Genomic DNA, 95178 nt, shown 5'->3' on the forward strand with positions numbered 1-95178 from the left:
GATCAAAGACAAGGCAGGCCCCGGGTCAAGCCCGGGGTGACGAGACGTGGAGCGGCAACTCCGCCCCCGCTACCCCGCTACCCCGCCGCCTTCTTCTTCACCTGTGGCCCCGCATTGCGTTCGGCCTCGCGTTCCAGCGCGACCTTGATCATCGCGACGATCGGGTCGGCGAGGAACAGGCCCATGATGCCGAGCAGCGCCCCGAACAGGATTTGCGCGCCCAGGACGAGGGCGGGGGCGAGGTCGACGGTCTGCTTGGCGACCATCGGCACGATCAGGTAACCGTCGACGGTCTGGACGATGAAATAGATGGCGATGGCGGCGAGCCCGGTGTCGGTCCCCGCCGAGAATCCGACCAGCACCAGCAGCACGCCCGACACGATCGCGCCGATATTGGGGATGAAGGCGAGCAGCCCGGTGAGCAGCCCCATCAGCGCCGCCATCGGGATGCCGACCGCCAGGCAGGCGAGCCAGGTCCCGATCCCTTCGACCACCATGCCGAGCAGGCGCCCGGCCATCAGGCGGCGCAGCGTGAAGCCCATGCGCGCGGTGGTGATGTAGAAATTTTCGCGGCTCTTCATCGGCAGCATCCAGGCGACGCCGCGTTCGTAGAGCCTGGGCTCGATCGCGAGGAACACCCCGAGCACCAGCACCATGACGACGCTCGTCAGCGCCCCGAGCACCGTTCCAACCGCAGCGGTGACGCGCCCGACGGTGCCCGCCAGATTGTCGGTGATCGTCTTGGTGTCGATCTGAAGGTCGCCCATGCCGTGCGCGCTGGCCCAGGCGGCGATGCGCTCGACCTGTCCCATCACGACCTTTTGCAGGGTCGCGGCCTGGTCGGCGATCTGCGAACCCGCGAACATCACCGTCCAGACGAGAAAGGCGACGAGCGACAGGCAGACGATGAGCAGTCGCCAGCCGCGCCCGATCGGCAGCACCCGGCCCAACAGGCGGGTGCCGCCGTCGAGCATCGCGGCCATCACGATGCCGGCGAAGATCAGCAGGATCGGCTGGATCAGGATGATGCACACGCCGACGAGCAGTGCGAGGCCGAGCCACACGCCGGCCTTCAGCAATTCGTCGCGAACCAGGTCGCTGCGGATTTCGGTCGGACCCGGCGCTTCGGCGCTGGCCCTGGCTTTCGCCCGTGCGTCGGTGTCCGCCATGCCGGTTACTCCCCGTCTATTTGCCGCTATGCGCGGGCGTCAGATCGGTTCCCGCCCGGCCCGACCGCAACGCCTGGAACCAGCTCAGCGGATTATACCATTTGGCGGTCCCGTCGGTGGAGAAGGTGATGATCTCCGCCCGCCCCGCGATCGCATCGAACGGCACCGGCCCGCCGAGCCCGAGCGAGCTGACCGGAACGCGGCTGTCGGCGCTGCCGTCGCGGTTGTCACCCATCAGAAAGACATGCCCGGCCTCGACGAGCTTCGGGCCATAATTATCGACATCGGGACGATCGCCCATGTCGATGGTGTCGAAGGTCGCGCCGCCGGGCAGCGTCTCGCGGACGATCGGCACTTCCAGCACCGCGCGCCCCTGTGCGTCCTTGGTGGCATAGATGTCGAGCGCGCTGCCGCCGGTTTCGCTGTGCGACGGGGTGTTGGCGTCGATCGGGATGATCAGCGACGGCTGGACTTCGCGCTTCACCGCCTTGCCGTTGATGAACAGCGCGCCGTCCCGCATCTCGATCGTGTCGCCGGGCAGGCCGATCACGCGCTTGATATAGTCGGTACGGTCGCCGGGATGCTCGAGCACGACGATGTCGCCGCGTTCGGGCAGCTTGCCGAAAAGTCGCCCCGCGAATTTCGGCGCGAGGTGAAAGCTGATCGAGGCGTAGGACCAGCCATAGGGATATTTGCTGACGATCAGCCGGTCGCCGCTCAGCAGCCCCGGCATCATCGAATCCGACGGAATGTAAAAAGGCTTGGCGATGAAGCTGTGGATGCCGAGCACGAGCAGCAGGATCACCGCGATGTCGCGGATGAACTTGCCCCAGCTTTCCTCGCCCTTCGCCTTGGTCTTGTCCTTTGCCATGCTTAGTCCTTGATCGCCTCGATGATGACGAACGCCTGCGCCCAGGGATGGTCGTCGGTCAGTGTCAGATGGATATGCGCGCTATGTCCGGCCGGGATCATCGCCGCGAGCCGTTCGGCGGCGCCGCCGGTCAGCGCGAGCGTCGGGGCGCCAGAGGGCGCGTTGACGACGCCGATGTCCTTCATAAACACGCCGCGCTTGAACCCGGTGCCGACGGCCTTGGAGAAAGCCTCCTTGGCGGCGAAGCGCTTGGCATAGGTGCCGGCGCGGGTGAACGGCCGCCGCGCCGCCTTGGCGCGCTCGACGTCAGTGAAGACTCGCTTCTCGAACCGCTCGCCGAAGCGGTCGAGCGAATTCTGGATACGCTCGATATTGCAGAGGTCGGAGCCGAGGCCGATGATCATCGCCTACGCCTCGCATCTTTTCTTGAGCCGGTCGCGCAGCCACGACTCGGCCGGGGAGTGCCAGCCATATTGGATCGGCCCGTTCACGCTTTCCCGAACGTCGGCGATCAGCAGGTCGGTCGTCTTGCTCCAGTCGCATGACGGCATGATCTGCCCCTCTTTCAGGGTAAGTTCGGTAGCAAAATAGCGATCGACGATCGCCCGGATATAGCCGCGGCATTCGCCGGCGTACCGGCGCGAAGCCGGGTCCTCGGACTGCTCGAATTTTTCGTCGCACATATATTGCAAGGTCGAAACGCCCAGAAAGGGAGGCGGCCCTGTCAGCGACCGCGATTGCGCGGGATGCGACATGAGGAGCATCGCGGCGAACAGAGCGGTGCGTGCGCTCCGGTGCATCTACCGCGCCTCGTCCATCAGGTCGCGCATCCGGCGCACCGCATCTTCGAGGCCCGTGAAGATCGCCTCGCCGATCAGATAATGGCCGATGTTGAGTTCGGCGAGTTGCGGGATCGCGGCGATCGGGACGACATTGTCATAGGTCAGCCCGTGGCCGGCGTGCGGCTCGATGCCATTCTTCCACGCCAGCGCGGCGGCGTCGGCGATGCGGCGCAGTTCGGCGGCGCGTTCTTCGCCCTCGACATGCGCATAGCGGCCGGTGTGGAATTCGACGACGGGCGCGCGCAGCCGCATCGCGGCCTCGATCTGGCGCGGGTCGGGTTCGATGAAGAGACTGACGCGGATGCCCGCGTCGTTGAGCCGCGCCACGATGGGGGCGAGGTGGTTGTGCTGCCCGGCCGCGTCGAGTCCGCCCTCGGTCGTGCGCTCCTCGCGCTTTTCGGGAACGATGCAGGCGGCGTGCGGCGCGTGGCGCAGCGCGATCGCGACCATCTCGTCGGTCGCCGCCATCTCCAGGTTCAGCGGAAGGTCGGTCGCCGCCTGGATGCGGGCGAGGTCGTCGTCGCGGATATGGCGCCGGTCTTCGCGCAGATGCGCGGTGATGCCGTCGCCGCCGACCGCCGCGACGATCTCCGCCGCGCGCACCGGATCGGGATGTTCGCCGCCGCGCGCGTTGCGGATCGTCGCGACATGGTCGATGTTGACCCCGAGACGTAGACGGCTGCTCAATTCGCGCGGCTCCCTGGCTTTATTGCCTTGGTCGCCGCCAGTTCGGGCGGCAGTTCGTCCTCGGCATAGGTGGGGAAGTTGATCGCGACGAGCGGGTAAAAGGGAACCCCCAGATCGACCGACCCCGCCGAGCGGTCGACGAGCGCCGCTTCGGCGATCACTTCGCCGCCCGCCGCCGCGACGCACGCCATCGCCTCGCGCGACGACAGGCCGGTGGTGACGACATCCTCGACCATCAGCACTTTCGCGCCCTCGGCGATCGTGAAACCGCGCCGCAGTTCGAAGGTGCCGGTCGGGCGCTCGACGAAAATCGCCGGCTTGCCGAGCGCGCGGCCCATTTCATGGCCGATGATGACGCCGCCCATCGCGGGCGACACAACGATGTCGATCGCCTGTTTCAGCTCGCGCGGCAATTTGGCGGCGAGCGCGATCGCGAGGCGCCCGGCGCGCTCGGTGTCCATCAGCACGCGCGCGCATTGCAGATAATATTCGCTGTGGCGGCCTGAGGAGAGCAGGAAATGCCCCTGCAGCAGGGCGTCGGCGGCGCGGAATTCGGCCAGGATTTCGTCGTCGGTCATGGGAGAATGGGTCTTTTTTTCAGGGCGTCGTCCTGCGGGAACGACGAGGTTTGGGCCGGGCGAATTTGCCAGCCGTAAAATAGTGTTAGAGATGCTTGAGGCAAGCGGCAAGCGGGTCTATAGCGCCCGCAAGATTCAGCCTGCGGAACGGCTGCCGCGACGCATGTCCGGCCGTTTTTCCGGGGGTTGGGTGGTAAATAGAACAACAGGCAACGGGCGGCACTATCCTTATGAAGAGCTTGAAAACCCTTGTAATCGCGGCGGTTTTGTCGCTCGGCGTGGCGGGCGTCGGTCAGGCGCAGGCTCCGGCGGCGGCTCCCGCCACCGCTCCTGCAGCAACGACCACGGCGACTCCGGCTCCGGCGGCTCCCGATGCGGCCGCTGCTGCGGCGACCACCGCCGATGCGGCCAAGGCGGCCGTTCCCGCGGGCGACGCGACCTATGTGCCGATGAAGCCCACCCCCGGGGTCGGCCAGCCGATCGATGCGGGTTATGACTTCCAGCCGCAGGTGACGCCGATCGGCGAACAGGCGCAGTGGTTCAACCATATGATCCTGCTCCCGGTGATCACGATCATCACGCTCTTCGTGCTCGGGCTGCTGCTCTGGGTCATCGTGCGCTACCGCGCCAAGGCGAACCCGGTCCCGTCGAAAACGACGCACAACACCTTCATCGAGATCATCTGGACCGCGATCCCGGTGCTGATTCTCGCGGTGATCGCGGTTCCCTCGATCCGCCTGCTCGCCGCCCAATATGAGCCGCCGAAGAAGGAAGCGCTGACGATCAAGGTCACCGGCTACCAATGGTATTGGGGCTATGCCTATCCCGACCAGGGCATTGGCGAATATGTCTCGAAGATCCTGCCCGAGGACAAGGCCAAGGCCGCCGGCGAACCCTATCACCTCGCCGTCGACAACCGCATGGTTGTTCCCGTCGGGCGCCAGGTGAAGCTGATCATCACCGGTGCCGACGTGATCCACAGCTTCGCGGTTCCGGCCTTCTGGACCAAGATGGACGCGGTCCCCGGCCGCGCCAACGAAACGACCTTCACCCCGACCAAGGTCGGCGTCTATTACGGCCAGTGTTCGGAGCTGTGCGGCGTCGACCATGGCTATATGCCGATCGCGGTCGAAGTGCTGCCGGTCGACAAATGGGAAGCCTGGGTCCGCTCGAAGGGCGGCGACCCGTCGCCGAAGCCCGCGGCGCCCGCCGCTGCGGCGCCGGCTCCGGCCGCACCCGCCGCGGCAACCGCCGCTCCGGCTGCAACCCCCGCCGCCGCTCCGACCGAGACTGCACCCGCAGCGGCGCCCGCCGCCGCCCCGGCCGCCAAGAAATAACAAGGGGTCCGACAGATGACCGATATTGCTGCAACTGCACCCGCCCATGGCCATGCCGACCACGCGCATGACGACCATGGCCACGACACGCCGGGCTTCTTCGTCCGCTGGTTCATGTCGACGAACCACAAGGACATCGGCACCCTTTACCTGATCTTCGCGATCTTCGCCGGCATCGTCGGCGGCGCGCTGTCGGGCCTGATGCGCCTCGAACTGGCGCATCCCGGCATCCAGTACCTCACCGGCTGGGCGCAGTTCCTCGACGCCGGCGCGTCGGAAGTGCAGGGCAAGCATCTGTGGAACGTGTTGATCACCGCCCACGGCCTGATCATGGTGTTCTTCATGGTCATGCCCGCGATGATCGGCGGCTTCGGCAACTGGTTCGTACCGCTGATGATCGGCGCGCCCGACATGGCCTTCCCGCGCATGAACAATGTCAGCTTCTGGCTCACCGCCGTTGCTTTCATCATGCTGCTCGGGTCGAGCTTCGTTCCCGGAGGCAGCGGCCATGGCGCCGGTACCGGCTGGACGGTCTATGCCCCGCTATCGACGAGTGGCTCTGCCGGGCCGGCGGTCGACATGGCGATCTTCTCGCTCCACCTTGCCGGTGCGGCGTCGATCCTGGGCGCGGTCAACTTCATCACCACCATTTTCAACATGCGCGCGCCGGGGATGACCCTGCACAAGATGCCGCTGTTCGTGTGGTCGATCCTCGTCACCGCCTTCCTGCTGCTGCTCGCGCTGCCGGTTCTGGCCGCCGCGATCACCATGCTGCTCACCGACCGCAATTTCGGCACCACCTTCTATGATGCCACGGGCGGCGGCGATCCGGTGCTCTACCAGCATCTCTTCTGGTTCTTCGGCCATCCTGAAGTCTATATTATGATCCTGCCGGGCTTCGGCATCGTCAGCCAGATCATCTCGACCTTCAGCAAAAAGCCGGTCTTCGGCTATCTCGGCATGGCCTATGCCATGGTCGCGATCGGCGTCGTCGGCTTCATCGTGTGGGCGCACCACATGTTCACGGTCGGCATGAGCGTGAACCTCAAGATGTACTTCACGGCGGCGACGATGGTCATCGCGGTTCCCACGGGCATCAAGATCTTCAGCTGGATCGCGACGATGTGGGGCGGTTCGCTGACCTTCAAGACCCCGATGGTCTGGGCGATGGGCTTCATCTTCATGTTCACCGTCGGCGGCGTGACCGGCGTCGTGCTCGCCAATGGCGGCGTCGACACCGTCTATCACGACACCTATTATGTCGTGGCGCACTTCCACTATGTGCTGTCGCTGGGCGCAGTCTTCTCGCTCTTTGCCGGCTTCTATTACTGGTTCCCGAAGATGTCGGGCCGGATGTACAACGAGTTCCTCGGACAGTTGCACTTCTGGGTCTTCTTCATCGGCGTGAACGTCATGTTCTTCCCCCAGCATTTCCTGGGCCAGCAGGGCATGCCGCGCCGTTATCCCGACTATGCGGAGGCCTATGCCTTTTGGCACCTCGTCTCGTCATGGGGCTATGTGATCATGGGCGTCGGCATGATCTTCTTCTTCCTGAACATCGGCTACTCGCTGTTCGCGGGCAAGAAGGCCGCCGACAATCCGTGGGGCGAAGGCGCGACGACGCTCGAATGGACGCTGTCGAGCCCGCCGCCGTTCCACCAGTTCAACGAACTGCCGCGTATCGCCTGATCGGTTGCGCCCCCTGCTGACTTCGGCAGGGGGCGTCTCCCCTTCGGGCCGGAGTAGACATGGCGCAGAGCCTGACCCACGGCGAACTCCCGCTTCCGGCGGATTGGCGCGACCTGTTCGCGCTGACCAAGCCGCGCGTGATGTCGCTTGTCGTCTTCACCGCGCTGTGCGGTTTGCTCGCGGCGCCGGGCGAGGTGCATCCGGTGCTTGCCTTCTCGTCGATCCTGGCGATCGCGCTGGGGGCAGGGGCGTCGGGCGCGCTCAACCAATGGTATGAGGCCGGCCTCGACGCCAAGATGAAGCGCACCGCCGGGCGGCCGCTTCCCGCCGGACGGCTCGATCCGCAGACCGCGCTGCAATTCGGCGTCGGGCTCGCCGCCTTCTCGATCTTCCTGATGTATTTTGCGTCGAACTGGCAGGCGGCGCTGCTGCTGCTCGTCTCGATCCTGTTCTACGTCTTTGTCTATACGATGTGGCTGAAGCCCAGGACGCCGCAGAATATCGTGATCGGCGGCGCGGCGGGGGCCTTTCCGCCGCTGATCGGCTGGCTCGCCGCGACGGGCAGTTTCGCGCCGCTGCCGGTGCTGCTGTTCCTGCTCATCTTCCTGTGGACGCCGCCGCATTTCTGGGCGCTCGCGCTGTTTATGAAGTCCGATTACGCCGCCGCCGGCATCCCGATGATGCCCGTCGTCGCGGGCGAGAAATCGACGCGGCGCCAGATCTTCTTCTATGCGTTGATCATGGCGGCGGCGGCGATCGTGCCCTGGCCGCTCGGCTACACCGGCGCGCTCTATGGCTGGACCGCTGTCCTCCTGTCGGCGATATTCGTCCTGCTGTCGCTTCAGGTCGGCACCCGCACGACGCGCGACGGCGACGGCATGAAACCCGAAAAGCGCCTGTTCGCCTTTTCGATCGCCTATCTTTTCATATTGTTCGGCGCCGTCGTTGCCGACCATTGGTGGCCCCTATGACCGATCAGACTCCCGACCTCCCCGAACCCTTTGACGAGGTCGAATATCGGCGCCGCCAGCGCAGCCGCGCGAATTTGATGGCGGTGCTGCTGATCGGGCTGGCGCTGCTGTTCTTCTTCATCACCATCGCCAAGATGACGATCCTGAAGTGAGGGGCCTGACATGATCGCGCGCCTGTCCCCCAATGCGAAGACCGCCAGCCTTGCGGGCCTGCTCGCGCTGTCGATGGTCGGGCTCGGGTTTGCGGCCGTGCCGCTCTATAATCTGTTCTGCCGCGTCACCGGTTTCGGCGGCACGACCCAGCGTTACGACCCGGTCGCCGCCGCCGCCGAGCCGCAGGTGCTCAGCCAGACGATGTCGATCCGCTTCGACGCCAATGTCTCGCCGAAGCTGCCGTGGAAATTCTATCCGGAACATCCGACCGACACGGTCAGCATCGGCGCGCGCGACATGGCGATCTTCATCGCCGAGAACAACTCGCCGCACGCGGTGACCGGGACCGCCAGCTTCAACGTCACCCCCGACGCTGCGGGCAAATATTTCACCAAGATCCAGTGCTTCTGCTTCACCGAACAACGGTTGGAAGCGGGGCAGCAAATCCGCATGCCGGTGCTGTTTTTCGTCGATCCCAAGATCATGGACGACCCCGACGCGCGCGACATTCAGGAAATCACGCTCAGCTACACCTTCCACCCTGTAGACGAGGCTAAAAAGGCCAGCTAAGGCCGCGAACAAGAGTCTTAACAAGCTGGCGGGCGATGGGGAATCGCGACGTCGGGGCTGCTAAAAACGGGAAACACGCCATGTCCGGTGCCAAACATCATGACTATCACCTCGTAAACCCCAGCGTCTGGCCGTTGATCGGCTCGGTCGCCGCGTTGACGATGTTCTTCGGGCTCGTGATGGCGATGCACGCCGATTATTTCGGCGGCGCCGGCAAATGGGTCCTCGGGCTCGGCTTCATGGGCGTGATCGCCACCTTCTTCAGCTGGTGGTCGGACGTCATCAACGAAGCCCATGCCGGCGACCACACCCCGGTCGTCCAGTTGCACCTGCGTTACGGCATGATCCTGTTCATCGCGTCCGAAGTCATGTTCTTCGTCGGCTGGTTCTGGGCCTGGTTCGATTTCTCGCTCTTCCCGGTGCCCGTCGAACTCGCCGATGGCGCGGTAACTTCGCTGTTCGGCCAGGACGGCGCGACCGCGATCACCATGTGGCCGCCGAAGGGCATCCATGTCATCGACGCCTTCTCGCTGCCTTTGCTCAACACGCTGATCCTGCTCTGCTCGGGCACGACGATCACCTGGGCGCATCATGCGCTGATCCATGGCGACCGCGAGGGCCTGAAAAAGGGCCTGTGGGCGACGATCATCCTCGGCATGATCTTCACCTCGATCCAGGCGTATGAATATGCGCACGCGCCCTTCGCCTTCGGCCAGATCAACTACAGCTCGGCCTTTTACATGGCGACCGGCTTCCACGGTTTTCACGTTCTGGTCGGCACGATCTTCCTGATCGTCTGCCTCGCGCGCACCTACAAGGGCCACTTCACCCCGACCCAGCATTTCGGCTTCGAAGCCGCGGCCTGGTACTGGCACTTCGTCGACGTCGTGTGGCTGTTCCTCTTCATCATCGTCTATGTCTGGGGCGGCTGGGGCGCACCTGTCGCCGCGCACTGAGTTGCCGGGCACCGACCAACATCAAAAGGGGCAGCCGCCACTCTGGCGCGCTGCCCTTTTTGGCCTCTGCCCCGAATGCGGGACGCCGGGACTGTTCGAAGGCGCGGCGAATTTTCGTGATCGCTGTCCATCGTGCGGCTTCGATTCGGGGCGCTATAATGTCGGTGATGGCCCCGCGGCCTTCCTGACCCTGATCATCGGCGCGCTGCTGATCGTCGCCGCGCTCCTGCTCGATTTCGCGGTCCAGCCGCCCCTGTGGGTGCATGTCATCCTGTGGGTGCCGCTGACCGTCGCGGCGGTCATCTATGGCCTGCGCATCGCCAAGGGAGCGCTGCTTGCCAGCGAGCATCAACGACAGGCGGCCGAGGGCCGGGTGGACAAACCGCATGACTGACGAACCGACCGCCGCCGCAACGCCCGCGCCGACCCGCCGCTGGCCGATCGTCCCGACGATCATCGTACTCGCCGCCGTGGCGACGATGATCGCGCTCGGCGTCTGGCAATTGCAGCGCAAGCAGCAGAAGGAAGCGCTGATCGCGCTCTACCAGCGCAACACCGCGATGTCGGCGACCGTCGCCTATCCCGAACTGCCGCCGGTTCCCGACGCGATGCTCTATCGCAAGAGCAGCGTCACCTGCCTCGAACCCGTGCGTTGGGACCAGCGCAGCGGCACCGACCGCAAGGGCGCGCAGGGCATTCGCATGATCGCCGACTGCCGCACCGGCGCCGAGGGGCCGGGGGTGCTGGTCGACGTCGGCACCGCCGAAGATTTCACCCCGCCCAAATGGGCTGGCGGCACGGTGCAGGGCACCATCGTTCCCGGCCCCGAACAGCCGACTTTGGTCGAACGGCTGACCGGCAACGCCATGCCCGCGCGCGCGATGCTCGTCGCCGATGTGCCTGCGCCGGGCCTCCATCCCAGCGCGGTGCCCTCGGCCGCCGACACGCCGAACAATCACCTCGCTTACGCCGGGCAATGGTTCCTGTTCGCCGCCGCCGCGCTGATCATCTATATCCTCGCCGTGCGCCGCCGCTTGCGGCCTTGACCTTGGCCCGCTAGGCGCTGGGCCGCCATGGAATATATCAGCACCCGCGGCTCCGCGCCGACCCTCGACTTTCGTGCCGCAACCCTTGCCGGTCTGGCCGGCGACGGCGGGCTCTATGTGCCCGCACAATGGCCGCAGCTGAGCCTCGAAGAGATCCGCGCCTTCGCCGGTCTCGACTATGTCGAAACCGCAGTGCGGGTGATGAGCCCCTTTGTGGCGGGCGTGCTGTCCGAGGATGAACTGCGTCAGCTGTGCAAGGCGGCCTATGGCCGGTTCAGCCACGATGCGGTGACCCCGCTCGTCCAGCTCGACCATCGCCACTGGCTGCTCGAGCTGTTCCACGGGCCCACGCTGGCGTTCAAGGACGTCGCGCTGCAATTGCTCGGCCAGTTGTTCGAGAAATTTCTCGCTGGCGGCGACACCAACATCACGATCGTCGGCGCCACCTCGGGCGACACCGGTTCGGCGGCGATCGAGGCGGTCGCCGGGCGCGAGCATATCCAGATCTTCATGCTCCATCCCGAAGGCCGGGTCAGCGACGTCCAGCGCCGCCAGATGACCACGGTGCTCGCCCCCAACGTCCATAATATCGCGATCGACGGCAGCTTCGACGATGCGCAGGCGATGGTGAAAAGGCTGTTCGGCGACGCCGAGGCGCGCAGCCAGGTTACGTTGTCGGCGGTGAACAGCATCAACTGGGCGCGGCTGATGGCGCAGGTCGTCTATTATTTCTACGCCGCCGTCCGCCTCGGCGGCCCCGACCGCCCGGTTGCGTTTTCGGTGCCGACGGGCAATTTCGGTGATGTCTTCGCGGGCTATGTCGCCTCGCGCATGGGCCTGCCGATCGCGCGGCTCGTCGTCGCGACCAACGTCAACGACATCCTCCATCGCGCTTTGACCAGCGGCGACTATAGCGCGGGCACGGTCACCCCGACCGCGACGCCGAGCATGGACATTCAGGTCAGCAGCAATTTCGAACGACTCCTGTTCGACCTGTCGGGCTGCGACGGCGCGGCGATCACCGGCATGATGGGCGAGTTCGACCGCAATCGCGCGATGACGATCCCCGCCGACATGCTCAGCGGGGCGCGCGGGCTGTTCTCCAGCGCCAGCATCGACGGCGATTCGATGTCGCTCGCGCTGCGCTGGGCGCAGGAAAAGGGCGGGCAGGTCATCGACCCGCACAGCGCCGTCGGCCTCGCGGCGGCGCGCCGGCTCGACATCGACGCGGACATCCCGGTGGTCACCCTCGCCACCGCGCATCCCGCCAAGTTCCGCGAAGCCGTCGAGCGCGCGACCGGCGTCCGTCCGGCGCTGCCCGCGCGGCTCGGCAACCTCTTCGACCGCGAAGAACGCTACACCCGGCTGCCCGGCGACTATGACGCGGTGAAAGCCTTCGTCCTCGCGGAAGCGGCGCGTGGCTGATCTGCAACCCCTCGTCACCCTCGTCGGCGAGGCGTGGGACGATTATGGGCTGGTCGACAGCGGCAATGGGCGCAAGCTCGAACGCTATGGCCGTTTCCGTTTCATCCGCCCCGAACCGCAGGCGATGTGGGCGCCCGCGCTTCCGCAGGACGCATGGGACGCCGCCGACGGCGAATTCATTCCGGCGTCGGACGACGATGGCGGCGGCCGCTGGTATTATAACAAGCCGGTGCCGCAAGAGGGCTGGCCGCTCGGCTGGCGCGAGACGCGCTTCACGGCGCAATGCACGCCCTTCCGCCATCTCGGTTTCTTCCCCGACATGGCGCCGGTGTGGGACTGGCTGCGCGGACAGGTCGCCGACAAGCCCGATCCCGCCTTCCTCAACCTCTTCGGCTACACCGGCGTCGGCAGCCAGGCGCTCGCCGCTGCGGGCGCCTCGGTGACGCATGTCGACGCGTCGAAAAAATCGGTGTCGCAGGCGCGCGAAAATGCCGCGCTGGCGGGCATGGCCGACAAGCCGGTCCGCTGGATCGTCGACGACGCCGGCAAGTTCACCGCGCGCGAGGTGCGGCGCGAGAAGCGCTATGACGCCATCTTGTTGGACCCGCCCAAATTCGGGCGCGGCCCGACCGGCGAACGCTGGCAGCTCGAGGAAGGGCTCGCGCCGCTGCTCGCCGACTGCCGCCAGTTGCTCGACGCCGACAGCCGCGCGCTGTTCCTCACCGTCTATGCGGTGCGCATGTCGGCGCTCGCGATCGGCGAGTTGCTGAACCAGCTGTTCGCCGATCTTCCCGGCACGGTCGAATGCGGCGAACTCGCGGTGCGCGAAGAGGCGAGGGGCCTGCTGCTGCCGACCGCGATCTTCGCGCGCTGGAGCCGCTAAGCCGCCGGCAGACGGTCCTTTGCGATGAGCGGCAATCCTGCCGGGGCCATGTTGACTGCGAATAGCGCAAGTCGCCGCGCTGTACTGGCAGTGCGGGCCGACAGCGGTTTTACCGCCACATTGCTGCATACGAATGTCCAGGCGGTCGGCGAGAATCTGCCTTGCCCGCCAGGGGGAAAGTGACCAGACCCGCATCAGAGCTGGCGTAAGTAAAAAAATTCGGGGAGAGTTTAGATGGCACTAGCGCCAGATGTCGCATCGAGCGCCGGCCCGGCTGCGCACGCCGGGCAGGGAGGCCATGTCGACGCCCCCGAATTGCGCCTGTTCGTTTTCGGGCTGTTCTTCATCTTTGGCGGCATCACGTCGCTTAATGACGTGATCATCCCGAAGCTCAAGGAACTGTTCACGCTCAACTATACCCAGGCGATGCTGGTGCAATTCTGCTTCTTCACCGCCTATCTGGTGATCGGCATCCCGGGCGCCAAGCTGGTCAAGAAGATCGGTTATATGCGCGGTGCGGTTGCCGGGCTGGTGACGATGCTGGTCGGCTGCCTGTTGTTCATCCCGGCCTCGCAAAATGCCGTCTATGGGCTTTTCCTGTTCGCGCTGTTCGTGCTGGCCAGCGGGGTGGTGATCGTCCAGGTCGTCGCCAACCCGCTCATCTCGCTGCTCGGCAAACCCGAAACCGCGCATAGCCGCCTGACCTTTGCGCAGGCGTTCAACTCGTTCGGCACCTTCCTGTTCCCGCTCGTCGGGGCGGGACTGATCCTCGGGTCGCTGAAGGATGTGAAGGCCGCCGACCTGTCGGGACCGGCGCTCGACGCCTATCGCGTCGCCGAAAGCCAGGCGATCGTCCACGGCTATCTCGGCATCGCGGCGGCCCTTGCGGTCGTTGCCGCTGCGGTGTGGCTGTTCCGCAACCGGCTGCAGGGCGAAAAGCACGAAGCCAGCGCCGGGCTCGCGGGCTTCGACCTGCTGACCCGTAAGCGCTTCCGCTTCGGCGCTCTGTGCATCTTCCTGTACGTCGGCGCCGAGGTTTCGATCGGCTCGCTCATCATCAACTATCTGTCGCACGAACGCGTGCTGGGCCAGCCCGAAGCGGTGATCGGCTGGATGGTCGCGCTCTATTGGGGCGGCGCCATGGTCGGCCGCTTCATCGGCTCGGGCCTGATGTATCTGGGCATCAGCCCTGGCAAGCTGCTCGCCGGGGTCGCGATCGGCGCGATCGCGCTGATCCTGATCTCGACGAACAGCAGCGGCGCTGTCGCCGCCTATTCGCTGCTCGCGATCGGGCTGATGAACGCGATCATGTTCCCGACGATCTTCAGCCTCGCGAGCGAAAAGCTCGGCGCACGCGCGGCGGACGGGTCGGGCATCATCAACATCGCGATCTTCGGCGGCGCGGTGGTGCCGTTGGCGACCGGCGCGCTCGCCGACCTGACGGGCAGCCTCACGACGGCGTTGCTGCTCCCCGCGCTTTGCTATGCCGTGATCGCGGCGTTCGGCTATTATGCGCGCCGCCCGGCCGAGGATCCCGCCGACGCCGTTTTCGGTTAGGCGGCCGCCGCGTTCCAGCGCGTGAACAGCAGCGCGGCGAACAGCAGTTCGGCGCTGCCGACGACGAGCGTGACATGGACGGGCAGGGCATCGGCCTGCACCGCAAAGCCGGTTCCGATCAGGAATATCGCCGAGCCGAGCAGCCAATAGACGCGCTCGCGATACAGGGTGGCAAAGGCGAAATAGCGCGCGCCGACGACGATCGCGAGCGCGGCAAAGGCGAAATTCGCCGACCAGGGGAGCAGGCCAAAGGCGATCAGCAGCCCGGCGAAGAGCGGGAAGGTCGCCTCGAGCCCCAGCTTGTGCAGCCCATTATCCTTGGAAATGCGCGGCGCCCGCAGCAGGCGCTCGATCACCAGCGTCAGCGGAAAAATCAGCGCCCCGCCGATGAACAGTGCGATAAAGGCGTAAAAACTGCCCGCGACATACCAGGCGACATCGGCGGCCAGCCACGCGAGCCCCGAAATGAAAACCCCGGGCGCGCCGCCCTGATAGGCTGCGCGAAGTTCGTCCTGTGCCTGGCCGATGTCGATGATTGCCTCCTCTGGATGTTGATCGGGCGCTACGGCGAAACGCGGGGCGTTTCAACGGGATTGGCGTCGGGCGCAGCCGAACGCCGGTCAGGGAAGGCGTTCGACCAGCATCGCGGCGCCGACCCCCATCGCGCCGGTCAGCACGACGAGGCCGTAGCGCCCCGCGCACGCATCGAGCGCGTCGAGCAGCGACGAGGTCAGGATCGCCCCGCTCGCGCCCATCGGATGCCCCTTGGCGAGGTGCCCGCCGCCGACGTTGACGCGCGCCAAGTCGGCGTCGCGATCGCGCAGGAATTTGGCGATGGTGACGGCGAAGGCCTCCATGAATTCGATGCGGTCCATGTCGGCAAGCGACAGTCCGGCGCGCGCGAGCAGTTTGTCCATCGCGGCGAAGCCCGCAGTCAGCGACGCCGCCGGATCGCCGCCGCTCTCGGCGAAGGCGATCACGCGCGCGCGCGGCTTGGGCCCGAGCCCTTCGCCGCCGACCAGCGCCAGCCCCGCGCCGTCGCAGATCGGCGGGGCGTGTGCGACGGCATGCAGCGGCGCGAAGGTCGCGCCGTCGAGCGCGCTTGCATATTGCGCCTGCAACGCGCCGAAGGCGGGCGGCGCGGCGGCGAGCGTTTCCGCCGTCGTCTGCGGCCTGATACATTCCTCGCCGGTCAGCGCGCCGGTTGCGATGCGCGAGGCCTGGAGAGTCGGATCATGCTCCGCTGCGGCCGCCTTCTGCTGCGAGGCGAGGGCGACGGCGTCGAGTTCGGCGCGGGTGATGCCTTCGCTGTTCGCCAGCCGGTCGGCGGCGAGTACCGGCGGCACGAAGCGCGCGCGCGGCGGCAGGTCGTCGTTGGTATAGAAACCCGCGCGGTCGCCGAGGAAGGGCGCGGCGCTCATCGACTCGACCCCGCCGGCCAGCGCGACGCCGATCTCGCCGCTCGCGATCTTCGCGGCCGCCTGGCCGATCGCCGACAGGCCGGAGGCGCAATAATTGTTGAGACTGTGCGCCGCGCAGGCATCGGGCAGCCCCGCGTGCAGCTTCGCCAGCATCGCGATATGCCCGCCCTGCGCGCCGCTCTGCGTCACGCAACCGAGGATCAACGCCTCGGGCTCGAAGTCGCCGCAACGCGCCGTCAGCGCGGCCGCCTGCTGACGCACCAGCTCCTGCGGGCTCAGCGCCGCCAGCCCGCCATCGGGCCGCGCCTTGCCGCGCGGCGTGCGCACCGCATCGTAGAGATAGACGTCGGCCAAAGCCTCAGACGCCGACGACGAAACTGACCGCCGTGGTCGCGCTGCCGCCGACGTTGAAGGTCGCGAAATTCTTCGCGGCCTCGACCTGATAGTCGCCCGCGTTGCCGGTGACCTGCCGCCACCCGTCGAGCAGCATCCGCACCCCCGTCGCGCCGACCGGATGGCCAAGCCCGATCAGCCCGCCCGACGGATTGACCGGCAGCTTGCCGCCAAGGGCAATGGTGCCGTCCTCGACCGCGCGCCAGCTTTCGCCGGGCCTCGTGATCCCGAAATGGTCGATCGCCATATATTCGGTGATCGAGAAACAGTCGTGTACCTCGAGCCCGTCGCAGGCGTAGATGTCGGGCATCTCGGCGCGGCGCAGCGCGTCCATCATCGCCTTGCGCACGCTCGGGAAGACATAGTCGCCGCCGCGGCTGTCCGCGACCTTGGTCGAATAGAGCAGCGGCGCGGTGGCGTGGCCCCAACCCTTGATGCGCGGGATGCTATCGATCGGAATCCCGCGCCGTTTCGCATAAGCCTCGGCAACTTCGCGCGAGGCGAGGAAGATCGCCGCCGCCCCGTCGGTGACCTGCCCGCAGTCGGATTTGCGCAGGCTCCCCTCGATCAGCGGATTGACTTCATCATTCTCGCCGAGATGATCGTCGGTCACCGCCCAGCCGCGCGTCTGCGAATATGGGTTCTTCTTCGCATTGGCGAAATTGTTGGCGGAGATGCCGCGCAGATGCGCGCGGTCGAGCCCGAAACGCTCCTCATATTCCTCGGCGACGCGCGCGAACATCCAGGGCCACAGGTAGCGCGCTTCTTGCGCCTCGCGCCCCGCCCAGGCGGCGGCGCCGAGATATTCGGCGGCGCGCTGGCCCGGAACGTTGCGCATCAGTTCGATGCCGAGCACCAGCGCGAGGCCGTAGCGCGCGGCCTCGATCTCGGCGGCGGCGGCGAGGATCGCTATGCTGCCCGACGCGCAGGCGGCCTCGTGGCGCGACGCCGGAATGCCCGCGAGGTCGGGATGGACATGGCCGAAGAAGCCGCCGAGCTGGCCCTGTCCCGCGAACAATTCGCCGACGAAATTGCCGACGTGGGCGGTCTCGACTTCCTTTGGCTCGATCCCGGTCGCGACGAACGCCGCTTCGGCGACATCGCGGAACAGCTCGAACAGCCCGCCGCCCTCGCGTTCCATATTGCGCGCGAAATCGCTCTGCGCGCCGCCGAGGATGAAGACGTCCTTTGCCATGTCAGGCTTCCTTTTCGAGAGTGGCGAGCGCCATTTCGCGCACTTCGCTGCGCATCACCTTGTTGGTGACATTGCGCGGCAAGGTGTCGAAGCGGAACAGGCGTTCGGGCAGTTTGAACACCGCGAGGTCGTGCTCGCGCAGATAGTCGGCGACCTCGCCGATCCCGACATCGCCGTCGCCGCGCGGGACGTAAGCGAGGCCGACCCGCTCGCCCATCACCGGATCGGGGAGCGAAAAAACGCACGCCTCGGCCAGCAGCGGATGCCCGCCGAGCAACTGATCGATCTCCTCGGGCGAAATATTGACCCCGCCGCGGATGATCAGATCCTTGCAGCGCCCGACGAAGCGATAGAAATCGCCGCCCTCGACGATTTCGAACAGGTCGCCGGTGCGGAACCAGCCATCGGCGGTGAAGGCCTCTGCGGTGCGCTCGGGGGCGTTATGATAGCCCTCGAACAGCGTCGGCCCGCGAATCTGCAACTCACCCGAGACGCCGTCCGCCTCGATCGCATCGCCGCCGCCGGGCGGGACCAGCCGGCTTTCGATATTGGGCGCCCGGCCCTCGCCATAAGGGCGCTGATAGGTGCCGCGACGCGGGAAAAGGCTCGCGCGCTTGTCGGGGTCGGGCATGTCGCCCTCGCCGGTGATGAAGCTCATCCCTTCGTTCGATCCGAAGACGTTGACGATGATGATGCCGAGCTTTTGCTGGAATCCCCGCACCATCGCGGGCGCCAGCGGCGCCGAGCCCGATGCGATGACGCGCAGGCTCGACAGATCGACCGACGCCAGCAACGCCTCATTCTGCAGCAGCATGTTGAGCACTGCTGGCGGCGCGATCGTCAGGCTCGGCCGCTCGGTCGCGATCTGCTTCAGGTACACGCCGGGGTCGAAGGGATGGTGCAGCACCATCGTCCCCGCACTGGTCAGCCAGCACATGGTGATGCCGCCAATGCTCGCCATGTTGATCAGCGGGAAGGGGTTGAGCAGTATGTCGCCGGGCCCGACCTTCATCGCCTCGTAGCCCGCGCCCGCGACGGCGATCCAGTGGTTGTGGCTGCGCGGCACGCCCTTGGGCACGCCGGTGGTGCCCGAGGTCCAGCAGATGGTGAAGATATCGTCGGCGTCGACCGGGTTCGCCGCGACATGCGCCGCGAGCGCGTCGGCATCGCCCTCGGCGGAGGACAGGTCGAGCGCGGTCGCGGGCGCGTCGGGACCAAAGGTCATCAGCCGAATGCCGCCCAGCAGCGGCAGAGCCACCCCGACATGGTCGCATCCCTTGACCGTCGTCGCGCAGACGAAGGCCTTGGGTTCGACCACCCCGATCATGCCTTTCAGCTCATGGCTGCGATATTGCACCGCAGCGGGGCTGACGATCGCGCCGATCCTGGCGGCGGCGAAATAGAGCGCAACGAATTCGCTGAGGTTCGGAAGCTGGACGAGCAGCACGTCATCCTTGCCGATCCCCGCCCTGACCAGCGCGCCCGCGAGCCGGTCGATCTCCGCTGCCAGCGCGGCATAGCTCAGCCGTTGCGGTTCGCCGAACGCGAACTCGCCGCGATTGGGCGCATCGACCAGCGCCAGCCGGCCCGGATGCGCCGCCGCATTGGCGGCGAACAGGTCGGCGAAGGTCTGGTCGCCCCACCAGCCGCTGTCCCGATGCCGCCGTCTCTTATCCTCTCCCGCGACGATCATCGTCAGGCGGCCAGCACTTCGTTGTCGCCCATCCCGATATCGTCGCCGCTCGCCCACACGGTGTGCGTGCCCGAACAGATGCGTTCGGGCAGGATGATCCGGCACACCGGCCCCGCCGCGATATTCTTGGCGTCGATCAGCACGCATTCGGACGTGTCGGCCTCAACGTCGGCGATGAAGGACACCAGATAGCCGTCATCTTCGTCCTTGGCGTCGATGCGCGGCGCAAAGGGCGCTTCGCTGCCGAAGCGTCCGGGGCCGAACTCGTAAGATATGCTCGTCCGCGCATCGAGGTCGTGCTTGACCAGCCCGCGAAACAGGAACCAGCCGGGCTCGGGGATGGCGCTATAGGCATAGCGGTACGGCTTGCCCGCATAACGATGGTTGAACATGCCGAACTCCAGGTCGCGCTCGTCGAGCCGTTCCTCGGTCGTCTCGCCGGTCGCCAGGTTGAAGCGCCAGCGGTGGAGGCGCGGCTTGAGCAATCCCTGATCGAGATAGGCCATCATCCGCTCGAGCCCGTCGGGCGCGTTCGGATAGGATTTCGGCATCGGCTCTTCCTGATAATAGCCGTCGAGGATGATCTCGTCGCCGTCCTCCCACGCGTTCAGCCAATGCAGCGTGTAGGTCGGCGCGGCCTCGAACCAGCGGATATCCTCGGGCTGGCCGTGGCGCGGAATGATCGCGAAGCGCGTCTTCTCGTCGGGGTGGAATTGCACCACATGCAGCCGCTTTTCGAGCAGCTCGGGGCTCCAATAGAGCGGCATGTCGTTGAGGATCGTGTAATTTTCGGTGAACGCCATGTCGTGCGGCAGGCGCGGTCCCGGCAGCGGCACCGGGATATAATGCTTCAGCTTATTGTCCGCCCCGACGACGCCATAATGCATGTACGGCGCGTGCTTCGAATAGTTGAAGAACATCAGCTCGCCGGTCGCGAGGTCGACCTTACAATGCGCCGAAATGCCATCGAGCGGCACCCAGCTCTCGGTGCCATGCTGTTCCAGCGTGAACGGATCGAGCCGATAGGCCTCGCCGCACTGATAGAAGGTCGAGATGATCCTGCCCGCATGGATCGCGACGTCGGTCGAGGATGAATCCTTCAGCCACTCCTGCGCCCCCCAGCCGTGGCGCGTCGACTTGTGCGGCGGCTCCATCAGCCCCGCCCACAGCGAATGCCCGGCCTCCTTCTCGGCTTCGAAGCCCTTGGTGCGCACGAAGCGGCTGCGATAGCTCGCGCGGCCGTCCTTGAACGAGATCGCATGGATGAAGCCGTCGCCGTCGAAGGGGTGGTAGCGCCCGATCGGCTCGTGGATCTGGTTCTCGCCGGTGCGCACATAGACGCCGTCGATGTCGGTCGGAATCGTCCCGATCACCTCAGCATCGCCATTGGCGAAGATCGCGTTCCACTCATTATACGAAGGCCGCCACGCGCCCTTCATATAGGGGTGGTCGTTCGGCTGGATCGTGGTCCGGATCGTCTCGACAAGCTCGGCGGTCATGCGATGACTCCTTCGGCGGTGACGGTGTCGGCGGCGGCAAAGCGCGGGCGCGTCGCGGCCGCATCATATTCTCGGGTCAGGCGATCGACGATGGCGGCGACGGGTTCGACGCCGCGCACCGCGCCGACGCCTTGCCCGGCGGACCAGACATTTTTCCACGCCTTCGCATCGTCCTGCGCATCCGAAAAGTTCGGGCGCTTGTCCTCGGGCATGTTCGCGGGGTCGTAACCCGCAGCGATCAGGCTCGGTTTCAGCCAGTTGGCGGTGACCCCGGTGATGCCTTTCGAAGGGACGATATCCTCGGCCCCCGCCGCGACGACCATGTCCTTGTAACCGGGCGCCGCCATGCTCTCGGCACAGGCGATCAGCGAGGTGCCGAGATAGGCGAAGTCGGCGCCCAATATCTCCGCCGCGCGCACCGCATGCCCGGTCGAAATCGCGCCGCCCAGCACCAGCGGGCCGTCCCAGAACTGCCGGACCTCCTCGACGAAGGCGAAGCCCGCCGTCGCGCCGGTATGCCCACCCGCGCCCGCCGCGACGAGCACGAGCCCGTCGACCCCCGCCGCCGCTGCCTTGCGTGCGAAGCCCACCGAATTGACGTCGGCGAACACCAGCCCGCCATAGCTGTGAATTTCCTCGACCACCCGGGCCGGACTGCCGAGCGCGGTGATCACCAGCGGCACCTTGTGGCGCACGACGCAGGCCAGATCCTCGGCGAGCCGGGCGTTTGACGGATGCACCACGAGGTTGACCGCCCAGGCGGCCGCGTCGGGATCGTTCGACAGCGCCGCGTCGATCGCGCTCACCCAATCTTCGAGGTCGGCCGACGTGCGCGCATTGGGGGCGGGGAAGCTGCCGATCACGCCCGATCGCGACGCCGCGATCACCATCTCGGGGCCCGAGACGAGGAACATCGGCGCGGCGATTGCGGGCAGCCGCAGGTTGCGCGTCAGCGCGGGTGGAAGGCCGTGTCCCGGCACCGAAAATCCTCTCTCAAATTATCTGACTTGCATAGTGATACTTAAAGACGGTATGAGTCGCAAGTCCAGAAAAACATCGCGGGGCCAGCCGACGATGGAGGGAGGGAGACTATGATGAAAAACCATTATGCCGCATTGCTCGCCGTTTCGGCGCTCGCCAGCCCCGCCGCCGCCTTCGCGCAGGACGCCGCGCCGGCCGAGGACAATGGCGGTCTCGAAGAGATCATCGTCACCGCGCAAAAACGCGCCGAGGGCCTGTCCGATGTGCCGATCTCGATCTCGGCGGTCAGCGGCAAGCAGATCGAAAATTACGGCCAGACCAACCTGGAGCAAATCTCCTCGTCGGTCCCGAACCTCAAGATCACCCAGACCGCGATCGCCAACCGCATCGCGATTCGCGGCATCGCCTCGGGCGACAACAAGGGGTTCGAGCAATCGGTCGCGATGTTCGTCGACGGCGTCTATTACGGCCGCGACCAGCTCTCGCGCCTGCCGCTGATCGACATGGAGCGCGTCGAGGTGCTGCGCGGGCCGCAGCCGACGCTGTTCGGCAAAAACGCCATCGCGGGCGCGGTCAACATCACCACGCGCAGCCCGACGGACGAATTTGAAGGCTCGGTCAGCGGCCTGTATGAATTCAACCACAAGGAATTTCAGCTCAACGGTGTGCTCTCGCGCCCGCTGAGCGACGGCGTCGAGGCGCGCGTCGTCGGTTATTACCGCACGATGGACGGCTATTTCTACAACACGAAGCTCGACCGCAACGAGCCGAACGTCGACGAGAAATATTTCCGCGGCAAGCTGGAGTTCGACAAGGGCGGTCCGTTCGCCGCCGAGCTCAAGCTCGAATATGCCGACTTCGAGGCGAAGGGACAGCCGCGCGACGTGTTCGGCGCGGTCGGCAACTACAATACCGTCTTCCAGGGGCCGTTCTTTGTCAGCACCACACCCGACTATGTCCGCGCCGACAATGGCTATCAGAGCCGCAACAAGGTGTTCGGCGCGACGCTGAACATGGACCTCGAGATCGGCGAGCATACGCTAACCTCGACCAGCGCGCTGCTCGACTACAAGACGCGCGAGATCGTCGACGTCGACTTCTCGGGAATCAGCTTCCTCGACGGCACCAATTTGCGCGAGGACTATCGCCAATATTCGCAGGAACTGCGGCTGACATCGCCCGGCGGAGAGACGTTCAACTATATCGCGGGCGTCTATTATCAGAATGCGAAGCTCGACGTGCAGGATTTCACCCTGTTCAACCCGACCTTCCTAGCGCTGGGGGCGCCGTTCAGCGCGCTTGGCGACACCCGTAACGATCGCGACTACAGCCAGAAATCCGACCTGGTCTCGGCCTTTGCGCAGGGCGAACTGGCGCTCAGCGACCGTTTCCGCATCACCGCCGGCGCGCGCTTCAACCATGAAAAGAAGAGCGGCAACCGCACCCTCGCGATCGTCCAGGGGCCGCTCAGCACCGCGCCGGCGCCGGTCGTCGCGGCGGTGTTCCGCGCGCTCAATATCGAGGCGCACAGCATCTCGGGCAAGCTCAGCGAGGACAGCTTCAACCCGATGGTCAACGTCCAGTATGACGCGACCGACGACCTGATGCTTTACGCTTCCTACGCCAAGGGGACGAAGGCCGGCGGTTTCGATATCCGGTCGAACTCGCTGCCGACCTCGACCACCGTCGCCAAGCCCGGCGCCTTCATGTTCGCCGACGAAAGCGTCGACAATTTCGAGGGCGGGCTGAAGTATAAGAGCCGCAACATCGCCTTCAACCTGTCGGTCTATCGCACCAAATATCACGATCTTCAGGTCAACATCTTCGACGGCACGCTGAACTTCAACGTCCGTAACGCCGCCGGCGCCAAGACGCAGGGGGTCGAGGCCGATTTCCGCGCCGCGATCGCCGACGGGCTGACGATCAGCGGTGCGGTCGCCTATCTCGACTTCAAATTCACCAATTTCACCAACGGCCAATGCTTTTATCTGCAGACCCCGGGGCCCGGTGGCTTCTGCGACTATACCGGCAAGCGCAACGCGCTCTCGCCCAAATGGTCGGGCAACCTCAACCTCGATTACACGACGCCGATCAGCAGCGATATGAAGGTGGCGCTGAACCTCAACGCCGACTTCTCATCGGCCTATATCGCTGCGGCGAACCTCGATCCGCGCACGCGGCAGGACAGCTATGCCAAGCTCGGCGCGCGCCTCGCGCTCGCCCAGATCGATGGGCAATGGGAGATTGCGCTGATCGGCCGCAACCTCACCAACCAGCGCATCCTGCAGACTGCGAGTTCGATGCCGCTCGCCACGACGATCACGCGCAACGCCGGCAATGCCTATAACGGCATCGTCGACCGGCCGCGCACAATCGCGGTGCAACTGACGGGGCGCTTCTGACCGGCTCTCCCCAGGGAAGAGGGGGCACGGGCACGGCCCCCTCTCCCGACCGGCCCCCCGCAGGTTCGCGGCTCCCTTGTCGATGACCGGCCGGCGGGTTAGGGGCGGGGGCGAAGGAATGGCTTGGGCTTGAAACACGACCGCACCATCAGGGCCTGTTCGATCTGGCGCGCGCTCGACGTCGTCGGCGACGTGCCGGTGCTGCTGATCATGGAACAGGCCTTTCTGGGCACCCACAGCTTTGACGAGTTCGTCGCGCGCACCGGGCTGGCGCGCTCGGTGGTCAACGGCCGGCTCAAGAAACTGGTCGAAGAGGATTGCCTCGCCAAGGTGCGCAAGAAGGCGGGGCGCGGCTTTCACTATGTCCTGACCCAAAAGGGTCGCGACCAGTTTCCCAACGCGCTGATGATGCTGCGCTGGCAGCATAAGTGGGAGGCCGCCGAGCGCGACTTCCAGGTCCGCCTCCACCACGCCACCTGCGGCCACGCGACCGAGCCGGTGCCGGCCTGCGGCCATTGCCATGCCGAGATCGACCCGCGCGACGTCGCCTGGCGCGAAGGGCCCGGGCTCGCGCAGGTCATCCCGCATTACGAGCGCCGCCGCTTCAACGGCGATGTCCGCCGCCCCGGCGGGCGCCCGCTGGTCGACACGATGATCGAGCTGTTCGGCGACCGCTGGGCCACGCTCGTCGTCCGCGCGATGTTCACGCACATCAACCGCTTCGACGATATCCAGCGCGACACGCTGATGGCGACGAACATCCTCACGGGCCGGCTCGAACGGCTGGTACGGCAGGGCATTTTGAAGACGGCGCCCTATTCGTCGCACGCCGATCGCGTCGAATATCGCCTGACCGCCAAGGGCCGCGATCTCTACCCGGTGCTGCTTGCGCTCTTGCAATGGGGCGACCGCTGGTTCGCCGACGAGCGCGGCCCGCCGCTGCTGCTCACGCACAGTCCGTGCGGCCACGACCTCCATATGGTCGTCGCGTGCAGCCATTGCGGCGACGAATTGCAACTGGCGAACAGCGGGTTCACGATCGAAACGACGGGCGCCGCGACCGAAGCCTAATTGGTCCAGTAGACATAGTCCTGTCCGTCCTTCCACGGCGCGTTGAGCGGCACGTCGATCCGCACCGGCCCCTCGATCAGCCCCGGCCAGATCGGCTTCGCCATGCCCTTGTTCTGCGCGTCGAGCATCGCGCTCAGCGCCGCGACGCGCTGCGGCTCGGCCGCCGACAGATCAAATTCTTCGGTCGGATCGTCCGCGAGATTATAGAGCCGCTTCTTCGCCGGACGCTTGGTCACCTGCAATTTCCAGTCGCCCGCGCGCACGGCGCGATAATCGCCCGATCGCCAGAACAGTGCCGCGCGCTTCGCGGGACCCGCCAATATATCCTCGCTGTCGATCACGCGGCCCGTCGGCACCGTCGCCCCCGCCGCCGCCGCGATGGTGGAGAAGATGTCGAGATGTCCCGTCGGGTCGGCGCGCGTCGAACCCGCCGCGATCACGCCCGGCCAGCGCATGAAGAAGGGGGTGCGGATGCCGCCCTCGAAAAAGGTCGCCTTCCACCCGCGATAGGGCGCGTTCAGATGGTCGATCCCGGTGTACCAGGCGCCGCCATTGTCGCTGGTGAAGATCACCAGCGTGTTATTATCGATCCCCACTTCCTTCAGCTTCGCCATCACGTCGCCGATCCGCCGGTCGAGCTGCGCGATCATCGCGCCATAGACGCGCGTCTTCTCATCCTTGATCTGCGGCAGTCTGTCATAGTCCGCGCGCGTCGCCTGCAGCGGCGTGTGCGGGGCGTTGAACGCGAGGTACATAAAGAACGGCCGGTTCTTGTTCGCCTCGATCGCCCGCGTCGCCTCTTCGGCGAAATAATCGGTCATATGCCCCTTGGGGTGGAATCTTTTGCTGCCGTTGAAACTCACCGCATGGCGCAAATTCGCCCACAGGAAGCGGTCGATGCGGTCCCAGGGCAGCTTGGCGTTGACCACGTCTGGGTCATCCTCGGGCATAAACATCGCCGCCCCGCCAAGCACCGCAAGACTCTCGTCAAACCCCTGTGCCTGCGGCTGCAGGGCAGGGGCCTCGCCCAGATGCCATTTGCCGATGTGCAAAGTGTGATAGCCCGCCGCCTTCACCGCCTCGGCGATCGTCACCTCGCTCGCGGGCACGCCCATGTCGGGATAGTCGGGGATGTCGGGGGTGATCAGTTCCTTGTGAAAGATGGTGTTCAGCGGCCCAATGCCCGAACCATGCGCCATATTTTCGGCGAACTGCACCGGAACGGCGGTATATTCGAAACCGAAACGCGTCGGATAGCGCCCCGTCATCATCGCCGCGCGCGACGGCGAGCAGGTCGCGTTGGCGGCATAGGCGGTGGTGAAATTCATCCCCTCACGCGCCAACGCGTCGATGTTCGGTGTCTTGACGATGCCGCCCGCGACCCCGCCGCCGTTGAGGCTGATGTCGTTATAGCCCAGGTCGTCGGCGACGATCAGGATGATGTTCGGCGGGCGCTTGCCCCCGGGCGGGTTGACGGGCGCAGCGGCGGGACCGGCCGCCCATGTCACCGCATGATGGGGTTGCACCGGGTCGCGCCAGTCGGAAATCAGGCCGGGCAGGCGGTATGTGTTCGCCTGATAGGCCCAGTATCCGCCCGCCCCGAGCAATGCGAGCACGCCGAGCGCCACCCATCTCTTTTTCATAGCCCCACCCGTTTGCGATTCCGGTCGATATTATGGCACTATCTGTGTCATTATATCGCGTGAGGCGCAAGATCGCATTGACCCCGGCGTCAAGCTGGGCCAGCGGAGACAGCATGACAGCCCGGGTACAAGCGAAGAGTGAAACGGACACCGTCGTGCGGATCGACGGTCGCCGCGAACGCAGCCGGTCGAGCCGGGCGCGGATCGTCGCGGCGATGCTCGACCTGATCGACAGCGGCGACCTGACCCCCAGCGCGGCGCGCGTTGCCGAGGAGGCGGGGGTGGGCCTGCGCACCGTTTTCCGCCAGTTCGACGACATGGATACGCTCTACCGCGAAATGTCGGAAACCATCGCCGAGCGGGTGATGCCGATCGTCAGCGCGCCCTATGCGGGCCAGGACTGGCGCGCCGATGTCCGCGACCTCGTCGCGCGGCGCGCGCGCGTTTTTGAAACGATGCTGCCCTTCCGCCTCGCCGCCAACATCAAACGCTATCAGTCGCCCTTCCTGATGGGCCAATATGGGCAGGTCGTCGCGCTCGAACGCGACCTGCTGTTCCGGCTGCTCCCTGATGATGTCCTCGCCGACCGGGTCGGGCGCGAGGCGCTGTGCGTTGCGCTGTCGTTCCAGACCTGGCGCGCGCTGCGTCACGATCAGGGTCTCGATGCCGAGGAAGCCGCAGCGGTCGTTGCCCAGATGGTCGACGCCCTGATCGCGGTCGCGCCGCAATGAAAGAAGGGGTCCTTCTCGCGTCGCTGGTGCTGGCCGCCCTGCTGGCAGCTTGCGGCGAGACGCCGGAGGATGCGACCGTCGCGGCGGCCAAGACGGTCTGCCCGGCGATGCCGAAGGCGGCCTATGTCTGGATCCCGGGCGCGACCTTTGCGATGGGCGCCGACGCGCATCTGCCCGAGGAAGGGCCCGAAAAGCAGGTCAAAGTCGCGGGATTCTGGATGGCGACGCACGAGGTCACCAACGGCGAGTTCGCCGCCTTCGTGAAGGCGACCGGCTACAACACGATCGCCGAACGCGATCCGCCCAAGCTGCCCGGCGCGCCGCCCGAGATGCTGATCCCCGGCGGCGCGGTGTTCACCGCGCCGACCGACGGCAATCCCAATTGGTGGCGCTGGATGGTGGGGGCAGAGTGGCGTCATCCCGCCGGACCCGACACCGCGATCGACGGGCGCGATCGCGAGCCGGTGGTGCAGATCGCCTATGACGATGCGCTCGCTTACGCCCAATGGGCCGGCAAGGCGTTGCCGAGCGAGGAGCAATGGGAACTCGCTGCCGCGACCGGCGGCGCCGACCGCAATGTGCCGGACGTCGACGGCAAGCCGCAGGCGAATTATTATCAGGGCGTCTTCCCGGTGCGTGACATGGGCACCGACGGCTTCACCAGCCGCGCGCCGGTCGCCTGCTTCCCCGCCGACAAGCACGGCGTCCACGACCTGATCGGCAATGTCTGGGAATGGACCACCGCGAAGGCTGGGGACGAAACCAACGTCATCAAGGGCGGCAGCTTCCTGTGCGCGGCCAACTACTGCGCGCGCTACCGCCCCGCCGCACGCCAGTTCCAGGAACGCTCGCTCGGCACCGACCACATCGGCTTCCGCCTGATCGACACAATGCGGCCGGCGCCGACCGGGTAGGTCGGCGTCATCACCCGAAACAAGTTGGGCAGGACCCGAACGGAAGGACCGTTCTCCAACCCAAGGCTGCGGCCCTGCCGAAAGATCAGCTCTTCTTGGGCGTTACCGTTACGACCGTCCCGTCGTCGGCGGTCGCGGTGAAGCTGCCGTCGGCGCCCGGTTTGCTCACCGCCCAGCACATTCCCATTTCGTCGCCCTCGGGATCGAAGCAATCCTTGCCGTCGTGCGTGGCATATTGGCCCTTGACCTGTTTGCCCTTGGCGTCGGTATCGACATAGGTGCCGTCGGCGTTGATCACCGTGGTCGCCATCGTGCCGTCGGCCATTTTGACGTCATAGGTTCCGGGCGCGGTGGTCGATGCGACCGCCGGACCAGCGGCGGCGGCGGGCGCCGCTGTTTCAACCGGCGCCGCAGCGGGCTCCGCCTTCTCTTCGGTCTTTTGCGAACAAGCTGACAGCGCGGCGAGCGCCACCAGCAATATGATCTTCTTCATGTCCCATCTCCCCATCTTGCGCCGACAGGCTATGCCTTTCGGTGCGGCGCGGCAACGGGAATCGCGCGCCTCGCACGCGCAGGAAAAAGGGGCCGAACATAGGCATGTCCGGCCCCTTTCGTCATCGTCGGTTAGCGGCGATAGGAGAAGTGGTTGCGATACACTTTCACCACCTTGCCGTTGCGCGCATTGACCAACAGCAGGTCGTTGTAATGGCGCACATAGGTCAGGTTGCGACCGGCGTGCGGCACGCCCCAGCGGCTGTCCCAGGCCGGGCGATAGCTCGGCGCGTAATAGTTGGAACGGAGCGTCGAGCCGACGCGGAACTGCTGATATTTGAACGGCGCGCGATAGTTGGAATAGCGGTTGTCCTGGCGCCAGTCGCGCTTGCTGTCGCGCAGGTCGCGCTTGGCATCGCGATATTCGCCGCGTTCCTCGCGCACGTCGCTGCGGCTGCCGTGGCGCTGCGCATCGCGCAATTCCCGGTGTTCTTCGCGGACATCGGCGCGATCCTTGCGAATCTCGCGGGTCTGCGCCTGTGCGGCGACCGGCATGGTGGCGGGAACCATCATCGCGGCGATCAGGCCGGCGGTGAGAAATTTGCTCTTCATTGTGCCATTCCTTTTTCCGTCAGGGGGAGGGGATCTGCCCGATGACTGATGATGGAATAGGCGTGTCGGTTTGAACGGAGCCGGAATGCGCCGTTTATTTTCAGGACATTAGTGTCGCAAATTGTCGCGCCAGAACGACGAAAGGGCGCCGTCTTGCGACGACGCCCCGGAACTTTCGCCGAAAAGCCGGATCAGACGAGCTCGATCGCCACTGCGGTCGCTTCGCCGCCGCCGATGCACAGGCTCGCGATGCCGCGGGTCTTGCCGTGGCGCTGGAGCGCGGCGATCAGCGTGGTGATGATACGCGTGCCGCTGGCGCCGATCGGGTGGCCCAAGGCGGTCGCGCCGCCATGGACGTTGATCTTCTCGCGCGGGATGCCGAGGTCGTGCATCGCGAACATCGCGACGCAGGCGAAGGCTTCATTGACCTCGAACAGATCGACGTCGCCGATCGACCAGCCGGTCTTGGCGAGCAATTTGTTGATCGCGCCGACCGGGGCGACGGTGAAGTCCTTGGGCTCCTGCGCATGCGCGCTATGCGCGACCAGGCGGGCGACGGGCTTGGCGCCCTTGGCGTCGGCGACCGACTGGCGCGTCAGCACGACGGCGGCGGCGCCGTCCGAGATCGAGCTGCTGGTCGCGGCGGTGATCGTGCCGTCCTTGGCGAAGGCGGGCTTCAGCGTCGGGATCTTGTCGGGCATCGCCTTGCCCGGCGCCTCGTCGGTGTCGACGACGACGTCGCCCTTGCGGGTCGCGATCGTCACCGGCGCGATCTCACCCGCAAAGGCGCCGTCGGCGATCGCCGCCTTGGCGCGGCTCAGCGATTCGAGGGTGTAATCATCCTGCGCCTGGCGCGAGAGCTGGTAGGCGTCGGCGGTATCCTGCGCAAAGGTGCCCATCGCGCGGCCGGCCTCATAGGCGTCTTCCAGCCCGTCGAGGAACATATGGTCATAAGCGGTGTCGTGGCCGATGCGCGCGCCGCCACGGTGTTTCTTGAGCAGATAGGGCGCGTTGGTCATCGATTCCATGCCGCCCGCGACGACCAGGTCGATGCTGCCCGATGCCAGCGCCTCGGCGCCCATGATGACGGTCTGCATGCCCGAACCGCACACCTTGTTGACGGTGGTCGCCTGCACCGATTTGGGCAGGCCCGCCTTGATCGCCGCCTGACGCGCCGGCGCTTGGCCGAGCCCGGCGGGGAGCACGCAGCCCATATAGATACGCTCGATATCGTCGCCGCTGACGCCGGCGCGCTCGACCGCCGCCTTGACCGCGGTCGCGCCGAGGTCGGTCGCGCTCGCATCCGACAGGCTGCCCTGCATGCCGCCCATCGGGGTGCGGGCATAGGAAAGGAAAACGACGGGATCGGTGGCGGTCATGGGACAAGACTCCGTAGGGGAAACTGGATCGATGGCCCGTCGCTTAGCCGAAATGCTGCAACTGCGAAAGGGGGAGGGAAGCCGATCTGCCGGTCCGCGTTTTGCCGAGGGGAAAGGCCGTCAACCCCTGCAGCGCCGTGTCAAAGTTCAGCAAAGTTCAGCCCAACGACGAACCCGTCGGCCTTGCCGCCCGCGGTGATCGGCGGAGGAATCGCGTGCCGGGGCGGGAGGGGTGCCGTTCATCGACTATCTTGAAGCATAGCGGGATATTGTAGGAAAGCGTTTTTTCGTTGAGGCGTTTTTTGGGGAGGGCAGCGAAGGTCGATATGGCGCTTTGAAGGATTGGAAAGGGGTGGGAAGCGGACGAGGGACTCAGGTGCGGCGCGCGCGTAACCGTCGGGCTAGTATGAGCACGAAGCGTTTCGTCAGGTAAAGATACCAGATTACGCCGGGCAGCAAAAATAGCACAACCCACATCGTGTTGTGGACCGCGACCCCGGTTGCATATTCGAACGCAAACATGATGCCTCCGCCTAAAAAAATCGGCCACAGGCATTCCAGCTTGCCGTAGCCGCTCCAGGGCGGATCGCGCTCCATCTCAGTTATGAGTCGATCATGGTATCGTTTTAGCCAAGTCACTTGAGTTCACCCCTGACATCGTTCTCAGACACGTATGGCAATTGAAATGTGTCCGCAAACGGTGGTGGGTTCAAGGGATCGTCCCAACACTCCTTCTCCTCAAAGAATGAAGTGTTGCGACGATCCCTTGAACCCACCCTGCTTATCCGATGCCCGCCATCGGGACCGAGCCGCCAAACCCCCGGATCACGCCGCGCGCGCGGGTTTCAACTTGCAACTCACCGCGCGGCGTGGTGAATTGCCGCAAATCCAAACAGGGAGACGGGTCATGGCCACCGCCATCAAGCAGGATATCGCCGGCGAAACGCAGCGGATGCACGACGTGCTGGCCGCACAGAAAGCGAGCTTCACCGCAGCCATGCCCGAAAGCCTGGCGGTACGTACCGACCGCATCGACCGCGCGATTGCGCTGCTCGTCGACAATGCCGAGGAATTTGCAAAAGCGGTGAGCGAGGATTTCGGGCATCGCAGCCGCGAACAGACGCTGATGACCGACATCATGCCTTCGGTCAGCGCGCTCAAGCACGCCAAAAAACATATGGCGGCCTGGTCGAAGGGCGAGAAGCGCAAGCCCACTTTCCCGCTCGGCCTGCTCGGCGCCAAGGCCGAGGTCGTGTACCAGCCCAAGGGCGTCGTCGGCGTCGTCGCGCCGTGGAACTTCCCCGTCGGCATGGTGTTCGTGCCGATGGCGGGCATCCTCGCGGCGGGCAACCGCGCGATGATCAAGCCCAGTGAGTTCACCGAAAATGTCTCGGCGCTGATGGCGCGGCTGGTCCCCGACTATTTCGACGAGAGCGAGATCGCGGTGTTCACCGGCGACGCCGATATCGGGGTCGCCTTCTCGAAGCTCGCCTTCGACCATATGATCTTCACCGGCGCGACCAGCGTCGGCAAGCATATCATGCGCGCCGCCGCCGATAACCTCGTCCCTGTGACGCTCGAACTCGGCGGCAAGTCGCCGACCTTCATCGGGCGCAGCGCCAACAAGGAACAGGCGGGGCAGCGCGTCGCGCTCGGCAAGCTGATGAACGCCGGGCAGATATGTCTCGCTCCCGACTATCTGCTCGTCGCCGAGGACCAGGAGGGCGAGGTGATCGACAGCGTTACCAAGGGGGCGGCGGCGCTCTATCCCACGCTGCTCGCCAACGACGATTACACGTCCGTCGTCAACGTCCGCAATTACGACCGGCTGCAATCCTATCTGGCCGATGCACGAGCAAAAGGTGGCGACGTGATCGAGGTCAATCCGGGCGGCGAGGATTTCGCCAGCGCCAACGGCCACAAGATGCCGCTCCACATCGTCCGCAATCCGACCGACGACATGAAAGTGATGCAGGAGGAAATCTTCGGCCCCATCCTGCCGGTCAAGACCTACAAGACGATCGACGAGGCGATCGATTATGTGAACGCCAACGACCGCCCGCTCGGCCTCTATTATTTCGGGCAGGACAAGAGCGAGGAGGACCGCGTGCTGACGCGGACGATCTCGGGCGGGGTGACGGTCAACGACGTGCTGTTCCACAATGCGATGGAGGATCTGCCCTTCGGTGGGGTCGGGCCGTCGGGCATGGGCAATTATCACGGGCTCGACGGCTTCCGCACCTTCAGCCACGCGCGCGCGGTCTATCGCCAGCCCAAGCTCGACGTCGCGGGCCTCGCCGGTTTCAAGCCGCCCTATGGCAAGGCGACCGCCAAGACTTTGGCCAAGGAACTCAAGAAATAGCTTGGCAAAATGGGGCGTCCCGGATTATCGGGGCGCGCTTCCACGGGCCCCTGTGGTGAAATTGGTAGACGCGCCGCACTCAAAATGCGGTTCCGCAAGGAGTGCTGGTTCGAGTCCGGCCAGGGGCACCATCGGGCAGCTTTTGCTGCCTTCGCCGTTACCGATTGGGCGGCACCATTCCTATCCACCGCTCCTTTTGGACGCTGATCGCCGCCCGCTAGCGCGCGCGGTGCGCGCGACAGTTACGGGTTTCCGTCACTAGGCGGCGGCGCCGTCGCCTCTAGCATGGCGGCATGAACCGACCTGCTTCCAGCGAGATCACGCGTTTCGATCGCGCGGCTTTGCTGCGCCGCGCGGCCGCCTCCATCGCTTTCGATCAACATAGAAAATCCGGGAGATAAAGATGCTCATCCTGTTCGACGACTATCCGGTGCACCAGACGGCGGAGCCGCTGTCGTATATGGCATCGAGCGAACGCAACATGTACGCGCGTTACTGGTACAACGGCTATGACTTCGACGGCGACTTCTACATCGGGGTCGCTTTCGCCGCCTATCCGAACCGCGAGGTGATGGACGGCGCGGTGTCGATCGTGCGCAAGGATGGCACGCAGCACAGCTTTCGCGCGTCGCGGCGCCTGCGCGGCGACCGCACCGAGCTTTATGCCGGACCCCTGCGGCACGAGATTGTCGAGCCGATGCGAACGGTACGCGTCACGGTGGAGAAGAACGACACCGGCTTCACCTGCGACCTGACCTTCCACGCCAACAGCGTCGCGCATGAGGAACCCGCCGACCATATGAAGCAGGGGGTGCGTACCGTCGCCCAGATGAAGCGTTTCAGCCAGTTCGGGCGCTGGGAGGGCTGGATCGAGGTCGATGGCAAGCGGCAGGAGATCAATCCCGCGACCACCTATGGCACCAAGGACCGCAGCTGGGGGTGGCGCTGGACGGGGGAGAGCGAGAAGGGCATTTCGCGCGACATTCCCGAACAATTTTTCTGGCTGTGGGCGCCGATCCACTGGCAGGACCGCTGCACCCACTGGGGCCAGCACGAATATGCCGACAGCAAGCGCTGGAAGGAGTTCGCCCAGATATTTAAGACCTATCCGATCGGGAGCGACTTCAACGTCCTCGACGAGGGCGACGTGGAGCCCGCGCTATGCGCCGACCACCGCCTCGAGTTCGCCAGGGGCAGCCGCCTGATCAGCCGCGCCGAAATCGACACCGTGTACCGGGATGGACGCAAGGAGACCTTCGTCCTCGAACCGCTGCTGCGCTATCATATGTACGGGACCGGCTATAACCATCCCGAATGGGGCCATGGCTTCTACAAGGGCGAGGAGGCGTACACGCTCGAAAGCTGGGACATCAATCGGATCGACGTCAACGCGCCGCAGTTCATGCATGTCCAGCAGGTCGTGCGCGCGACCTGCGGCGACCAGGTCGGGGTCGGCGCGCTCGAACAATATATCGTCGGCCCGCACCAGCGCTATGGGCTCAAGGGCTTCCTCGACCCGACCTGATTGCGCCGTGCGGTTATCGACGTCGAACGACTTGCAACCACTCGATTTTTCCTGCCGCGTCCCGAGCGGCGGGTTGCGATACTCAAAGCTGGCGATATTTAACGCGGCATAGTTGGAAATTATTCATATTATGAAGGCAGTCTGCGGCCAAGCGCCGATGGGCGCGTTGAACCGTGCTTAACGATTCCGGCGGGCCAGCCGGGTTGAGGACGGAAACGCGACGACCGGACGTGCGGTGGGGAAAGCTGAGTGGAACAATTTTAGCAGCATGAATGTCTCTTCTGGGCGCTGTTGGAATCAGGAGGAAGGCATGAACGAACCCCACTTCTCTGACCCCGGAGAAGATCAGGACGCCGCGTCCGACCGCCGTGGCGGCGACCGGTTTCGCACCGTGTGGCGCATCGCGAAGGTCACCCGCGATGGCGACGCCGGGCTATGGCGCGTCCGCAACATGTCCGACGGCGGCATGATGCTCGCGGTCGAGGTTCCGGTGTCGGTCGGCGAACGGCTCGAAATCGCGCTCTCGGAAACCATCGTCATTTCGGGCCGTGTCGCCTGGTGCGAAGCGGGGCGCTGCGGCGTCGCCTTCGACGCGGCGGTCGACGGCCATGACGTGCTCCGGCAACTCGCCGCCGAACAACAGTCGGGCGACTACCGCGCCCCGCGCCTGCCGGTGCATACCCGCGCGCAATTGATCACCGACGGCGCGGCCAGCGATATCGAACTCGCCGACCTGTCGCAGAGCGGCGCGGGCTTCGTCCATGGCGGCCAGTTCGAGGTCGGCAAGGCGCTCGAACTTGTGCTGCCCGGCGATATCCGCCGCAAGGCGATCGTCCGCTGGTCGCGCGCCGGCCGCGGCGGGCTGTGGCTCACCGAGCCGCTGGGCCGCGCCGACCTGGAGAGCATCCGGCATTTTCAGGGGTGAGTTGGGGCTTCCGGCATCAAGGTTGACCTGATTTCCCCTCCCGCAGGCGGGAGGGGAGATCAACGTCGGCTGCCCCCAAAGCCAATATTTGCCTCCCCCGCCATCCCCCCTATAACCCCTTCAAACGAAAGGGGTCCCATGCAGCTTTCCCGTCGCGAATTTTCCCTGGTCATCGGCGCGAGCCTCCTCGCCGCCCCTGCGGCCCGCGCCGCAGGGCAGGGCGCCGCCGCCGCCGATGCGGCCTTCACCGCCTTTCTCGATGCGGCGTTCGAGGCCGAACTCCTGCTCGACCCCGAGCAGCTCACCAGCCTTGGCCGCAAGGAGAAGCAGGACCGGTTCACCGACCCCAGCGATGCCGCGGCGGCGGTGCGGCTCGACTGGCGCCGCGCCAATGTCGCCGAGATGAAAAGGCGCTTCGACCGCGCCGCGCTCGGCGAGGATGCGCGCGTGTCCTACGACATGTGGGCGCTCGAACTCGAACGCGCCGAGGCGGCGACCAAGTGGCGCGGCCATGGCTATATCTTCGACCGCAACGGCCCGCACACCGGGCTCCCCAATTTCCTGATCAACCAGCACCGCATCGACACCCCCGCCGACATGCATGCCTATGCCGAGCGGGTCGCGGCGCTCGGGCCGACGCTCGACGTCTATCTGGAGCGGGCAAAGGCCTCGGCGACGAAAGGCATCCGTATGCCGGGCTTCGCCTACGACCAGTCGATCGAGCTGATCGGGCGGCTCATAAGCGGCGCGCCGTTCGGCGATGGCGCCGACAATGCGCTCTACGCCGATGCGAAGGAAAAGGCGGCGGGGCTCGTGACCGCGAAGAAGGTCGACGCCGCCGCCGCCGATGCCTTCATCGCCCGCGTTGCCATGGCGATGAACGAGACGCTCAAGCCCGCCTACGACAGGATCAAGGCCTGGCTCACCGCCGATCGTGCCAAGGCCGGGTCCGAACCGCATGGCGCGGGCGCGCTGCCCGACGGCGCGGCCTATTATGACGCGATGCTGCGCCTCCAGACGACAACCGGCATGACCGCGAACGAAATCCACGACCTCGGCCTGTCCGAAGTTGCGCGCATCCGCGCCGAGATGGAGACGCTGAAGGCGAAGATCGGCTATGAGGGCAAGCTCGAGGATTTCTTCGTTTTCCTGCGCAGCGACGACCGTTTCTATGTCGCCAACGACGATGCTGGCCGGGCCGCCTATCTCAAGATGGCCGGGGACTATCTCGACGGTATGCGTGCGCGGCTGCCCGAGCAATTCGGGCGGCTGCCCAAGGCCGATCTGATCGTCAAGCGCGTCGAGGCGTTTCGCGAGGAGCCTGGCGGCGCCGCGCATTATTCGCCCGCCGCGCTCGATGGTTCGCGCCCCGGTATCTATTATGTCCATCTCGCCGACACGCGCGCGACGCCGATCTATGAGATCGAGGGCACGACCTATCACGAGGGCCTGCCGGGCCATCATATGCAGATCGCGCTCGCGCAGGAGATGACGGGCACACCCGAGTTCCGGAAGAATTATTTCTATGGCGCCTATGGCGAGGGCTGGGCGCTTTATGTCGAGCGACTGGCCAAGGAGATGGGTTTCTACACCGATCCCTACAGCGATTTCGGGCGGCTGGGGCGTGAGATCTGGCGCGCGATCCGGCTGGTCGTCGATACCGGCATCCATGCCAAGGGGTGGAGCGAGGAAGAGGCGCTGACCTATTATACCGGCAATTCGCCGCAGCCCCTGGCGAAGATCCGTTCCGAAATCCGCCGCTATTTCGTCACCCCCGGACAGGCCACATCGTACAAGGTCGGCATGCAGCGCATCCTCGCGCTGCGAGACCGCGCGCGGGGGGCGCTCGGCGACCGTTACGACCAGAAGATGTTCCACGAGATCGTTCTCGGGCGCGGCTCGGTGCCGCTGCCGGTGCTCGAGGCGCAGGTCGACCGCTGGATTGCTGCGCCGGGCTGATCGTCCTGCGCGTTCCCTTAACCAGTTTCGTCAGGATTTGTTTAAGATCCGGGGCACAGTGTTGCGTGGTCGACATCCGAATGACTGTCTGATCACATTATAGAGGAAGCGCTATTCTTTGCGCGGTCGTCGCTGCCGACGACCGGCTCATCGCTCTTGGCGTATTCGTCCAATAGAGACCGGGCTGATCCATGTTAGCTTCGAGTCTCAATCAAAACATCGGTCGCACAAACTTCGTCGCTTGCGTTTCAGCAAAGGGAGGGTTGTGCTTGTCATGCCACAGAAATTTTCCTGGTCGTTTAGCGGCGGCTCGCCCGCCGGTGCCGGTGTCAACAATGGCGGCAGTCTGGAGGTCGATGCGATCACCAGCGCCGGGGTGACCCTCGCCAAGGCGATGGGCGCCGACCGCGATCTCGCGCTGCAGATCGACGATGTCGACAAGCTCGCCTTCTTCATAATGACCTCGTCGCTCAACGACGGATCGGTCGATGTGAAGGCCGACAGCGCGACGCGCACCAAGCTCAGCGGCCCGCTCATCCTCTATGGCGAGGCGATCAAATTGTTCGCCGGCGATCTCCAGACGATCAGCCTCAAGAACAGCTCGGCGACCACCGCCGCCGACATCACCATCCTGATGGGCTTCAAGCTCGACTGACAAGTTCGGCTCCCCCTGGGGAGCTTCACCGACTGGCGAAAAGGGAGTGCTGCCATGCCCGTGTCCGTGACCTATCCCGGTGTCTATATTCAGGAGCTGCCATCGGGCGTGCGCACCGTCAGCGGCGTTGCGACCTCGATCGCCGCCTTTGTCGGGCGCGCGCTGCGCGGGCCGGTCAACCAGCCTTTGACCTGCTTCAATTTCGGCGAGTTCACCCGCCGCTTCGGCGGCCTGTGGGCGAGCGGGCCGATGACCTATGCGGTCGATGATTTTTACGGCAATGGCGGCGGGCAGGCCGAGATCGTGCGGCTGTTCAAGGCCAGGGCGGCCGACGACGACGGCATCGCGACGCTCGACATCGGCGCGCTCGCGCTGCGCGCGACGAGCCCGGGCGAATGGGGCAACCAGCTGAGCGGCATCGCGACGCATCCCGACGTCGCCGATCCGGTCGGCGCGGCGTTGGCGGCGGAAAAATACGGTCTTGTCGTCGCCGACCTGTTCGACATCCGGATCGAGGACAAGACGACCGGGGCGGTCGAGGTTTTCCGCAACCTGACGGTGAAGGAAAACGGCGGCGCGCGGCGGTTCGACCGGGTCCTCGCCGCCGAATCGAGCCTCGTCCAATGCCAGCTCAATATCGATGGCACGCCCAAGCTCGGCAACCGGCCGGCGCATGACGCGACCGGCGACGGGGTCGACGGCAATGACGGCGATCCGCTGCTCGACGTCGATTTCATCGGCGACGCCGACAAGAAGACCGGCTTCTATGCGCTGAAAAAGGCCGATATCTTCAACCTCCTGTGCATCCCGCCCGACACCCGCGACGGCACCCTGCCGCGCAGCGTCAATGAAAAGGCGGCGCAGTTCTGCAAGGACGAGCGCGCGGTGCTGATCGTCGATCCGCCCGCCGACTGGGACGACAAGCCCGAGGAAGCGGCGGCGCTGGTCAAGACCAAACAGCTCGACGGCGCGACCGCAGTCCTCTCGATGTCCTTCGCCGACAATGCCGCGCTCTATTTCCCCCGTATCCTGCGCCGCGACCCCAAGCGCGCGGGCCAGATCGACAGCTTCGTCCCGTGCGGCGCGGTGGCGGGAATCATCGCCCGCACGGATACGAACCGCGGCGTCTGGAAATCGCCCGCCGGCATGGCGGCGACGCTCGCGGGGGTCGAGGGGCTGTCGGTCAAGCTGACCGACGAGGAAAATGGCCTGCTCAATCCGATCGGGGTCAATTGCCTGCGCAGCTTCCCCGGTACCGGGCTGACGGTGTGGGGGGCGCGGACGCTGCGCGGATCGGACCAGCTCTCCGACGACTATAAATATCTCGCGGTCCGGCGCCTGGCGCTGTTCATCGAGGAAAGCCTGTATCGCGGCACCCAGTGGGTGGTGTTCGAGGGCAATGACGAACCGCTCTGGGCGCAAATTCGCCTGTCGGTCGGCACCTTCATGCAGCGCTTGTTCAAACAGGGCGCGTTCCAGGGCACCAGCCCGCGCGACGCCTATTTCGTCAAATGCGACGGCAGCACGACGACGCAGGATGATCGCAACCAGGGCATCGTCAACATCGTCGTCGGTTTCGCGCCGCTGCTGCCGGCCGAATTCGTCGTCATTTCCATCCAGCAGATCCGCAACGCGGCCTGAGCCATAGGGGAGAGCGATCATGGCACCACCTTTCAGCGTCAACCCCGACCGGCGCGACCCGTACAAGACCTACAAGTTCCGCCTGCGCCTGCCCGACGGCACCTATGTCGCGGGGCTCAGCAAGATGAGCGCGCTCAAGCGCAGTACCGAAGTCGTCAAGTTCCGCGAAGGCGGCGACCCGTCGACCTCGCGCAAGTCGCCGGGCCAGACCGAATATGAAGCGGTCACCCTCGAACGCGGGGTCACCCATGACACGACGTTCGAGCAATGGGCGAACAAGGTGTGGAACTTCGGTTCGGGCCTCGGCGCCGAAGTCTCGCTCAAGGATTTCCGCAAGGATCTCGTCCTCGAAATCTATAACGAGGCCGGGCAACTCGTGCTAGCTTACCGGCTGTTCCGCTGCTGGCCGTCGGAATTCGTCGCCTTCCCCGATCTCGACGCCTCGGCGAGCGCGGTCGCGATCCAGACGCTCAAGCTGGAGAATGAGGGCTGGGAACGCGACTATGACGTCGCTGAGCCCGCCGAGCCGAGCTTCACCGAGCCGACCCTCTAGGTCCGCCGATGCGCCGGTTCACCGCCCTGGAGCTGATCGAGATCAGCGAAAGCGGCGCGTCGCTCGGACCCGCCGGACGCGGGCTATTGCTGCTCGCCGCCGGGGGCTGGCCGCGCGACGCCGCCGAAGCGCTGCCCGTCGGCGCGCGCGACCGTGCTTTGTTCGCCCTCCGTGCGGCGCAGTTCGGCCCGCGGCTGGAGGTCGCGCAGCGCTGCACCGACTGCGGTGAAGCGATGGAATATGCGCTGACCGCCGCCGATCTGGACCGCGATGAACCGGCGGGCGAGGGGACGCCGACCGCCGTCGTCGATGGCGTGACGGTGCGCGCGATCAACGCGGGCGACGTCGCGGCGTGCGAGCGTGCCAGCGATGCCGCCGCTGCGCGGCAGATCCTGCGCGCGCGCGTCGCCCCCGGCGGCGCGGTCATCGACGACGGCCGTCTCGACACCATAGTCGCCAACCTCGACCCCGATGCCGAACTCGACATCGCGGCCGCCTGTCCCGCGTGCGGCGCGGAGCAGATGCTGGCCTTCGACATCGCCGCCTTTTTCTGGGACGAACTCGCGCTGCGCGTGCCGCGGCTGCTCGACGATGTCGCCGACCTCGCCCACGCCTTTCATTGGGCCGAGGCCGATATCCTCGCGCTGCCGGTCGCACGGCGCAGCTTCTATCTGTCGCGGGTGCGCGCATGACCGGGCTGCTCGCCCGGATGGCGGCCCGCGCGGTCGGCGAGGCGCCGGTGGCGACGCCGCGCATCCCGTCGCGCTTCGAACCACTGCCCGAGGAAAAGGGGCTGGCGCCATCGGCGATGACGGCGCCTGAACCGGATGCGGCGATCGCGCCGCCGCCGGTTGCCGCGTCGCCGTCGGCGCCACAACAGGCGCTCCCGCCAACGGCTGGCCCGGCGTCGACCCCGCCGCTCCCCGCCGCAACGGCCATCGCCGCGCCGCTGCCCGTTGCGGCTCCGCCCGTTCCCGCCGTCCCGATCGCCGCGCCGCCGCCGGTCGCGGCGGTTCAGCGCCGCGCGATCGCATCGCCCCCCCGCGACGGCGCCGCTCCCGCCGCGCCTTCGCCGACAGCCGCCCCACCACATGCCGATGCCGCTGCGCCAGCAGCCGACGCCGCGCCCGATGCGCCGACCTCCGCCCGATCTTCGCCGGACCGGCCCGTCGATGTCCGCATCGCGGCCACGGCCGCCGTCGTTCCGGCATCGGCGCCCGTCGCTGCGGCACCCTTCGATACGCCGCCAACGGACCTCCAAGGCCTTGCCGCGCCGTCGCCGCCTGCGCCCATGATCGCCGCGCCACCCGCGACCGAGGCGCGTCGTGCCGAACCGCTGGCGCCGGTCGCTTTGAGGTCCGAGTCCGCGCCGCCAGCGGCATCGACCCAGCCGCCGCTTCGGCCCGACCGGGTGGTTGCCATGGAGCCGCGCCGCGCCGCCGAACCGCCGGCCGTCGTCGCCACCGCGCGGCCGACCGCGCCGCTTCCCGCCGGACCCGTGCCCGCCGCCGCACCGCCGGTGATCGAAATCCACATCGGCAGCATCGAGGTCCGCGCCGCGCCGCTGCCCGCCGCCCCCGCCGCGCCGCCCGCGCCGACATCGACCTCGCTCGACGCCTTTCTCGCGCAGGGGAGGGGGCGATGAGCAATTTTCGCGCGCTTGCCGTCGTCACCGCGACGCTCGAACATATCCTGCAGGATGCCGCGAACCAGGCGGTGGGCCAGGCCGATGTGCGCCTCGGCGCGCCGACCGCGAAGCTCGCCGAGGACGGCAGCCCGCTGATCAACCTCTTTCTCTTCCGGGTGCTTCCCAACAGCCAGCATCGCAACGATCATTTCCCCACCCGCGAAAGCGGCGGAAACCAGCGTGCCCGCGCGCAGCTCCATCTCGACCTCCATTATGTGCTGAGCTTTTATGGCGACCCCGCGAAGTTCGAGCCCGAGCGCCTCTATGGCGCCGCCGCGCTCGCGCTCGAACATGCGCCGGGCCTGTCGGTCGCCGCGATCGAGGCGGCGAGCGCCGATGCCGCGAACCAACCGGCGCTGACCAATGCCGATCTCGCCGCCGAGGGCCGCGCGATCGCGCTCGACCCCGAACAGCCGTCGCTCGAGGATTGGTCGAAGCTGTGGTCGGTGTTTTTCCAGGTGCCCTATGCCCTGTCGGCGACCTATGTCGTGCGCAACGTCGCGATCGAGACGCAGGATGATCCCGGTCCGCCGACCCCGGTCGCCACCCCCGAAATCTTTGCCGCGCCGATGGGACCGCTGCAGATCCGCAGCGTCGGGCCGTCGGCGGGACAGACCGGCCCGGCCGCCTGGGGCGGCACGCTCCACCTCACCGGCACCGGCATCGCGCGGTTCGGCAACAGCCTGCGCATCGACGGCGATCCCTTGCCGATCGATGAGGATGCGATCGTCGGCGACGCCCTGATGCTGAGGCTCGATGCGGCGCTGTTCGGCGGCACGGTGCCGCGGGCGGGCGCACACCAACTCGAAGTCGTCGCTGCATCGGTCGATCCCGCGATGCCCGAACGGCTGCGCCGCGGGTCGAATGTCGTCGCCTTCGCGATCCTGCCGCTGATGACCCAGATCGCCGCCGCGACGGGCCCCGGCAGCAGCGCGGGCCTGCGGTCGGGGACCGTGACCGTCGATATCGAGCCGCCGCTGCAGGCGGGGCAGTCGGCGACCTTGCTGCTCAACGCCTTCGGTCCCGGTCAACTCGGCAATGCCGCGATCGAGGCGACCGCGCCCGCCGCATTCCCGGCCAGCCAATTGACCTTCGCCTTCGCCGACCTTGCCGCCGGCGATTATCTGGCGCGCGTCGATATCGACGGCTTCGCTTCGCAGCCCGAGGTCGGGGCCGACCCGTTGCAACCCGATTTCGGCCGCATCACCGGTCCGCTGGTCGATCTGACATGACCGGCGCGGTCGACATGCAGGCCCTGAGCGAGGCCTTCCGCACCGTCGCCGGCTGGCTCGACGGCACCACGACAGCGCCGCCCCCGCCGAGCGGGGCCGATCCTATCGCGGCGCTGTTCGGTCTCGACGATTTTGAACGCAATATGCTGCTGCTCGGCGCCTATGCCGCGCTCGATCCCGAAGCCGGGGCGCGGATCGCGGCGCTCCACGGCGATGCATCGCGCAGCGCGCCGTCGCTCGGTCTGGCGCTGGTCCGGTTGCCCGGCGCGCATTGGTCGGCGCTCGCCCCCGGAGCGGCGCTGCGCCGCTTCGGCCTGATCCAGATCGACGGCCGCGAAGGCCTGGGCTCGGCGCCCTTCGGCCTTGCCGAAGCGGTGCTGCTCGCGCTGGTCGGGGCGCCGTCGCTGTCGGAGGAGCTGGCGCTGCTCGGGCGCTTTGTCGTACCGCCGACCGACCTGTCGCCGTCGCGCGGGCGGCTCGCCGAGGCGGTCGCGCTGCGCGTCGCGGGCGAGCCCGCGATGACGCTGCAATTGTGCGGCGCCGACCCGCTCGGCAAGGAACAGGCGGCGGCGGCGGCCCTCGAAAGCGTCGGTCGCGCGCTGTTCGCGATCAGCGCCGCGATCTTGCCCGCGGCGCCCGCCGATATCGCCCGGCTGGCGCAGCTCTGGCGCCGCGACCTTACCCTGACCGGCGGCGCCCTGTTCGTCGATGCCGATCGGCTGAACGATCCCGCGCCGCTGGCGCTGTTCGCGACGCTGCTCGGCCAGCCGCTGATCGTCGGCGCCCCCGACGCGCTGATGCTCGGGCAGGCGCCGACGGTGCGGCTCGACATGCCGCGGCTGACCGCGAAGGAACAAGTGCCGCTGTGGCGCGACCGGCTCGGCCCCTATGCCAAGAAACTCAATGGCACCATCGAACGGCTCGCGGGCCATTTTCCGGTGTCGCCCGAACTCGCCGACAGCGTCGCCGCCGAACTGGCCGTGCTCGCTCCCGATCCGGCCGCCAAGCCGAAAAAGGGCGCACCAAAGCTGGAGGATATCGCCTGGGACGCCGCGCGGCGTTTCGCGCGCCCACGGATGGAGGATCTGGCGCGGCGCATCGACAGCGAGGCGAAGTGGAACGACCTTGTTTTGCCGCCGGCGCAAAAGGATGTGCTGAAGGCGATCATCGCGCAGGTCCGCAACCGCCCGACCGTTTACGAGACCTGGGGCTTCGCCAAACGCAGCGCCGGGCGCGGGCTCGGGATCAGCGTGCTGTTCTCGGGGCCGTCGGGTGCCGGCAAGACGCTGGCGGGGGAAATCCTCGGCGCCGAACTCGGCCTAGACGTCTATCGCATCGACCTGTCGTCGATGATGTCGAAATGGATCGGCGAGACCGAGAAGAACCTGCGTCGCCTGTTCGACGCCGCCGAAGAGGGCGCGGCGATCCTCCAGTTCGACGAGGCCGACGCGCTGTTCGGCAAGCGCGGCGAGATCAACGAAAGCCGCGACCGCCATGCCAATATCGAGGTCAGCTACCTGCTCCAGCGGATCGAGGAATATCGCGGCCTGTCGATCCTGACGACCAACTTCCGTTCGAATATCGACAGCGCCTTCCTTCGCCGGCTGCGCTTCATCATCGACTTCGATTTTCCGGGGCAGGGCGAGCGCGCCGAAATCTGGCAGCGCATCTTTCCCCGATCGACCCCGAAGGGCGCGCTCGATTTCGACCGCCTGTCGCAGCTCAACCTGTCGGGCGGCTCGATCCGCAACGTCGCGATGGGCGCCGCCTTTGCCGCCGCTGATCGCGGGCAGGACGTCGGCATGGCGCATATCCTGTCCGCCGCGCGGCTCGAATATGAAAAGAGCGGGCGGTCGCTGACCAGCGCCGAACTCAAGGGGTGGCTGCTGTGACCGCCCCGTCGCGCATCCGGCTCAGCATCGACCGGCTGATGCTTGTCGGCGTGGCCCCCGGCGACGTGGCGGCGGTGCGCCGCGCGCTCGTCGCGGCGGTCGAGGCGCGGTTCGCGGGCGCCGATGTCGCGGCGCTGACCGGCGACCGCGCGCGCCTGTCGCTGACCATCGCCCCGATCCGCGGCCCGGCCGCGCTCGGTCAGGCGGCGGGACAAGCGATCGCGGCGCAACTCGCGGGGGGAGGGCGATGAGTAGCGCCCACGCCACCGCCGCCAAAACCAGCGCCGCGCCTAAGGCGGCCCCACCGGTCATGCGCGCGCCCGCGCCGCAGGCCCGCACCATGGCGCCGCCGCTCGCGTCGCTCGCGGCCATCCCTGCGGGTCCCGCCATCCAGCGCCAATGCGAGACGTGTGAGACCGAGGACAAGGAGCCGGGCCTCCAGCGCCGCCTCAACGCCGCAGCCTCGGCGGCGTCGGTCCAACGCAAATGCGCCGCGTGCGAGCAGGAGGAGCAGGAGGAAAGCGGCGTCCAGCCCCGGCTCGAAGTCGGCCCGGTCGGCGACCGCTATGAGATGGAGGCCGACAGCATTGCGGCGCAGGTGATGGCGATGCCCGCGCCGGACGTTGCGGCGACGGCGGCCGACGAGTCGGTGCAGCGCGCGTGCAGTGCCTGTTCCGCGTCGAAGGAGGAGCTCCGTGCGCGCCGCGACGGCGGGGATGAAAGCATCGCCGCGTCGGATGGACAATTGACGCATGGCGGCAGTGCATTGCCCAGCGCGACGCGCAGATTTTTCGAGGAGCGCATGGGCCGCGACCTCGGCGACGTCCGCGTCCACAGCGGCAGCGACGCGGCGGCGAAGAATGACAGTATTTCGGCGCGCGCCTTCACCTACAAGAATCATGTCTGGCTGGGGTCGGGTGAAAGCGCGTTGCCGACCTTCACCATGGCGCACGAACTGGCGCATGTGATGCAACAGACCGCGCCGGGCCCGGTGGGGCCGGCGCCGCAACGCGTCCAGCGCACCTATTATTATGAAGAGGTCGGCAAATCTCTGCCCGACACGCACAATGAAGTCGTCAACCTGCTGATGCAGCGCGACGCCTCCATCTTCGCCGAAGTGCCCGTCCCTAATTACAATGCCAGGGGATTCGCCAAGACGAAGAGGGGATTCGGGCGCGCCGACCTGATCAGCTTCAAGGGAAGCGATCATATGGTGCCGATCGGCATGTCGACGGCGCCTTGCCCGACGGCGCAGCAGCCGAACTGGTATTGCGGCGCCAGCGCCGACCGCAGCGCCTTCCGCAAACCGACGACGCTCGATCCGAGCCGCGAAAAGCTGATGCACAAGAGCGGCGAATGGTCCCCGACCAAGATGGAGGCTGAGGCGATCCCGCGCTTTGGAACGGTGCCCGGCGCCAGTCCGATCAAAGGGTTCCTGCGTGACGCGGGGGGGCAGGAAAAGGCCGCCAAACCGCTTGTCCCCAATCCGAGCGACAGCGTTCCGGCCGAGGCGAAGACCGTCCTGGCGATCGGCGACGTCAAGGCCGGCGCATTTCCCGGGGCGCGCCGCAAGGCGGTGAGCCAGATCACCCATTATATGCTGGGGTTCGAAAATACGCGGCATCATTATGAGGATATCCGGAGTTCGGTCGAGCAGCGGCGGTCCGAGATGGTCTCGGCGGGCAAGAATGATCTTAGCGCGCTGCCGCCCGCGCTGACGCCATGGTCGCTGAAGGCCGGGCTGCTGACCGACATTGCCGATACCAAGCAGATCGCGAAACTGCGCGCGGGCACGGCCAAGATCAAGCTGCGCCGCTGGACTAGCGACGGCGCCGGTGAGATCAGCAAGTCCGAAGCCGTCGAGGGGGCGAGCGAGGTCGACGGCAATCTGTTTCTGTGGCGTGAGGTCGACAGCAGCATGGCCGGCGCCTGGTCCTATCTGTGGACCCCGGTCAGCAGCGAGGCGTCCAGCCTGCACACGGCGCTTGGTGCCGATGCCGATTTCAGCGCGTACAGCAAGGATGCCTTCTGCCTGCGCGACGCGCTCAGCATGCCGGTCGACGCAAAGGGCAAGCCTGCGGCCGTCGCGAGCAAGGCGCCCGCCTGTCTAAAACCGCTGCGCCTGTCGTCCGCGCCGCCGCGCGTCCGCCGCAAGGGCGGCGCCAAGCCTGCGCCCAAGGCGCCCGAGCGCGTCGACCAGTTCGCCGACAATTTTAAGCTGTGGAGCGAAAAGCAGAAAAAGATCGAGAAGAATTACAGCGCCTATCAAAAGACGCCGCAGGGCAAATCGCGCGCTGCCGCGACTGCCGAGCTCGAAGCGCGCCAGAATATCGTCGACGCGATCCCGCAAACGGCGGGCGGCATCCGCAAGGACAAGGTGCTGAGCGCCAAGGGCGAACAGGCGGTCAAGGACAACGCCGCCGCGCAATTCTGGATCGAGATGATGGGCGGCTCCAGCGGCCGGCTGCTCGGCCAGATGCGCTTGCGCTTCGGCAAGCTCTTCCTGGCGATCTTCAACGGCTATCAGAAAACCAAGATCAAGGTCGTCGAATTTCTAAACAAGCTCAAGGCGGCGAAGTCTGGCGGCGGCCGCATCGTCCGCGCAGGCATGAAGATTGTCGCTAAGGTCCTTGCGGGCGTCGCGAACCATGTCCTGCCGCGCGTGGGCGACGCTATTGCGACGTGCATCGAGGAAGGCGTTCACAAGAAGATCGATTCGATGTTCGAGGATGGCCCGCTTCTCGCGGTGCGCGAACGCATCGACGAAGCGCAGCTTTTCGGCACCGAACTCACCGATGCCGCAGTCGCGAGGCTGAAGGACTTCGGCGGCGACCTGTTTGGCAATCTCCAGGGCACGATCGAAAAGGTCCGCGACGGCGCCGCGCTTGTGGGAAAGATCGTCGGTTATGCCAAGGAAGCGTTCGACATCGTCCGCCTCGCCATTTGCGCGGCCGGCGGCATCGAAAGCGCTGGACTCGCCTGCGTCGTCTCGCTGGCCGACAAGCTGCTCAGCTTCATCGACCTTTCGCCGCTCGAATTGCTCGCGGACCGGATCCTGGGGAGCTGCTATGGTCAGACGTTGCTTGCCAAGGCGATGTACGGCATCGACGCCGTACAGTCGTTGCCGCTGACGATCGCGACAACGGTCATCGAAAAGCTGAAGGGCCTCCTGCCGGCACCAGTCGCCGAACTGCTCTGCGACCCCGATAAAATGGCAAAGGACGTTAAGCTTCCTGATATTTCGGAGGTAACCTGCGGGCGCGGTAATTCGGACTGGATGCCCGGACCGGGCGCCGACGGCAGCTATCGCAAGGGCGATTGGGTGCCGCCGCCGGGCTATCCCAGCCCGGCGATCCGCAAGCAGTTGGACAAGTTCGAAAAGGAGGCGTGCGCCGCCGACCCATCGAAGCCCGGCTGCACCGCGACGCCGCCCGCCGATCCCAAGAAGCCGGAGCCCGCGCCGCCGCCGCCCGAGAAGGCGCCGCCTCCGGTCATCGAGATTCCCGATCTGGTTCCCCCGGCAGTCGGGAAACAACCCGGCACGGGCGAGCAGCCGGCACAGCAGGACAAGAGCAAGGGCGGCGCCGACGGTCAGGGCGGACCGAAGATCAAGCTCGTCACCAAGCCGATTTCGGGCCTCGATCCCAAGGCGAAGCCCGCCGGCGTCTTCTTCTTCGTCCATCCGACGCCGGCACAGGGCGGTTGGGCGCCGGGCAACTATAATCTGACCAGCAACAACCGCCTGACCCTGATCAGCGAGGACAAGAATTATGGTCCGACCGATCCGGTGAGCATCACGATCCACAAGGTCTATCCGGCGGACCCGCCCAATTCGGGCAAGCACAAGATCGATTTCACCATCAACCAGGGCATCCGGGTGACCGACGAGATCTCGGGCAACTGGCTCGAGGCGGCGGCCGGCTTGCGCAACGAATATACCCAGGTGGGGGCGCCGAAATGACCAACTTCCCCGGCTCCCCGAAAACCATCAAAGGCGCCATCGTCGGGCTCGATATCTTCAACCCGCTCGCCTCGGTGGCGATCTTTCAATATAATCCGGAGCAGATCTCGCGCAGCCTTGCCCCGCAATATTCCGAAGCCGGGGGCGGGCGGGCGGAGGCGCTGCGGCTCGCCGGGCCGCCCGCCGAGACGATCAGCGCGAACCTCACCCTCGACCTGATCGACCAGATGGAGCGCGGCGACGCCGGGCCGCTCGGCGCCGGCATCACCGGCTATCTCGCGGCGCTTGAAATGCTGCTCTATCCCAAGACCTTGCTCGTCGCGGCGAACCAGATTTTGCTGCAACTCGGCACGATGGAGGTGATCCCGCCCGCTGCGCCGCTGACCCTCTTCATCTATGGCTGGAAACGCGTCGTGCCGGTGAAGATCGAAAGCCTGTCGATCACCGAGACGATGCACGATCCCGACCTCAACCCGATCCGCGCCGACGTCGCCGTGTCGATGAAGGTGCTCACCTATAATGATCTTGCGATCACTCACCCCGGCTTCTGGGCGTTCATGGCGCATCAGGTGGTCAAGGAGGTGCTCGCGACCGTCGCCAGCGTCGACAATGTCGGCGCGATGCTCGGCGGCGATGTGAAACTTTTTTGAAAAGGCGCCCGCGATGTTCACCCTGACCAGCCGTTATGCCCATCAGCCGGTGCTCGCCGCCGACCGCGGCGACGGGGTGACGGTGCGCTATGTGCTGCCGCGGATGCTGCCCGACCCCGCCGATGCGACGATCGCGATGCGCCACCGCGCGATCGACGGCGACCGGCTCGACCTGCTCGCCTGGCGCAACCTCGCCAGCCCGACCGCCTGGTGGATGATCGCCGACGCCAACCGCGTGACCTATCCCGCGGCGCTGCCCGGCGCGCCCGGCGACACGACGCTGATCCCCGTCCCCGGTACGGGAAGGGCGGGTGGATGAGCCTGCTCGGCAACATATTGGGCATCCGCCTCAACCTGTTGATCGGGCCCAGCCCGGTCGCGCTGCCGGCGCCCGCCGATGTGATGAGCGCGCTCGCCGATCTTGAGGTCAAGCTGACCGACAGCAGCGAGTCCGGATTCAAGCTGTCGATCAACACCGGCCGCACCGGCCCGACCGATTTCCTTGAATCGCCGCTGATCATGCACCCGCAATTGCAGCGCGGCTGCCGCGCGATCGTGACGATGATCTTTGACGTCATCCCCTATGTGATCTTCGACGGCATCGTCACCAAGCGCGAATATACGCCGGGCAGCAGTTCGCAATCGGGGGTGCTGACGCTGTTCGGCCGCGACCTGACGATGGAACTCGACAAGGAGGTCAAGCAGACCGAGCATCCGGCGATGGACGAAACGATGATCGCGACGCTGATCGCGGTCTCCTACGCCCAGTTCGGCATGATCCCGATGGCGCTGCCGCCCAAATTCATCGACCCGCCGATCCCGATCGACCGGGTGCCGCAGCAGAACGGCACCGACTGGGAATATCTGCAGCAGATGGCGCGGCGTCATGGGTATGAAACCTATATCGATCCGGGTCCGGTGCCGGGGGTCAACACCCTTTATTGGGGGCCGCCGGTGAAGCCCGGGGTGCCGCAGCGCACGCTGACCGTCGACATGGGGCCGGCGTCGGACGCCTATGACGTCACGACGTCGGAGGACGACACGGTGCTGACCTCGGTCGAGACCAAGGTGATCGACCGGCTGACCGGCGCCGAAATGCCGGTGATCGCGCTCGTCGGCAGCGGCACGCCGCTCGGCGCGGTGCCCGAAACGGTCGCGCGCTTTGGCTCGACGCGCAAGGAACCGATCCAGACCAGCGGCCTCAACGCGGGGCAGGCGATGGGCCGCGCCCAGGCCAAGGTCGATGAGGGGGCGAAAAAGGCGTTCACCGTGTCGGGCACGATCGATTCGACCCGCTACAACGCGGCGCTGAAGGCGCGCGACATGGTGTTTCTGCGCGGCGCGGGATTGAGCTATGGCGGGCTCTACAAGGTGTCGGAGGTGCGCCACCTGATCCGCCCCGGCAGCTATCAGCAGCAATTCAAGCTCGCGCGCGGCGAACGCGGCCCGCTGGCCCCGCTGGTGCTGCCATGAGCAAGCTCCCCGATGGCGGCCCCGCCTTTTACGGCAAATATCGCGGCAAGGTCGAAAACCCCGCCGACGTCCAGGGGCTCGGCCGCATCCAGGTCAGCTGCCCCTCGGTGCTCGGCGACAGCACGCTCGCTTGGGCGATGCCGTGCCTGCCCGGCGCAGGACCCAGCGTCGGTTTTTATGCGATCCCGCCGATGGGCGCGAAGGTCTGGGTCGAGTTCGAGGGCGGCAATCCCGACTATCCGATCTGGTCGGGTGGCTGGTGGGATCTCGGCGACACGCCCGCGCCGCCCGGACCCGTCGGTTTCCTAACCAAGACGTGGAAGGGCGAGAATTTCAGCCTCGAGATTTTCGACATTCCCGGCGCGCCGACGCTGGCGCTCGAACTGACGACCGCGATGGGGCCCGCGAAGATCGAGGCCGATCCCACCGGGCTGACGATCACCCACGGCGCCAGCACGGTCAAACTCGCGCTCGACGGGGTGTCGATCAACGGCGCCAATCTGAAAGTGCTGCCATGACGATCCCGCTCGTCACCATGGCCTCGGTCGCGCAATGTCCGCACGGCATCCCCGGCACGCTCATCGCGTCGGCGACGAAGGTGCTGGTGGTCGGCACGCCGGTGCTGGTGATGGGCGACAAGGGGCTCGTCGCGGGCTGTCCGTTTCAGCTGCCGCCGGTGCCGACCCCGTCGCCCTGCGTCACGCTGATGCTCACCGGCGCGTCGGCGAAGGTGATGGTTGAGGGCAAACCCGCGCTCAAGATGAACCCCGGCGACCTCGGCGTCGCGGCGACACAGGCGCCGCAGGGTCCGGTGATCTGGGCCAGCGTGCAGACCAAGGTGCTGGCGACATGACCCACTTCGGCTTTCCCTATCGCATCGATGCCAATGGCATGACGGCCGGCGCGCCGCATGAGGCGCATATCCGCGAGATGATCGAATTATTGCTGTTCACCCGCCGCGGCGAACGCGTCAATCGCCCCGATTTCGGCGCCGGGGCCAATGATCTGGTTTTTTCCGAGAATGCGCCCGAACTCGCGGCGGCGGCGCAGCATATGGTGATGGCGGCGCTGCAGCAGTGGCTGTCGGGGGTCATCGAGGTGCGTGGGGTCGAAACCGCCGCCGAGGACAGCCGCCTCGCGATCACCGTCCGCTATCGCCCGCTCGACGAGGCGCGCGAGCGGATCGTCACCGTGGAGCAGGTATTTTGAGCGGCGCCTTTCAGTTTTGCGGGACCGAGCGTCGCCGCCAGCGCGTTGCCGAGGCGAATGTCGACACCGGCGGCGGGGTGCTGCTCAACGGCATCGACTATCTCGAGGTCGTCGACCGCGACGCACCGACCCCCGACCTCCGTCAACGGCTGCTGACGCTGACCTTCCTGCGCGATGACGGGGTGCTCGCGGCGGGGGTGCCGTTGCTGGACCCCGATAATTTCCGCATCGACGGCGGCACGCGCATCACTGGCATTCGCGTGACTGATGTTGCGGCAGGGCCAGTGCCGTTCAGCCTGACGCTGACCCTCGACGCGGCGGGCGACTATTCGCCCTATCGGCTGTCGGTGCGGCTTGGCGCGGTCAATGACGCGATCCCGCCCTTTCTCGATCCCATGCTCGCGGCGCTCGATTTCAGCTTCAAGGCCGAATGTCCGTCGCCGTTCGACTGCGCCGCACCCGATGTCCCGGGCACCCCGCGCGATTTCGGGCCGCCGATCGATTATCTGGCGAAGGATTATGACAGCTTTCGCCAGCTGATGCTCGACCGCATGGCGGTCAGCCTGCCGGGCTGGACCGAACGCAGCCCTGCCGATCTCGGCGTCACCCTTGTCGAGGCGCTCGCTTATGCTGCCGACCAGACGAGCTGGTTCCAGGACGCGGTCGGGACCGAAGCCTTTTTCGGCCGCGCGCGGCTGCGCCAGTCGGTCCTGCGCCACGCGCGGCTGCTCGGTTATGGGGCGTCCGAAGGCTGCAACGCGCGGGTCGCGGTGGCGATCGAGGCGGCGCTGGATGTCGAACGCGCCGCCCCGTTACCGCCGATCCTGCCGCGCGGGACGCGGATGCTCACGCGCCCGGCCCGGCTGTCTGCGACCTATGCGGCGGTCCAGCCGCGCGACCCCGACATTTTCGAGGACATGATCGGCGGCGGCGCCCTGGTGTTTGAAACCCTGTCTCCGCTGCGCTCGCTGCGTGTCGCGCGCAACGCGATGCGGCTTCACGATTGGGGCGACGCCGCCTGCTGCCTGACCGCCGGATCGACCACCGCCTTTCTGATCGGCACCCGCGCCGCGCTTGGTCTGGCGCGCGGCGACCTGCTGATCTTCGAGGAACGCATTCCCTTCGGTGGCGCGGCCATCGATCCGCCCGATCCGGCGCATCGCCAGCTCGTCCGCCTCGCGATCGATCCGGTCGATGTTCGCGATCCGGTGATGGGCGCAGATCTTGTTCGCATCGACTGGTTCGCCGACGATGCGCTGACCTTTCCGCTCAATCTCGCTGCGGGCGGCGCGGTCGCGATCGGCAACGTCTTGCTTGCCGACGAAGGACGCAGCATCGACTATGGCCTGACCCCGGCGCAAGCGCGCGAGGATGGTATCGCGGTCGGCGGCCCCGACCGCACCGGCATCGCTCCCGACGACGGCCCGGGCGTGTTGCACCGCTTCCGCCTCGCGGGCGACGCGATCGTTCACGCCAGCGCTTTTGCTCCCGACCTCGCATCGGTCCAATCGGCGCGCGCCGCGCTCGCCCCGGTCGGCCAGCCGCTCGCCGAAGTCGGCCTGACCGGCGACGGCGAGCAGTGGCGCGCGGTTCCCGATCTTCTCGCTTCCGATCCCTTCGCTCCCGAATTTGTCATTGAGGCCACCGATGTCGCGCATTACGCGCGCTTCGGCGACGGCTCGGCGGGGCGCCGCCCGACCGACGGCAGCGCGATGACCGCGCGCATCCGCTACGGCGGCGGGCGGCGCGGCAACATCGGCATCAACGCGATCGCGCATGTGGTCACCGATGACGGCGGCGCCATCCTCCATCTTCGCAACCCCCTGGCGGCCACGGGCGGCCGCGACCGCGAACCCGTCGCCGCCATCCGGGTCGCCGCTCCCCAAGCCTTTCGCAAGCAGCGCCGGGCGGTGACCCCCGCCGACTATGTCGCCGCCGCCGAAACGCATGTCGATGTCCAGCGCGCCTATGGTGAGCGGCGCTGGACCGGAAGCTGGAACAGCATCTTCCTCGCGATCGATCGCCACGGCGGCGCGCCGGTCGACGATGCGTTCGAGGAGGCTTTGCGCGACCATCTCGCCAGCTTCCGCCTTGCGGGCCATGATCTGGAGATTGTGCCGCCGCGCTTCGTGCCGCTCGATATCCGGCTGTTCGTCTGCGTCTGCGCGGACCATTATGCTGGCGATGTCGAGCGCGATCTGCTCGACATTTTTTCCGCGACCCGGATGCGCGACGGGCGACCCGGCTTTTTCCATCCCGATAATTTCAGCTTCGGTGACAATATATTGCTCTCGCCGATCATCGCGCGCGCGATGCAGGTGGCGGGGGTGCAGTGGATCGGCACCCGCGACGGGGCAGGGGCGATCAAGGGACGTTTCGGACGGCTCGACCAGCCCGATATCGACTTTGCCGACGATGCCGAAATCCCGATCGCGCCGAACGAGGTCGCGCGGCTCGACAATGATCCGACCTACCCCGATCTCGGGCGCATCGCCTTTCTGATGGCGGGAGGACGCTGATGGCGCACAAACCCCCCGCCCATATCTGCGGCGCGCCGGATCTGGACGAAAAGCGCCCCGACAACCGCCCGGGCCTGTCGGCGATCGCCTATCGCATCGGCACCTATCCCGAATATCGGGCCCGCATGGCCTGGCAATTGCCGCGCCAGACCGTCATCGATCCCGAGACCAGGGCCGAACTTCAGCCGCTCGCGGCGCTGCGCGCGCGCGACGTTTCCGACCCGACGATCGCGCTGTTCGATGGCTTCGCCGCGACGCTCGACGTGCTGAGTTTCTACAGCGAGCGCGTCGCCAACGAGGGCTATGTCGGCACCGCGACGCAGCGCCGCTCGCTCGTCGAGATGGCGCGGATGATCGGTTATGAACCCGCCCCCGGCGTCGCGGCGTCGGTCGCTCTGTCCTTCATCGTCGAGGCGTCGGACGACCCGTTTCGCGCCGTCGAGATCCCGATCGGGGTGCAGGCGATGTCGGTGCCGACCCGCAAGGGCGAATTGCCGCAGATTTTTGAAACTGTCGCCCCGATCACCGCGCGCGCCGAATGGAATGCGATGCCGGCGCGCACGCTGTATCACCAGCCGCTCGCACTGTTCCGCGACCCGGCGGACGATGGTCATGCCGACAATGGCATGATCTTGCTGTTCGACCTCGATAACAGTTTTGGCGAGGAGGCGCTCGCCGACCCCGACCTTCGGACCTTCACCGCGATTGGCGCGCTCGATCATTACCACCCGCTCGACGACGAGACCGATCTCGACGATGCGCTGGCGCAGCGGATTTCGGCGCACGCGCTGAACCCCGAGGTCGAGCCTGTGCTGCGCGCCTTGCCGGTCGATGAAATCTATCTGCGCGGGACGGGGCTTGGGCTGCGGGCGGGGCAGCGGATCGTTGTGGTCGGGGTGAATATCGCCGCCGACGGCACCCGCCAGGTCGCTTCGTCGACCCTGCGCGTCGTCAGTGCGACCGACGATCGCGACTTCGGCGTCACCCGCCTCGTCGCGACGCGCGGCGGCGGGGCGCCGGACGCGGTCAAGGGGGCGCCCGCGCGCCGCTCGCCGCGCTTCAAACGCCTCGCCATGCCGACCGCGCGGCTCGCCTTCACCAGCAGCACGGTCAACAGCATCGTCCGCCAGGCGGTGTGGACCGGCCCCGCGCTGACGGCGCTGGTCAGGAGCCAGTCCTGGTCGCGCGTCAAGCTGATGCACCTGATCCGCCGGCAGAAACAGGTCGCCGCGCCGCAAACTTCGGAGGCGCAGCCGGGCCTCTACCTCCTGCGCGACGACTGCAGCTTCTTCGGATCGGCGGCGCCCAAAAAGGCCTCGCTCGGAACAACCAGCGGCTATTCGGTCGATTGGGACGCGAATAGCGGCGCGACGATCTGGACCGATAGTCAGAACAACGCGCTGACCACCGTCCATGTCTTCCTCGAACGCGAGGTAAAGGAAATCGTGCCCGACGGCTGGGCGGCGATCGAAACCGCCGAGGGCGAAGCGATGGTGTTCCGCGTCGCGTCGGCGGCGACCCAGTCGCGCGCCGATTTCGCGCTCAGCGGCAAGACGACCGGGCTGATCTTCCGCAAACCCGATGGCGGCGCGCTGGTCGTTCCGGCGCCGGGCGCATCGTCGCCGCTCAACGATTTCCGCTTCCGCACCGCGCATCTCTTCGCCGCCAGCGCGCCGCTCGACCTCGCGGGCACGCCGATCCGCGAGGATGTCGAGGCGGGGGCCGACGCGATCGATCTCGATGCGCTCTACCTCGACCTCGCCGATGGCCAGACGATTTCGATCGCGGGCGACCGCAGCGACGCCGACGGCCTCGCCGCGAGCGAGACGCTGACCGTCAGCGACGTCGTCCATATCGGCGGCTTCACGCGGCTGTTGCTCAAGAGCGGTCCCGAATATGCCTATCGCCGCCCGACCGTCACGGTGAACGCCAATATGGCCGCCGCGACCCACGGCGAAACCTATGAGGAGCAGCTCGGTTCGGGCGACGCGGCGCAGATCTTTCAGCGCTTCAAGCTGACCAAGGCGCCGCTCACCTATGTCAGCGCCGAAAACGCCACCGGACGCGCTTCGTCGTTGGTCATTCGCGTCGACGGGCTGCTGTGGCACGAGGTGCCGACGCTGTACGACGCCGGCCCCGACGACCGAGTCTATATGGTGCGCGGCGAGGATGACGGCAGCAGCTGGGTGCAGTTCGGCGACGGCCTGCGCGGCAGCCGCCTGCCGACCGGACAGCTCAATATCATCGCCAGCTACCGCGCTGGCATCGGCATCGCGGGCGAGGTCGCCGACGAGGCGATCATCCAATTGAAGACCCGCCCGCTCGGCATCCGATCGGTGGTCAATCCCAGCCGCGCCAGCGGCAGCGCCGCGCCCGAAAGCCTCGCCGATATCCGGCTCGCCGCGCCCCGCGACGTCAAGACATTGGGGCGCATCGTGTCGCTGATCGACTATCGCGACTTCGCCGCCAACTTCGCCGGGGTCGGCAAGGCTTTGGCGGCCCAGCTCTGGGCGGGCGACCGGCAACTCGTCCTCGTCAGCATCACCGGCACCAGCGATGTCATCCTCGACGCCGCTGCGCCGATCATCGCCAATCTGCAGGCCGCCGCCGACAATGCGCGCGACCGCTCGCACCGGCTCGTTATGCTCCCCGCGGCGCGGCGCTTCTTCCAGCTCGCGGCGCGGCTGTTCCATCATGCCGATTATCGTGCCGAGGATGTCGAACTCGCCGCCAAGGCGGTGCTGCTCGACGCCTTCGGCTTCGCGCGCCGTAGCATCGGCCAGGTAGTCAGCGCCGCCGAAGTAATCGCTGCGCTCCAGACGGTGCCCGGCGTCGTCGGAGTCGATCTCGACCAGCTGGCGCTGATCGTCGACGGCGGCAGCCCCGTGCCCGCCGCCAGCCTCGCCACCATGCTCCCGGCGCAGGGCGCGCGGCTGCTGCCGCCCGGCGACGACGATGAATTCGCCGCCGCCGAACTGCTGACCCTGCTCGAAGCCGGCATTGCGCTGACCGTGGAGGCCGCCCGTGCATAATCGCCCGCCCGTGCCGCTGATCGAACTTCTGCCGCAGCATCTGCGCAATCGCGACGCCGCCGGGGGCCGCGCGCTCGAGGCGCTGATGGGGCTGCTCGCGGGTGAACTCGCGGTGGTCGAACGCGACCTCGACCAGCTTTACGACAATTGGTTCATCGAAAGCTGCGAACCCTGGGTCATCCCCTATATCGGCGCGCTGATCGGCGCGCGCCCGATGCGCAGCTTCGGCGCCGGCGAAGTGGGCCTGCGCAGCTATATCGCCAACACCTTGGGCTATCGCCAGGCGAAGGGCACCGCCGCCGCGCTCGAACAGATTGCGCGCGACGTCACCGGTTGGCCGGTGGTCGCGGTCGAATTTTTCCAGAAGCTGATCTGGAGCCAGCACGTCAATCATGTCCGCCCCGGCGCCCTCGGCACCGCATCGATCCGCGATGCCGAGGCGGCGCGGCTGACCGAAAGCGCCTTCGCCGCCGCCTGCCACAGCGCCGCCGCCGGACCCGTCGACGGCGCATCGGGGCGCTATGCGATCCCGCATGTCGGGCTCTTCATCTGGCGGCTCGATGCCTTTCCGCTCGGCTTCCTGTCGAATGAGCCCGCGGGCTATGTCGGCGGGCTGGTGCCGCGTGCCTCGGCGATCGGACCGGGGTTCCGCCATTTCGATCCGCTCGGCGCCGACCGCGCGCTGTTCAACCGGCCCAAGGCCGATCGCTCGATCGCCGGGCGCGTCGATATCCGCATGGTCCCGGCGCCGCTCGACCGGAGGCTGCTCCACCGCGACCTCAATCGTCTGCGCGACGGCGCGCCAAGCCAGTGGTTCGACGATACGCCCGTACTCCGCATCCGTTTGGGCGGCGCCGACGTTCCGCCCGACCGGCTGCACAGCTGCAACCTCGAAACGCGCGACGACGGCGGCGGCAACCCGACCTGGCGGCGTCCCGAACAGGCGGGGCATGTCCTGTTCGACCCCGAGCTTGGGCGCCTGGCGCTGCACGCGACCGACGAGGGCAAGAGTGTCGAGACGAGCTGCGCCTTCGCCGCGCCGTTCCCGATCGGCGGCGGGCCTTATGATCGCACCGCCAGCTTCGCCGCCTGGCGCAACGAGCTTTTTGTCGAGGGCGCCCCCGCGCCCTGGGTGATCGGCGTCTCGGCGCGGATCGAGGAGCAGACCGACGATGTCCTGCAGGGCGGGGTGGTCGTCGCCTCCTTCGCCGAAGCGATCCTGCGCTGGAACGCCGCCGCGGGCGCGGGCATGCGCGGGCTGATCCTGATGCTCGACAATGCGAGCTATGCCGAGGATCTCAGCGATGCCGCGCATATTCTGCGCATCCCGGCGGGCGCGCGGCTCGCCATCGCGGCGATGGCCTGGCCTGCGGTCGAGCGCGCCGGCGGCGTGATCGCGCGCGACCTGACCGCGCTCGCGGCGATGCATCGCCGTCCGCATATCCGGGGTGACCTGCGCGTGCGTGCCGCCGCGCCGGGCAATGACGAGGAAGCGGGGCGGCTGATTCTCGATGGGCTGCTGATCGAGGGCGAGGTGGCGGTGATGGCGGGCGCGCTCGGCTCACTGGCGCTGCGCCATTGCACGATCGGGGCGTCGGCGGCGGGGCTGACCAAGGGGCTGCGCGTGATCTCGCAGAATGGCGAGCTCGCCGTCGAAGTCGATCATAGCATCGCCGGGTTGCTTGCGCTCGGATCGGCGGGGGGCGGGGCCAGCATCGCCGATTCGATCATCGGCGAGGACCGCGATCTGGAGGCCGATCCCGATCTGCTCGCGCTCGTGATCGACGCCCCTTCGTCCGATGTGGACTTTGCCCGCTGCACGATCTTCGGCCGCACCGCCGTACGTTCGATCGAGGCCGAGAACAGCCTGTTCCTCGGCACCGCGCGTGCCGCGCAGCGCCAGCGCGGCTGCGTCCGCTTCAGCTATGCACCGCTGACCTCGCGCGTCCCGCGCCGCTATCGCTGCCAGCCCGACCTCATAATCACCGAGGCCGAGCAGGCGGCGGGTGCACCCTTGCCCGGTCCCGAAAAACTCCGCTTCGCGCGCAGCGTCGTGCCGATCTTCACGACCAGCGCTTATCCCGCCAGCGCCTTCGGCCAACTCGCGCTCACTTGTCCCGATGCCATCGCGGCGGCGGCCTTTGGCGGTGCCGAAATGGGCGCGGGCTTCGCGGCCGGCGCGCCGTTCCGGCGCGCCAATCTCACCGACATGCTCGACGAATATCTGCCGTTCGGACTGGTGGCGGCACCCCTGTTCCAGACCTGAGGACAAAGACGATGACTGGCGATTTCACCCGCGACACCTTCCGCCCCGCCAAGGGCTATAGCGCCGTGCGGATGCAGCAGGGGCGGCTGTTCACCGACGCCGACTGGAACGAAGCGGGCGACATTCACCGCAGCGCGCTGCGAAGCACCGCGAAATCGGTGATCGGCGCCAGCGGCTTCCCCGAGGATGCGCCGGGCTTTGCGATCCTCGCCGGAGCCGGAGCGCAAACCCTGTTGATCGGCGGCGGCCAGGCCTATGTCGATGGCATCGGTCTGTCGTACGCCGCGCCGGTGCGGCTCGCCCTGACGCGCCAGTCCGGGGCAGGGGCGGCGACGCGCTGGCGGGTCGATAGCGGCGCGCGCGTCGCGGTCGGCGACTATCTGGTGCTCGCCGGCAATATGGTCGCGCAGGCGGTGCGGGTCGCGGCGCTGCTCGACGATGTCGACGGTTTGCAGAGTTTCAACGCCGCCGCCGCGCTGTCGGCCGCGAACGCTATCGCCGCCGACCTCTATCGCAGCGCCGAAAGCCAGCCCTTCTGGCCGGGCAATGCCTTGCCCGGCGCGGCGGGCGATTATCTCGCCTATCTCGACGTCTGGGAACGCCCGGTCACCGCCGCCGACGATCCGCTGATCCGCGAAAGCGCGTTCGGCGGCCCTGATACGGCGATCCGTGACCAGATCGTCTGGCAGGTCAAATTCGCGCGTTTCGCCGACCTGATCGCGGCGGGCGCGGTGGCCGCGCCGGTCACTTGCGCCAGCTTCGCCCCCGGCTGGTCGCCCTTTGGTCCAGCCGCCGCCGGACGCATGGCGGCGCGCGCCCGCGCCGCGGCAGCGGTTGCCGATCCCTGCGCGCTGCCCGCGACCGGCGGTTATCGCAGCCTCGAAAACCATCTCTACCGCGTCGAAATCCACAATGGCGGCGCGGCGGGCGGGCGCTGGAAATGGTCGCGCGACAATGGCATTCGCGAGGCGCGCTATGCCGAGATCGACAATGGCGCGCTGATCCTCGACAGCCTCGGCCCCGACGAGCCGAGCGCGCTCAAGCGCGACGACTGGGTCGAGATCGTCGACGAGGCAAGGCTGCTCAGCGGCCAGCCCGGCTTCTTCGCGCGCCTCTCCGACATCAACGGCACCCGCGCCAGCCTCGGCGAAATACGCCACCCCGACACGCTCGCCGCGCTGACCAACGGCGGCGCCCCCGATCTCAGCGGGCTTCCCGCCAAGGGTATCGTGCGCCGCTGGGAAGGCGGCCTCCCGATCGACATCGTCCCCGACACCTGGGTCGTGGTCGAACAGGGGATCGAGGTCTTCTTCGCCGCCGGACGGCTCGCGACCGGCGACCATTGGCAGATTCCGGCGCGCTCGCTCGCCGCGACGATCGAATGGCCGACCGACGAAACGACGGGAGCCGAGGCGCTGTTGCCGCCCAAGGGCGTCGTCCATCATTATGCCGCGTTGGCGCTGGTCACCCGCGCGGCGGACGGAAGCTGGAGCATCGGCAGCGACTGCCGCACCATCTTCCCGCCGCTCACCGCGCTGCGCAGCTTCCTTTATCTTGGCGGCGACGGGCAGGAGGTGATGCCCGATCCGCTGACCCCCGCAACGCGCATCGCGCTCGCAGCGCCGCTGCGCGTCGGCGTGATCCGCGGCAAGACGCCGCTTCCCGGGCTCAGCATCGAGTTCGAGATCGTCGGCGGCGATGGCCGGCTCGGCCCGGTCGCCGACAATCTCAAGAAACGCAATGCGCTGACCGGCGCCGACGGCGTCGCGACGATCGACTGGTCGCTCGATGCCGCGACCCAGAACCAGCGCGTCGTCGCGCGCCTGCTCGACGCGGCGGGCAATCCGACCCACCTGCCGATCCATTTCAACGCCAATCTCAGCACCGCCGCGCAAACCTCCTTCGATCCCAGCAACACCCCGCCGCTCGCGGGCGCCAACACGGTGCAGGAGGCGATCGAAAAACTCGCCGGGCTCCAGCAGGTCGGCTGCTCGACCTATATCGTCACCGAAGGCAGCGACTGGGTCGCGATCCTGAAGGCGATCAAGGACGGCGAGGATGCGAGCATCTGTTTCCAGCGCGGCCTTTATGAAACCGGCGAACGGGTGGAGATCAAGGGCAAGGGGCATATCTCGATCCACGGCGCCGGCGGCGGCACCCGCATCGTCGCCAAACGTGCCGAATGTGCCTTGCATTTCGAAGGCTGTGCCAGCGTCACCCTGCGCGACCTCGACGTTGCGGCGCCCGACGGGTCGGGTGCGCTCGGCAAGATCGCGTTCCGCCAGGGGGTGGTGACGATTCTCGATTGCCCGACGGTCGATGTCGAGGGCGTGTCGCTGCGCTGCGGCGGCGGCGCCGACACCGAGCGCACCGGGCTGACGATCCGCGGATCGAACGAAAAGGCGCTCGATTCGGTGCATGTCATCCGCAACCGCTTCGCGATCGGGCTCGCACAGGACGGTGTCCTGGTCACCGATGCGATCAACACGATCATCGCCGACAATGAGCTCGCGGTCATTCCCGGCAAGGCGGGGCTGTCGCCGAAGCAGCAGCTGGAGGCGGCGCAATGGCGCAAGAAGCTGGTGACCTTGCTTGTCGCCAACCCGCGCGAGGCGGCGACCAGGGACGGTGGCAATCGCGAGTTCCGCATCGGGCCGCTCGTCGCGACCTTCGAATCGCCGATGCCGCAGGAGGAATGGGCGCGCCTGTTCGAAGCCGAACCGCCGCGCGCCGACGAACGCCGGACGATCGCCGGGGTGCAGGCCTATCTCAAACGGCTGAGTGACATCGTGATCGCCGATCCCGACCGGTCGCCGACCTACAAGCGCGCGCTCAAGACGATGGGCGGGCGGCTCGGCGACGCGCGCTTCGCCAATGTCGATCCCGAGGTGAAGCGCTCGCTGATCCTGATCGGTGAACCCAGCGCGCGGACCGAACGCGAACTTCCGGATGCCGGCGACGGCCGGGTGACGATCAAGGTCGGATCGGTCGCGGTGACCTTCGAATCGCCGATTACCCAGGCCGATTGGACCAAGGCGATGCGGCTCGCGCCGCTCGGCGAGGTGGCGAGTGCGGCCGAACTGGTCCAATATCTGCGCAAGCTCGCGGCGCGCATGGCGCGCGATGAGAATTTCCGCGACACCTTGCCCAGCGCGAAAGCCTGGTTCGACCGCTTTGTCAGCCAGATGCCGAGCTATGCGCGCCAGGCGATCACCTGCGGCGGGCGTCAGCTCACGACGGTGCAGATCCGTGGCAACAAGGTCTATGGCTTCATCCGCGGCGTCCATGTCGGCACCAGCTGGAGCGACCAGAAGGCCGTGCGCGCGGGCAGCGTCACCATCGCCGACAATCATCTGTCGCTGCGCAAGCCGGGCGAGAAGGTCTATGTTCCGATGGGCCTTTTCGTCGGCAATGCCGACACGATACGCATCCAGCGCAACACGCTCGATTGGGCGGCGCAGCGCACCGATACGCCGTTCAATCACGGTATCCGGGTGTGGGGATCGATCGGCAAATATCTGATGATCTCGGAAAATCGCGTCGCGGTCGGCCGCGTCGGCATCTGCGTCCGGCCGCAGCCGCCGGTCAGCAATAACGAGGTGGGCACGCATCTGTGGCTCGCGGCCGACAACCTCGTCGACGGGGTCGGGCCGGGCGACATCATCCGCAAACCGGGCTTCATGCGGGTGCGCGACAATTGGCCGGTGTAGGGCCGGGAATTTGGTCGCGAAATCGGGGCGGACGAGCGCCGAAAAGGGCCGATTTTCCTTGCATTTCCGGCGAAAAATGCGAAGATCGTGACGGCCGCGATTGATAAGCTATGGTATTGGTTTTGGGGTTCGAGTCCCTTTTGGGGTCATGGGGCGAGTCCATCGGGGCTCGCCCTTATTCGTTGGGCTATTCGGTCTCGACCGATGGCGCCAGCCCGCGCGCAATCTTCGCCCAGGGGTTGAGGTCGGGTTCGCCGATTTTCTTGAGCGTGTTGCGGTCGCGGTGCAGGAAAGGTTCGTCGCGGCCTTTCACCAACAACGTCGTGTCGACGACATAGCTCCATGTCCCATCCTCTTGGAACTTAACCGAAATCTCGTAAGATTCGGTGGTAAAGGCCAAGTCGAGGAAGGTCGTCGAGCAGATACCATATTCGGTTTGGCCGCGCGTCGCCTTGAGGACCAGCTTGGTCGCGTCGGGGGCTGCGTGCCCTGCCGCGATGGCGGTCTGACCGCGCGGAATCGTGAGCGTCTGCAGGATCAGGCCCGTCGCGGGTTCATAGAGCCAATAGCCGACCTGGTCGTGGAAGGTGATGTCCTCCTCGCGCGTGTTGACGTGGAGGTGATAGCGCAGGCCATAGAAAAGCTGCGGCCCGTTCGCCTGCGGGTCGATCGGCTGCATTTCGATCCGCTCATAATATTGGCGCGTCTCGGGGCCATCGGCCTTGGGGTTGATATCGACCCCCCGCTGGCCCTCCCAAATCCCGGCGAGTCGGCGCAGCGGACCGAGATTGGCGAGGGTCTCGGGATCGACATCCTCGGGCTCGGTGAAGATGTCGTCTGGAATTTCCATAGTTTCAGTATCCTGTAGCTTATTGTTCAGATATCTTCGATCAATCGTCCGTACAACTGTGGGCGACGATCGCGGAAGAAACCCATCCCCGCGCGATGCTTCGCAGCCCGGTCGAGGTCGATCGTCTCGACGAGCACGCCGCTTTCGCTCGCGCCATAATCCTGCGTCAGATCGCCCCATTCGTCGCTGATGAAGCTATGGCCATAGAAATTCGCCGCGCCCTCGGTCCCGATGCGGTTCGCCGCGATCACCGGCATGCAGTTCGACACCGCATGGCCCTGCATCGCGCGGCGCCACATGCGGCTGGTGTCGAGGTCCGCGTCATAGGGTTCGTTGCCGATCGCCGTCGGATAGAAGAGTACTTCGGCGCCCATCAACGCCATCGCGCGCGCGCATTCGGGATACCATTGGTCCCAGCAAACCCCGACGCCGATGCGCGCGCCGAACAGGTCCCAGACCTTGAACCCCGTGTTGCCAGGCCGGAAATAATATTTCTCTTCATAACCCGGGCCATCGGGGATGTGCGATTTGCGGTATGTCCCTATGATGTCGCCATCGGGACCGATCATCGCCAGCGTGTTGTAATAATGATGCCCGTCGCGTTCGAAAAAGCTCGTCGGGATCGCGACCTTCAGCTTCGCCGCGAGCGCCTGCATCGCGACGACGCTCGGGTGCTCGGTGGTCGGACGTGCACTGGCGAAGAGTGCCTCATCTTCGACCTGGCAGAAATAGGGGCCCTCGAACAATTCGGGGGGCAGGATGACCTGCGCGCCCTTCGCCGCCGCTTCCTCGACGAGCGCCGAAACGGCGTCGATATTGGGCTCGACGGGGCCGGGCAGGGCAAGCTGGAGCGCGGCGACGGTAAGGGTGCGGGTCATTCGGGGTTCCGTGATGGAGCTCAAATCGAGCCGAATATAAGCGGCTTCGCGCGCGATGCTAGGCCGGAAGCTGCTGGCTCGAGCAGTGGAAGCTGCCTCCACCCGCGATAATGCCGAGCGCGGGCACGCCGACCGCGCGGCGACCGGGGAACAGCGCCGCGAGCGCTTCAACCGCCGCCGCGTCATTGGCGACGCCATAGGTCGGGACGACGACCGTGCTATTGCCGATATAGAAGTTCATATAGCTCGCCGCTGCGATCTCGCCGTCGATTTCGACCCGACCGGGCGAGGGGAGGTCAACGATCTCGATGCCGCCGAACGCTTCGGCCCGCGCCCGAGCGTCGGCATAGATCGCGCCGTTGGGGTCGCCGATCCCTGCGGCGACAGGCAGGGCTAGCCGCCCTTCGCCGACGAAGCGCGCCAGATTGTCGACATGGCCGTCGGTATGATCGCCGATCAGCCCGTCGCCGAGCCACAACAGCCGCTTGATGCCCAGCGACTGGTGTAGTCGGACCGCGATATCCTCGCGCGTCAGCGACGGATTGCGGTTGAGGTTGAGCAGGCATTCCTCGGTCGTCACGCACAGTCCGCTGCCATCGACGTCGATGCCGCCACCCTCCAGCACCCAGTCCTGCTCGTCGACCGGAAAGCCCGTCGTCGCGGCGAGCGCGCCGCCGACTTCCTGATCGCCGGGCATGATGAATTTCTCGCCCCACCAGTTGAAGCGAAAATTGCGCGCGCGCCGCGCCGCGCCGCTGCCCGCGATGATCGGCCCGGTGTCGCGCAGCCAGATGTCGCCGAGCGGCTGAACAAGCAGGCGCACGCCGGGATCGACCAGCTTTGCCGCGATCGCCGCCTGATCCTCGTCGTTGACGACCAGCCGCACCTCCTCGCCGCGCCCGCCGTCATGGACGGCGTTGGCGAAGGCGGCGACGTCGCGCCGCGCCGCGTCGATCTGGCCCGACCATTCCTCCGCCATGTGCGGAAAGCCGATCCAGACGGCATCGTGTGGCGCCCATTCGGCGGGCATTTTCATTGTCATGCGACAGTCTCGGAAGCTTCGGGCCGGACGAACGCCGCGCTGAGCACGGCGATCGAAAAGGACAGGGTGAACAGGAAGAGCGCGAGCAGCGGAATAAGGAACAGCCCGCCTTCGAACAATCCCCAACCTTCGACGATCTCGCAATCGTCGATGGCGCGCTGGAAGGGCAGTCCGGTGACGAACACCGCGACCGCGAACGGCGCCGCGAGGATGACACGGTCGCTCCAGTGCAGCAGGCGACCGGCAGGATAGCCGAGGAGGCGCGAGGGGAGCGCGGTGACGACGAGCAGGGCCCAGCCGATCCACGCCCATGGCAGTTGCGGCAACGTGCTCGGCGCGTACATCTTCCCGTCGCCGCACATCGCATTATTGCCCAACCCGTCGAGCCACAGGCCCGCGACCATGATCGCGGTCAGCGCGAGCGCGGCGCCCCACTGCCGCCAGCCGAGGCGCGGCGGCTCGCGGAGCAGGTGGCGTGCCAGTAGCACGATGAACAGGCCGTGCGCGAGCAGCGGCAGGGCGGCGGTCAGAAAACCGGTGATCAGCAGCAGCGGAACCTGCCGCCACACCGCGTCGGGTATCAGCAGCGGAGCGATGAGGGCTGTGCCGTAGAGCAGCACCACGCTCGCGATCGCCAGCCCGATGCCGGGAAAGACCGCGTCCGCCGTCAACCGGACGAGACGCGATCCATTCCCTTGCACCCGCTTATTTCCCGGCGCGCGACTTGTCGCGGGCGGCGCGGAATTCGTCTCCCTTGACCCAGTTCGGCCAGGCATCGGTCATCGCCAGCATCCGTCCGGCGGCATAATAGAGGCGCAGGTCCGACATCATGCCGTCCCAGTTGGTGATCGCCTCATATTCGTCGCCCGGCGCGTGATAGCGGTTCTTTTCATAGTTTTCGGAGGCCTTCTTGCCCGCCTCGACGCCGCCGACGACCAGGTCGTCGCCGCTGCCGAAGTTGAACATCGGGACGCCGAGCTTGGCGAAGCTGAAATGGTCCGACCGGTAATAGAAACCCTTTTCGGGGGTCGGTTCGGCCTTGATCACGCGATTGCTCATCTTGGCGAGCTTTTCGACATAGGCGTCGAGTTCGGACTTGCCGCCACCGACGACGACGATGTCCTTGGTCGGGCCGACCGCATTGAGTGCGTCCATATTCACGCCGCCGACGGTCTGGGCGAGCGGGAAGATCGGGTTTTCGGCATAATATTTCGATCCGAGCAGGCCCGATTCCTCGGCCGTGACCGCGAGGAACACGATGCTCCGGTCGGGCGCGCCGGCGGTCTTGAACGCCTGCGCCAGCGTCACGAGGCCCGCGATACCGCTCGCATTGTCGACCGCGCCGTTGCAGATGTCGTCGCCCGCGACCGGGGTGCAGCGGCCGAGGTGATCCCAATGGCCGGTGTAGAGCACATATTCGTCGGGACGCTTGGCGCCCGGCAGCACGCCGATGACGTTGCGCGACATCTTTTTGGCGATCTGGTTGTCGAAGGAGAAATTCGCCTTCACGCCGGCCAGCGCGACGGACTTGAAGCCCTTGACCTTCGCCGCGTCGCGCAGCTTGTCGAAATCCTGTCCGGCGCTCGCGAAGAGTTCCTTGGCCTTGGCGAGTTGGATCCAGCCGTTGGCGACGGTCTGGCTGGCGCCGCCGTCCTTGCTTTCGGCGAGATATTGGGTGCCGGTGTTGCTGCTTTCGACGACGTTCCAGCCATAGGCGGCGGGTTCGGTGTCGTGGACGATCAGCACCGCTGCGGCGCCCTGGCGCGCCGCTTCCTCATATTTATACGACCAGCGGCCATAATAGGTCATCGCGCGGCCGTTGAATTCGCCCTTGGCCTCCTTGGTCTGCCAGTCGGGATCGTTGACGAGGACGACGACGGTCTTGCCCTTCACATCGAGCCCGGCATAGTCGTTCCAGCCCTTTTCGGGGGCGTTGATGCCATAGCCGACAAAGACGACATCGCTGTCCTTGACCACCGTCTTGGGCTGCACCCGATAGCTGAAGGCGACATAATCCTTGGCATATTGCGCGGTCACCGGGGCCTTGCCGCCGGTGAAGGTCAGCGGCGTCGCGTTCTGCGCGGTGATCTCGACCAGCGGCACATCCTGTGTCCATTGGCCGTTGTTGCCGGGCTTTAGCCCCGCTTCCTGATACTTCTTGATGATATAGGCGACGGTCTTTTCCTCGCCCGGCGTTCCCGGCGCGCGCCCTTCATAGGCGTCGGACGACAATTCCTTGGTCACCTCCTGCAGGGTCTTCAGCGACAGTTCGGGGATCTGGACGTCGGGAATGGCGGTGGCGGCGGCATCGGTGGCTGCCTTGTCGGCGCCGCCGCACGCGGCAAGCGACAGAAGGGCCGCGAGGGCCACAGTGGTTCGGGGGGAACGCAGCATGGAAATGTCCTTGGAAAAGTTTCGTTTGCGACGACCGGGCTTGTGCCAGCCCGATGCGGCGGGTGCAAGCATCGCTGCCGCGCTGCAACCTTTCGTCCTTGGAAATTGCCGGTCGGCCCTCTAGCAAAGGAAAACGGGACCAAAAAACAGGGAGATATCGAATGCGGGGTCGCTGGCTGGGTTTGCTCGGGTTCGGATTGGCGATGGGTTCGGCGCCGGTCTGGGCGCAGGAGGACGAGGTGGCGCGCCGCTTTGGCACGCTGGCCGGCGTCACCCAGGTCAGCCTGTCGCCCGATGGCGCCAAATTGGCGTTCATCGCGCCGAACAAGGGGCAGGCGAACGATCTGTATGTCGTCGATATCGCCGACGGCGCGACACCGCGCCGCATCTTGCGCGCCAGCGGCGATCCCGAAATGCTGTCCTGGTGCCGCTGGGCGACCGACGCGCGGCTCATCTGCCAGGTCGGCGGCCGCCAGAAATATGGCGCGGACATCTATGGCTTCACGACGTTGGTCAGCGTCGATTCGGCGGGCGGCGACGTCCGGACGCTGAGCACGCGGCGCGGCGCCAACGCGCTGGGCCTCGACCTGCGCGGCGGCAGCGTCATCGACTGGCAGCCGGGCCCCGTCGGCAGCGTGCTGGTGATGCGCAGCCATGTCCGCGAGGCCAACCGCGAGTCGGCGTCGCTGATCGTCAAGGATGACGAGGGCATGGGGGTCGATCTGATGGATGCGACCAGCGGCGCGATCAAGGTCGTCGAAAAGCCGCGCCGCGACGCCGTCGAATATATCACCGACGGCAAGGGCAAGGTCCGCATCATGGGGACGCAGGGACAAAAGGGGCAGACCGGCTATGACAGCGGCCTGATCCGCTATTTCTTCAAATCGGGCCAGGGCGGCGACTGGCAAACGCTGTCCGCCGTCAATGTCCTGACCAACGAGGGGTTCGACCCCGTCACCGTCGACGCCGCGACCGATCGCGCCATCGGTTTCGCCAAGGTCGACGGCCGCCTGGCGGTCAGTTCGGTCCGGCTCGACGGGACCGGGCGCGGCGATATCTTGTTCCGGCACCCCGAGGTCGATGTCGACGGGCTGGTCCGCGTCGGGCGCGAGCGCCGCGTGGTCGGGGCGACATATGCGACCGATCGCCGCAAGATGGTGACCACCGACACCAAGGTGGCGGCGATGGCGGGGGCGCTGTCCAAGGCGCTCGGCGGCCGCGAGGTCTATTTCCTCGATGCCTCGGCGGACGAGAGCCAGTGGCTGGTCTGGGCGGGGTCGGACGTCGATGCCGGCCGTTATTATCGCTACACCCCCGCCGCGAAGCAGCTTCGCCCGCTGCTCGAGGAGCGCCCGATGCTCGCCGACCAGACGCTCTCGCCGGTCAAGGCGATCCAGTATCCGGCCGCCGACGGCACGATGATCCCGGGCTATCTGACGCTGCCGCCGGGGCGCACCGACGCAAAGGGTCTGCCTGCGATCGTCATGCCGCACGGCGGGCCGTCGTCGCGCGACGAATGGGGTTTCGACTGGCTGTCGCAATATTTCGCGGCGCGCGGTTTCGCGGTGGTCCAGCCCAATTATCGCGGCTCGTCGGGCTATGGCGACCAATGGTATCAGAACAACGGCTTCCAGTCGTGGCGGACCGCGATCGGCGATGTGAGCGACGCCGGGCGCTGGCTGGTCAAGGAAGGCGCCGACCCGGCGAAGCTGTCGATCGTCGGCTGGTCCTATGGCGGTTATGCGGCGCTGCAATCGGGGGTGGTGGCGCCCGACCTGTTCCGTTCGATCGTCGCGATCGCGCCGGTGACCGACCTCGCCGAGCTGAAACTGGAAGCCGACAAATATACGTCGGGTTCGATCACCCGCGATTTCATCGGCTCGGGTCCGCACGTCCGCGAAGGGTCGCCGGCGCAGAATGCCGCAAAAATCGCGGTTCCGGTGCTGATGTTCCACGGCACGCTCGACCAGAATGTCGATATCGAACAGGCGCGGATGATGAAGCGGGCGCTGACCGCATCGGGCAAGAGCGTCGAGCTGGTCGAATATCCCGGGCTGGCGCACAGCCTTACCGACGGCGACGCGCGGACCGCGATGCTGGGGCGCATCACGACCTTCCTGTCGCGCTGATCCAAGCGGGTAGCGGCGCACAAGGATCAAGCGCGACGGCCGCCATAGGGATCTAATATTGGCATAAGCCTGGCCAAACCACTGCGTCCGGACAGGTGGTCGGGGAGAAACAGGATATCGGGGAAAAGCGAATGGTGATGCCCCGGCTTGGGCCAGCCGGGGCAGGGGGATGCGAGGGTGGGGCCAGGACTCGTATACAGCGCTGACTTTGATGGTTTTCTGTCGGCTGGCTTCCGGATTGCAAGCGGCCTTTCAGCGAGAGCATGACGAAGTTCAAACGGCGCTTGACCTTGTAGCCACTTCAACCTTTATGGCGCCACCGGTTGGCCGCGTGATGCGCGGCCGGATAATATCCAACCGGAGTTACCGACTTGAAATCCTCCAACATCCTGCTCGTCGCAGCGACCGCGATGACGCCGAGCCCGTTGCTCTGGACGCCCATTGCTCATGCGCAGGAGCAGCACGAAGAGGTGGAGGAAGGCGAAGAGGATATCGTCGTGCAGGCGACGCGCTCGGGCCGCCGCGTGCAGGACGAGGTGATCCGCGTCGAAGTGATCGGCCGCGAGGAAATCGAAGAAAAATTGCTGATGACGCCGGGCAATGTCTCGATGCTCGTCGCCGAAACGCCGGGCGTACGTGTGCAGGTCACCTCGCCCGCGCTCGGATCGTCGAATATCCGCATGCAGGGCATGTCGGGACGCTACACGCAGTTGCTCTCCGATGGCCTGCCGCTCTACGGTGGTCAGCCATCCTCGATCGGCTTGTTGCAGATTCCCCCAACCGACCTCGGACAGGTCGAGGTGATCAAGGGCTCGGCATCCGCACTTTACGGCCCCTCGGCGCTCGGCGGCTTCATCAACCTCGTCTCGCGCCGCCCAACGGCAGACGCGGAAGCCGAATTGCTGCTCAACGCAACGACCCGCGACGGGCAGGACGTCACCGGCTACACATCGGGACCGCTGGGCGCCAACTGGAGCTATTCGCTCACCGGCGGATATCATCGCCAGACGCGCAAGGATCTCGACGATGACGGCTGGATCGACATGCCGGGCTTCGACCGCTGGACGGTCCGCCCGCGTCTCTTCTGGGAAGGCGACGATGGCGCGACCGCGCTCGTCACCGTCGGCGCGACGCACGAAGGTCGCACCGGCGGCACGCTCGCCGGCCGCACCGCGCCCGACGGCCAGCCTTTTCCGCTGACGCAGGACAGTCGCCGTCTCGACGCCGGGCTCGTCACCGAATTTCCAGTCGAGAATCTCGGCAAGATCGGCGTCCGCGCGTCGGCGATGACGCAGCGCCACCGCCAGTTGTTCGGCACCAGCGCCGAAACCGACAAGCAGCACACATTCTTCGCCGAAACCTCGCTCGCGGGGACAAGCGGGCCGACGAACTGGCTCGCGGGGGCTGCCTTCCAGGCCGACCTCTATCGCTCGCGCGCCTTCCCGGGCTTCGACTACAGCTACACCGTCCCCGGCCTGTTCGGACAGGTCGAACAGGAACTGACCGACGAGTTGCTGATCGCGGGCAGCGCGCGCGTCGATTTTCACAGCGACTATGGCACGCGGTTCAGTCCGCGTCTGTCGGCGCTTTATCGTCCCGGCCAGTGGACGATCCGCGCCTCGCTCGGCAAGGGCTTCTATGCGCCCACCCCCTTCGTCGACGAGATCGAGGCAGCGGGCCTGTCGCGCCTCGAACCGCTCGGCCCGCTCAAGGCCGAAACGGCAAAAACCGCCTCGCTCGACTTCGGCTATGCCAAGGGACCGATCGAAGCGAGCTTCACGCTTTTCGCCTCGGACATCGACAATGCGGTCCAGCTACAGAATGTCGATACGGACACGGTTCGCCTCGTCAACGCCATCGGAACCGCGCGCGCGCGCGGCGGCGAACTGATGCTGCGCTACCGCTGGCAGGGCTTCTCGGTCACCGGCAGCTATGTCTTTGTCGATGCCAGCGAATCCGACCCGTCGGGCACCGGCCGCCGCACGACGCCGCGCACGCCGCGTCACACCGCCGGGCTCGTCGGCATGTGGGAGGAACATGGCAAGGGGCGCATCGGGATCGAAGCCTATTATACCGGCCGCCAGCAGCTCGACGACAATCCCTATCGCACGCGCAGCCGTCCCTATTTCGAACTCGGCGCGCTCGGCGAAATCACGTTCGGCAAGGTCAGCCTGTTCGTGAATGCCGAAAACATCCTCGACATCCGGCAGACCAAATATGATTCGCTCCTGCTGCCGCAACGCGCGCCCGACGGCAGCTGGACGGTCGACGCATGGGCGCCGACGGACGGCTTCGTCGTCAATGGCGGCATCCGCTTCAAATTCGGCGGACATTGAACCTTCGCGCACGAGCGCCTACGCCGGCCTTGTAGAAACTATAAGGTTGGCATCATGCATATCGGCGAATTGGCTCGTCTGGCGGGAACGAGAACGGAGACGATCCGCTTCTACGAAAAGGAGGGCCTCCTCCCGCCCCCGGCCCGGACGCCGGCGAACTATCGAAGCTATGGCGGCGAGCACCGCCAACGCCTGTCGTTCATCCGGCGCGCCCGCGATCTCGGTTTTCCCCTCGACGATGTGCGCGAGCTGCTCGCGCTCGCGGACGATCGGGGCCGGCCTTGCGACGCGGTTGACGAGATCGCTACGCGGCACCTTGAGGAGATCGATGCCAAGATCGCAGATCTGGGCAAGATGCGCACCGAGCTTAGCCGGATGCTGACGACCTGCCAGCAAGGCACGATCGACGATTGCCGGATCATTGAAACGCTCGGGCCGGAACCGGCTTAAGTTATCCGGCCGCAGCGTGCCCGGTTGCCTTGGCTAATTTCGGACAGCCCTTCACGCTAGGCCAGCGGCAATCTGCTCCATTCGCAGCCAACGAAAAAGGGGCGGCCCGTTGCCGGACCGCCCCATTGTTCTGTGCGATGAACCGCTGGATCAGCGCGAATAGAATTCGACGACCAGATTGGGTTCCATCTTCACCGGATAGGGGACTTCGTCCAGCGTGGGTACGCGGACATAGGTCGCCTTGGTGCCGTCGATGGCGAGATATTCGGGCAGGTCGCGCTCGGGCAGGCTCTGCGCTTCGGCGACCAGCGCCATTTCCTGCGCCTTCTTGCCGAGGGTGACTTCGTCACCCGGCTTCACGAGGCGGCTGGCGATGTTGCACTTCACGCCGTTCACATAGACGTGGCCATGGCTGACGAGCTGGCGGGCCGAGAAGATCGTCGGGGTGAACTTGGCGCGATAGACGACCGCGTCGAGGCGGCGCTCGAGCAGGCCGATCAGGTTCTGGCCGGTGTCGCCCTTCATGCGGCTGGCTTCGAAATAGTTCTTCTTGAACTGCTTCTCGGTGATGTCGCCGTAATAGCCCTTCAGCTTCTGCTTCGCGCGGAGCTGGATGCCGAAGTCGGACACCTTGCCCTTGCGGCGCTGGCCGTGCTGGCCGGGGCCATATTCGCGGCGGTTGACCGGGCTCTTCGGGCGACCCCAGATGTTTTCACCCATCCGGCGGTCGAGTTTATACTTGGCGCTCTGGCGCTTCGACATTTGTCGTCTCCAACTTGCTGTGTGCCGAAGGATTTCGGCGGTTCCCGGGTCGCACCATATGGGCAGAGCCATATGCGACCGCCGCTTCACCGGGGTGCGGGGTCCATTGCGAAGGCGCGCGGTTAGACGGGGGGAGGGGCAAAGTCAAGCGTTGCGGCGCTGGCGGGACGATGGGTCGACAGCCGAGAAAAAGCCGCTAAAGCCGCGCGCATGACCGCTGCCAAATCCCCCGAAACCTGCGAAACGATGATCGACGTCCGTGCCGGGGTCGATCAGGTCGACCGCGAACTCGTCGCGCTGCTTGTCCGCCGGTTCGGCTATATGGACGCCGCCGCGCGCATCAAGGCGGACCGCAATATCGTCCGGGACGAGGCGCGCAAGGCGCAGGTGCTCGACAATGTGGCGCGCGAAGCCGAAGCCGCCGGGCTGGAACCCGCGCGGCTGCGTGCGGTGTGGAACGAACTGGTCGAACAGTCGATCGCGTATGAAATGACGCGCTGGGACCGGATCCGCGCGGACCCGGCCTGACGCGTCGGCTTCAGTTGGTGCTGTTGCCGGCGGGCTTGCCCGAGGCGGTATTGGCCGCATCGGTTTCGACCTTCGGCACCTCGACGGTGCGGCAAACGCGCTTGGGCACGGTGCTGCCGGTCATCTCGATCTTCTGACAAACCTTCTTGGGCTTGGCGGGTTTCGCCGGCTGAGCCTGCTGGCTGCCGATCGGTTCGGCCGCTGCGGCGTCCATCGAGGCGGACGACAGCGCAAGCGAAAGCAATAACGTCAACATAGGGTCAAATCTCCAGGAGAATGCCGCCGTCTATGGCGATATGCCGATTTCGCCAAGGAAAAATGGTGCGTCGCATCATTCTCCCCCTATCTCACGGATCGACGGACGCGCCGGAAACCGGGTCCGCCGACGGCGTCCGGCGGCGTCAGTTCTTGTCGCTGCCGCTCAGTTTCTTGCTCATCGAATCGGCCTGACGATCCCAATCGGCCTGCGTGCGGCACTCGCGCTGCGGCAGGCGGCTGCCGGTGTCGGCAATACGGCGGCAGATCAGCTTCGGCTTGGCCTTTTCGGCGGTCGCGGTGGTTTCCGTCGCAGGCTGATTCGTCGCGCTGTCGGCGGCGGTGGCGGCGAGCGCCAGGGAGAGAATAAGGGAAAGCATGAATATCGAACTCCAGGGAGGATGGCCGCGCATTATCGCGATCGGGGCGTCCTGCCAAGTATCGTTACGATTCCATGCATCATCCTGATATCATTATACGACCATCCGGTCTTGGTCAGCATCGTTCGCAGCGCGCGCAACGTCGACGCCTTGCGGTCGACCGGAAAGAAATAGCCGGCGGCGTCGAGGTCGCGGACGAAATGCTGGATCAATTCTTCATATTCGGCGTGCGGCGCGACGGGGTCGAGCGGCGCTTCGGGCGGGCTCGCCAGCGCCTCTCCCTTCGACCATTCATAAGCGAGCAGGATCACCGCCTGCGCGAGGTTCAGCGATCCGAATTCGGGATTGATCGGCACCGTGACGATGCTGTGCGCGAGCGCGACATCGTCGGTTTCAAGCCCCGAGCGTTCGGCGCCGAAGACATAGGCCGACCGCCCGGCGGTCGCGCGAACCTGACGCGCCGCATCCTCCGGCGTGAGCACCGGCTTGGACACGCCGCGCTTGCGGACGGTGGTCGCATAGATGTGGGTGCAATCGGCCGTCGCGGCGGCGAGGCTGTCGAAAACCCGCGCCTGCGCCAGCACGATATCGGCGCCCGAGGCGGCCGGACCCGCGTCGGGGTTCGGCCAGCCGTCGCGCGGCGTCACCAGCCGCAGTTCGGTCAGCCCGAAGTTGAGCATCGCGCGCGCCGCCTTGCCGATATTCTCGCCGAGTTGCGGGCGGACGAGGACGATGACGGGGGGCGGGGCGGCGGGCGGCGGGGCTCCGGGGGCGTTTTCGGTGCTCACCCCTTGTGCGCCGCCTCGTTGATCGTCGAGGCGAATTCCTCGAAGTCCTTGGCCTCGGTGAATTCGCGATAGACGCTGGCGAAGCGGATATAGGCGACGCTGTCGAAGCCCTTGAGCGCTTCCATCACCATGCCGCCGATCTGCGAGGCCTTGACCTCATTGTCGCCCGAGGTTTCGAGCTGGCGCTGGATGCCCGACACCAGCCGCTCGATGCGCGCGGCGTCGATCGGGCGCTTGCGGCACGCGATCTGGACGCTGCGCATCAATTTCTCGCGGTCGAAGGGTTCTCGGCCGCCGTCGGCCTTGAGCACCGCGACTTCGCGCAGCTGAATCCGCTCGAAGGTGGTGAAGCGCGCGCCGCAGTCCTCGCACTGGCGGCGCCGCCGGATCGCCGCGCCGTCCTCGGTCGGACGGCTGTCCTTCACCTGACTGTCTTCATGGCCGCAATAGGGACAACGCATCGGTCAGCGACGCACCCGCATGAGCAGCGCGATCGCCGCGCCGATGAACAGGCCGACCGGCCAGCTGATCGCGTCGAGTAGCAGCCCGGCCGCCGCGCCGATGCCGCCGCCGATCAGCACCGGCTTGGTCGACGGATGCGCCATGCCCTGCTTGCCCATCGCCTTGATCTCTTCGATCGTCAGCTCGGCAAGCGTCGGTTCTTCGGGGTGCTGGCGCGCCATCGGATCAGCCCTGATAGATCGGGAAGCGTTCGCACAGCGCGCGGACGCGCTTGCGGACGTCGGCCTCGACATCGGCGTCGCCATGCTCGCCCTTGTCGCGCAAAGCTTCGAGCACGTCGGCGACCATGTCGCCAATGTCCTCGAACTCGGCGATGCCGAAACCGCGCGTCGTGCCGGCGGGCGAGCCGACGCGGATGCCGCTGGTCTTGACCGGGGGCAGCGGGTCGAAGGGCACGCCATTCTTGTTGCAGGTGATCGCCGAGCGTTCGAGCGCTTCATCGGCGTCGCGGCCGGTGATGCCGAGCGGGCGGAGGTCGATGAGCGCGAGATGCGTGTCGGTGCCGCCCGCGACGACATCGGCGCCGCGCGCCTTCAGCCGGTTGGCGAGCGCCTGCGCGTTGGCGATCGTCGCCTTGGCATAATCCTTGAACTCGGGGCGCAGCGCTTCGCCGAAGGCCACGGCTTTTGCGGCGATGACATGCATCAGCGGGCCGCCCTGCAGCCCGGGGAAGACCGCCGAATTGATGCGCTTGGCGATCGCCTCGTCATTGGTCAGGATCATGCCGCCGCGCGGGCCGCGCAGCGTCTTGTGCGTCGTCGTGGTGACGACATGCGCATGCTCCATCGGCGAGGGATGCGCGCCGCCGGCGACGAGGCCCGCGAAATGCGCCATGTCGACCATCAGCAGTGCGCCGACGTCATCGGCGATGGCGCGGAAGCGCGCGAAGTCGAGCGTGCGCGGATAAGCCGAACCGCCCGCGATGATGAGCGCGGGGCGATGTTCCCTGGCCAGCGCCTCGACCTGGTCGAAATCGACGAGATGATCGTCGGGGCGCACGCCGTACTGCACCGCGTTGAACCATTTGCCCGACATCGCGGGCGGCGCGCCGTGGGTCAGGTGACCGCCGGCGTCGAGGCTCATGCCGAGGATCGTCGCGCCGGGCTTGGTCAGCGCCAGCATCACCGCGCCGTTCGCCTGCGCGCCCGAGTGCGGCTGGACATTGGCGAAATTGCAGTCGAACAGCTTCTTGGCGCGGTCGATCGCGAGCGTCTCGACCTCGTCCGACGGCGCGCAGCCCTGATAATAGCGGCGGCCCGGATAACCTTCGGCATATTTGTTGGTGAAGACCGAACCCTGCGCTTCGAGCACCGCTTTCGAGACGATATTCTCCGACGCGATCAGCTCGATCTGATATTGTTCGCGCTCCATCTCATGCTTCATCGCCGCCGCGACCGCGGGATCGGTGGTGCCGACGCCGTCGGTGAAATAACCGGCCGATTTGATGGGCTTGTCGAGCGTTTCTGTGGTCATCGGCTGGTCTCCAATTGGGCCAAATTGAAAGGAGGCTGGGAAAGCTTGTCGACGCGGCGCGCGTGCCGGTCGCCGGCGAAATCGGTGGTGAGGAAGGCGTCGAGGCACGCCTTGGCCATGTCGATGCCGGTCAGCCGCGCGCCCATCGCGATGACATTGGCGTCATTATGCTGGCGCGACAGGCTGGCCGACAGCGGCTCGCTGACCAGCGCGCAGCGGCACGCCGGGTTGCGGTTGACCGAGATCGAGATGCCGATGCCCGAACCGCAGAGCGCGACGCCCTTTTCGGCGCGGCCGCTCGCGACCGCCTCGGCGAGCGCATAGCCGTAATCGGGATAATCGACGCTGTCGGGACCGTTGGTGCCAAGGTCTTCGACGGCGTGTCCGGCCGCGCGCAGCCAGTCCGCAAGCTGGGCTTTCAGCTCATAGGCGGCATGATCGGAGGCAATGGCGATGCGCATGATGCGGCTCCCGCGAGGCTGGAGGGAATCGATGAGCGGCCTTTAGGCGAAGGCGCGCGGATTGGCCATAAGCGAGGTGGCAAATTTGTGACGCCGACGATAAAGCCGCCCTATGCTCGAAACCATGATGTCCGTGCTGATGCTGACAGGCCTCATCCTGATCGGCGGCGCTATCTTCGTTTTTCGTGGGGGCGACCGCCGCCGCGCGCTGTTGATGATCGTCGCGGCGCTGGTGATGTTCACCAATGTCGCCATCTGGCTGGTGCCGGGGCCGGAAACCGCGGTGAAAGGCGATCGCGCCGAATGAGCGACGCATGCGCCCACCGGCAGGTTGGGCGTTTCTGTCCCGACTGCGGCAAGGATTTGCGGCCCGAGCCGATCGACCGTCGCGCCGTGGTGGACGAGCTGGTCGGGAACTGGTGGGAAAAGGGCGTCCTGCAAACGCTGCTCGGCCTGTTCATCCGGCCCGGCGTATTGATCCGCCGTTATATCGAGCGCGACCGCGACATCCTCGTCAAGGCGGTGCCCTATATCGCGGTCGCCCTGGCGCTGAACTATGCGCTCCGCGCGCGCTTCCTGCCTGGCAGTACGAAGACCGATCTCTCGGTAATCGAGATGCTGCAGAACGAGCCGCTGATCATCCCGCTGCTCTCGGCGGCGATTTCGGCGCTCGTGCTGCACTTCATCTTCTATCGCGGCGCGTCCGCCGGACTGTTCGGCACGATGGTCATGCGGCTCTATGTGCTGGCGCAGGCGACCCTGCTCGCGCTGTTCGCCGACCTTGTAATGCAAATATTCCTCGCCGACCGCAGCATTGGCCGCAATCTGGCGCGCCTGACGCTCGGCCTCGGCTTCACCATCTTCGCGGTGCGGCAGTTTTACGCGGGCGAGGGGCGCGGCGGCTGGATTCGCGCGGTCGCCGCCGTAATTTGCGGCGAACTCGCGCTGATCCTGTTCGTCTATATGCCCGCCGCGATGATCGAGCAGGCGGGCCTGCTCGACTGACGCGTCAGCGGATCGGCGAATCGGGAGCGAGCCGCATATCCAGATAGTTATCGAGCGACTTCATCAACTGGTCGAGTTCATGCTCGAAGAAGTGATTGGCGCGGGGGATCTCATCGTGATGGATGGTGATGCCCTTTTGCGTGCGCAGCTTGTCGACCAGCTTCTGCACCGCCGACGGCGGCACGATCTCGTCCTGCCCGCCCGCGACGATGATGCCCGACGAAGGGCAGGGAGCAAGGAAGCTGAAGTCGTACATGTTCGCCGGCGGCGCGACCGACAGGAAGCCGCGGATCTCGGGGCGGCGCATCAACAGCTGCATGCCGATCCACGCGCCGAAGCTGAAGCCGGCGATCCAGGTCGTCTGCGCCTCGGGGTGGATCGACTGCACCCAGTCGAGCGCCGATGCCGCATCGCTGAGTTCGCCGATGCCATTGTCGAACGTGCCCTGGCTGCGGCCGACGCCGCGGAAGTTGAAGCGCAGCACCGCGAAACCGCGCGCGACGAAGCTTTTGTACATCGCCTGGGTGATGCGGTCGTTCATCGTGCCGCCGCCCTGCGGATGCGGGTGCAGGATCAGCGCGACCGGCGCGCGCGGACGCGGCGGGGGCGAGAAACGGCCTTCGATACGGCCTTCGGGGCCGGGGAAAATCACGTCGGGCATCGGAGCACCTCTTGTCTTTTGTGGCTGACCGCCGAATCGCCGGGCTGGCAGGGTGGCGGAGCGAAGGCGCGGCCTATATAGAAATTGGGTAGCAAGTTGCAACTTTTGCGAATCGCTCGCAATAAGGTGCTGATTTCTGCTCAATGCGTCACCCCGGACTTGATCCGGGGTCCCGCTTTTCGACGTCGCTGAGCGGGACCCCGGATCAAGTCCGGGGTGACGACGAGGGGGACTTATGACGACGACCGACGACTGGGCCGACGCGCTCGAAGGCCCGCCCAAAAAGCCGATGAAGCGCGGCACGAAAATCGCGCTGTGGCTCTTCGCCGCCTTCGTCGCTTGGGCGACGCTCAGCAACGCCAGCTTCCTCGCCCCCGCCCCCGTCGGCAAGCCGAAGCTGATCGCGCATCGCGGCCTCTATCACCTCTATGACAAGCGCGCCGCTGTCGGCCGCGACACCTGCACCGCGCAGCATATCTATCCGCCGGCGCACGCGGTGTTCGAGAATACCCCCAAATCGATGCGTCTCGCGGTCGGCTATGGCGCCGCGATGGTCGAGGTTGACGTCGCGCCGACCAAGGACGGCAAGATGGTGCTGTTCCACGACTGGACCGTCGATTGCCGCACCGAGGGCAAGGGCGAGACGCGCGACCTGACGCTGGCGCAATTGCAGGCGCTCGACATCGGCTATGGCTATACCGCCGACGGCGGCCAGACGTACCCGCTGCGCGGCAAGGGCGTCGGGCTGATGCCGACCGTCGAGCAGGGGATCGCGGCGCTGCCGGTCCACCCGATCCTGTTCAACTTCAAGTCGAAGGACGCGCGCGAGGCCGACCAGCTGTTCGCGATCCTGCAGGCCTCGGGCCGCGACAGCGCGACAATCGGCGACGCCTTCTACGGCGCCGAGGCGCCGGTGAAGCGGATGCGCGACCTGCTGCCGACCAATTGGTCGTTCGACCTCAAGCGCGAGGCGATGGCGTGCAGCAAGGATTATGTGGCCTATGGCTGGACCGGCATCGTCCCCGACAGCTGCCGGAACGGTACACTCGCGATCCCGGTCAATTATCAATGGGCCTTCTGGGGCTGGCCCGACCGGCTGATCCAGCGGATGGACAAGGTCGGCGCTAAGGTGATCGTCTTCGGCCCCTATGAAAAGGGCAAGTCGAACGAAGGCCTCAGCGACCCGCGCCAGCTCGCCCAGGTCCCCGCGAGCTTCAACGGCTATATCTGGGTCGAGGATATCGCGAGCATCGGCCCCGCGCTGAAACCGCGGCAGAAATAAGGAATGCGTGCAGAGGCGCAGAGGCCGCAGAGATTTTGGTTCACGCGGAGACGCGGAGACGCGGAGAAAAGAGACTGGCGGCTTCGCCGCCCATTTTTCCTTCTCATGCGATCCCTGCGCCTCTGCGCGAATCCGCTCTTCTTTTTCCCTCCGCGTCTCCGCGTCTCCGCGCGAACCTTTTTCCGCGGCCTCGCCATCGCCCATAAGCTTTGCGCCCACACGAATCTGCGCTAAGCGCCGCCACCATGACCGACAGCACGCCCACCGCCGAAGCCCGCGACTATCGCGACACCGTCTTCCTGCCCAAGACCGACTTTCCGATGAAGGCCGGCCTGCCGCAGAAGGAACCGCTGATTCTCGCCAAATGGCTCGAAGGCAATCTGGAAGGGCAGATTCGCGAAGCGCGCCGCAGCCGCGACCAGTTCATCCTCCACGACGGCCCGCCCTATGCCAATGGCGACATGCATATCGGCCATGCGCTCAACCATATCCTCAAGGACATGGTCGTCCGCACCCAGACGCTGAAGGGCAAGGACGCGCCCTATGTGCCCGGCTGGGACTGCCACGGCCTGCCGATCGAGTGGAAGGTCGAGGAGCAATATCGCAAGAAAAAGCTCAACAAGGACGAGGTTCCGGTCGAGGAATTTCGCGCCGAATGCCGCGCCTATGCGCAGCATTGGGTCGACACCCAGCGCGAGCAGCTGAAGCGCCTCGGCATCGGCGGCGACTGGGACCATCCCTATTTGACGATGGACTATGAGGCCGAAGCCACCATCGTGCGCGAACTGCTGAAATTCGCCGCCAACGACATGCTCTATCGCGGCGCCAAGCCGGTGATGTGGTCGCCGGTCGAAAAGACCGCGCTCGCCGAGGCCGAGATCGAATATGAGGATATCGTCTCGACCCAGATCGACGTGGCGTTCGAGATCGTCGAGAGCCCGATCGCCGAACTGGTCGGCGCTTATGCGGTGATCTGGACGACGACGCCTTGGACGATCCCCGTTAACCAAGCTTTGGCCTATGGGCCGGAGGTGGAATATGGTCTTTTTCAATTCAACATCGAACACACAGAGCTAGACGAGACGCAACTCGATCAGCTTCACGCAGCAGTGGGTATCGGTGACGGACGACGGTTTCTGATCGCGAATGCCCTCATTGAGTCTTTCGAAGAGCGACTTCAAAAGGCAGCGAAGGCCATCAATTCTTCGAGCGTTATTCAGTCTTGGTCCTGCGGAAAGGTTGTTTCTCAGATCAAAGGCGCAGACCTCGCCGGCACCATCGCCCGCCACCCGATGCACGCGCTCGGCGGCTTCTTCGCGCGCCCGCGCCCCTTCCTCGCGGGCGATTTTGTCACCACCGACAGCGGCACCGGGCTCGTCCATATGTCGCCGGATCATGGCGAGGACGACTTCGACCTGTGCAAGGCGAACGGGCTCGACCCCGTGTTCGCGGTCGAGGGCGACGGCAAATATCGCGAGGATTGGGGCTGGCTCGGCGGGCAGGGATCGGTGATCAACCCCAAGTTCAACGCCCCCGACGGCCCGATCTGCAGCGACCTGCGCGACGCCGGCGGGCTGTTAGCTGCCTCGGCCGACTATAAGCACAGCTATCCGCACAGCTGGCGCTCGAAAGCCAAGGTCATCTACCGCTGCACCCCGCAATGGTTCGTGCCGATGGACCGGGTGATGACGCATATCGAGCCCAAGGCGCCGCGCGAGCAGCGCTGGGAAAGCGAAGGCGGCGCGATCAACCCGCATGAAGAGGACCTCTGCGCCGCGCCGACCTTGCGGCAGGCCGCGATGCACGCGATCGACCGCACCCGCTTCGTCCCCGAAAAGGGCCGCAACCGCATCGGCAGCATGGTCAAGGACCGCCCCGACTGGGTGCTGAGCCGCCAGCGCGCGTGGGGCGTGCCGATCACGTTGTTCGTCGACCGCAAGACCGGCCACTATCTGAACGATCCGATCGTCAACGACCGCATCGTCGCGGCGGTGAAGGCGGGCGGCGTCGACGCATGGAACGATGCGCGCGCGCAGGAATATCTGGGCGATAGCTATAACGCCGCCGATTACGAACGCATCGTCGACATCCTCGACGTCTGGTTCGATTCGGGCTGCACCCACGCCTTTGTCCTCGAAAGCGGTCGCTGGCCCGCGCTCGTCCGCCACGACGGCGGCACCCACAGCGCCGACCTCTATCTCGAAGGCAGCGACCAGCATCGCGGCTGGTTCCAGTCGTCGCTGCTCGAAAGCTGCGGCACGCGCGGACAGGCGCCGTACAAGGCGGTGCTGACCCACGGCTTCACGATGGATGCCAAGGGCCTCAAAATGTCGAAGTCGGTCGGCAACACGATCAGCCCGATCGACCTGATGCGCGACTATGGCGCCGACATCCTGCGGCTATGGGCGCTGTCGGTCGATTTCACCGAGGACCACCGCATCGGCAAGGAAATCCTGACCGGGGTCGCCGACCAATATCGCAAGCTGCGCAACAGCTTCCGCTATTTGCTCGGCGCGCTCGAAGGCTTCACCGAGGAGGAGCGCATCACCGACGTCGCGGCGATGCCCGAGCTCGAACGCTATATGCTCTCGCTGCTCGCCGACCTCGACGCGAAGATGGCGCAGGCGGTCGATGATTTCGACTTCAACGCCTACACGCGCCTGCTGTCGGATTTCTGCAACGAGGACCTGTCGGCCTTTTATTTCGATATCCGCAAGGACGTCCTCTACTGCGACCTCGGCCCCGCCGCGCCGCTCGGCACCGACACGCGCCGCGCGTACCGCAGCGTGCTCGATGTGCTGTTCCACGCCTTGGTGCGCTACGCCGCGCCGGTGCTGGTGTTCACCGCTGAGGAAGTGTGGGGCACGCGCTATCCCGATGCGGGCAGCGTGCATCTGCTCGAATGGCCGGCCGTCGATGCCGAATGGAACGACGCCGCGCTCGCGGCGAAATGGGCGGGCGTCCGCACCCAGCGCGAGGCGGTGACCGAGGCGATCGAGCCCTATCGCCGCGAAAAGACGATCCGGTCGAGCCTTGAGGCCGAAGTCACGATCCCCGACCCGGCGCTGGATCCGGCGGCGCTCGAGGAAGTGTTCATCGTCTCGGTCGCGCGCGGCGGCGATGCATTGACCGTCACCCGCACCGAAAACCACAAATGCGGCCGCTGCTGGCGCCACCTGCCCGAGGTGGTCGAGGACGGCGCCTTGTGCAATCGCTGCGACACGGTATTGAGCTGAACCATGTCCAGCACCCGTTCGCCGCACCTGAAGTTCGGCCTGATCATCGCCGCGCTCGCGTTCATTCTCGACCAGCTCGCCAAATGGATCGTCATCACCCCGCTGTCGCTCGAGGCGAAGCGGGTGATCGACATCTTGCCGATCTTTCGCCTGACCTGGGCCGAAAATACCGGCATCTCGCTGTCGCTGTTCGCCGACGGGGGCGAGACGATGCGCTGGATCCTCGTCGCGGTCACCGCGCTCGTCGCCACCGCCGTCGCGATCTGGATGACCCGCGAAAAGGCCAAGGGCGACGTCTTCGCGCTCGCTTTGATCTTCGGCGGCGCGCTCGGCAATATCGTCGACCGCGTCCGTTTCGGCTATGTCGTCGACTTCGCCGACCTGCATTTCGGCGATTTCCGCCCTTTCCTCATCTTCAACGTCGCCGATGCGTGCATCACTATCGGGGTGCTTTTGCTGGTTGCGCGCGCGCTGCTCTTGGGCGAAAAGGCCCCGAAGGCGGACGACAAGCCCGCCGCGAATTAAACGGGGCGTACAGGAGTGATTTTCAAGTGAACCGGACCACCGCCATCCTCGCGACCGCCCTGGCCGCATCGACGCTCGCCGCTTGCGGATCGAACAATCTGTTCAGCCGCGACCGCCCCGACGAAATGCGCGTCTCGCGTCAGGCGCCGCTGATCGTGCCGCCCGACTATTCGCTCGTCCCGCCGGCGCCGGGCGCCGCGCGCCCCGGCGGCGAAACCACCGCCGAACAGACGCTGCGCGCACTCTTCGGCGGCGCCGCGCCGCGCAGCCCGACCGAAAGCGCGATCATCGGCAGCGCCGACGGCGCGCGCGCCGACCCCGGCATCCGCAGCCAGGTCGGCAGCCCGAACACCGAAGTCGTCGACAAGGGCCTTGTCACCCGCGACATCATCTTCGCCCCCGAAGGCGACGGCCAGGACGCATCGGCCGCGATCCCGGGCTGATCCCGATCAAAACCGGACAGGGAATCGGGCGGCTTCGGCCGCCCTTTTTCATGCCCGGCGTCCGGCCTAGCGGAACAGGCTCGACAACAGCGTCATCACCACCAGGCTTTCGACCATCGCGCGCGACGCATGGCCAAAGGCCCTGACGCGCCCGCACTTCAGATGCTGGTTGAACCAGGCGGTCTGCAAAAAGCCGAACCACAAGAACCCGAACAGCGCGAGGCTGGTCCCGACAAGCACCGACCAGTCGTGCCCGAGCTGGATGAGGATCACCGCGCCGCCGAGCAGCATCGCCAGCACCGCCGCGACATAGCATTGGCTGTAAAAGGGCGCGCGCAGCGTGTCGCGATCGACGCGCTGCCGCCGCGCACGAACCATCCGCGTCGCCATCATCACCGGGAACAGGCTGTACAGGACGATGCGCAGCATGATCAGGTCGGTGCTGGTGCTGACCAGCGCCGACAGCCCGACCTTGCTCACGACCACCGCCTCATTGCCGACGAGCGCGATCTCGGCGCCATGGACGAGGATCAGCGACAAGAGCAGGAACAAGGGCGGGCTCAGCGTATCGGTATATTGCTCGTCGCTCGCATCGCCCTGCTCGACGTCCGAATAGTCCATCATCTTCAAGGGCCGCACCAATACCCGCCACAGCGTCATCGGATAAAAGACCAGCCACGACATCACCTCGTACAGCAGCTCGTCGAGCGATTGCAGGAGGCTGAAGAAGTTCATGCGGTCTAGCGGGTATCAGTCGCGAAACACATCGATAAAGCGGCGCCATATCCACCGGATGGCCATGAACGGCCAAGCAATGAACCACAGGATCCGATCTTCGCGAGTCGAGCGTTTCTCGATCGCTAGGACTTGATTCTCCCATTTCATCATAAGCGCGAAAAAAAAGCCGAAGAGCAGATAGGCCATTAATATCAGGCCGATCCATACCGGCATCTCATATTCTGGCATCGCCGGCGTCACGCGCGCGCCCCCGCCTCCTCGACCCCCGCGCTGTTGTGGCGCAGCGCCTTCAGCACGCAATCGACGATCTGCGGCGCGTTGAGCCCCGCTTCGTCATATTGCCTGTCGGGCGAATCCTGGTCCTGGAAGGCGTCGGGCAGGCGCATCGTCCTCAATTTCAGCCCCGCGTCGATCAGCCCCGCGTCGCTCGCCAAGGTCAGCACATGCGCGCCCAGCCCGCCGACGCTATTCTCCTCGATCGTCACGCACACCTCATGGTTGGCGAGCGTCTTGCGGATCAGCTCCTCATCGAGCGGCTTGGCGAAGCGCAAGTCGATCACGCTCGTCGACAGGCCCCTCGCCTCCAATGTGTCGGCGGCCTTCAGCGCCTCGGCCAGCCGCGTCCCGAGCGACAGGATCGCGACGGTCTTGCCGCTGCGCACGACGCGCCCCTTGCCGATCGCGAGCTTCTGCGGAACCTCGGGCAGCGCCACCCCGGTGCCATTGCCGCGCGGATAGCGGAAGGCGATCGGCCCCAAATCATATTCGGCCGCCGTATAGGTCATATGGACCAGCTCGGCCTCGTCGGCCGCCGCCATCACCACCATGTTCGGCAGCGTCGCGAGATACGTCACGTCGAACGACCCGGCATGAGTCGAGCCGTCGGCGCCGACCAGCCCGGCGCGGTCGATCGCGAAGCGCACCGGCAGGTTCTGGATCGCGACGTCATGGACGACCTGATCATAAGCGCGCTGGAGGAAGGTTGAATAGATCGCACAGAAGGGCCGCATCCCCTGCGCCGCCAGTCCCGCCGCAAAGGTCACCGCATGTTGCTCGGCGATGCCGACGTCGAAGCTGCGGTCGGGGTGCGCCGCCGCAAATTTATCGACCCCGGTCCCCGACGGCATCGCGGCGGTGATCGCGACGATGCGCGGATCGGTGTCGGCGAGCTTCGCCAGCGTTTCACCGAAGACATTCTGATACGACGGCGGCCCCGGCGGCGCCTTCGCCTGCACGCCCGTCACGACGTCGAATTTCTGGACGCCATGATATTTGTCGGCGGCGGCCTCGGCGGGGGCATAGCCCTTGCCCTTCACCGTCACCGCATGGATCAGCACCGGGCCATGGTCGCTGTCGCGCACATTCTCCAGCACCGGGATCAGATGGTCGAGATTATGCCCGTCGATCGGCCCGACATAATAAAAGCCGAGCTCCTCGAAGAGCGTCCCGCCCATCGCCATGCCGCGCGCGAACTCGTCGGTCTTCTTCGCCGCCTTGTGCAGCGGCTCGGGCAATTTGCGCGCAAAGCGCCGCGCGATCTCGCGCAGCTCGACGAACGGCCGCGACGACACCAGCTTGGCGAGATAGGCCGAGAGTCCTCCAACAGGGGGCGCGATAGACATGTCATTGTCGTTCAGGATGACGATCAGCCGGTTGCCCGCCGCGGCGGCATTGTTCATCGCCTCATAGGCCATGCCCGCCGACATCGACCCGTCGCCGATCACCGCGATCGCGCGGCCGGGCTCGTCCTTGAGCTTGTTGGCGATCGCAAAGCCGAGCGCCGCGCTGATCGAGGTCGACGAATGCGCCGCGCCGAACGGGTCATATTCGCTCTCGCTGCGTTTGGTGAAGCCCGAGAGCCCGCCGCCGGTGCGCAGCGTGCGGATGCGGTCGCGGCGCCCGGTGATGATCTTGTGCGGATAACATTGGTGCCCGACGTCCCAGACGATCTTGTCGCGCGGCGTGTCGAACACATAGTGAAGCGCGGTGGTCAGCTCGACCACCCCGAGCCCCGAACCCAGATGCCCGCCGGTGGTGCCGACCGCCGAAATCATCTCGGCGCGCAGTTCGTCGGCGAACGGACGGAGTTGTTCGGGCTTCAGCTTGCGGAGGTCGGCGGGGACATCCACCGTGTCGAGCAGCGGCGTGGACGGGCGATCGGTCATCGCCGGGTCATACTGGCATGCGCCGAAGCTGTCGAATGAAAAGCCCCGCCCGGCCCGCGCTGGCGGCGGCCGGTCGGCGGGACTCCGGACCATCATTGCCCCGCGCCCCGCTCGCTCCTTATGTTTTTGGTTCAACTCGATGAAAAGCTGCGCTACCCTCTCTTCATCGGGATCGCACGCGCCGCATAGGGCGCGCCTTTTTACCGGGCCGCCATGCGCGGCGGGGAGTTGGAATGACGCGAAGCCTATCGTCCGCCCTGGCCGCACCGGTCATTGTCGCGCTGGCGCTGCTGGTCACCGCGATGCTCGCCCTCGCCCCGGCGCCCGCTGCGGCGCAGACCCCCGACTATTCGGCCACCAATTGCATCTCGTCCCAGCAATCGGGATCCGCGTTCCATTACACCAACACGTGCAGCGAGACGATCCTCCTCGCTTATTGCCTGATCAGTCCCGGTCAGCCCTGCGAAAGCGCTGGCGGCTATAATCAGGCCACCGTCGCGGCGGGCGGCCGCGCCACCGCCTATCTCTCCGACAGCGTCACCAATCTGCAAGCCTATGCCTGCAAGGCGACGGGCGAGCTGTACTGGTTCGACGGCGACCCGTATTTCGGGCTCAAAGCCGGCTATCGCTGCCGGGCCAATCAGGCCAGCCTGGCCAAGCAGCAAGCCGCCGACGAGTTTCACGGCAGCTATGCCGGAACCCACTGGTCGGTACAAAAACTCGCTTTGGGCGGATCCGGCAATCGCGACTGCACCGCGATCCTCAACCATGGCGCGCTCGGGCTCGATGCGGCGGGCACCCAATTCACCAAGGAGCGCTATGGATCGGGCGGTGTATCCTCGATCAGCTGGAGCGGCGCGTGCGACAGCGACGGGTTGATCAGCGGCAGCGGCTCGCTGATCCTTTACGTCTTCGGCACGATGACGAGTGAGGTCAAGGAATTCGAAGCCGTCGCCGATCGCGGCGTCCTGATCGGCAACGCGCGCTATTATCCGAGCGATTATGAGGAGGAGCCCGGCGACGGGGTCCGGTTCGATCAGGGGTGCAACAATTGGAACGGCGTGCGCCCCAACAGCTGCGATCCCGCGCGCGGGGTGCTGCTGCGCCAGCAATATCTAGCGGCGCGCGGTCCGGCGCCCAAATCGGCGCCCCAATCGGCGCCCAGGCCGGCGGCGACGACCAGCGCCCGGCCGTCGAAGCCCGTTGCGGCGGTCCCCGCCAAGCCCGCAGGCCCCGTCGCGATCGACATCCCGCCATCGGAAACGGGCACGCTCAACGGCCAGCAGAATGCGGCCGCCGCCGACTGGCTGAAAAAGGACAACGAAGCCAAGCGCATCCAGGCCGAAAAGGTCGCCGACTTCGAACGCAAACAGGCCGAATTCAACCGTCAGCAGGCCGAATATCAACGCCAGCAGGACGCCTATCGGGCCGCCACCGCCGCGCACCAGGCCGAAGTCGCGCGTATCGCTAGGGCCAATGCCGATATCGACGCCTGCAACAAGGGCGACCGCTCGCGTTGCCCGACGCCGAATTGACGCGGCGGCGGCGCTAGTCGGCGCCGGGTCCCCCGTCGGGGTCGGTCGGCGGCGCGGCGCGCTTCGCCACATCGACCTGCGCATAGAGCCCGCGCACCATCAGGTCGGTGAACACCAGCATCACCCCCACCATGCCGAGGAACAGCGCGACCGCGACGGCGGGAAGCGGGCCGACCTCGGTCACATGTCCCTCGCGCATCGCGACCGCGAGCGCGGCGGCGCCGACCATGAAGCCATAGCCGATAAAGCGCGGCGCACGCGTCATGCGCGCGCCTCCACGACCGCGCCATAGGCGGCCAGGTCGGCCGCCATGACGTCAGCCATCATGTCGCGCCGCGCAACATAGCGCGCCGCGTCCCTGAGGTCGCTCGCAAGGTGCGGCTTGAGATAGGGCGCCGCCGCCATCGGATCGCGCCCCGCCAGCGTCTCGCTGATCGCGAGCGCGGTCATCAGCGCGCGCTCGGACAAATAGCCCTGCCATCCAGACACATACCATTGCCCGCCGCCCTCGCCCGCCTGATGATGGCCATAACGCGCGCTATTGCCGAGAAAGATACCGAAACCCAGCCAGACTGCGGTCAGGTCGGTCAGCAGTTCCTCGCAATCGGGCCCGCCCGGCGCTGCGCGCCGGCTTGGCGTCATGTAATAATGCGCGGTCTCGTGACCCAGCGTCGCGACCAGCCCTGCCTCGTCGGCAAGCTGTTCGCGGCTCGCGACGATCTCGGCGATCCAGCCGCCGCCGCCGTCATCGACCATCTGGAAGGTGCCCGCGGCGAGCCGTCCTTCGTGCGTCAGCGCCAGCGTTTCCGACACCTGCGCCAGCTGTGTCGCGCCATCGGCCATCACCAGCCGCACCGGCCAGTCGCCGATCCCGGCGATCGCCATCACCTGCCCCAGCAATTCGCGCGCCCGCGCATCGCCGCTGAGCCGGCTGTCCAGAAAACAGGCGCCATCGGGGGTGGCCAGCATGCCGCCCCGATGCGCCTCGATCCCGCCGAATTCCTCCAGCAGCCAGCGAAAGGCGGCGAGCTGCCACTCCCATTCGTCGGCCGACAACGGCCGTTTCGGTCCGAACCAACCCATCAGCGGTTCAGGTGCGCGCAAGGCGGCGGAAAGCAGAAGGAGCAGGCCATCGTCCCAGCATGGGAACTAAATCCGGCGGCGGCAAGTCTCTGTCTTTCCAAGACCCCGTGCGTCCCTTACACGACGGGCACGAGGGGCAAGACCAACAGGAACCAACACCCATGCCGATGCCCGCCATTTTCTCCCGCCTCGCTGTTTCGGCGCTCCTGTTATGCGCCGCTGCGCCCGCGCAGGCGATGGACGGCCCGCTCGGTTATGACCTCGCCGGCCTCGACGCCGCCGATCCCGCCCCCGGACAGCCGGCCCCGCCCTTCCCCGCCCCCGCGCGGTGGCAGGACCGGGAAATCGACGAGGCGATCCTGCTCCCCGCCGGCACCCCCGAGGGCGACGACGATGAGCGCAAATGGGCGCGCGACTATATTTCGGTGGCCGGCGGCGTGATCACCGCGCCGAGCTACAACGGCTCGGACGACCGCGTCATCCTGCCCGGCTTCTATGTCCGCGGCCGGCTCAGCGGCTTCAGCTTCTCGACCCGCGGCACCAATCTCCAGGTCGACCTGATCCGCCAGCGGCGCGGGCAAAAGACCGACTTCAAATTCGGCCCGATCATCAATCTGCGCAGCGACCGCACCGGCCGCATCAAGGATGTTCAGGTCGAGGCGCTCGGCGAAAAGAAGGTGGCGGTCGAACTCGGCATCTCGGCCGGCGTCACCCACACCGGGATCGTCACCAGCGGCTATGACCAGGTCGGTCTCCGCGTCGTCGGCCTTGCCGATATTTCGGGCAAGCACGACAGCTGGGTCGTCTCGCCGACGATCGACTATGGCACGCCCTTGTCGAAACGCGCCTTCATCGGCGTGTCGGCGTCAATGAACATCTATGGCAAGGGTTTCGGCCGCTATTATTTCGACGTCGATCCGCTCGGCAGCGCCGCGAGCGGCCTGCCCGTCTACACCGGCGCCGGGCGCAAGGTCACTGCGGGCAAATATACCCTCGGCCTCGCCGGCGCCTATGGCCTGTCGGGCGATTTGCGCAAAGGCTTCGTGCTGATCGGCGGCGCCCAATATGGCCGCATGCTGGGCCGCTTCGCCGATTCGCCGATCGTCGCCGACGCCGGCAGCGCCGACCAGTGGCTCGGCGGCATCGGCCTCGCCTATCAATTCTAGCGGGAGGGTTCGCCCTCCTCTTCGTTCCGGGGGGAAGCGAAGTGGCCGAAGACCAGATATTGCGCCTGATCCCGTGGTTCTTCGCGGGGATCGGCCTGCTGTTCGCGAGCATCGGCATCGCCATGGCGAAAAAGGAAATGCGCGGCCGCCGCTGGCACGAGGTCGAGGGCCGGATCGTCGGCCATGACAGCCATTGGAGCAGCGACAGCGACGGCGACCGCACGCTGATGCACACCGCAACGATCGAATATCGCCTCGCCGGGGTGACGAAACAGATTCCCGACAGCCTGTCGACCAACCATCCCAAGCCGGTCGGCAGCATCATGCGCGTCCGCTACAACCCCGACGATCCGCAGGACGTCATGGTGTGGGCGCCGCTGCGCAGCGGCTGCTTCATCGGCCTGTTCGTCGGCCTCGGCTCGCTCTTCGCGCTGATCGGTACCGTGTGGATCGTGGTGGCGGGCGCGCATTGACGAAAAGCGGGCACAATGCCGCGGATGCCGGTGAGATTTATTTCGCGCAAAGACGCAAAGACACGAAGAAGTCGCGCCAACCGAGAAGCGGCTTTATTGGCCGGACCTCGCATCCAGGGGCGGCGGCGATGAGAAAGCGGCCTTGCGGCCGCGAACCACCTTCTTCGTGTCTTTGCGTCTTTGCGCGAAACAAAAAGAAATCCGAATCCATCTACCTTGAACGAGGCGCGCTGGGCGGGCGATCTACCCGCCTACGCCAACCCCGCCATCAGCAGCCGCGCCTTCATCGCCGCGACGAACAGGCGCACCGACGGCAGCGCGGCGCGCGAGGGCTCGAACAGCAGATGCACCGGCAGCGCGGGGGGCTGCTCGGCCGCCAGCAACGCGATCAGCCGTCCGGCGTCGACCGCGTCCATCACCTGATAACTCAGCAGGTTGGCGATCCCGACCCCCGCCTCGGCCGCCGCCATCGCGCCGTCGACCGTATTGACCACCAACCGGGGCCGGTCGAGCCGCAGCCGCGCATCGGCAAAGCGCCACTCGCTTCCGGCGCGCGGTCCGTCCATTGCGATCAGCGCATGATCGGCCAGTTCGGCCACCATCGCCGGCGCACCATGCCGCGCCAGATAGGCGGGGCTCGCGACCAGCATCTGCCGCACCGCACCGATGCGCACCGCCTTCAGCGCCGAATCGGCGAGCGGCCCGATGCGCAGCGCGACGTCGATCCCCTCCTCGACGATCCGCACATTGCGGTCGACCAGCATCATCCGTGCCGTCAGCGCGTCATGTTCGGCGAGCAACGCGCTGACCACCGGCAGCATATGCAGCCGCCCGAACATCGCCGGCGCCGTCAAATACAGCTGCCCGCGCGGTTCGGCCGCCGCCCCGCGCACCGCGCGCTCGGCGCCCGCAAGATCGGCCAAAATGCGCCGCGCCTCGCCCAGAAACGCCGCCCCCGCGTCGGTCAGCGCCACCGCCCGGGTCGAGCGGTGGAACAGGCTTGTCCCCAACCGCGCTTCGAGGGCGGCGATCCCGCGCGTCACGGCGGGCGGCGAACTGCCGAGCTTGCGCGCCGCCGCCGCAAACCCGCCCTCGCCCGCCACCGCGACGAACATCTCCAGCGTCGCCAAATGATCCATCGATTATTCCATAAATCGGAATGAAGTTGTGCAACCTTCATCGATTATCACCACCGTGGCAATGACCT

General features: G+C 66.3%; 87 protein-coding genes and 1 tRNA gene. 52 read left to right on the plus strand and 36 right to left on the minus strand.

The features are described 5' to 3' along the window. Positions 1 to 77: 77 nt before the first annotated feature. Genes ACREB7_RS01055 through pyrE form a run of 6 tightly spaced genes read right to left on the minus strand, consistent with a single transcriptional unit; the run spans position 78 to position 4147 of the window. The gene (locus ACREB7_RS01055; RefSeq protein ID WP_431590455.1) at positions 78 to 1169 is read right to left on the minus strand and encodes an AI-2E family transporter; all 1092 of its coding nucleotides are present in this window, start codon (positions 1167 to 1169) and stop codon (positions 78 to 80) included. A gap of 16 nt (positions 1170 to 1185) precedes the next feature. Next, positions 1186 to 2040, minus strand: coding sequence for a signal peptidase I (gene lepB, locus ACREB7_RS01060; RefSeq protein ID WP_431590456.1), 855 nt, complete (start codon positions 2038 to 2040; stop codon positions 1186 to 1188). A gap of 2 nt (positions 2041 to 2042) precedes the next feature. Continuing rightward, entirely contained in the window at positions 2043 to 2444 is a 402-nt protein-coding gene (acpS, locus tag ACREB7_RS01065; protein WP_431590457.1) for a holo-ACP synthase, read from the minus strand. A 3-nt stretch (positions 2445 to 2447) separates the two neighbouring features. Then, positions 2448 to 2840, minus strand: a complete 393-nt coding sequence (locus ACREB7_RS01070) for a hypothetical protein (protein ID WP_431590458.1) — start codon at positions 2838 to 2840, stop codon at positions 2448 to 2450. Further along, positions 2841 to 3569, minus strand: a complete 729-nt coding sequence (locus tag ACREB7_RS01075; RefSeq protein WP_431590459.1) for a pyridoxine 5'-phosphate synthase — start codon at positions 3567 to 3569, stop codon at positions 2841 to 2843. Next, a complete protein-coding gene (gene pyrE, locus ACREB7_RS01080; RefSeq protein WP_431590460.1) occupies positions 3566 to 4147 on the minus strand; it encodes an orotate phosphoribosyltransferase in 582 nt (193 codons plus the stop codon). Before pyrE ends, ACREB7_RS01075 begins: the two co-directional genes overlap by 4 nt. Positions 4148 to 4377: 230 nt before the next feature. On the opposite strand from pyrE, the gene coxB reads away from it, so the two are divergent. The 11 genes from coxB (at position 4378) to ACREB7_RS01135 (ending at position 14734) form a co-directional block, all read left to right on the plus strand. Next, positions 4378 to 5484 (plus strand): cytochrome c oxidase subunit II, encoded by a 1107-nt coding sequence (coxB, locus tag ACREB7_RS01085; RefSeq protein WP_431590461.1) that lies wholly within the window; start codon positions 4378 to 4380, stop codon positions 5482 to 5484. A gap of 15 nt (positions 5485 to 5499) precedes the next feature. Beyond that, positions 5500 to 7173, plus strand: coding sequence for a cytochrome c oxidase subunit I (gene ctaD, locus ACREB7_RS01090; RefSeq protein WP_431590462.1), 1674 nt, complete (start codon positions 5500 to 5502; stop codon positions 7171 to 7173). 59 nt (positions 7174 to 7232) lie between these two features. Further along, positions 7233 to 8144 (plus strand): heme o synthase, encoded by a 912-nt coding sequence (locus ACREB7_RS01095; protein WP_431590463.1) that lies wholly within the window; start codon positions 7233 to 7235, stop codon positions 8142 to 8144. Further along, entirely contained in the window at positions 8141 to 8296 is a 156-nt protein-coding gene (locus ACREB7_RS01100) for a hypothetical protein (protein WP_431590464.1), read from the plus strand. The genes ACREB7_RS01095 and ACREB7_RS01100 overlap by 4 nt, the downstream gene beginning before the upstream one ends. A gap of 10 nt (positions 8297 to 8306) precedes the next feature. Continuing rightward, a complete protein-coding gene (locus ACREB7_RS01105) occupies positions 8307 to 8867 on the plus strand; it encodes a cytochrome c oxidase assembly protein (RefSeq protein ID WP_431590465.1) in 561 nt (186 codons plus the stop codon). An 80-nt stretch (positions 8868 to 8947) separates the two neighbouring features. After that, on the plus strand, positions 8948 to 9823 hold the full coding sequence (locus tag ACREB7_RS01110) for a cytochrome c oxidase subunit 3 (RefSeq protein ID WP_431590466.1): 876 nt from the start codon (positions 8948 to 8950) through the stop codon (positions 9821 to 9823). A 1-nt stretch (position 9824) separates the two neighbouring features. Then, the gene (locus ACREB7_RS01115; protein ID WP_431590467.1) at positions 9825 to 10217 is read left to right on the plus strand and encodes a DUF983 domain-containing protein; all 393 of its coding nucleotides are present in this window, start codon (positions 9825 to 9827) and stop codon (positions 10215 to 10217) included. Next, on the plus strand, positions 10210 to 10869 hold the full coding sequence (locus ACREB7_RS01120; protein WP_431590468.1) for an SURF1 family protein: 660 nt from the start codon (positions 10210 to 10212) through the stop codon (positions 10867 to 10869). The genes ACREB7_RS01115 and ACREB7_RS01120 overlap by 8 nt, the downstream gene beginning before the upstream one ends. A gap of 27 nt (positions 10870 to 10896) precedes the next feature. Continuing rightward, positions 10897 to 12294: a threonine synthase gene (gene thrC / locus ACREB7_RS01125; RefSeq protein WP_431590469.1), complete on the plus strand. Its 1398-nt coding sequence runs from the start codon at positions 10897 to 10899 to the stop codon at positions 12292 to 12294. Continuing rightward, positions 12287 to 13177: a class I SAM-dependent methyltransferase gene (locus ACREB7_RS01130; protein ID WP_431590470.1), complete on the plus strand. Its 891-nt coding sequence runs from the start codon at positions 12287 to 12289 to the stop codon at positions 13175 to 13177. The genes thrC and ACREB7_RS01130 overlap by 8 nt, the downstream gene beginning before the upstream one ends. Before the next feature lie 234 nt (positions 13178 to 13411). Further along, complete coding sequence (locus tag ACREB7_RS01135) at positions 13412 to 14734, plus strand: sugar MFS transporter (protein WP_431590471.1); 1323 nt, start codon at positions 13412 to 13414, stop codon at positions 14732 to 14734. Here the strand turns inward: ACREB7_RS01135 and ACREB7_RS01140 are convergent. From ACREB7_RS01140 to ACREB7_RS01165, 6 genes are all read right to left on the minus strand, one after another. Beyond that, on the minus strand, positions 14731 to 15270 hold the full coding sequence (locus ACREB7_RS01140; RefSeq protein WP_431590539.1) for a DUF7010 family protein: 540 nt from the start codon (positions 15268 to 15270) through the stop codon (positions 14731 to 14733). The genes ACREB7_RS01135 and ACREB7_RS01140 overlap by 4 nt on opposite strands. Before the next feature lie 84 nt (positions 15271 to 15354). Then, positions 15355 to 16509 (minus strand): acetyl-CoA C-acyltransferase, encoded by a 1155-nt coding sequence (locus tag ACREB7_RS01145; RefSeq protein WP_431590472.1) that lies wholly within the window; start codon positions 16507 to 16509, stop codon positions 15355 to 15357. A 4-nt stretch (positions 16510 to 16513) separates the two neighbouring features. After that, the gene (locus ACREB7_RS01150) at positions 16514 to 17743 is read right to left on the minus strand and encodes an acetyl-CoA acetyltransferase (RefSeq protein ID WP_431590473.1); all 1230 of its coding nucleotides are present in this window, start codon (positions 17741 to 17743) and stop codon (positions 16514 to 16516) included. A 1-nt stretch (position 17744) separates the two neighbouring features. Beyond that, positions 17745 to 19436 (minus strand): class I adenylate-forming enzyme family protein, encoded by a 1692-nt coding sequence (locus ACREB7_RS01155; protein WP_431590474.1) that lies wholly within the window; start codon positions 19434 to 19436, stop codon positions 17745 to 17747. 2 nt (positions 19437 to 19438) lie between these two features. Beyond that, entirely contained in the window at positions 19439 to 20935 is a 1497-nt protein-coding gene (locus ACREB7_RS01160) for a carotenoid oxygenase family protein (protein ID WP_431590475.1), read from the minus strand. Beyond that, positions 20932 to 21915: an NAD(P)H-dependent flavin oxidoreductase gene (locus ACREB7_RS01165; protein ID WP_431590476.1), complete on the minus strand. Its 984-nt coding sequence runs from the start codon at positions 21913 to 21915 to the stop codon at positions 20932 to 20934. Before ACREB7_RS01165 ends, ACREB7_RS01160 begins: the two co-directional genes overlap by 4 nt. Positions 21916 to 22026: 111 nt before the next feature. Here ACREB7_RS01165 and ACREB7_RS01170 point away from each other — a divergent pair, with 111 nt between their 5' ends. Continuing rightward, positions 22027 to 24318, plus strand: a complete 2292-nt coding sequence (locus ACREB7_RS01170) for a TonB-dependent receptor (protein ID WP_431590477.1) — start codon at positions 22027 to 22029, stop codon at positions 24316 to 24318. Between the two features lie 129 nt (positions 24319 to 24447). Continuing rightward, a complete protein-coding gene (locus tag ACREB7_RS01175) occupies positions 24448 to 25389 on the plus strand; it encodes a winged helix-turn-helix transcriptional regulator (protein WP_431590478.1) in 942 nt (313 codons plus the stop codon). Here the strand turns inward: ACREB7_RS01175 and ACREB7_RS01180 are convergent. Then, positions 25386 to 27032 carry a sulfatase-like hydrolase/transferase gene (locus tag ACREB7_RS01180; protein WP_431590479.1) on the minus strand — a complete coding sequence of 549 codons (1647 nt, stop codon included), beginning with the start codon at positions 27030 to 27032 and terminating at the stop codon, positions 25386 to 25388. The two genes, ACREB7_RS01175 and ACREB7_RS01180, sit on opposite strands and share 4 nt — an antisense overlap. 113 nt (positions 27033 to 27145) lie before the next feature. Between ACREB7_RS01180 and ACREB7_RS01185 the strand changes: the two genes are divergently transcribed. Together ACREB7_RS01185 and ACREB7_RS01190 are read left to right on the plus strand one after the other, a co-directional pair. Beyond that, on the plus strand, positions 27146 to 27763 hold the full coding sequence (locus ACREB7_RS01185) for a TetR/AcrR family transcriptional regulator (RefSeq protein WP_431590480.1): 618 nt from the start codon (positions 27146 to 27148) through the stop codon (positions 27761 to 27763). Beyond that, entirely contained in the window at positions 27760 to 28677 is a 918-nt protein-coding gene (locus tag ACREB7_RS01190; protein ID WP_431590481.1) for a formylglycine-generating enzyme family protein, read from the plus strand. Before ACREB7_RS01185 ends, ACREB7_RS01190 begins: the two co-directional genes overlap by 4 nt. 85 nt (positions 28678 to 28762) lie before the next feature. Here ACREB7_RS01190 and ACREB7_RS01195 read toward each other — a convergent pair whose 3' ends face one another. From ACREB7_RS01195 to ACREB7_RS01205, 3 genes are all read right to left on the minus strand, one after another. After that, the gene (locus ACREB7_RS01195; protein ID WP_431590482.1) at positions 28763 to 29170 is read right to left on the minus strand and encodes a hypothetical protein; all 408 of its coding nucleotides are present in this window, start codon (positions 29168 to 29170) and stop codon (positions 28763 to 28765) included. A gap of 131 nt (positions 29171 to 29301) precedes the next feature. Further along, a complete protein-coding gene (locus tag ACREB7_RS01200) occupies positions 29302 to 29781 on the minus strand; it encodes a hypothetical protein (protein ID WP_431590483.1) in 480 nt (159 codons plus the stop codon). A 191-nt stretch (positions 29782 to 29972) separates the two neighbouring features. After that, positions 29973 to 31160 carry an acetyl-CoA C-acyltransferase gene (locus tag ACREB7_RS01205; protein WP_431590484.1) on the minus strand — a complete coding sequence of 396 codons (1188 nt, stop codon included), beginning with the start codon at positions 31158 to 31160 and terminating at the stop codon, positions 29973 to 29975. Between the two features lie 907 nt (positions 31161 to 32067). Here ACREB7_RS01205 and ACREB7_RS01210 point away from each other — a divergent pair. The 24 genes from ACREB7_RS01210 to ACREB7_RS01325 all read left to right on the plus strand — a co-directional run bounded on the left by ACREB7_RS01210 (position 32068) and on the right by ACREB7_RS01325 (position 64411). Further along, positions 32068 to 33522, plus strand: coding sequence for a coniferyl aldehyde dehydrogenase (locus tag ACREB7_RS01210; protein ID WP_431590485.1), 1455 nt, complete (start codon positions 32068 to 32070; stop codon positions 33520 to 33522). Positions 33523 to 33568: 46 nt separating this feature from the next. Next, positions 33569 to 33653: transfer RNA gene (locus tag ACREB7_RS01215), tRNA-Leu, on the plus strand. Positions 33654 to 33925: 272 nt separating this feature from the next. Next, positions 33926 to 35047, plus strand: a complete 1122-nt coding sequence (locus ACREB7_RS01220; protein ID WP_431590486.1) for a hypothetical protein — start codon at positions 33926 to 33928, stop codon at positions 35045 to 35047. 310 nt (positions 35048 to 35357) lie between these two features. After that, positions 35358 to 35972 (plus strand): PilZ domain-containing protein, encoded by a 615-nt coding sequence (locus ACREB7_RS01225; RefSeq protein ID WP_431590487.1) that lies wholly within the window; start codon positions 35358 to 35360, stop codon positions 35970 to 35972. 138 nt (positions 35973 to 36110) lie between these two features. Next, positions 36111 to 37931 (plus strand): DUF885 domain-containing protein, encoded by a 1821-nt coding sequence (locus tag ACREB7_RS01230; RefSeq protein WP_431590488.1) that lies wholly within the window; start codon positions 36111 to 36113, stop codon positions 37929 to 37931. A 274-nt stretch (positions 37932 to 38205) separates the two neighbouring features. Next, complete coding sequence (locus tag ACREB7_RS01235; protein ID WP_431590489.1) at positions 38206 to 38586, plus strand: hypothetical protein; 381 nt, start codon at positions 38206 to 38208, stop codon at positions 38584 to 38586. Between the two features lie 54 nt (positions 38587 to 38640). Continuing rightward, the gene (locus ACREB7_RS01240) at positions 38641 to 40227 is read left to right on the plus strand and encodes a phage tail sheath family protein (RefSeq protein WP_431590490.1); all 1587 of its coding nucleotides are present in this window, start codon (positions 38641 to 38643) and stop codon (positions 40225 to 40227) included. A gap of 19 nt (positions 40228 to 40246) precedes the next feature. Further along, positions 40247 to 40780, plus strand: coding sequence for a phage tail protein (locus ACREB7_RS01245; RefSeq protein WP_431590491.1), 534 nt, complete (start codon positions 40247 to 40249; stop codon positions 40778 to 40780). Positions 40781 to 40788: 8 nt separating this feature from the next. Then, entirely contained in the window at positions 40789 to 41472 is a 684-nt protein-coding gene (locus ACREB7_RS01250; RefSeq protein ID WP_431590492.1) for a hypothetical protein, read from the plus strand. Beyond that, complete coding sequence (locus tag ACREB7_RS01255) at positions 41469 to 42425, plus strand: hypothetical protein (RefSeq protein ID WP_431590493.1); 957 nt, start codon at positions 41469 to 41471, stop codon at positions 42423 to 42425. The genes ACREB7_RS01250 and ACREB7_RS01255 overlap by 4 nt, the downstream gene beginning before the upstream one ends. Further along, the gene (locus ACREB7_RS01260; RefSeq protein ID WP_431590494.1) at positions 42422 to 43699 is read left to right on the plus strand and encodes a DUF4255 domain-containing protein; all 1278 of its coding nucleotides are present in this window, start codon (positions 42422 to 42424) and stop codon (positions 43697 to 43699) included. The genes ACREB7_RS01255 and ACREB7_RS01260 overlap by 4 nt, the downstream gene beginning before the upstream one ends. Then, positions 43696 to 45591: an ATP-binding protein gene (locus tag ACREB7_RS01265; protein WP_431590495.1), complete on the plus strand. Its 1896-nt coding sequence runs from the start codon at positions 43696 to 43698 to the stop codon at positions 45589 to 45591. The genes ACREB7_RS01260 and ACREB7_RS01265 overlap by 4 nt, the downstream gene beginning before the upstream one ends. Beyond that, positions 45588 to 45842: a hypothetical protein gene (locus ACREB7_RS01270; protein WP_431590496.1), complete on the plus strand. Its 255-nt coding sequence runs from the start codon at positions 45588 to 45590 to the stop codon at positions 45840 to 45842. Before ACREB7_RS01265 ends, ACREB7_RS01270 begins: the two co-directional genes overlap by 4 nt. Next, positions 45839 to 49552, plus strand: coding sequence for an eCIS core domain-containing protein (locus ACREB7_RS01275; protein WP_431590497.1), 3714 nt, complete (start codon positions 45839 to 45841; stop codon positions 49550 to 49552). Before ACREB7_RS01270 ends, ACREB7_RS01275 begins: the two co-directional genes overlap by 4 nt. Beyond that, the gene (locus ACREB7_RS01280) at positions 49549 to 50202 is read left to right on the plus strand and encodes a hypothetical protein (RefSeq protein ID WP_431590498.1); all 654 of its coding nucleotides are present in this window, start codon (positions 49549 to 49551) and stop codon (positions 50200 to 50202) included. Before ACREB7_RS01275 ends, ACREB7_RS01280 begins: the two co-directional genes overlap by 4 nt. A 13-nt stretch (positions 50203 to 50215) precedes the next feature. Beyond that, a complete protein-coding gene (locus ACREB7_RS01285; RefSeq protein WP_431590499.1) occupies positions 50216 to 50521 on the plus strand; it encodes a hypothetical protein in 306 nt (101 codons plus the stop codon). Continuing rightward, positions 50518 to 51675, plus strand: coding sequence for a hypothetical protein (locus ACREB7_RS01290; RefSeq protein ID WP_431590500.1), 1158 nt, complete (start codon positions 50518 to 50520; stop codon positions 51673 to 51675). Before ACREB7_RS01285 ends, ACREB7_RS01290 begins: the two co-directional genes overlap by 4 nt. After that, positions 51672 to 52193 (plus strand): phage baseplate assembly protein V, encoded by a 522-nt coding sequence (locus ACREB7_RS01295; protein WP_431590501.1) that lies wholly within the window; start codon positions 51672 to 51674, stop codon positions 52191 to 52193. The genes ACREB7_RS01290 and ACREB7_RS01295 overlap by 4 nt, the downstream gene beginning before the upstream one ends. Further along, positions 52190 to 52528: a hypothetical protein gene (locus ACREB7_RS01300; RefSeq protein WP_431590502.1), complete on the plus strand. Its 339-nt coding sequence runs from the start codon at positions 52190 to 52192 to the stop codon at positions 52526 to 52528. The genes ACREB7_RS01295 and ACREB7_RS01300 overlap by 4 nt, the downstream gene beginning before the upstream one ends. After that, positions 52525 to 52884 carry a GPW/gp25 family protein gene (locus tag ACREB7_RS01305; protein WP_431590503.1) on the plus strand — a complete coding sequence of 120 codons (360 nt, stop codon included), beginning with the start codon at positions 52525 to 52527 and terminating at the stop codon, positions 52882 to 52884. The genes ACREB7_RS01300 and ACREB7_RS01305 overlap by 4 nt, the downstream gene beginning before the upstream one ends. Beyond that, complete coding sequence (locus ACREB7_RS01310; RefSeq protein ID WP_431590504.1) at positions 52881 to 55403, plus strand: putative baseplate assembly protein; 2523 nt, start codon at positions 52881 to 52883, stop codon at positions 55401 to 55403. The genes ACREB7_RS01305 and ACREB7_RS01310 overlap by 4 nt, the downstream gene beginning before the upstream one ends. Beyond that, a complete protein-coding gene (locus tag ACREB7_RS01315; protein WP_431590505.1) occupies positions 55403 to 58435 on the plus strand; it encodes a putative baseplate assembly protein in 3033 nt (1010 codons plus the stop codon). The genes ACREB7_RS01310 and ACREB7_RS01315 overlap by 1 nt, the downstream gene beginning before the upstream one ends. Then, positions 58428 to 60701 carry a hypothetical protein gene (locus tag ACREB7_RS01320; protein WP_431590506.1) on the plus strand — a complete coding sequence of 758 codons (2274 nt, stop codon included), beginning with the start codon at positions 58428 to 58430 and terminating at the stop codon, positions 60699 to 60701. Before ACREB7_RS01315 ends, ACREB7_RS01320 begins: the two co-directional genes overlap by 8 nt. A gap of 11 nt (positions 60702 to 60712) precedes the next feature. Beyond that, positions 60713 to 64411 carry a DUF6519 domain-containing protein gene (locus ACREB7_RS01325; RefSeq protein ID WP_431590507.1) on the plus strand — a complete coding sequence of 1233 codons (3699 nt, stop codon included), beginning with the start codon at positions 60713 to 60715 and terminating at the stop codon, positions 64409 to 64411. A gap of 187 nt (positions 64412 to 64598) precedes the next feature. Here ACREB7_RS01325 and ACREB7_RS01330 read toward each other — a convergent pair whose 3' ends face one another. The 5 genes from ACREB7_RS01330 to ACREB7_RS01350 are packed head-to-tail and all read right to left on the minus strand — an operon-like array spanning position 64599 to position 69575. Further along, complete coding sequence (locus ACREB7_RS01330; protein ID WP_431590508.1) at positions 64599 to 65261, minus strand: FABP family protein; 663 nt, start codon at positions 65259 to 65261, stop codon at positions 64599 to 64601. Between the two features lie 26 nt (positions 65262 to 65287). Beyond that, positions 65288 to 66139: an N-carbamoylputrescine amidase gene (gene aguB, locus ACREB7_RS01335; protein WP_431590509.1), complete on the minus strand. Its 852-nt coding sequence runs from the start codon at positions 66137 to 66139 to the stop codon at positions 65288 to 65290. 58 nt (positions 66140 to 66197) lie between these two features. After that, a complete protein-coding gene (locus ACREB7_RS01340; RefSeq protein WP_431590510.1) occupies positions 66198 to 67181 on the minus strand; it encodes an agmatine deiminase family protein in 984 nt (327 codons plus the stop codon). After that, positions 67178 to 67852, minus strand: a complete 675-nt coding sequence (locus tag ACREB7_RS01345; protein WP_431590511.1) for a hypothetical protein — start codon at positions 67850 to 67852, stop codon at positions 67178 to 67180. Before ACREB7_RS01345 ends, ACREB7_RS01340 begins: the two co-directional genes overlap by 4 nt. A 34-nt stretch (positions 67853 to 67886) precedes the next feature. Further along, positions 67887 to 69575 carry a M28 family metallopeptidase gene (locus tag ACREB7_RS01350; RefSeq protein ID WP_431590512.1) on the minus strand — a complete coding sequence of 563 codons (1689 nt, stop codon included), beginning with the start codon at positions 69573 to 69575 and terminating at the stop codon, positions 67887 to 67889. A 161-nt stretch (positions 69576 to 69736) separates the two neighbouring features. Between ACREB7_RS01350 and ACREB7_RS01355 the strand changes: the two genes are divergently transcribed. From ACREB7_RS01355 to ACREB7_RS01365, 3 genes are all read left to right on the plus strand, one after another. Then, positions 69737 to 71704 (plus strand): alpha/beta fold hydrolase, encoded by a 1968-nt coding sequence (locus tag ACREB7_RS01355; protein ID WP_431590513.1) that lies wholly within the window; start codon positions 69737 to 69739, stop codon positions 71702 to 71704. A 371-nt stretch (positions 71705 to 72075) separates the two neighbouring features. After that, positions 72076 to 74040 carry a TonB-dependent receptor plug domain-containing protein gene (locus tag ACREB7_RS01360; RefSeq protein ID WP_431590514.1) on the plus strand — a complete coding sequence of 655 codons (1965 nt, stop codon included), beginning with the start codon at positions 72076 to 72078 and terminating at the stop codon, positions 74038 to 74040. Between the two features lie 54 nt (positions 74041 to 74094). Then, positions 74095 to 74490, plus strand: a complete 396-nt coding sequence (locus ACREB7_RS01365) for a MerR family transcriptional regulator (protein WP_431590515.1) — start codon at positions 74095 to 74097, stop codon at positions 74488 to 74490. A gap of 150 nt (positions 74491 to 74640) precedes the next feature. Here ACREB7_RS01365 and rpsD read toward each other — a convergent pair whose 3' ends face one another. After that, the gene (rpsD, locus tag ACREB7_RS01370; RefSeq protein ID WP_431590516.1) at positions 74641 to 75252 is read right to left on the minus strand and encodes a 30S ribosomal protein S4; all 612 of its coding nucleotides are present in this window, start codon (positions 75250 to 75252) and stop codon (positions 74641 to 74643) included. Between the two features lie 210 nt (positions 75253 to 75462). Here rpsD and ACREB7_RS01375 point away from each other — a divergent pair, with 210 nt between their 5' ends. Then, on the plus strand, positions 75463 to 75780 hold the full coding sequence (locus ACREB7_RS01375; RefSeq protein WP_431590517.1) for a chorismate mutase: 318 nt from the start codon (positions 75463 to 75465) through the stop codon (positions 75778 to 75780). A 10-nt stretch (positions 75781 to 75790) separates the two neighbouring features. On the opposite strand, the gene ACREB7_RS01380 is transcribed toward ACREB7_RS01375, so the two are convergent. The 7 genes from ACREB7_RS01380 to rpiB form a co-directional block, all read right to left on the minus strand. Continuing rightward, on the minus strand, positions 75791 to 76036 hold the full coding sequence (locus ACREB7_RS01380; RefSeq protein ID WP_431590518.1) for a hypothetical protein: 246 nt from the start codon (positions 76034 to 76036) through the stop codon (positions 75791 to 75793). Between the two features lie 145 nt (positions 76037 to 76181). Beyond that, entirely contained in the window at positions 76182 to 76415 is a 234-nt protein-coding gene (locus tag ACREB7_RS01385; protein ID WP_431590519.1) for a hypothetical protein, read from the minus strand. Positions 76416 to 76447: 32 nt separating this feature from the next. Next, positions 76448 to 77203 (minus strand): RNA methyltransferase, encoded by a 756-nt coding sequence (locus ACREB7_RS01390; RefSeq protein ID WP_431590520.1) that lies wholly within the window; start codon positions 77201 to 77203, stop codon positions 76448 to 76450. Beyond that, positions 77200 to 77664: a transcriptional regulator NrdR gene (gene nrdR, locus ACREB7_RS01395; protein ID WP_056350659.1), complete on the minus strand. Its 465-nt coding sequence runs from the start codon at positions 77662 to 77664 to the stop codon at positions 77200 to 77202. Before nrdR ends, ACREB7_RS01390 begins: the two co-directional genes overlap by 4 nt. Before the next feature lie 3 nt (positions 77665 to 77667). Further along, complete coding sequence (locus ACREB7_RS01400; RefSeq protein WP_431590521.1) at positions 77668 to 77886, minus strand: hypothetical protein; 219 nt, start codon at positions 77884 to 77886, stop codon at positions 77668 to 77670. A gap of 4 nt (positions 77887 to 77890) precedes the next feature. Further along, positions 77891 to 79198: a serine hydroxymethyltransferase gene (gene glyA / locus ACREB7_RS01405; protein ID WP_431590522.1), complete on the minus strand. Its 1308-nt coding sequence runs from the start codon at positions 79196 to 79198 to the stop codon at positions 77891 to 77893. Then, entirely contained in the window at positions 79195 to 79659 is a 465-nt protein-coding gene (gene rpiB, locus ACREB7_RS01410; protein WP_431590523.1) for a ribose 5-phosphate isomerase B, read from the minus strand. The genes glyA and rpiB overlap by 4 nt, the downstream gene beginning before the upstream one ends. Before the next feature lie 112 nt (positions 79660 to 79771). On the opposite strand from rpiB, the gene ACREB7_RS01415 reads away from it, so the two are divergent. Together ACREB7_RS01415 and ACREB7_RS01420 are read left to right on the plus strand one after the other, a co-directional pair. After that, on the plus strand, positions 79772 to 79966 hold the full coding sequence (locus ACREB7_RS01415; protein ID WP_431590524.1) for a hypothetical protein: 195 nt from the start codon (positions 79772 to 79774) through the stop codon (positions 79964 to 79966). Continuing rightward, the gene (locus ACREB7_RS01420; protein ID WP_431590525.1) at positions 79963 to 80664 is read left to right on the plus strand and encodes a DUF3667 domain-containing protein; all 702 of its coding nucleotides are present in this window, start codon (positions 79963 to 79965) and stop codon (positions 80662 to 80664) included. The genes ACREB7_RS01415 and ACREB7_RS01420 overlap by 4 nt, the downstream gene beginning before the upstream one ends. 4 nt (positions 80665 to 80668) lie before the next feature. Here ACREB7_RS01420 and ACREB7_RS01425 read toward each other — a convergent pair whose 3' ends face one another. Further along, entirely contained in the window at positions 80669 to 81325 is a 657-nt protein-coding gene (locus tag ACREB7_RS01425; protein WP_037510410.1) for an alpha/beta hydrolase, read from the minus strand. Positions 81326 to 81560: 235 nt separating this feature from the next. Between ACREB7_RS01425 and ACREB7_RS01430 the strand changes: the two genes are divergently transcribed. From ACREB7_RS01430 to ACREB7_RS01445, 4 genes are all read left to right on the plus strand, one after another. Then, the gene (locus ACREB7_RS01430) at positions 81561 to 82607 is read left to right on the plus strand and encodes a glycerophosphodiester phosphodiesterase family protein (protein WP_431590526.1); all 1047 of its coding nucleotides are present in this window, start codon (positions 81561 to 81563) and stop codon (positions 82605 to 82607) included. A 245-nt stretch (positions 82608 to 82852) separates the two neighbouring features. Then, complete coding sequence (gene ileS / locus ACREB7_RS01435; protein ID WP_431590527.1) at positions 82853 to 85843, plus strand: isoleucine--tRNA ligase; 2991 nt, start codon at positions 82853 to 82855, stop codon at positions 85841 to 85843. Between the two features lie 3 nt (positions 85844 to 85846). Next, positions 85847 to 86368 carry a signal peptidase II gene (gene lspA, locus ACREB7_RS01440; RefSeq protein ID WP_431590528.1) on the plus strand — a complete coding sequence of 174 codons (522 nt, stop codon included), beginning with the start codon at positions 85847 to 85849 and terminating at the stop codon, positions 86366 to 86368. Between the two features lie 26 nt (positions 86369 to 86394). Continuing rightward, positions 86395 to 86811: a DUF3035 domain-containing protein gene (locus ACREB7_RS01445; RefSeq protein WP_431590529.1), complete on the plus strand. Its 417-nt coding sequence runs from the start codon at positions 86395 to 86397 to the stop codon at positions 86809 to 86811. Between the two features lie 66 nt (positions 86812 to 86877). On the opposite strand, the gene ACREB7_RS01450 is transcribed toward ACREB7_RS01445, so the two are convergent. Genes ACREB7_RS01450 through dxs form a run of 3 tightly spaced genes read right to left on the minus strand, consistent with a single transcriptional unit; the run spans position 86878 to position 89714 of the window. Continuing rightward, entirely contained in the window at positions 86878 to 87546 is a 669-nt protein-coding gene (locus ACREB7_RS01450) for a hypothetical protein (protein WP_431590530.1), read from the minus strand. Between the two features lie 15 nt (positions 87547 to 87561). Then, positions 87562 to 87789, minus strand: a complete 228-nt coding sequence (locus ACREB7_RS01455; protein ID WP_431590531.1) for a hypothetical protein — start codon at positions 87787 to 87789, stop codon at positions 87562 to 87564. Then, positions 87786 to 89714 carry a 1-deoxy-D-xylulose-5-phosphate synthase gene (dxs, locus tag ACREB7_RS01460; protein ID WP_431590532.1) on the minus strand — a complete coding sequence of 643 codons (1929 nt, stop codon included), beginning with the start codon at positions 89712 to 89714 and terminating at the stop codon, positions 87786 to 87788. The genes ACREB7_RS01455 and dxs overlap by 4 nt, the downstream gene beginning before the upstream one ends. Before the next feature lie 233 nt (positions 89715 to 89947). On the opposite strand from dxs, the gene ACREB7_RS01465 reads away from it, so the two are divergent. Next, positions 89948 to 91249: a hypothetical protein gene (locus ACREB7_RS01465; protein WP_431590533.1), complete on the plus strand. Its 1302-nt coding sequence runs from the start codon at positions 89948 to 89950 to the stop codon at positions 91247 to 91249. Between the two features lie 13 nt (positions 91250 to 91262). On the opposite strand, the gene ACREB7_RS01470 is transcribed toward ACREB7_RS01465, so the two are convergent. Beyond that, positions 91263 to 91514: a hypothetical protein gene (locus ACREB7_RS01470; protein WP_431590534.1), complete on the minus strand. Its 252-nt coding sequence runs from the start codon at positions 91512 to 91514 to the stop codon at positions 91263 to 91265. Then, entirely contained in the window at positions 91511 to 92332 is an 822-nt protein-coding gene (locus ACREB7_RS01475; RefSeq protein ID WP_431590535.1) for a hypothetical protein, read from the minus strand. The genes ACREB7_RS01470 and ACREB7_RS01475 overlap by 4 nt, the downstream gene beginning before the upstream one ends. 161 nt (positions 92333 to 92493) lie before the next feature. Here ACREB7_RS01475 and ACREB7_RS01480 point away from each other — a divergent pair, with 161 nt between their 5' ends. Further along, complete coding sequence (locus ACREB7_RS01480) at positions 92494 to 93498, plus strand: MipA/OmpV family protein (protein ID WP_431590536.1); 1005 nt, start codon at positions 92494 to 92496, stop codon at positions 93496 to 93498. A 41-nt stretch (positions 93499 to 93539) separates the two neighbouring features. Next, on the plus strand, positions 93540 to 93971 hold the full coding sequence (locus ACREB7_RS01485; RefSeq protein ID WP_431590537.1) for a DUF3592 domain-containing protein: 432 nt from the start codon (positions 93540 to 93542) through the stop codon (positions 93969 to 93971). Positions 93972 to 94222: 251 nt separating this feature from the next. Here the strand turns inward: ACREB7_RS01485 and ACREB7_RS01490 are convergent, their stop codons facing one another. Continuing rightward, positions 94223 to 95110 carry a LysR substrate-binding domain-containing protein gene (locus ACREB7_RS01490; protein ID WP_431590538.1) on the minus strand — a complete coding sequence of 296 codons (888 nt, stop codon included), beginning with the start codon at positions 95108 to 95110 and terminating at the stop codon, positions 94223 to 94225. Between the last annotated feature and the right edge of the window lie 68 nt (positions 95111 to 95178).

The organism is Sphingopyxis sp., assembly GCF_050725615.1.
In the GTDB taxonomy this organism is placed as follows: domain Bacteria; phylum Pseudomonadota; class Alphaproteobacteria; order Sphingomonadales; family Sphingomonadaceae; genus Sphingopyxis.

Coding starts and splice junctions, on each gene's coding strand:
- ACREB7_RS01055 (WP_431590455.1), bottom strand. CDS start 1,169: ATGGCGGACACCGACGCACGGGCGAAAGCCAGGGCCAGCGCCGAAGCG.
- lepB (WP_431590456.1), bottom strand. CDS start 2,040: ATGGCAAAGGACAAGACCAAGGCGAAGGGCGAGGAAAGCTGGGGCAAG.
- acpS (WP_431590457.1), bottom strand. CDS start 2,444: ATGATCATCGGCCTCGGCTCCGACCTCTGCAATATCGAGCGTATCCAG.
- ACREB7_RS01070 (WP_431590458.1), bottom strand. CDS start 2,840: ATGCACCGGAGCGCACGCACCGCTCTGTTCGCCGCGATGCTCCTCATG.
- pyrE (WP_431590460.1), bottom strand. CDS start 4,147: ATGACCGACGACGAAATCCTGGCCGAATTCCGCGCCGCCGACGCCCTG.
- coxB (WP_431590461.1), top strand. CDS start 4,378: ATGAAGAGCTTGAAAACCCTTGTAATCGCGGCGGTTTTGTCGCTCGGC.
- ctaD (WP_431590462.1), top strand. CDS start 5,500: ATGACCGATATTGCTGCAACTGCACCCGCCCATGGCCATGCCGACCAC.
- ACREB7_RS01095 (WP_431590463.1), top strand. CDS start 7,233: ATGGCGCAGAGCCTGACCCACGGCGAACTCCCGCTTCCGGCGGATTGG.
- ACREB7_RS01100 (WP_431590464.1), top strand. CDS start 8,141: ATGACCGATCAGACTCCCGACCTCCCCGAACCCTTTGACGAGGTCGAA.
- ACREB7_RS01105 (WP_431590465.1), top strand. CDS start 8,307: ATGATCGCGCGCCTGTCCCCCAATGCGAAGACCGCCAGCCTTGCGGGC.
- ACREB7_RS01110 (WP_431590466.1), top strand. CDS start 8,948: ATGTCCGGTGCCAAACATCATGACTATCACCTCGTAAACCCCAGCGTC.
- ACREB7_RS01120 (WP_431590468.1), top strand. CDS start 10,210: ATGACTGACGAACCGACCGCCGCCGCAACGCCCGCGCCGACCCGCCGC.
- thrC (WP_431590469.1), top strand. CDS start 10,897: ATGGAATATATCAGCACCCGCGGCTCCGCGCCGACCCTCGACTTTCGT.
- ACREB7_RS01135 (WP_431590471.1), top strand. CDS start 13,412: ATGGCACTAGCGCCAGATGTCGCATCGAGCGCCGGCCCGGCTGCGCAC.
- ACREB7_RS01150 (WP_431590473.1), bottom strand. CDS start 17,743: ATGGCAAAGGACGTCTTCATCCTCGGCGGCGCGCAGAGCGATTTCGCG.
- ACREB7_RS01155 (WP_431590474.1), bottom strand. CDS start 19,436: ATGATCGTCGCGGGAGAGGATAAGAGACGGCGGCATCGGGACAGCGGC.
- ACREB7_RS01160 (WP_431590475.1), bottom strand. CDS start 20,935: ATGACCGCCGAGCTTGTCGAGACGATCCGGACCACGATCCAGCCGAAC.
- ACREB7_RS01170 (WP_431590477.1), top strand. CDS start 22,027: ATGATGAAAAACCATTATGCCGCATTGCTCGCCGTTTCGGCGCTCGCC.
- ACREB7_RS01180 (WP_431590479.1), bottom strand. CDS start 27,032: ATGAAAAAGAGATGGGTGGCGCTCGGCGTGCTCGCATTGCTCGGGGCG.
- ACREB7_RS01185 (WP_431590480.1), top strand. CDS start 27,146: ATGACAGCCCGGGTACAAGCGAAGAGTGAAACGGACACCGTCGTGCGG.
- ACREB7_RS01190 (WP_431590481.1), top strand. CDS start 27,760: ATGAAAGAAGGGGTCCTTCTCGCGTCGCTGGTGCTGGCCGCCCTGCTG.
- ACREB7_RS01195 (WP_431590482.1), bottom strand. CDS start 29,170: ATGAAGAAGATCATATTGCTGGTGGCGCTCGCCGCGCTGTCAGCTTGT.
- ACREB7_RS01200 (WP_431590483.1), bottom strand. CDS start 29,781: ATGAAGAGCAAATTTCTCACCGCCGGCCTGATCGCCGCGATGATGGTT.
- ACREB7_RS01205 (WP_431590484.1), bottom strand. CDS start 31,160: ATGACCGCCACCGATCCCGTCGTTTTCCTTTCCTATGCCCGCACCCCG.
- ACREB7_RS01210 (WP_431590485.1), top strand. CDS start 32,068: ATGGCCACCGCCATCAAGCAGGATATCGCCGGCGAAACGCAGCGGATG.
- ACREB7_RS01220 (WP_431590486.1), top strand. CDS start 33,926: ATGCTCATCCTGTTCGACGACTATCCGGTGCACCAGACGGCGGAGCCG.
- ACREB7_RS01225 (WP_431590487.1), top strand. CDS start 35,358: ATGAACGAACCCCACTTCTCTGACCCCGGAGAAGATCAGGACGCCGCG.
- ACREB7_RS01230 (WP_431590488.1), top strand. CDS start 36,111: ATGCAGCTTTCCCGTCGCGAATTTTCCCTGGTCATCGGCGCGAGCCTC.
- ACREB7_RS01235 (WP_431590489.1), top strand. CDS start 38,206: ATGCCACAGAAATTTTCCTGGTCGTTTAGCGGCGGCTCGCCCGCCGGT.
- ACREB7_RS01240 (WP_431590490.1), top strand. CDS start 38,641: ATGCCCGTGTCCGTGACCTATCCCGGTGTCTATATTCAGGAGCTGCCA.
- ACREB7_RS01245 (WP_431590491.1), top strand. CDS start 40,247: ATGGCACCACCTTTCAGCGTCAACCCCGACCGGCGCGACCCGTACAAG.
- ACREB7_RS01250 (WP_431590492.1), top strand. CDS start 40,789: ATGCGCCGGTTCACCGCCCTGGAGCTGATCGAGATCAGCGAAAGCGGC.
- ACREB7_RS01255 (WP_431590493.1), top strand. CDS start 41,469: ATGACCGGGCTGCTCGCCCGGATGGCGGCCCGCGCGGTCGGCGAGGCG.
- ACREB7_RS01260 (WP_431590494.1), top strand. CDS start 42,422: ATGAGCAATTTTCGCGCGCTTGCCGTCGTCACCGCGACGCTCGAACAT.
- ACREB7_RS01265 (WP_431590495.1), top strand. CDS start 43,696: ATGACCGGCGCGGTCGACATGCAGGCCCTGAGCGAGGCCTTCCGCACC.
- ACREB7_RS01275 (WP_431590497.1), top strand. CDS start 45,839: ATGAGTAGCGCCCACGCCACCGCCGCCAAAACCAGCGCCGCGCCTAAG.
- ACREB7_RS01280 (WP_431590498.1), top strand. CDS start 49,549: ATGACCAACTTCCCCGGCTCCCCGAAAACCATCAAAGGCGCCATCGTC.
- ACREB7_RS01285 (WP_431590499.1), top strand. CDS start 50,216: ATGTTCACCCTGACCAGCCGTTATGCCCATCAGCCGGTGCTCGCCGCC.
- ACREB7_RS01290 (WP_431590500.1), top strand. CDS start 50,518: ATGAGCCTGCTCGGCAACATATTGGGCATCCGCCTCAACCTGTTGATC.
- ACREB7_RS01295 (WP_431590501.1), top strand. CDS start 51,672: ATGAGCAAGCTCCCCGATGGCGGCCCCGCCTTTTACGGCAAATATCGC.
- ACREB7_RS01300 (WP_431590502.1), top strand. CDS start 52,190: ATGACGATCCCGCTCGTCACCATGGCCTCGGTCGCGCAATGTCCGCAC.
- ACREB7_RS01305 (WP_431590503.1), top strand. CDS start 52,525: ATGACCCACTTCGGCTTTCCCTATCGCATCGATGCCAATGGCATGACG.
- ACREB7_RS01315 (WP_431590505.1), top strand. CDS start 55,403: ATGGCGCACAAACCCCCCGCCCATATCTGCGGCGCGCCGGATCTGGAC.
- ACREB7_RS01325 (WP_431590507.1), top strand. CDS start 60,713: ATGACTGGCGATTTCACCCGCGACACCTTCCGCCCCGCCAAGGGCTAT.
- ACREB7_RS01330 (WP_431590508.1), bottom strand. CDS start 65,261: ATGGAAATTCCAGACGACATCTTCACCGAGCCCGAGGATGTCGATCCC.
- aguB (WP_431590509.1), bottom strand. CDS start 66,139: ATGACCCGCACCCTTACCGTCGCCGCGCTCCAGCTTGCCCTGCCCGGC.
- ACREB7_RS01340 (WP_431590510.1), bottom strand. CDS start 67,181: ATGACAATGAAAATGCCCGCCGAATGGGCGCCACACGATGCCGTCTGG.
- ACREB7_RS01350 (WP_431590512.1), bottom strand. CDS start 69,575: ATGCTGCGTTCCCCCCGAACCACTGTGGCCCTCGCGGCCCTTCTGTCG.
- ACREB7_RS01355 (WP_431590513.1), top strand. CDS start 69,737: ATGCGGGGTCGCTGGCTGGGTTTGCTCGGGTTCGGATTGGCGATGGGT.
- ACREB7_RS01365 (WP_431590515.1), top strand. CDS start 74,095: ATGCATATCGGCGAATTGGCTCGTCTGGCGGGAACGAGAACGGAGACG.
- rpsD (WP_431590516.1), bottom strand. CDS start 75,252: ATGTCGAAGCGCCAGAGCGCCAAGTATAAACTCGACCGCCGGATGGGT.
- ACREB7_RS01375 (WP_431590517.1), top strand. CDS start 75,463: ATGACCGCTGCCAAATCCCCCGAAACCTGCGAAACGATGATCGACGTC.
- ACREB7_RS01380 (WP_431590518.1), bottom strand. CDS start 76,036: ATGTTGACGTTATTGCTTTCGCTTGCGCTGTCGTCCGCCTCGATGGAC.
- ACREB7_RS01385 (WP_431590519.1), bottom strand. CDS start 76,415: ATGCTTTCCCTTATTCTCTCCCTGGCGCTCGCCGCCACCGCCGCCGAC.
- nrdR (WP_056350659.1), bottom strand. CDS start 77,664: ATGCGTTGTCCCTATTGCGGCCATGAAGACAGTCAGGTGAAGGACAGC.
- ACREB7_RS01400 (WP_431590521.1), bottom strand. CDS start 77,886: ATGGCGCGCCAGCACCCCGAAGAACCGACGCTTGCCGAGCTGACGATC.
- glyA (WP_431590522.1), bottom strand. CDS start 79,198: ATGACCACAGAAACGCTCGACAAGCCCATCAAATCGGCCGGTTATTTC.
- rpiB (WP_431590523.1), bottom strand. CDS start 79,659: ATGCGCATCGCCATTGCCTCCGATCATGCCGCCTATGAGCTGAAAGCC.
- ACREB7_RS01415 (WP_431590524.1), top strand. CDS start 79,772: ATGCTCGAAACCATGATGTCCGTGCTGATGCTGACAGGCCTCATCCTG.
- ACREB7_RS01420 (WP_431590525.1), top strand. CDS start 79,963: ATGAGCGACGCATGCGCCCACCGGCAGGTTGGGCGTTTCTGTCCCGAC.
- ACREB7_RS01425 (WP_037510410.1), bottom strand. CDS start 81,325: ATGCCCGACGTGATTTTCCCCGGCCCCGAAGGCCGTATCGAAGGCCGT.
- ACREB7_RS01430 (WP_431590526.1), top strand. CDS start 81,561: ATGACGACGACCGACGACTGGGCCGACGCGCTCGAAGGCCCGCCCAAA.
- ileS (WP_431590527.1), top strand. CDS start 82,853: ATGACCGACAGCACGCCCACCGCCGAAGCCCGCGACTATCGCGACACC.
- lspA (WP_431590528.1), top strand. CDS start 85,847: ATGTCCAGCACCCGTTCGCCGCACCTGAAGTTCGGCCTGATCATCGCC.
- ACREB7_RS01450 (WP_431590530.1), bottom strand. CDS start 87,546: ATGAACTTCTTCAGCCTCCTGCAATCGCTCGACGAGCTGCTGTACGAG.
- dxs (WP_431590532.1), bottom strand. CDS start 89,714: ATGACCGATCGCCCGTCCACGCCGCTGCTCGACACGGTGGATGTCCCC.
- ACREB7_RS01465 (WP_431590533.1), top strand. CDS start 89,948: ATGACGCGAAGCCTATCGTCCGCCCTGGCCGCACCGGTCATTGTCGCG.
- ACREB7_RS01470 (WP_431590534.1), bottom strand. CDS start 91,514: ATGACGCGTGCGCCGCGCTTTATCGGCTATGGCTTCATGGTCGGCGCC.
- ACREB7_RS01475 (WP_431590535.1), bottom strand. CDS start 92,332: ATGGGTTGGTTCGGACCGAAACGGCCGTTGTCGGCCGACGAATGGGAG.
- ACREB7_RS01480 (WP_431590536.1), top strand. CDS start 92,494: ATGCCGATGCCCGCCATTTTCTCCCGCCTCGCTGTTTCGGCGCTCCTG.
- ACREB7_RS01490 (WP_431590538.1), bottom strand. CDS start 95,110: ATGGATCATTTGGCGACGCTGGAGATGTTCGTCGCGGTGGCGGGCGAG.